This window comes from Peribacillus sp. BM1 (assembly GCF_056679975.1).
On the sequence record NZ_CM155259.1, the window covers coordinates 2,076,178 to 2,191,520 of the forward strand.

The 115,343-nt window shown below is 37.4% G+C and carries 101 protein-coding genes, 2 pseudogenes and 1 riboswitch (1 of these 104 running past the window's edge); of the genes and pseudogenes, 68 read left to right on the forward strand and 35 right to left on the reverse strand.

Annotated elements, in window-relative coordinates; genetic code table 11:
* Window positions 1-226: 226 nt before the first annotated feature.
* Window positions 227-919, forward strand: a complete 693-nt coding sequence (locus AC1MGI_RS10045; RefSeq protein WP_480349571.1) for a response regulator transcription factor — start codon at window positions 227-229, stop codon at window positions 917-919.
* Entirely contained in the window at window positions 909-2,330 is a 1,422-nt protein-coding gene (locus AC1MGI_RS10050; RefSeq protein WP_480349760.1) for a HAMP domain-containing sensor histidine kinase, read from the forward strand. The genes AC1MGI_RS10045 and AC1MGI_RS10050 overlap by 11 nt, the downstream gene beginning before the upstream one ends.
* 150 nt (window positions 2,331-2,480) lie before the next feature.
* On the opposite strand, the gene spx is transcribed toward AC1MGI_RS10050, so the two are convergent.
* Entirely contained in the window at window positions 2,481-2,876 is a 396-nt protein-coding gene (spx, locus tag AC1MGI_RS10055; RefSeq protein ID WP_062182566.1) for a transcriptional regulator Spx, read from the reverse strand.
* A 767-nt stretch (window positions 2,877-3,643) separates the two neighbouring features.
* Between spx and AC1MGI_RS10060 the strand changes: the two genes are divergently transcribed.
* Both AC1MGI_RS10060 and AC1MGI_RS10065 read left to right on the forward strand, forming a co-directional pair.
* Window positions 3,644-4,123, forward strand: coding sequence for a hypothetical protein (locus tag AC1MGI_RS10060; RefSeq protein ID WP_480349572.1), 480 nt, complete (start codon window positions 3,644-3,646; stop codon window positions 4,121-4,123).
* A gap of 215 nt (window positions 4,124-4,338) precedes the next feature.
* On the forward strand, window positions 4,339-4,536 hold the full coding sequence (locus tag AC1MGI_RS10065; protein ID WP_028393295.1) for a cold-shock protein: 198 nt from the start codon (window positions 4,339-4,341) through the stop codon (window positions 4,534-4,536).
* A gap of 62 nt (window positions 4,537-4,598) precedes the next feature.
* On the opposite strand, the gene AC1MGI_RS10070 is transcribed toward AC1MGI_RS10065, so the two are convergent.
* From AC1MGI_RS10070 to AC1MGI_RS10085, 4 genes are all read right to left on the reverse strand, one after another.
* Window positions 4,599-4,901: a DUF3892 domain-containing protein gene (locus AC1MGI_RS10070; RefSeq protein WP_480349573.1), complete on the reverse strand. Its 303-nt coding sequence runs from the start codon at window positions 4,899-4,901 to the stop codon at window positions 4,599-4,601.
* Window positions 4,902-5,053: 152 nt separating this feature from the next.
* Window positions 5,054-5,512, reverse strand: coding sequence for a flavodoxin domain-containing protein (locus AC1MGI_RS10075; protein WP_480349574.1), 459 nt, complete (start codon window positions 5,510-5,512; stop codon window positions 5,054-5,056).
* On the reverse strand, window positions 5,509-6,561 hold the full coding sequence (locus AC1MGI_RS10080; protein WP_062182554.1) for a ribonucleotide-diphosphate reductase subunit beta: 1,053 nt from the start codon (window positions 6,559-6,561) through the stop codon (window positions 5,509-5,511). The genes AC1MGI_RS10075 and AC1MGI_RS10080 overlap by 4 nt, the downstream gene beginning before the upstream one ends.
* Before the next feature lie 141 nt (window positions 6,562-6,702).
* Entirely contained in the window at window positions 6,703-9,015 is a 2,313-nt protein-coding gene (locus tag AC1MGI_RS10085; RefSeq protein ID WP_480349575.1) for a ribonucleoside-diphosphate reductase subunit alpha, read from the reverse strand.
* Between the two features lie 616 nt (window positions 9,016-9,631).
* On the opposite strand from AC1MGI_RS10085, the gene AC1MGI_RS10090 reads away from it, so the two are divergent.
* The gene (locus AC1MGI_RS10090; protein ID WP_480349576.1) at window positions 9,632-10,561 is read left to right on the forward strand and encodes a manganese-dependent inorganic pyrophosphatase; all 930 of its coding nucleotides are present in this window, start codon (window positions 9,632-9,634) and stop codon (window positions 10,559-10,561) included.
* Window positions 10,562-10,701: 140 nt separating this feature from the next.
* Here the strand turns inward: AC1MGI_RS10090 and AC1MGI_RS10095 are convergent.
* Window positions 10,702-12,164, reverse strand: a pseudogene (locus tag AC1MGI_RS10095) (SulP family inorganic anion transporter).
* A 451-nt stretch (window positions 12,165-12,615) separates the two neighbouring features.
* On the opposite strand from AC1MGI_RS10095, the gene AC1MGI_RS10100 reads away from it, so the two are divergent.
* The 4 genes from AC1MGI_RS10100 to AC1MGI_RS10115 all read left to right on the forward strand — a co-directional run bounded on the left by AC1MGI_RS10100 (window position 12,616) and on the right by AC1MGI_RS10115 (window position 16,218).
* Complete coding sequence (locus AC1MGI_RS10100) at window positions 12,616-13,227, forward strand: Type 1 glutamine amidotransferase-like domain-containing protein (protein WP_480349577.1); 612 nt, start codon at window positions 12,616-12,618, stop codon at window positions 13,225-13,227.
* 141 nt (window positions 13,228-13,368) lie between these two features.
* Window positions 13,369-14,028, forward strand: a complete 660-nt coding sequence (phoU, locus tag AC1MGI_RS10105) for a phosphate signaling complex protein PhoU (protein ID WP_480349578.1) — start codon at window positions 13,369-13,371, stop codon at window positions 14,026-14,028.
* Between the two features lie 438 nt (window positions 14,029-14,466).
* The gene (locus AC1MGI_RS10110) at window positions 14,467-14,877 is read left to right on the forward strand and encodes a GNAT family acetyltransferase (RefSeq protein ID WP_062182535.1); all 411 of its coding nucleotides are present in this window, start codon (window positions 14,467-14,469) and stop codon (window positions 14,875-14,877) included.
* A 336-nt stretch (window positions 14,878-15,213) separates the two neighbouring features.
* Window positions 15,214-16,218, forward strand: coding sequence for a YeiH family protein (locus AC1MGI_RS10115; RefSeq protein WP_480349579.1), 1,005 nt, complete (start codon window positions 15,214-15,216; stop codon window positions 16,216-16,218).
* A 132-nt stretch (window positions 16,219-16,350) separates the two neighbouring features.
* Here the strand turns inward: AC1MGI_RS10115 and AC1MGI_RS10120 are convergent, their stop codons facing one another.
* On the reverse strand, window positions 16,351-17,733 hold the full coding sequence (locus AC1MGI_RS10120; RefSeq protein ID WP_480349580.1) for a hemolysin family protein: 1,383 nt from the start codon (window positions 17,731-17,733) through the stop codon (window positions 16,351-16,353).
* A 497-nt stretch (window positions 17,734-18,230) separates the two neighbouring features.
* On the opposite strand from AC1MGI_RS10120, the gene AC1MGI_RS10125 reads away from it, so the two are divergent.
* The 3 genes from AC1MGI_RS10125 to uptA all read left to right on the forward strand — a co-directional run bounded on the left by AC1MGI_RS10125 (window position 18,231) and on the right by uptA (window position 19,678).
* Window positions 18,231-18,629: a FixH family protein gene (locus AC1MGI_RS10125; RefSeq protein WP_480349581.1), complete on the forward strand. Its 399-nt coding sequence runs from the start codon at window positions 18,231-18,233 to the stop codon at window positions 18,627-18,629.
* An 88-nt stretch (window positions 18,630-18,717) separates the two neighbouring features.
* Window positions 18,718-18,870 carry an Lmo0850 family protein gene (locus AC1MGI_RS10130; protein WP_480349582.1) on the forward strand — a complete coding sequence of 51 codons (153 nt, stop codon included), beginning with the start codon at window positions 18,718-18,720 and terminating at the stop codon, window positions 18,868-18,870.
* 193 nt (window positions 18,871-19,063) lie between these two features.
* Entirely contained in the window at window positions 19,064-19,678 is a 615-nt protein-coding gene (gene uptA, locus AC1MGI_RS10135) for an undecaprenyl phosphate transporter UptA (RefSeq protein ID WP_480349583.1), read from the forward strand.
* 171 nt (window positions 19,679-19,849) lie between these two features.
* On the opposite strand, the gene AC1MGI_RS10140 is transcribed toward uptA, so the two are convergent.
* Both AC1MGI_RS10140 and AC1MGI_RS10145 read right to left on the reverse strand, forming a co-directional pair.
* Window positions 19,850-21,178: a hemolysin family protein gene (locus AC1MGI_RS10140; RefSeq protein ID WP_480349584.1), complete on the reverse strand. Its 1,329-nt coding sequence runs from the start codon at window positions 21,176-21,178 to the stop codon at window positions 19,850-19,852.
* Between the two features lie 391 nt (window positions 21,179-21,569).
* Window positions 21,570-22,685 carry a histidine kinase N-terminal domain-containing protein gene (locus AC1MGI_RS10145; protein WP_480349585.1) on the reverse strand — a complete coding sequence of 372 codons (1,116 nt, stop codon included), beginning with the start codon at window positions 22,683-22,685 and terminating at the stop codon, window positions 21,570-21,572.
* A 429-nt stretch (window positions 22,686-23,114) separates the two neighbouring features.
* On the opposite strand from AC1MGI_RS10145, the gene AC1MGI_RS10150 reads away from it, so the two are divergent.
* Window positions 23,115-24,260, forward strand: a complete 1,146-nt coding sequence (locus AC1MGI_RS10150) for a transglycosylase domain-containing protein (RefSeq protein ID WP_480349586.1) — start codon at window positions 23,115-23,117, stop codon at window positions 24,258-24,260.
* Window positions 24,181-25,119, forward strand: coding sequence for a transglycosylase domain-containing protein (locus tag AC1MGI_RS10155; protein WP_480349587.1), 939 nt, complete (start codon window positions 24,181-24,183; stop codon window positions 25,117-25,119). The genes AC1MGI_RS10150 and AC1MGI_RS10155 overlap by 80 nt, the downstream gene beginning before the upstream one ends.
* Window positions 25,120-25,606: 487 nt before the next feature.
* Here the strand turns inward: AC1MGI_RS10155 and AC1MGI_RS10160 are convergent, their stop codons facing one another.
* Window positions 25,607-25,957, reverse strand: a complete 351-nt coding sequence (locus AC1MGI_RS10160; protein ID WP_480349588.1) for a hypothetical protein — start codon at window positions 25,955-25,957, stop codon at window positions 25,607-25,609.
* Between the two features lie 193 nt (window positions 25,958-26,150).
* On the opposite strand from AC1MGI_RS10160, the gene iadA reads away from it, so the two are divergent.
* From iadA to AC1MGI_RS10245, 17 genes are all read left to right on the forward strand, one after another.
* A complete protein-coding gene (iadA, locus tag AC1MGI_RS10165) occupies window positions 26,151-27,326 on the forward strand; it encodes a beta-aspartyl-peptidase (protein ID WP_480349589.1) in 1,176 nt (391 codons plus the stop codon).
* Between the two features lie 148 nt (window positions 27,327-27,474).
* On the forward strand, window positions 27,475-27,627 hold the full coding sequence (locus AC1MGI_RS10170; protein ID WP_480349590.1) for a YjcZ family sporulation protein: 153 nt from the start codon (window positions 27,475-27,477) through the stop codon (window positions 27,625-27,627).
* A 355-nt stretch (window positions 27,628-27,982) separates the two neighbouring features.
* Window positions 27,983-28,825, forward strand: coding sequence for an HAD family hydrolase (locus tag AC1MGI_RS10175; RefSeq protein ID WP_480349591.1), 843 nt, complete (start codon window positions 27,983-27,985; stop codon window positions 28,823-28,825).
* A gap of 597 nt (window positions 28,826-29,422) precedes the next feature.
* Complete coding sequence (locus AC1MGI_RS10180) at window positions 29,423-30,787, forward strand: TrkH family potassium uptake protein (protein WP_480349592.1); 1,365 nt, start codon at window positions 29,423-29,425, stop codon at window positions 30,785-30,787.
* A gap of 470 nt (window positions 30,788-31,257) precedes the next feature.
* Window positions 31,258-31,530 carry an autorepressor SdpR family transcription factor gene (locus tag AC1MGI_RS10185; RefSeq protein ID WP_480349593.1) on the forward strand — a complete coding sequence of 91 codons (273 nt, stop codon included), beginning with the start codon at window positions 31,258-31,260 and terminating at the stop codon, window positions 31,528-31,530.
* The gene (locus AC1MGI_RS10190) at window positions 31,527-32,165 is read left to right on the forward strand and encodes an SdpI family protein (RefSeq protein WP_480349594.1); all 639 of its coding nucleotides are present in this window, start codon (window positions 31,527-31,529) and stop codon (window positions 32,163-32,165) included. The genes AC1MGI_RS10185 and AC1MGI_RS10190 overlap by 4 nt, the downstream gene beginning before the upstream one ends.
* 569 nt (window positions 32,166-32,734) lie before the next feature.
* Entirely contained in the window at window positions 32,735-32,929 is a 195-nt protein-coding gene (locus tag AC1MGI_RS10195) for a PLDc N-terminal domain-containing protein (protein ID WP_480349595.1), read from the forward strand.
* Between the two features lie 19 nt (window positions 32,930-32,948).
* Entirely contained in the window at window positions 32,949-33,860 is a 912-nt protein-coding gene (locus tag AC1MGI_RS10200; protein WP_480349596.1) for an ABC transporter ATP-binding protein, read from the forward strand.
* 1 nt (window position 33,861) lies between these two features.
* Complete coding sequence (locus AC1MGI_RS10205) at window positions 33,862-34,629, forward strand: ABC transporter permease (RefSeq protein ID WP_480349597.1); 768 nt, start codon at window positions 33,862-33,864, stop codon at window positions 34,627-34,629.
* Window positions 34,630-34,884: 255 nt separating this feature from the next.
* On the forward strand, window positions 34,885-36,945 hold the full coding sequence (locus tag AC1MGI_RS10210) for a glycoside hydrolase family 3 N-terminal domain-containing protein (protein WP_480349761.1): 2,061 nt from the start codon (window positions 34,885-34,887) through the stop codon (window positions 36,943-36,945).
* A gap of 17 nt (window positions 36,946-36,962) precedes the next feature.
* Window positions 36,963-38,228, forward strand: a complete 1,266-nt coding sequence (locus AC1MGI_RS10215; protein ID WP_480349762.1) for an exo-beta-N-acetylmuramidase NamZ family protein — start codon at window positions 36,963-36,965, stop codon at window positions 38,226-38,228.
* A 423-nt stretch (window positions 38,229-38,651) separates the two neighbouring features.
* Entirely contained in the window at window positions 38,652-39,200 is a 549-nt protein-coding gene (gene lepB, locus AC1MGI_RS10220) for a signal peptidase I (protein WP_480349598.1), read from the forward strand.
* Window positions 39,201-39,756: 556 nt separating this feature from the next.
* Entirely contained in the window at window positions 39,757-41,508 is a 1,752-nt protein-coding gene (locus AC1MGI_RS10225; protein ID WP_480349599.1) for an ABC transporter ATP-binding protein, read from the forward strand.
* Window positions 41,505-43,523 carry an ABC transporter ATP-binding protein gene (locus AC1MGI_RS10230; protein ID WP_480349600.1) on the forward strand — a complete coding sequence of 673 codons (2,019 nt, stop codon included), beginning with the start codon at window positions 41,505-41,507 and terminating at the stop codon, window positions 43,521-43,523. Before AC1MGI_RS10225 ends, AC1MGI_RS10230 begins: the two co-directional genes overlap by 4 nt.
* A 688-nt stretch (window positions 43,524-44,211) precedes the next feature.
* Complete coding sequence (locus AC1MGI_RS10235; protein ID WP_157279565.1) at window positions 44,212-44,796, forward strand: glycerol-3-phosphate acyltransferase; 585 nt, start codon at window positions 44,212-44,214, stop codon at window positions 44,794-44,796.
* A 5-nt stretch (window positions 44,797-44,801) separates the two neighbouring features.
* Entirely contained in the window at window positions 44,802-46,394 is a 1,593-nt protein-coding gene (locus AC1MGI_RS10240; RefSeq protein WP_480349601.1) for an aminotransferase class V-fold PLP-dependent enzyme, read from the forward strand.
* 6 nt (window positions 46,395-46,400) lie between these two features.
* The gene (locus AC1MGI_RS10245; RefSeq protein ID WP_480349602.1) at window positions 46,401-48,254 is read left to right on the forward strand and encodes an LTA synthase family protein; all 1,854 of its coding nucleotides are present in this window, start codon (window positions 46,401-46,403) and stop codon (window positions 48,252-48,254) included.
* 123 nt (window positions 48,255-48,377) lie between these two features.
* Here the strand turns inward: AC1MGI_RS10245 and metC are convergent, their stop codons facing one another.
* Together metC and AC1MGI_RS10255 are read right to left on the reverse strand one after the other, a co-directional pair.
* On the reverse strand, window positions 48,378-49,550 hold the full coding sequence (metC, locus tag AC1MGI_RS10250; protein ID WP_480349604.1) for a cystathionine beta-lyase: 1,173 nt from the start codon (window positions 49,548-49,550) through the stop codon (window positions 48,378-48,380).
* Window positions 49,547-50,659, reverse strand: a complete 1,113-nt coding sequence (locus AC1MGI_RS10255; RefSeq protein ID WP_480349763.1) for a methionine biosynthesis PLP-dependent protein — start codon at window positions 50,657-50,659, stop codon at window positions 49,547-49,549. Before AC1MGI_RS10255 ends, metC begins: the two co-directional genes overlap by 4 nt.
* 207 nt (window positions 50,660-50,866) lie before the next feature.
* Window positions 50,867-50,978: riboswitch (SAM riboswitch) on the reverse strand.
* 228 nt (window positions 50,979-51,206) lie between these two features.
* Here AC1MGI_RS10255 and AC1MGI_RS10260 point away from each other — a divergent pair.
* The 5 genes from AC1MGI_RS10260 (at window position 51,207) to AC1MGI_RS10280 (ending at window position 54,645) form a co-directional block, all read left to right on the forward strand.
* The gene (locus AC1MGI_RS10260) at window positions 51,207-51,665 is read left to right on the forward strand and encodes a hypothetical protein (protein WP_480349605.1); all 459 of its coding nucleotides are present in this window, start codon (window positions 51,207-51,209) and stop codon (window positions 51,663-51,665) included.
* 1,085 nt (window positions 51,666-52,750) lie between these two features.
* Window positions 52,751-53,197: a hypothetical protein gene (locus AC1MGI_RS10265; protein ID WP_480349606.1), complete on the forward strand. Its 447-nt coding sequence runs from the start codon at window positions 52,751-52,753 to the stop codon at window positions 53,195-53,197.
* A gap of 1 nt (window position 53,198) precedes the next feature.
* Window positions 53,199-53,432, forward strand: a complete 234-nt coding sequence (locus tag AC1MGI_RS10270) for a helix-turn-helix transcriptional regulator (protein ID WP_480349607.1) — start codon at window positions 53,199-53,201, stop codon at window positions 53,430-53,432.
* 44 nt (window positions 53,433-53,476) lie between these two features.
* Complete coding sequence (locus AC1MGI_RS10275) at window positions 53,477-53,734, forward strand: DUF4386 family protein (RefSeq protein ID WP_480349608.1); 258 nt, start codon at window positions 53,477-53,479, stop codon at window positions 53,732-53,734.
* Window positions 53,731-54,645 carry an NAD(P)-dependent alcohol dehydrogenase gene (locus AC1MGI_RS10280; RefSeq protein ID WP_480349609.1) on the forward strand — a complete coding sequence of 305 codons (915 nt, stop codon included), beginning with the start codon at window positions 53,731-53,733 and terminating at the stop codon, window positions 54,643-54,645. Before AC1MGI_RS10275 ends, AC1MGI_RS10280 begins: the two co-directional genes overlap by 4 nt.
* 816 nt (window positions 54,646-55,461) lie before the next feature.
* Here the strand turns inward: AC1MGI_RS10280 and AC1MGI_RS10285 are convergent.
* Complete coding sequence (locus tag AC1MGI_RS10285; protein WP_062187424.1) at window positions 55,462-55,761, reverse strand: glycine zipper 2TM domain-containing protein; 300 nt, start codon at window positions 55,759-55,761, stop codon at window positions 55,462-55,464.
* A gap of 719 nt (window positions 55,762-56,480) precedes the next feature.
* Here AC1MGI_RS10285 and ltrA point away from each other — a divergent pair.
* Together ltrA and AC1MGI_RS10295 are read left to right on the forward strand one after the other, a co-directional pair.
* Window positions 56,481-57,755: a group II intron reverse transcriptase/maturase gene (gene ltrA / locus AC1MGI_RS10290; protein ID WP_480349764.1), complete on the forward strand. Its 1,275-nt coding sequence runs from the start codon at window positions 56,481-56,483 to the stop codon at window positions 57,753-57,755.
* A 215-nt stretch (window positions 57,756-57,970) separates the two neighbouring features.
* Window positions 57,971-58,156 (forward strand): HTH domain-containing protein, encoded by a 186-nt coding sequence (locus AC1MGI_RS10295; RefSeq protein ID WP_480349765.1) that lies wholly within the window; start codon window positions 57,971-57,973, stop codon window positions 58,154-58,156.
* On the opposite strand, the gene AC1MGI_RS10300 is transcribed toward AC1MGI_RS10295, so the two are convergent.
* From AC1MGI_RS10300 to AC1MGI_RS10310, 3 genes are all read right to left on the reverse strand, one after another.
* Window positions 58,085-58,879, reverse strand: coding sequence for an RES family NAD+ phosphorylase (locus tag AC1MGI_RS10300; RefSeq protein ID WP_480349610.1), 795 nt, complete (start codon window positions 58,877-58,879; stop codon window positions 58,085-58,087). The two genes, AC1MGI_RS10295 and AC1MGI_RS10300, sit on opposite strands and share 72 nt — an antisense overlap.
* Before the next feature lie 508 nt (window positions 58,880-59,387).
* Window positions 59,388-60,020 carry a LysE family translocator gene (locus AC1MGI_RS10305; protein ID WP_480349611.1) on the reverse strand — a complete coding sequence of 211 codons (633 nt, stop codon included), beginning with the start codon at window positions 60,018-60,020 and terminating at the stop codon, window positions 59,388-59,390.
* 122 nt (window positions 60,021-60,142) lie between these two features.
* Window positions 60,143-60,976 carry a polysaccharide deacetylase family protein gene (locus tag AC1MGI_RS10310; RefSeq protein WP_480349612.1) on the reverse strand — a complete coding sequence of 278 codons (834 nt, stop codon included), beginning with the start codon at window positions 60,974-60,976 and terminating at the stop codon, window positions 60,143-60,145.
* A 368-nt stretch (window positions 60,977-61,344) separates the two neighbouring features.
* Between AC1MGI_RS10310 and AC1MGI_RS10315 the strand changes: the two genes are divergently transcribed.
* Together AC1MGI_RS10315 and AC1MGI_RS10320 are read left to right on the forward strand one after the other, a co-directional pair.
* A complete protein-coding gene (locus AC1MGI_RS10315) occupies window positions 61,345-61,989 on the forward strand; it encodes a DUF6518 family protein (protein ID WP_480349613.1) in 645 nt (214 codons plus the stop codon).
* A gap of 289 nt (window positions 61,990-62,278) precedes the next feature.
* Window positions 62,279-63,388: a lactonase family protein gene (locus tag AC1MGI_RS10320; protein WP_480349614.1), complete on the forward strand. Its 1,110-nt coding sequence runs from the start codon at window positions 62,279-62,281 to the stop codon at window positions 63,386-63,388.
* 617 nt (window positions 63,389-64,005) lie between these two features.
* Here AC1MGI_RS10320 and AC1MGI_RS10325 read toward each other — a convergent pair.
* Entirely contained in the window at window positions 64,006-64,482 is a 477-nt protein-coding gene (locus AC1MGI_RS10325; RefSeq protein ID WP_480349615.1) for a GNAT family N-acetyltransferase, read from the reverse strand.
* Window positions 64,483-64,602: 120 nt separating this feature from the next.
* Between AC1MGI_RS10325 and AC1MGI_RS10330 the strand changes: the two genes are divergently transcribed.
* The gene (locus tag AC1MGI_RS10330) at window positions 64,603-65,037 is read left to right on the forward strand and encodes a MarR family winged helix-turn-helix transcriptional regulator (RefSeq protein ID WP_480349616.1); all 435 of its coding nucleotides are present in this window, start codon (window positions 64,603-64,605) and stop codon (window positions 65,035-65,037) included.
* 400 nt (window positions 65,038-65,437) lie between these two features.
* Here the strand turns inward: AC1MGI_RS10330 and AC1MGI_RS10335 are convergent.
* Window positions 65,438-66,304 (reverse strand): annotated as a pseudogene (locus tag AC1MGI_RS10335) (IS1595 family transposase); the annotation flags it as partial.
* A gap of 234 nt (window positions 66,305-66,538) precedes the next feature.
* On the opposite strand from AC1MGI_RS10335, the gene fumC reads away from it, so the two are divergent.
* Together fumC and AC1MGI_RS10345 are read left to right on the forward strand one after the other, a co-directional pair.
* On the forward strand, window positions 66,539-67,921 hold the full coding sequence (gene fumC, locus AC1MGI_RS10340) for a class II fumarate hydratase (protein ID WP_480349617.1): 1,383 nt from the start codon (window positions 66,539-66,541) through the stop codon (window positions 67,919-67,921).
* 186 nt (window positions 67,922-68,107) lie between these two features.
* Window positions 68,108-68,350: a hypothetical protein gene (locus AC1MGI_RS10345; protein WP_062182440.1), complete on the forward strand. Its 243-nt coding sequence runs from the start codon at window positions 68,108-68,110 to the stop codon at window positions 68,348-68,350.
* 110 nt (window positions 68,351-68,460) lie between these two features.
* Here AC1MGI_RS10345 and AC1MGI_RS10350 read toward each other — a convergent pair whose 3' ends face one another.
* Together AC1MGI_RS10350 and AC1MGI_RS10355 are read right to left on the reverse strand one after the other, a co-directional pair.
* Entirely contained in the window at window positions 68,461-68,952 is a 492-nt protein-coding gene (locus AC1MGI_RS10350; RefSeq protein ID WP_480349618.1) for an N-acetyltransferase family protein, read from the reverse strand.
* 252 nt (window positions 68,953-69,204) lie between these two features.
* A complete protein-coding gene (locus tag AC1MGI_RS10355; protein WP_480349619.1) occupies window positions 69,205-70,938 on the reverse strand; it encodes an ABC transporter ATP-binding protein in 1,734 nt (577 codons plus the stop codon).
* Window positions 70,939-71,544: 606 nt separating this feature from the next.
* Here AC1MGI_RS10355 and AC1MGI_RS10360 point away from each other — a divergent pair.
* The 6 genes from AC1MGI_RS10360 to AC1MGI_RS10385 all read left to right on the forward strand — a co-directional run bounded on the left by AC1MGI_RS10360 (window position 71,545) and on the right by AC1MGI_RS10385 (window position 78,480).
* Complete coding sequence (locus AC1MGI_RS10360; RefSeq protein WP_480349620.1) at window positions 71,545-72,672, forward strand: ABC transporter ATP-binding protein; 1,128 nt, start codon at window positions 71,545-71,547, stop codon at window positions 72,670-72,672.
* The gene (locus tag AC1MGI_RS10365; protein WP_480349621.1) at window positions 72,669-73,607 is read left to right on the forward strand and encodes a carbohydrate ABC transporter permease; all 939 of its coding nucleotides are present in this window, start codon (window positions 72,669-72,671) and stop codon (window positions 73,605-73,607) included. The genes AC1MGI_RS10360 and AC1MGI_RS10365 overlap by 4 nt, the downstream gene beginning before the upstream one ends.
* Window positions 73,604-74,422, forward strand: a complete 819-nt coding sequence (locus AC1MGI_RS10370) for a carbohydrate ABC transporter permease (RefSeq protein WP_403072513.1) — start codon at window positions 73,604-73,606, stop codon at window positions 74,420-74,422. The genes AC1MGI_RS10365 and AC1MGI_RS10370 overlap by 4 nt, the downstream gene beginning before the upstream one ends.
* A 51-nt stretch (window positions 74,423-74,473) precedes the next feature.
* Window positions 74,474-75,817 (forward strand): extracellular solute-binding protein, encoded by a 1,344-nt coding sequence (locus AC1MGI_RS10375; protein WP_480349622.1) that lies wholly within the window; start codon window positions 74,474-74,476, stop codon window positions 75,815-75,817.
* Window positions 75,818-76,296: 479 nt separating this feature from the next.
* A complete protein-coding gene (locus AC1MGI_RS10380) occupies window positions 76,297-77,064 on the forward strand; it encodes a glycerophosphodiester phosphodiesterase (protein ID WP_480349623.1) in 768 nt (255 codons plus the stop codon).
* A 516-nt stretch (window positions 77,065-77,580) separates the two neighbouring features.
* Entirely contained in the window at window positions 77,581-78,480 is a 900-nt protein-coding gene (locus AC1MGI_RS10385) for a glycerophosphodiester phosphodiesterase (RefSeq protein ID WP_480349624.1), read from the forward strand.
* Window positions 78,481-78,903: 423 nt separating this feature from the next.
* Here the strand turns inward: AC1MGI_RS10385 and AC1MGI_RS10390 are convergent, their stop codons facing one another.
* The 4 genes from AC1MGI_RS10390 to AC1MGI_RS10405 all read right to left on the reverse strand — a co-directional run bounded on the left by AC1MGI_RS10390 (window position 78,904) and on the right by AC1MGI_RS10405 (window position 82,213).
* Complete coding sequence (locus AC1MGI_RS10390; protein ID WP_480349625.1) at window positions 78,904-79,380, reverse strand: thioesterase family protein; 477 nt, start codon at window positions 79,378-79,380, stop codon at window positions 78,904-78,906.
* Window positions 79,381-79,398: 18 nt separating this feature from the next.
* Window positions 79,399-80,361 carry an L-carnitine dehydrogenase gene (locus AC1MGI_RS10395; protein ID WP_480349626.1) on the reverse strand — a complete coding sequence of 321 codons (963 nt, stop codon included), beginning with the start codon at window positions 80,359-80,361 and terminating at the stop codon, window positions 79,399-79,401.
* A 1-nt stretch (window position 80,362) separates the two neighbouring features.
* A complete protein-coding gene (locus tag AC1MGI_RS10400) occupies window positions 80,363-81,256 on the reverse strand; it encodes a beta-keto acid cleavage family enzyme (protein ID WP_480349627.1) in 894 nt (297 codons plus the stop codon).
* A 420-nt stretch (window positions 81,257-81,676) separates the two neighbouring features.
* Entirely contained in the window at window positions 81,677-82,213 is a 537-nt protein-coding gene (locus AC1MGI_RS10405; protein ID WP_480349628.1) for a GbsR/MarR family transcriptional regulator, read from the reverse strand.
* Window positions 82,214-82,505: 292 nt separating this feature from the next.
* Here AC1MGI_RS10405 and AC1MGI_RS10410 point away from each other — a divergent pair, with 292 nt between their 5' ends.
* From AC1MGI_RS10410 to AC1MGI_RS10440, 7 genes are all read left to right on the forward strand, one after another.
* Window positions 82,506-83,639, forward strand: a complete 1,134-nt coding sequence (locus AC1MGI_RS10410) for a betaine/proline/choline family ABC transporter ATP-binding protein (protein WP_480349629.1) — start codon at window positions 82,506-82,508, stop codon at window positions 83,637-83,639.
* Window positions 83,640-83,658: 19 nt separating this feature from the next.
* Window positions 83,659-84,312 carry an ABC transporter permease gene (locus AC1MGI_RS10415; protein ID WP_480349630.1) on the forward strand — a complete coding sequence of 218 codons (654 nt, stop codon included), beginning with the start codon at window positions 83,659-83,661 and terminating at the stop codon, window positions 84,310-84,312.
* A gap of 18 nt (window positions 84,313-84,330) precedes the next feature.
* A complete protein-coding gene (locus AC1MGI_RS10420) occupies window positions 84,331-85,245 on the forward strand; it encodes an osmoprotectant ABC transporter substrate-binding protein (RefSeq protein ID WP_480349631.1) in 915 nt (304 codons plus the stop codon).
* A 17-nt stretch (window positions 85,246-85,262) separates the two neighbouring features.
* Window positions 85,263-85,946 carry an ABC transporter permease gene (locus AC1MGI_RS10425; RefSeq protein ID WP_480349632.1) on the forward strand — a complete coding sequence of 228 codons (684 nt, stop codon included), beginning with the start codon at window positions 85,263-85,265 and terminating at the stop codon, window positions 85,944-85,946.
* A 102-nt stretch (window positions 85,947-86,048) separates the two neighbouring features.
* A complete protein-coding gene (locus tag AC1MGI_RS10430) occupies window positions 86,049-87,791 on the forward strand; it encodes a CocE/NonD family hydrolase (protein ID WP_480349633.1) in 1,743 nt (580 codons plus the stop codon).
* A 148-nt stretch (window positions 87,792-87,939) separates the two neighbouring features.
* Complete coding sequence (locus tag AC1MGI_RS10435) at window positions 87,940-88,968, forward strand: serine hydrolase domain-containing protein (protein ID WP_480349634.1); 1,029 nt, start codon at window positions 87,940-87,942, stop codon at window positions 88,966-88,968.
* An 84-nt stretch (window positions 88,969-89,052) separates the two neighbouring features.
* Window positions 89,053-89,505, forward strand: coding sequence for a GNAT family N-acetyltransferase (locus AC1MGI_RS10440; protein WP_480349635.1), 453 nt, complete (start codon window positions 89,053-89,055; stop codon window positions 89,503-89,505).
* A gap of 123 nt (window positions 89,506-89,628) precedes the next feature.
* Here AC1MGI_RS10440 and AC1MGI_RS10445 read toward each other — a convergent pair whose 3' ends face one another.
* The 9 genes from AC1MGI_RS10445 to AC1MGI_RS10485 form a co-directional block, all read right to left on the reverse strand.
* The gene (locus tag AC1MGI_RS10445; RefSeq protein WP_480349636.1) at window positions 89,629-90,522 is read right to left on the reverse strand and encodes a DMT family transporter; all 894 of its coding nucleotides are present in this window, start codon (window positions 90,520-90,522) and stop codon (window positions 89,629-89,631) included.
* Window positions 90,523-91,265: 743 nt separating this feature from the next.
* A complete protein-coding gene (locus tag AC1MGI_RS10450; protein ID WP_403072557.1) occupies window positions 91,266-92,402 on the reverse strand; it encodes an ABC transporter ATP-binding protein in 1,137 nt (378 codons plus the stop codon).
* Between the two features lie 115 nt (window positions 92,403-92,517).
* On the reverse strand, window positions 92,518-93,408 hold the full coding sequence (locus AC1MGI_RS10455) for a helix-turn-helix domain-containing protein (protein ID WP_480349637.1): 891 nt from the start codon (window positions 93,406-93,408) through the stop codon (window positions 92,518-92,520).
* 221 nt (window positions 93,409-93,629) lie between these two features.
* Window positions 93,630-93,815 (reverse strand): hypothetical protein, encoded by a 186-nt coding sequence (locus AC1MGI_RS10460; protein WP_480349638.1) that lies wholly within the window; start codon window positions 93,813-93,815, stop codon window positions 93,630-93,632.
* A 62-nt stretch (window positions 93,816-93,877) separates the two neighbouring features.
* Complete coding sequence (locus tag AC1MGI_RS10465; protein ID WP_480349639.1) at window positions 93,878-94,087, reverse strand: DUF5342 family protein; 210 nt, start codon at window positions 94,085-94,087, stop codon at window positions 93,878-93,880.
* Window positions 94,088-94,144: 57 nt separating this feature from the next.
* Window positions 94,145-95,344, reverse strand: coding sequence for a YheC/YheD family endospore coat-associated protein (locus AC1MGI_RS10470; protein WP_480349640.1), 1,200 nt, complete (start codon window positions 95,342-95,344; stop codon window positions 94,145-94,147).
* Entirely contained in the window at window positions 95,341-96,717 is a 1,377-nt protein-coding gene (locus tag AC1MGI_RS10475; protein WP_480349641.1) for a YheC/YheD family endospore coat-associated protein, read from the reverse strand. Before AC1MGI_RS10475 ends, AC1MGI_RS10470 begins: the two co-directional genes overlap by 4 nt.
* Window positions 96,686-97,792, reverse strand: coding sequence for a YheC/YheD family endospore coat-associated protein (locus AC1MGI_RS10480; RefSeq protein ID WP_480349642.1), 1,107 nt, complete (start codon window positions 97,790-97,792; stop codon window positions 96,686-96,688). Before AC1MGI_RS10480 ends, AC1MGI_RS10475 begins: the two co-directional genes overlap by 32 nt.
* A gap of 34 nt (window positions 97,793-97,826) precedes the next feature.
* Window positions 97,827-99,191 carry a YheC/YheD family endospore coat-associated protein gene (locus AC1MGI_RS10485; RefSeq protein ID WP_480349643.1) on the reverse strand — a complete coding sequence of 455 codons (1,365 nt, stop codon included), beginning with the start codon at window positions 99,189-99,191 and terminating at the stop codon, window positions 97,827-97,829.
* A gap of 187 nt (window positions 99,192-99,378) precedes the next feature.
* Here AC1MGI_RS10485 and AC1MGI_RS10490 point away from each other — a divergent pair, with 187 nt between their 5' ends.
* The 7 genes from AC1MGI_RS10490 (at window position 99,379) to AC1MGI_RS10520 (ending at window position 106,504) form a co-directional block, all read left to right on the forward strand.
* Window positions 99,379-100,518, forward strand: coding sequence for a DUF445 domain-containing protein (locus tag AC1MGI_RS10490; protein WP_480349644.1), 1,140 nt, complete (start codon window positions 99,379-99,381; stop codon window positions 100,516-100,518).
* Between the two features lie 166 nt (window positions 100,519-100,684).
* Window positions 100,685-101,035 carry a YlbF/YmcA family competence regulator gene (locus AC1MGI_RS10495; RefSeq protein ID WP_062182352.1) on the forward strand — a complete coding sequence of 117 codons (351 nt, stop codon included), beginning with the start codon at window positions 100,685-100,687 and terminating at the stop codon, window positions 101,033-101,035.
* Between the two features lie 309 nt (window positions 101,036-101,344).
* Window positions 101,345-102,211 (forward strand): Cof-type HAD-IIB family hydrolase, encoded by an 867-nt coding sequence (locus tag AC1MGI_RS10500; RefSeq protein WP_480349645.1) that lies wholly within the window; start codon window positions 101,345-101,347, stop codon window positions 102,209-102,211.
* Window positions 102,212-102,367: 156 nt separating this feature from the next.
* Entirely contained in the window at window positions 102,368-102,586 is a 219-nt protein-coding gene (locus AC1MGI_RS10505; protein WP_062182345.1) for a hypothetical protein, read from the forward strand.
* Between the two features lie 367 nt (window positions 102,587-102,953).
* Complete coding sequence (locus tag AC1MGI_RS10510; protein WP_028393229.1) at window positions 102,954-103,226, forward strand: HU family DNA-binding protein; 273 nt, start codon at window positions 102,954-102,956, stop codon at window positions 103,224-103,226.
* A gap of 321 nt (window positions 103,227-103,547) precedes the next feature.
* On the forward strand, window positions 103,548-105,056 hold the full coding sequence (locus AC1MGI_RS10515; protein WP_480349646.1) for a coproporphyrinogen III oxidase: 1,509 nt from the start codon (window positions 103,548-103,550) through the stop codon (window positions 105,054-105,056).
* 84 nt (window positions 105,057-105,140) lie between these two features.
* Window positions 105,141-106,504, forward strand: a protein-coding gene (locus AC1MGI_RS10520) for an IS3 family transposase (RefSeq protein WP_480349647.1) whose coding sequence is annotated in 2 segments (ribosomal slippage) — window positions 105,141-105,600 and window positions 105,600-106,504 — 1,365 coding nt in all. Because the reading frame shifts where the segments join, the coding sequence is not laid out codon by codon here.
* 140 nt (window positions 106,505-106,644) lie between these two features.
* Here the strand turns inward: AC1MGI_RS10520 and AC1MGI_RS10525 are convergent.
* Both AC1MGI_RS10525 and AC1MGI_RS10530 read right to left on the reverse strand, forming a co-directional pair.
* Entirely contained in the window at window positions 106,645-107,493 is an 849-nt protein-coding gene (locus AC1MGI_RS10525) for a dimethylarginine dimethylaminohydrolase family protein (protein WP_480349648.1), read from the reverse strand.
* Window positions 107,494-107,711: 218 nt separating this feature from the next.
* A complete protein-coding gene (locus AC1MGI_RS10530; protein ID WP_480349649.1) occupies window positions 107,712-107,900 on the reverse strand; it encodes a YhzD family protein in 189 nt (62 codons plus the stop codon).
* A gap of 248 nt (window positions 107,901-108,148) precedes the next feature.
* Here AC1MGI_RS10530 and AC1MGI_RS10535 point away from each other — a divergent pair, with 248 nt between their 5' ends.
* The 5 genes from AC1MGI_RS10535 to yhaM form a co-directional block, all read left to right on the forward strand.
* Window positions 108,149-109,048: an ABC transporter ATP-binding protein gene (locus tag AC1MGI_RS10535; RefSeq protein ID WP_480349650.1), complete on the forward strand. Its 900-nt coding sequence runs from the start codon at window positions 108,149-108,151 to the stop codon at window positions 109,046-109,048.
* Complete coding sequence (locus AC1MGI_RS10540; RefSeq protein WP_480349651.1) at window positions 109,041-110,291, forward strand: ABC transporter permease; 1,251 nt, start codon at window positions 109,041-109,043, stop codon at window positions 110,289-110,291. The genes AC1MGI_RS10535 and AC1MGI_RS10540 overlap by 8 nt, the downstream gene beginning before the upstream one ends.
* 248 nt (window positions 110,292-110,539) lie before the next feature.
* Complete coding sequence (locus AC1MGI_RS10545; protein WP_480349652.1) at window positions 110,540-111,748, forward strand: metallophosphoesterase family protein; 1,209 nt, start codon at window positions 110,540-110,542, stop codon at window positions 111,746-111,748.
* A 16-nt stretch (window positions 111,749-111,764) separates the two neighbouring features.
* Window positions 111,765-114,764, forward strand: a complete 3,000-nt coding sequence (locus tag AC1MGI_RS10550) for an ATP-binding protein (protein WP_480349653.1) — start codon at window positions 111,765-111,767, stop codon at window positions 114,762-114,764.
* A 163-nt stretch (window positions 114,765-114,927) separates the two neighbouring features.
* Window positions 114,928-115,343: the 5' end (the start) of a 3'-5' exoribonuclease YhaM gene (gene yhaM, locus AC1MGI_RS10555; RefSeq protein WP_480349654.1), read on the forward strand. Its footprint extends 529 nt past the window's final position; 416 of the gene's 945 nt are visible here — the first part of the coding sequence; the start codon lies at window positions 114,928-114,930; the stop codon falls past the right edge of the window.

Consider the following 115,343-nt stretch of genomic DNA (forward strand, 5'->3'; position numbering starts at 1 on the left):
TCCGAAACTTTCACTTTTTAGTAAATAACCTGTTTTTGAATCAAACAACCTAAACGATTTCAACATCATGCTGACACATATGTCCTATATACTGTTTCTTATAATGAAGCGTCCATCAGAGCGAAGTCTTGTGATGGATTTTGCTATTGTTTTGAGACTTATGCCCTACGACTAGCACTTCGGTGATAAATTCATTATACTTTTATTCAAGGAAGTGAAGAAGGCAATGAAAAAGATTTTAATTGTAGAAGATGAAATCGCCATTTCAATGGTGTTAAAAGCATATATGCAGCGAGCGGGATATGAAATCATTCAAATATATGATGGCTCGCTTGCATTCACAGCATATAGAGAGCATGAACCTGATCTTGTCCTCCTTGATGTCATGCTTCCTGGAATGGATGGATGGACAATTTTGGATAAAATCCGTGAAAGTAGCTCTTGTCCGGTTATCATGTTGACAGCACTTGGAGATGTGGATTATCGTTTGTCTGGATTTAAATCTGGTGCAGATGATTATATATCAAAGCCATTTGTAGCAGACGAAGTTGTAGCAAGGGTCCAAGCAGTCCTTAGAAGATCACCAGCTTTTGCTGATGAGGAAAATGAAAACTCTAAACAATTGGGAAGCTTGAAGGTTGATTTTAACTCCTATCAGGTCCATTTAAATGAAGAAGAGATACCATTCACGCCACGTGATCTTTCATTATTCATGTTCTTGGTGAAACATCCTAACCAGATTTTCACAAGGGAACAATTACTCGATCAGGTTTGGGGAATCGATTACGATGGAAGTGATCGAGCGGTGGACCTTGCTATTAAACGAATAAGGAAATCACTGGGGAAATGGCCTGATACAGAAGGAGAAATAAAAACATTACGTGGAATGGGGTATCAGCTGCTTGTCTATGAAAATTAAGAAAAGAACGACACTTATACGCTATTGGACAACCAGATACTTAATTACACTGACAACGGGTTTGCTCATATTATCAGCTGTTTCATTTTGGTGGATGGAAAAGACTGCTTTAGAATACAGACTTAATCTGTTGAAATATTTAGCGGAAGAAACAGCTGACCGTGCAATAAAAGGAAATGGACAAATCGTTGTTGGACCTACTCTCTCGAAAGCGATTGAAGAACGGGAAAAAATGATTAATCTAAATAAAACCCCGATTATTTACATTGTAGAGCCCGATGGGGAAATTATTTCTACCATTCCTCAAATCTATATTGACAGCAGTTCAAGTAAACTTCCAGCTGCTATTATGAACCATAAGCAAACGGTTCAGAAAGTGAAATTTGAAAAGGCAAACGAAGTGTATATCGTAAAGTCTCCAATCATAGATCATGATGAAATAAAGGGCTGGGTGATTATTGCCCAGGAAGAAGCATCTTTAAATGAAATCAACACGGATCATGGGATGCTTGCTGTAATGATGTGTGGTCTGTTGGTTCTTGGTTGGGGTGTTATCTATGCTCTTTCTCGGAAAATCTCGATACCGATTCAACATGTAGCGAATGCTGCGGCACAAATTCGTGAAGGGAATTATGATATTCAACTAAAAGAAGAAGAGACACGGGAAGAGGAAATTTATGAGTTGGTCGAATCATTCAAAGAAATGACAAATCGGTTAATTCAAATGGAGAAATTGCGAGCCGAATTACTTGCTGGCGTTACACACGATTTGAAAACTCCAGTTACATCCATCAGCGGCTTAATTCAAGCAGTCAAAGATGATGTCGTAACCGGGGAAGAAAGCAAGGAGTTTTTGGATATTTCGCTTAAAGAGACCCACCGACTGCAAAGAATGATTGAGGATTTACTTGATTATAATTCGCTGTCAGCTGGCTCATTTACCATGCTCATGGCGAATGCAGATATAAATGAATTTCTTCGAGAAATGTCGTATCGCTGGAAAATGACGCAAGAGGAGCAAGACTTTGATCTACATGTCAAAGTGCCTGATCAATCTATTATTGGCTATGTCGACTCCTTCAGACTCCAACAAATTATCATCAATCTGTTGAATAATGCAAAACAAGCATTATTGGAAAATGGAGAAATTGAAGTTTCTTTGTATGAAGAGGAAAATGAAATTCGGATTGATGTAAAAGATAACGGAAGAGGTATACCAATACATGAGATAAATTATGTCTTTGAACCTTTTTACAGAGGCGAGAAGAAGAAGCTTAAAGTAAGGGGATTAGGTTTAGGTCTTCCGTTTAGTAAAATGCTCTCCAAAGCACAAAAAGGAGATATTACACTGAAAGAAAGCAGTGAAAACGGTACAACCTTTACAATTCATCTTAGAAAAGCGAAGACTTAAAACCTAAAAGAGACATCCCTAAAGCCACTTTTACGGATTAGATTTTTTAATAGTATGACGAGCTACTAAAAAGATATCTAAACAGCTGAAACTGTTTTAAACCATCAAAAGAGGCTGCCTATTGAGACAGCCTCTTTTGATAAATGAGTATTAATTGATCAAACTAATCGCTCTCCACAATTGGATATGGCGAACTTGACGTGGCAAGAAGCGTCCCATTTCTTCTTCATTATAGCCAGCATGTAAATTCTTTTCATCAAAGATAATAGGGCGGCGAAGCAAATCAGGATTTTTTTGAATGATCTTGCATAGCTCATTTAATGGTGTTGTATTAATATCAATATTTAAATTTTTGAATTTTTTTGAGCGCGTTGAGATGATTTCATCTGTGCCACCTTCAGTTTTACGAAGGATTTCCTTAATTTCTTCAACACTTAATGGTTGTGCATATAAATTACGTTCTGTGTAGGCAATATCATGTTTGTTTAACCAGGATTTTGCTTTTCTGCATGCTAAGCTGCTTGGAGTAGTATAAATAGTAACCAATTCAATCGACTCCTTCTAGAAATTTTAATAGTTTAAGTATTCAATGTATAGTTATTGTTTGTTTAATGATGAAGTAACGGGTAAATTACGAAACTCTCATCTGAAATAGTACGTTACCTTTTTCATTAAGTTCTGCGGTGAGAACATTGATTGCTTTTCTTGATACTCTTACTTTACCGTTTGTTTGTGTCAGCTACATGTCAGACTTCTATATTTTCTAGAAAAATTAATTTTGCTACTATTATACTGGTTTTAAAGGCGACAATACTCCCATTGATGGAAGTTCCACTTTAAATTAGACGATCTTGTTGTCGAATGTGATAGTGTTTATCCCGGTTTAACAGGCTATAATCCCCCCACCTCAATTTTGAGGGATAAATAGGTGGGGGGATAAATAGTCTAATCTAGCTGCGGCTCCTAGCCCTTCTGAGGTCATAAGCTGTAATACTCTGTGGCAAACTACGCCACGCCGTATTCCATCTTACGCTTGTCGAGGCTGAGCAGTCACCTCGCTTTTTGAAGTAAATCCCCAATTGGTGAGATACAGTGAGACTACCGCTGTGCTCTTTAGCCGTTTAGTTGAACCAATCGGGTTCGTACTGTCACTTTATCGAAGGTTTAGCGACAGTAGAACGGGACTAACCATCAAAACCCCCCCACTGATGAAAGTTTCACTTTATGTTTGTTTTCAATAGAAAATTATTCTTTCATCCTCATTTATGATATAATCGACGAACACTATTGAATGAATGAAATGAGGAACGATTTTGTTAACTTTTGAAGAGAAATTAAAGATTATTGAAGCATTTCCAGAATTAACGAGAAAAGATGTTTCACTTGGAAGAGTGAATTTTCATTATGAAGAAAGTTTGCATGAGAAAAAAATTGTTGTGCAGCATCTACACCCGAATGGAAATGGATTTGTGTTTGCCAGACATCTGCCTAAGAAAGAAAGAGGACCTAAAGGATTCGTGAATATTAAGGATTTTTCTGAGGCTGAGTTGAAGAAAATCATTGCATCAAGCCTTGCTTATTTAGCAGAGCCATTTGAAGAAGTGGAAGAAGCTGAAGATGAATTTGCGGACCTTGAGGGGATCTGGATTGGTCGTGACAAACAGGAGCTGACTTTAGTTCATGAGGACTTGTTATGGAATATTTATTCAGGCACTAATATTGAAGAATGCTTCGAATCCCCAGTTGAGGCAGAGCGTTATTTAATGGAAGAACGCTTCAGAAAAAAGAAGTAAAAGCCTTTTAATTGTAGAAAAATAGGAGGAATTGTCGATTGTTATTTGGGTAATTGCCTTGTTTTTTTTCTAAAATACATGATATACTATAATCAATTATTTTTGTTCGGAATAAGATTCATAGAAGGAAGTACCTTTATGGTTTCCTCTTGAAGACATTATCCTAGATCAAGAATAGTAATAAAGGGATTTTTTCCAAACAGGAGGCACTATACATGGTACAAGGTAAAGTAAAATGGTTTAACGCAGAAAAAGGTTTCGGTTTCATCGAAGTTGAAGGTCAAGACGATGTATTTGTACACTTCTCAGCTATCCAAGGTGAAGGTTTCAAAACTCTTGAAGAAGGTCAAGAAGTTTCTTTCGAAATCGAACAAGGCGCTCGCGGACCACAAGCTGCTAACGTTCAAAAATAATTTTTGATTCTATAAGAAAAAGGCTCCATTTTGGAGCCTTTTTCGTGTTTTAAAAACCTATTTTAAAAGAGTGGTAGTTCATCCAGGTTATTTTCCTTAATCCCGTCCGGCTCACTTCGTAAAATATCTCGTCCATATTTATGGAAAACATCTACGTGAGCAAGTTTTCCATCTTTTGCTTCAGATAGAGCGGTAGGGTAATCTAGCTCTCTGCCAACATTTGTTTTAACGGCAATGATATTACCCTCCTCGTTTTTCCGAACGGCTTCAATATATTCCTTGCCATCATCAATCTCTGGAATTATCCGACTGTCTGTAGCTTCTTGTTCCCTATATTGATTGTATGCATCTTCAAAACGATCCATTTTGTATGCCACCTCCTATACATAGAATAAGCAAATACAATAAATGTATACATAGGAATATAGCAAATTCGTATTTGTTCATTGAATGGTTAACTAAAGATTTAGCGACAGGAACAAGGGGCTCCATTAGTTGAAAAAAATCCGCCGTCTATTCATAGGACGGCGGATTTTTCAAACTTATTTTGTTGAGCCCTTAATTTCGTTTTGAAAACTTCTGTGAACTTTTGAATTCGCGAAAGGTCTGAATCTTGATACATCTGCTCAATCTTTAATGTAACGGCTAATTGTGTGTTGGCAAATAACATGTCGCGGAACTGGTTAACAGCTCCGCAAAAATGATTGTAGTTTGTTTCACCTGTACCAAATACGCCGGTAACTAATGGCGTTACGTGAGCAACTTCTAATTCTTCATATAATGGAACGATTTTTGCGGGTAAATCTCCATCGCCCCATGTATAAGTACCTACCAATAAACCTTCATATTGGGAAATCGTGCTGAGATCAAAATCTTTGATTCTAAATAGCTCTGCTTCCGGCAAAAAAGAAAAAATGGCTTCTGCTAGGGCTTTTGTATTACCCCCGGCAGAATGGTACACGATGGCCGTTTTCATAGCTCATCGAATCCATTGCTTGCATTGACCTGACTATACGTTCTAGATTTTTGTTCAAAGAAGTCTGTTTTTGTCAGTCTGATTGATTCATCATCAAAGGTCTTAATCCAAGGCATTGGATTTTCTGGATATTCCTTATAGAGATTATCCAATCCAAATATGCGTAATCGTTTATTAGCAATGTATTCAATGTATTCGTAAAACTCTTCTAAATCAAGGTCTGCTTTTCCTTGAATGTCTTCAAGCATATACTCTGACCATTCTTTTTCTAAATCAACAGCTTTTTCTAACGTTTCATAAATGAATTTCGTGTTGCTTTCATTGTTCAATTCTGGATATTCATACATTAAAATTTGTACAAGCATTCCGACAAAGTCAAAGTGGACCATCTCGTCACGGTGAATATAGGAAATCATCGTTGCAGAACCAGTCATTAGGTTTTGACGGCCTAAATTGTAATAGAAGGCAAAGGCAAGATAGAAATAAATACCCTCGAGATTGGTCGAATGTATTAAAGCTTCGAATAAATGTTGTGGACTTGGATCATCAACAAATTTTTGATAAGCATCTACAATGGGTTTATTTCGTTTTACAACTTGTGGATGCTGTTTAATACGATCAAACAATTGCTTCTGCTTATTTAAAGGAATCAAAGAAGCTAGGATGTAAGAGTAGGATTCGTTATGAATGGATTCTTGCTGTGCCATATTTGCAAGGATGGCCTTTGCGGCAGGGTCTTTAACATATCGAAGAATCTCCACTAGTGTTGGTGTTTGCAAGCTGTCCATGCCAGCGATCATCGTAAGAATGTCTAGAAAAGCGTCTTGGATGTCTTCGTCCAAATCTCCCCACTGCTTTTTATCTTGAATCATGTTTACACTTGAAGGCTTCCAAAAGTTATTGATTAGCTGTGTATAGACATCATAAAATTTTTCATATTGAATATCATTCCAGAGGAGAAAACCGGATCCCTCACCTTTGAATACCCCTGTTGCCTTTGTAGGATATGTTGGTTCTAACAAGCGGATTTTTTTAATGTGAGTTGTCATATAATCGCTCCTTTGTTTATAGGGAATATAAGTTCGTATCAAGATCGTATTAAAAGCTGAATAAAAAGGGAACCTTTTTATTCAGCAAATGTGTACGATTATTTTTTTAATAAATTTACTACTAATGAGGCGCTAAGGCTTTTAACTAGAACAGCTTTCGCATGCATTATCATATTCAGAAGAAGTAGAACGAACGTAGTACGTTGATTTCATTCCGCTGTTCCATGCGGTCATGTGTATATCAAGTAAATCTTTCGCTTTAATTGTGTTATGAACGTACAGGTTAAAACTGATAGCCTGATCGATATGACGCTGACGAGCTGCGTTATGTCGAATACTTTCTTTTTGCGATAAGTGGAATCGCGTTTTTTTATAGTATTCATAGGTTGCTGGTGTTAATCCTGGAGCCGTTACCTTGAACTTAAAGTTTTTCTTTTCTTCGTAAAATTCAATTTCATATAACGGGTCGATTCCATCAGTCGAATTTCCGATTTTAGCGGTCGATGAATTCGGTGCAATCGCCATCAGGTAACCGTTTCGGACGCCGTGTTTTTGCACTTGTTCTTTTAATGTTGTCCAAGCTTCATCTTGGTAATTTCTAAGTTCGAAGTAGTTGCCTGTATTCCAATCAGAGCCTTCATAATATGGATAAGCACCTTTTTCTTGTGCCAGCTCACTTGATGCTTTGATTGTTAGAAAAGCAATTTTCTCATAAAGAGTGTCAGCTAGTTCAACTGCTTCGTCTGACTCCCAGTACATATTTTTCGTAGCAAGCAGGTGATGCCAGCCAAATGTTCCTAAACCAATCGCACGGTATCGTTTATTTGAGATTTCCGCTTGCTTGACAGGAAGATTATTCACGTCAATTACATTATCAAGCATCCGTACTTGAATCGGGATAAGCCGGTCTAATACTTCATCACCAACAGCGCGAGGCAGGTTGATGGAAGACAGGTTACATACAACAAAATCACCACTCTTACGAATCATGACAACATCGCCATCTTCTGTCTCGTATTCTTCTGTAATTGAAGAAGGACTTAAGTTTTGCGCAATTTCTGTACATAGGTTCGAACAATAAATCATCCCTTTATGTTTGTTCGGGTTTTTGCGGTTCACTTCATCCCGATAAAACATGTAAGGAACGCCTTCTTCTAACTGAGAAATCATAATACTTTTCATAATTTCAATGGCGTTGATTTTTTCAAACGCATAGGTTGGAAGAACACCGTTTTTGGCTGCTTCTACTGCAAGTGCGTAATGTTCACGGAAGCTTCCTTCCCCTTTTTTCTCATCATAGAAATCTTCAAGTGAGAATCCAAGTGTTTGCTTGACTGTATGAGGATCAAATAAATACCATTCTTTGCGATTCTCTACAGCTTCCATAAAAAGATCAGGAATACAAACGCCAGTAAAAATATCATGTGCTTTCAGACGGTCGTCGCCATTTTGTGTTTTTAAATCAAGGAAGCTCATAATATCTTTATGCCATGCATCAAGATAGATCGCAATTGCACCTTTTCTCTGTCCAAGTTGATCGACACTTACTGCTGTTTGGTTAAATAGGCGAATCCATGGTGTTGTACCTGAGCTGTTGCCTGAGAAGCCACGAATGTCCGAACCGAGTGAACGGATTTTACCGACATAAAGCCCAACGCCGCCGCCAAATTTAGAAACTTTTGCAGCATCATAGTTTGATAGATAAATGCCATCAATCGAGTCTTCAATAGCATCAATAAAGCAAGAACTTAGTTGTCCATGTGTCTTCCCAGCGTTCGAAAGAGTAGGCGTTGCAACGGTCATGTAGAGGTTTGACATGGCCCAGTATGCTTCTTTGACGAATTGAAGTCGATATTCTTGCGGTTCAAGACGCATGATTTCCATTGCAATGATCATAAACCGTTCTTGGGGCAACTCGAAGACCGCGTTGTTCGTTGGGCGTGCAAGATATCGATCGTTTAACAAATAGAGACCAATATACGAGAAGAGCTTGTCTTTTTCAGGATCAATGGTTGAGCCCAATTCGTCAATCTCTTCTTTAGTATAAGCATCAAGTAATTCAGCTTTATAAACGGGGTAGCGTTGCCCGTCTTGGACGCTGGACATTAAGTGAATCAATTCATAAAGGGAGCCATATTTTATCCCTTCATAGCCTCGATTAGCCTGTGCTTCACGATACATGGAGTTCAATAACTCAGCCGCTGCGACGAACGTCCAGTCTGGAGCGTCAATGTCGACACTTTCAAGAGCCATTTGGATCAGTTTCTTGGAAGTTTGCTCTTCTGTCGGATCATCTTGGCGATCAAGCCACTTCATAAAGCGTTTTTTATATTTGTCCATGTCCAATTTGCCTTCGAATTCTTTGGATAGGTGGTTTAATTGTAGTGAGTTTGCATTTTCTGTTAAATTTTCCACATCAGGAAAGGCGAAAGAATTATTAATTGGTAGGTTCATAGTAAGTTCCTCCTTAAATACAATCAAAAAAACGTAGCATTTTTTGTGAAAATCCGATTCGTAATAGTCACACACGGTGAGTGAATCAAAACATCTTGCAACATAAAAACTGTTTGTTTGCAGATAATCTTTTCATTCACTCACATAAGTTAGAGATTCACTATATCTAGTTAGGTGAATTGGTAGGATTATGTCGACCCTACTGTTCATATCGGTAAAGCATGGTTTTAGCATCTAAAGCTTAATTTCTATATATAGATATATTTATGGTTTTCAACATCTATATATTGTGATTCGCTCCTTATTATCCTAATGGATAAATAAAAATAAATCAAATCTTGATTTTTATAAAAAGTATAGTTTCTGCTGAAAAAATTGTGGAATAAGTGCCTGAATTGCTTATTCTATCAAATGGTTGCTAGACTGAGCAAGGATGAAGAAGGTTTAAAAAAATTAATTTTGATGCATGATTGATTAGGCAGCATGGAGTATCATCTATTTTCAGTAATTTGCGTAGGAGCTAATTAATAAACTTGCAAGTTTGAAATGTGTTTTGCAAAGAACTTTATGCTAAAATAGAAGAATTGAAACAATTTTATTTTAAAGGGGTAATAACGTGGAAAAAGTACTTGTTTTCGGACATAAAAATCCAGATACGGATACAATTTGTTCAGCAATTGCGTATGCCGATTTGAAAAGACAATTAGGAATGAATGCAGAGGCCGTTCGTCTAGGCGAAGTGAACGGTGAAACACAATATGCACTTGATACATTTAAATTCGAAGCACCACGCTTGATTACAGCAGCGAAAGGAGAAGCTTCTGATGTGATATTGGTAGATCATAATGAGCGTCAGCAAAGTGTAGATGACATTGAACAGGTTCGAGTCATTGAAGTCATTGATCATCACCGAATTGCGAATTTCGAAACGAGCGATCCGTTATACTATCGCGCTGAGCCAGTTGGTTGCACGGCAACGATCTTAAATAAAATCTATAAAGAAAATAATCTTGAAGTACCAAAAGAAGTTGCAGGGCTGATGCTTTCTGCGATTATTTCTGATTCATTATTGTTTAAATCACCAACATGCACAGAGCAAGATGTTGCGGCTGCCATGGAATTAGCAGAAATTGCTGGGATTAATGCGGAAACATATGGTCTTGAAATGCTCAAAGCAGGAGCAGACCTTAGTGACAAAACGATTTCTCAACTCATCACGCTAGATGCTAAAGAATTCACAATGGGAGATGCTAAGGTTGAGATCGCCCAAGTAAACGCAGTCGATGTGAATGAAGTGTTAGCGCGCCAAGCAGAATTGGAAGCAGCGATTGAGGCTGTAATCGCAGACAAAGGATTAGACTTATTCCTATTTGTCGTAACTGATATTTTGACAAACGATTCTGTCGGACTTGCACTAGGTACACAAACTCAAGCTGTTGAACGTGCGTATAATGTCACATTGAATAATAAAATTGCTGTTCTTCACGGTGTTGTATCACGTAAGAAACAAATTGTGCCTGTGTTAACAGACATTTTCACGAAGTAATAAATGTAAAAGAGGTTGTCCCATAAGGGTCTGACCTCGCACTCTAAAACAGTATGTAGTGTTTCATACACTAATCTTGTACTGTATTTAGTTGTTGCGGGGTCTGACCCTTTGCTTTTTGGGCAGCCTCTTTGTTTAGATTAATTTACTGTCTCGACTTTATATGCAGCTAGTTTTTTGAGCAGTTGTGAGCTTTCAGTATCAAGACCTTTGAGTTGGACCGTTTTACCGTGTGCTCGGTATTTCAAGATAATCTTATCCACTGCATCTACAGCAGAATCGTCCCATACTTTTGAGCGACTAAAATCAATAACAACACGATCAATTGTTTCCAGCAGGTCAAATTGTTTCACGAAGTCTTGTACGGACGCAAAGAACAGAGGACCTCGTACGTAGTATAAAGTCTCTTTGCTGGTTTCAACTACTGTCTATTCAACTCGCACCTTAGAAGCTTTAGCCGAAAAGAAAATCATGCTTAAGATTACGCCGGCAAATACACCTTTTGAAAGATCATTTGTGTAAAGAACAACGATTACTGTTATTAGCATGACCAATGTGTCGGTGATCGGAACCAGATGCAGTTTTTTCAGTGATGACCAATCAAATGTACTAATTGAAACCATAATCATCACGCCAACAAGGGCTGCCATCGGAATTTTCACAAGAACATCATTTAATAGAACAATTAATATTAATAGAAAACCACCAGCAACAAAGGTAGAAAGTCGACCGCGACCGCCGGATCTAATATTAATACCTGATTGACCAATCATGGCACAACCAGCCATGCCACCGAAAAAAACCGCAACGATATTCGCGATACCCTGGACCCGTGCTTCTGTGTTCTTATTACTTTCTGTGTCCGTTAAATCATCTACAATTTGAGCGGTTAATAAATTCTCTAGTAGTCCTACAAATGCTAATGCAAGTGAATAAGGAAGAATAATCATGAACGTTTCCATCGTAAATGGAACGTTAGGAAGAAAGAACGTAGGTAACGCTTGTGTGTAAGTTCCCCTATATCACCGACTGTCCGCACAGAAGCTCCTGTCGTGACAGCGATAATGGTCATGACAACAATCGTAATAAGCGGGGATGGAATGACTTTAGTAACATAAGGAAATAAATAAATAATCGCAAGTGCACCTGCAGTCATCACGTACATGACCCATGATTCACCGACAAAGTGAGTCAATTGTGCAGAGAAAATTAAGATCGCCAGTGAATTGACGAAGCCAACCATAACAGGTCTTGGGATAAATTTCATCAGTTTGCCGATTTTAAATACGCCAAGGAAAATTTGGATGATTCCCGTTAAAATGGTCGCGGCTAATAAAAACTGCAAGCCGTGATCTTTAACAAAATCAACCATGACAAGTGCCATTGCTCCAGTAGCGGCTGAAATCATTCCAGGGCGGTCACCTACAAAGGCAATGATAATTGCAATGCAAAATGAGGCGTACAAGCCAACCATCGGATCAACGCCTGCAATAATTGAAAATGCAATCGCTTCGGGAATTAAGGCTAATGCAACAACAATGCCCGATAGGATATCGCCACGTGTATTGCCAAACCATTCTTGTTTTAATCTAGCGGTATTCAAATAAACACTCCTTTATCTAAAAAATATTCATGAGCATCTAATCCTAACTAAATCGATGAAAAAGGTTCAGGTTCTCAAATTGCATCACCTAATGAAGGTGGCTTTGCTGCGCTGGTTTTGCGAAGCTCCGCCCCTTTTTTCCACAGAAAATGACTTGATTAAATAGGAAGCGTGTGAAAATGCAACGGAATTGATTATAGCATCCGTCTTTGGCAATGAATAGAGTACATAGCTACCTAATTAAAGACAGGCGGTTGCCTCAAAACCAAAGAGAAAGCGTGATCATCTGAAGGGTGTAGCTCTACAATGGATCTAGTTTGCCCATTCCGCAATATTTACTAGAGAAAAAATAGGATTAGAGACAAGTGATGATGAATATCTTGGGAAATACAGCAGGAGTTTTCCTAATCGCTGCTGAACTGTTAAACGTAGAAAGCAAGGGGGAGAGTCGATGGGGAAAATTTTATTAACATCAGCTGGTTTTTATACAGATGCAATTAGAAGTCGTTTTTTGCAATGTTTTAAAACTAAACCGGAGGATGCTAGGATATCCATAATAACGACAGCTTCAATTAATGAGAAATCGAATAACGAGTGTGCTTTAAAGATATTGCGTGATTTTCATGAAATGGGAATGAAGAATGTTCGTTTTGTAGATATTGAGTTTGAAGAACCTGAGACACTCCGGCAATCAGATGTCATTTATTTGAATGGCGGTAATCCATTTTATTTATTGCATCATCTCAAAAGGAGTGGGGCAGATACGGTTATTCGAGAGTTTGTCGAAAATGGTGGGCTGCTGATAGGAGTAGGCACAGGTTCTATCGTTCTTGGCCCTGATATTAAGTTGATGCAACATTTCTCTCCAGAAATGGATTCGGTAGGCTTGGATGATTTAACAGGTTTAGCGCTAACGGATGTACGGATTTTTCCACACTATGGGAACGAAACGTTGTATCCTGATAAACAAGGAAGAAGAGTTGAAGAGCGTTTACTGGAGTTTGAACGGGCGAATCGTTGTTATGTTAATCGTCTTAGAGATGATGGTGCAATTGTCATTTAATAGTTGGCTATTGCTGAAACAAATGAGGAATGTAAATGTTATGTAAATTTGTTGAAAATCATGATCCTTCTATTATATGCTTTAATACATAGAAGCTAAGATTAGGAATACAGTTTTGGTTTAATAAAAGGAGGATAAATAATGAGTGTTCGTCAAGGGTTTGAAGAAGAGCTTTTTGCACTTAAAAATTTGGTGCTTGAAATGGGGACAAGAGCAGCTAATGCATTACATGAATCCATAGAAGCTTTAGTCGCGCAGGATATTGATCGAGCTCTAAAGGTTATTGATAAAGATTATAAAATTAATCGAATTGATCAGGAAATAAACGAAAAGGTTATTTGGCTTATTGCTAAGCAACAACCTGTTGCATCAGATTTAAGGAGAATAATTTCAAGCATAAAGATTTCAACAGATTTAGAAAGAATAGGGGATTTGGCTGTAAATGTTGCAAAATCAACCATTCGTATAGGCGAAAAGGAATTATTTAAACCATTATATGACATTCCTTTGATGGCTGAAAAAGCAGCTTCCATGCTAAATCAAGTCATGCTGGCTTATGATGTACAAGACGAGGAAAAGGCCAGAGAAACAGCAGAGCTTGATAATGAGCTTGATGAAATGTATGGGAAACTTACCCAAGAGTTATTAGAATATATTGCTCAAAATCCTGAAGTAACGTCTCAAGTTGCCCAATTATCATTTGTTTGTCGCGATCTAGAAAGAGTCGGTGACCATGTAACGAATATTTCCGAAAATATTGTTTTTATGGTAAAAGGTCAGCTATACGACTTAAACAGTTAAGTCTTCATGGAAGTTCTGGAAAATACGTAAAGAGCATATTGTAAGGCGTGTGAATTGGCACACGTCTTTTTTGATATCTCACAAATAATGTTTTCATAATAATGAGAAAATGATAGAATTATAATGCAAAAAGAAATGAATGATCATTTTACGATATTACCCAATTATAGAAATGCAGGGATTTTGCTCCTGACAAAAAATTAAGTTATGCAGCTAGAAAAATGTTGAAAGCTGTCAGATTTTATCTAAATTCAATATGAACGCGGTACTAACAATACTTTGAACAAATTACTAATGCTGAATAAATGGCAAGTTACTTGACAGCAAAAAGCGTACGAATATCCTGAAGAAGAAAAAAAATGACTATCAGAATCATGTGAATGAAAAATACATATGGATGAATACGACAAATAAATGAATCGTAACGGAGGATGTTCAATGAAGATACGCGAGTTTACATTAGGGGACTATGTAGAGGTAGCAAATGTTTGGGAACAGGCAGGAATTACAGTATCAGCTTCAGATTCACTCAAAGGGATTGTACATAAAGTAGGAAGAGATTCAGAGTTGTTTTTAGTTGCAGAAGAAAACGAGAAAATCGTTGGGTCTGTGATGGGCTCGTATGATGGACGCCGGGGCTGGATCAATCATTTAGCTGTTCATCCTGATTATCAAGGAAAACGAGTGGGTAAATTGATTATGGAAGAATTAGAACAGAGGTTAAAAAGAATTGGTTGTAAAAAAATCAATCTCTTGATTGAATACGATAATTCAAAAGTAATTGGCTTTTATGAAAATCTCGGGTATAACACAGATGAATTGGTGTTTATGGAAAAATGGATTAAGTAAGGACTTGTACAATTAGAAAAATATCAATGAAGGTGTCCAATTTCGATACGGGACATCTTTATTTGTTTTTTTTTTCGTTTACGCTTTAATAAAGTTAGTGTAAACTACGATGCTTATTTCAATTTATCCCGTATTAACGGAAAGTCAAAACCCCCACTGATTGAAGTTTCGCTTTATTAAAAAATAGGTTTGGATAATAAAGTGGGGAAGGGCATCTTTAATTTTATCCCAAAATAGAAAAGAAGGTGAAAAGAATTTTGGGATTGAATACAACTTTAATAGGCCTTATGATAAAATGAGCCTTTTGTTTAGCGCACCTAGAAATGAGGATTAAGAATGACTAAAGTGAAAGAAATCGTACCAGGTTTAGTTTTATGTCTCGTAATCGCTTGTTTCTCCATCTTAATCGCAAATACATTCTCTTTATTTGGAGCAGGAACATTTGCAATTATTGCCGGGATTATTGTCGGCAATATTGGTACTGGTAAGATGAAGCGGTTCAATGCAGGAACGAAATATTCAGAATCTAAATTGCTTTATTATGCAATTATCTTATTAGGCGGTTCTATCAGTTTACATTCAATTGTAGAAATTGGTTTTTCTGGAGTGACTTTTATCCTGTTACAAATAGCAATAACGCTGATGGCTGCGCTTTGGATTGGAAAAAAGTTAGCACTTCCAGAAAACTTTCGGCTATTAATGGCGAGCGGAAATGCTGTTTGTGGATCTTCAGCGATTGCTGCGACAGCCCCTGTTATTCAAGCTGCGGAAAAGGAAAAATCACTTGCCATAACTGTTGTCAATTTAACCGGCACTGTCCTCATGTTTGTTTTACCCCTTGTAACAACATTGCTATATAAACAAGAGATGCAACCATCGTCAGCATTGATTGGAGGGGTGCTTCAATCAGTTGGACAAGTTGTAGCAAGTGGAAGTATGGTAAGTGAAGTCGTAAAGGAAGAAGCTACGGTGTATAAAATGGTCAGGATCTTATTGCTTGGTGTTGTCATTTATGTGTTGATGAGATATAGCAAGAAAGCCCCTGTTGAGAAGAGTGAAAAGGAGAAGAGTAAAAAAATAAAATTGCCAATCCCTTGGTATATTTCAGGATTTTTACTACTATGTGCATTACATAGCCTATTTGCCTTTCCGAGCCTACTGCAGGAAGTGATACAAAATACCGGAACTTTTCTTGAAGTAGTAGCTCTTGCGGGAATCGGATTGAGAATAAAAATGAGAGATTTAGTTGAACAAGGTGGGAAGGTCGCCATCTATATTGGGTTATTGTCAGTTGTCCAAATACTAGCGGCTACGCTTCTGATTGCATGGCTTATTCTCTAAAAGTGAAGGTGAATTGATTTAAGATTGCCAATCAGATGGGGAAATCTCCTTTTCTTACTTGCTAGTTCGATTAAATGGAGGGTATAAAGTAAAAATGAGGAAAGGATCCGATCCTTTCCTCATTCTTCATCTTTATGAAACGACTTCAGTAGAAGGCTGTGCTTTTCCTTGTTTATGCACATTTACATGCTGTGGAAACTCTTTCACTTCATTGGTCGTTTTTACTGTTTTGTAGATTTCTATATAACGGATATGATGGTCTTCCATATCTTTTATTTTGAAGCAAACCTCTTCATGTTCGATGATATCGCCTTGCTTAGCCTCGTAATTCTCTGATAAGATCCAGCCGCCGATTGTATCCATATCTTCATCGATGATTTCAAGTCCTATCAAATCATTCACTTCGCTGATTAACACTTTACCATCAAGAATATAATGATCTTCCTTCATTTTCTGAATTTCAGGAATTTCGTCAAGGTCAAACTCATCACGAATATCGCCTACGATTTCTTCTAGGATATCTTCAACTGTCACTAATCCGGAAGTTCCGCCGTATTCATCCATTAAAATAGACATATGAACACGTTCTTTTTGCATCTTCACTAGTAAATCATGAATTGGAATTGTATCGATCACTCGAATAATTGGACGAACGTAACGTTCAATTGTTTGGGTGGATTGTGTTTTATTTGCAATCATTTCGGTGAACAGTTCCTTAATATTAACCATCCCAATGACGTGGTCTTTATCGCCGTCAATCACAGGATAGCGGGTATATTTTTCTTTTGACATCACGCTGAAAAATTCTTCTATCGTATCATTAATCGATAGGGTCGCAATCTCAGTACGAGGTACCATAATTTCTTTGGCAATCCGATCGTCAAATTCAAAAATGTTATTCACATATTTAAACTCTGATTGGTTAATTTCACCATTTTTATAGCTTTCAGACACGATTATACGAAGTTCTTCTTCTGTATGGGCCAATTCATTTTCTGAAACAGGCTCAATTCCAAACAATTTCACGAGCAACCTAGCTGAACCATTTAAAATCCAAATAAATGGATACAAGATTTTATTAAATAAAATCAATGGTCTAGCTACAAGTAAGGTTATTTGCTCAGCTTTTTGAATGGCTACAGTTTTCGGTGCCAATTCGCCAACTACCACATGAATAAAGGTAATAAAAGCGAAAGCAATGGCAAACGATATGAAATGTGTAACAGAAGTTGGCATGTCAAATTGCGTCAATAAAGGTTTAAGCAACTCTACAATCGTCGGTTCGCCGAGCCACCCAAGTCCGAGAGCTGTGACAGTAATTCCAAGCTGACAGGTTGAAAGGTATTCATCTAGATTGGAAATAACATGCTTAGCTGGGACTGAATTGATTCTACCTTCATCGACCAACTGATCAATTCTTGAACTTCTCACTTTCACAATCGCAAACTCCGAGGCTACAAAAAATGCCGTCAAAGCAATTAAAATGGCTATGAAAACCAAGTTTATTATGTCCAAATAGTCTCCCTTAACTCGTCGCGAAGACGAATAAGGAGTCCACCTCCTAAGATATTAAAAAATAAGTTGTTTGGTAAATTCGTATAATTTTTGCACCGTTGAAATTAAGCGCAGTGACCAGTGGCATACGGACGGGAAATAACTTTGACCTGTCTTGCGATAAGAATAATATTTCTACCTGCATTTTGGTCAAGGAAAAATTGTGTGTTTATTCGTCCATTCATTAATACCCCATCTAATCACCCCTGCTTAAAAATTAAGTAAATACGTTTATTATAGAAAAGGAAAGCCATATCGTCAAACTATAAAAATGACCTAATATCGCTATTATTTTAACTATATGGCTTATTATGAACATATATTAGCCTTTTTCAAAAGATCTCATGAATGTTTGGATTGGTAAGTTTGAATCTTCTTCTTGGAAAAAATACGTATGATGTCATGTTTACTGGGCAATTATGACTAAAAGTGTGATAAATAATAGAAGGTGAGAAAAGATGAGTAAAAAAATAATAATAGGGGTATTATTAAGCATGATGCTTGTAGCTTGCCAAGCAAAAGCTCAACCTGAAGGAGAAGAAGTCAGTAGTCAACTGATTCCTTTGACCGCTGTGATTAAAATAGAAGGGGCAAAGGAAAGTGGTACAGAAGTGAAACTGGTTGCTTCAGTCATGCAAGGATCGAAGGCGGTAGAAGAAGCTGACGATGTGGTCTTTGAGGTTCGTAAAGCGGGACAAGATGAGAGAAAAATGCTACCTGCCGAACATATGGCTAAAGGGGATTACAGTAGCAGCTATACATTTGAAGAAGAGGGAAAATACTACGTTGTTGTTCATGTAACTGCGAACGGTTTGCATGTTATGCCAGAAAAAGTGATTGAAATTGCAAGTAAATAATTAGATTCATATGGATAAAATCGATTTAAGTAGTTATTTATTGGGGTATAACAAAAAAATGGAAAAACGAATGAGGTGAATTCAGATAATGAATCATTGCATCCAGAAATTAAGAAGTAAAGGGATCAATATTGCAAAAACGAAGTCACGTCATGATATTTTCTCGAATTTATACCAAGTAGATCCAAGCTTATTAGTTGTCGGTATCCAGCAAGTTCAACCATCACAGATAAAGAAGTAAAAGACCATTGTATAAGTCAATAACTGAGGTTGTCCCGTAACGAAAGGGTCAGACTCCACATCTATTAGGTATAGAGTGTGAGGTCTGACCCTTATTTTTGGGAAAGCCTCTTTTTTTTGCATTACTCAGCAAGAATAAAAGTAGAGCCAAGCTTATATACTATGTATAAAACAATGAAGACTAGGAGTTTACGATGTCAAATTTGATTATGAATATATTATTGTTCTTTCAAGAGATGGGTTACCTAGGCATTGCATTAGGCTTGATGATTGAGATTATTCCTAGTGAGCTTGTGCTGGGGTTTGGGGGCTATTTAATCGGCACTGGCGTAATTAACTTTTGGGGTGCACTGTTTGCTGGTGTTATTGGAGGGACGTTTGCTCAGTTGTTTTTGTATTGGGCGGGGTATTTTGGAGGTCGGCCATTTTTACTTAAGTATGGGAAATATATTTTCATTAAAGAAACGCAAATTGATGCTGCAGAACAATGGTTTGAGAAATATGGCGTGGGTGTCGTATTTACTGCGCGATTTATTCCAATTGTACGCCATGCAATTTCGATTCCAGCAGGGATTGCCAAAATGACATTCGTGAAATTTACTGTCTATACGATAGCGGCTATGATACCATGGACAATCCTGTTTTTATTGCTAGGTAATATGCTTGGTGAGAATTGGTCACAGATCAAACATATTGCTCAGCCAATCGTTCTGCCGATTATTATCGTAGCAATAATAGGAGCCATTATCTATACGCTTTGGAAAAGAAAACAAGAACCGCCAATCATCATCGTATCCAAAAGAAAATAAAGTTCAACTAACCATCAGTGTTTTTTTCATCCTCACTGATGGTTAGTTGAACCGGGATAAAGCAGAAATCAAAGGATCTGACCCTATCTTACGTGTATGTAACACGAAAAAGGTGAAAAAAACGGGGGATCCTTTGAGATATTTTTCCAGGTACAAGCATGTTGATCTTTCTTATCCTTCTTCGGAAAGAACTTGTTTATCCTCTATCAGGACTCTTTGAATTTCAATATAGCGAATCATATGATCTTCCATTTTATTTACTTTGAAGGTAAAAGATTCTGCTTCTAAACAATCGCCTGTTTGGATTTCGTAATTCTGTGTTAGAACCCAACCGCCAATAGTATCAATGTCCTCGTCTTCCAAGTGAATCCCCAGTTTATCATTGATGTCCGAAAGCAGGGTTTTACCGTCAACGATAAAATGCTCTTCTGTTATTTGGCGGATGGGAGGAATTTCATCTACATCGAATTCATCGCGAATTTCACCGACTATTTCCTCTAATATATCTTCAACGGTTACCAAGCCTGCTGTACCGCCATATTCGTCCATGAGTATCGCCATGTGAACTCGCTCTTTTTGCATTTTTATAAGTAAATCTTGAATCCGGGTATTCTCCATCACTCGGATAATAGGTCGTGTAAATGCTTCTAGGGTAATGGCTTTCACTTTTTTATTTTTAGTAATATCAGAAAAAATTTCTTTAATATTCACCAGTCCAACAACATGATCCTTGTCATCTTCAACAATCGGATAACGGGTAAACCTTAAGTCTTTCGCATGTTGGATAAAATCTTGTAGCGTATCATCTTTTGAAAAATTGACGATATCGGTACGAGGAACCATGACTTCTCTCGCAGTTCGGTTGTCAAAATTAAAGATATTATTCACATATTTATATTCGGATTGATTAATTTCTCCGCTATTGTAGCTATCGGATAATAACATTTTCAATTCTTCCTCTGAATGAGCAACATCACTTTCTGAGGATGGCTTTATGCCAATGATACTAGTAATAAAGCCAGCTGAATGGTTTAAAACCCAAATGAACGGGAATGCAATTTTATGGAACCAAATGAGAGGTTTCGATACTAGCAGACTTACTTGCTCTGCTTTTTGAATAGCAATTGTTTTCGGTGCCATTTCCCCAACGACAACATTTAAAAAAGTGACGATTGAGAATGCGATAAGAAAATTTAGAATTTGGCTGAATTGCGCTGGTATATGAAATATTTCAAGAATCGGTTTGAGAATATGCCGCATCGTTGGTTCTCCAAGCCAGCCTAAACCTAAGGCGGTAATGGTAATCCCAAGTTGAGTGGCAGATAAATATTCATCTAAATTAGATATGACCTGCTTGACTGCGGGTGCTTTCGGATGTTGCATCTCAATTAATTGATTAATTCTTGAACCCCGAACACGGATAATAGAAAATTCTGATGCAACAAAAAAAGCGGTTAAAATAATCAGTATGATTACCAAGAGTATTTTTACTATGTCCAAACGCTAAGGAACGAAAAGAATTCGTATTAAGAAAGAGGGAAATAAAGTTTGTTAAAACGTCACATCTCACTAGATCGTACGAATTATTTCGTACCGGTCACCTCCCAATAAATTATGTCAAAATGAATACGTGATCTCTTTCATACTTATAGCTATAAATAAGTATTGATTAAAGGCCAATGATCCACGATATTTAGCCCTATATATAGGTATTACCTAATTCACTTCACTCTATTTTATAAAAAAAATAGACATTCAGTCAAAATTAAACGGTCGATTTCTAACGAATGAAGATAAGATCAAAAAAAAAGCCACAATCATTTATTGATCCAGGCTGGAAAATACAGAAAAATAATGAGGAAAATAGCATCATGAAGTCAATAATCATCAATCATACACAAGGCATTCGAATCGTAAATGTTGTTAGTACATCATTGGAACTGCATGTTAAAGAACCTTGATTCTTTTCAATGATTTCTTTGCATACAAATAATCCAAGTCCTGTACCGCGTTCTTTGGTTGTAATGAATGGTTTGAAAATATCGCGAATCATATCCTCTTGAATTTTTTGACCGTTATTGGAAATGTTTATGGTCAGTTGCTTTGATCGTTCTTCTGTTGTAGAAATATCAATCATAGGATTCACATTCTCAATGGATAATACATCTAAAGCATTTAAAATAATATTTAATAGAACTTGACGAAATTCTTCTTTTGAACCAGAAATTAAGATATTGTTCGCCAGTTTCGTATTAATGTTTGCATTCACTTCAAGAATGCTTGGATAGAGGAATTCAATTACCTCTTGAATTAAGTGGCCAATATCAAATATATTTTTTTCTGATTCTTGTGTTTCCTTTTTTGAGATATCTAAAAACTGAGTGATCCTCGAATTTAGCTGTTGAAGTTCAGTTGAAATAATGTCTAAATATTTTATATCAGGTGTTTCCGCCTGAAGGAGCTGAACAAATCCCATAATAGAAGTAAGTGGATTTCTAAATTCATGAACAAAACTGGACGTCATTTTTCCGAGAAGGGTAAGTCTCTCTTTATGAGTTTGACTTAGAGTATCACAATGGTCCTTTACCATTTCCGACTGTAATTTCGAATAGTAGGAAATTGAATCAAATAAAAATTGATCTATGCAAGAATTCATTAATTTTAAGATCGATTGACTTTCTACTGTAGACATGTTCTGTAGCAATAAATGATGTATAAGAATGGAACGTCCACTTGAAACATGATTAATAAAATCCACAATAGGTGTTCCGGCTTGTAATCGTTCGTCTGCTATGGTATGTGCAAGCTGTTTTACCGCATGATCTGTATGAGCATCCTTGTGCATGAAAGATTGAATCAATAGCTCAATAAACTGTCCAAAATGCAATGGGATTTTATCGTAAAAAGGATCTTCTGGAGAATAAAAGATTTGTTCGTTCCATTCATTGAATATTTTGTTTTTATTAGTTATGAGAAAATCAATCGCTGATTCTTTAATGGATATCATTTGAACCTCCAATTGAAAAATCCGACATTGTATATGTATTTTCGCCAATAGATTAAAAAACCCTTTTTTTTGACAGGATGGTCATTAAATATTTTCCATGCATAGCTGAAATGACTGAAAATCAACCTCTTGGGATATCATAACCTGTTATTAAATAAATAGAAAGGAGTCATAAAACAATATGGAACTTTGGCAAAGGATGGGTAAGAAAAGTATGTATCTATAGTAGTGCGTGTTCAAAAAGAGCCGAGGAGTTCGAGAAGCGTATCTCGAGAGGACCGGAGCGTATGCAGTAATACGTGAGTGAGGACCAGAGAGAGAGAGAGAGAGCTTTGAAGCAATTCGACAGCTATTTTTACCGGACTTTTTGAACATCCTCTAGTAGTATAGGCATATAAACACATTCATTTTTAAGTTCAGGAGGGGCAAATGAAAGATTTTTTTATTAAAATATTCAATAAAAACAAGCTATCTTATCTTTTTCATATTGGACTTATTTCATTTTCCGCAGTTCTACTGATAGCTGTGGTTTTTTTAACTTTTTACAGGCCAGATATTAGTCTTTTAACAACAGAACTTAAGCGGTCAACAGAAATTTATGATGTGGACGGTGAGCTTGCTAGTAAAATAACCGCTAATAAAACAGAAGGAGCTTCAATAGAAGATATTCCTAACCATGTGAAGAATGCTGTAGTCGCTATTGAGGATCATCGTTTTTATAAACATACTGGTATTGATTATCAAGGGATTTTCCGCGCCGTTTATGTGAATATGAAGGCCGGCAAAGTAGTTGAAGGCGGAAGTACAATTACTCAACAATTAATAAAAATTGCTTTACTAGAACAGAATCGTACATTTAAAAGGAAGCTTGAGGAATTTTTTATAGCGAGAGAAGTAGAGAAGGAATATTCCAAAGATGAGATATTAGAAATGTACTTAAATCAAATTTACTTCGGTCATGGTGCTTGGGGAATAAAAAAAGCCGCACGGATTTATTTTGGCAAAGATGTGAATGACTTATCTTTATCGGAAGGGGCTATGCTTGCAGGAGTAATCAATATCCCGACAAAGCTTGATCCATATAACCACTATGATGCTGCACTGAAACGGAGAAATCTTGTTCTGACGAGGATGGTGACGAATGGATTTATCGATTTAGAGCAAGCTGAGCAAGCGAAACGTGAAGAAATTATTTTAGCCCATAATCAAAAAGGCGATCAATTGAAAGGGAAATATCCTTATTTTATCGATGTGGTGTTAACAGAGGCTTCGAAAAAATATAATCTGGAAATTGATGAACTGCTGAGAGGGGGTTATAAGATTTATACAACTCTTGATCAACATATCCAACAAGCTTTAGAAGAAGTGTATGAAAACGATGGAAACTTTCCAAAAGGAGTGACAGATGCGCTTGTTCAAAGTGGTATGGTATTGATTAACCCGAAAACGGGTGGAATAAATGCTCTAATGGGTGGCAGAGGGGAGCACCAATTTCTTGGCTACAATCGCGACTCAATTAAAGGCTTCACCGGGATCTACAATCAAGCCGTTAGCTGTGTATACACCAGCACTTGAAGCAGGGTATAAGCTAACCGATTTATTAGTAGATGAAAAAATGAGCTTTAAAGGATATGAGCCATCTAATGCTAATGGTCAATATGTAGGTGAAGTCCCGCTATATGAAGCGCTTATTAAATCATTAAATGTTCCTACCGTTTGGCTAATGAACGAAATTGGAATCGAAAAATCCATCCATGCACTCAAACGATTTGGCATTCCGTTGACTGAAAATGACCGGAATCTATCGCTTGCACTTGGTGGAATGGAAAGAGGAGTATCCCCACAGGATATGGCTGAAGCTTACTCCGTTTTTGCAAATAATGGTAAGCGAGTCGAATCTCATTCAATCGTGAAAATTGAAAATGCAAAAGGTCAAGAAGTTGCAGTATGGAAAGAAAAAAGTACGAAGGTTATTGAGCAAAAAGTGGCGGACCAAATGAATCGTTTGCTCTTAGGCGTTGTTGAATCTGGCACGGGAAAGAATGCTGCAGTTCGGGGCTATGAAATTGCTGGTAAGACAGGCTCTGTACAAGTGACAATTCCTGGTGTCAAAAGTGGTGTAAAAGACCAATGGTTCGTAGGCTATACGCCGTCATTAGTCGGCGCGGTCTGGGCAGGCTATGATCGTTCAGATAAAGATCATTATTTAACCACCCATAGTAGTCAAGGAACAGCACTTATTTTCCAAAAGGTTATGACGAATGTCCTTTTAAATCAGCAAGCGGAATCCTTTAATGTTGCAAGCTTGAAACCTCTAATAGAGGAACGGAAAAAAGAACTAGAAAAGCAAGAACGTGAACAATATTGGCGTGATAAAGGAAGTGAACTGAAGGATTCATGGGAAAAATGGTGGGAGAAGTTGCTTAAGAAATAAAGAAAAGCAATCAATAGGTTGTGAAGAAAAAGCGTCAAAACAGTCACTTAGATTTGTACTATTCGATACAAATAGTCACCTATGCAACTGTGAAAGAGGCTGACCTATAACAAAAGAGTCAGATTCCATCTCTACTCCGTTTAGATTACATGCAAATGACATAATAAACGATGTGAAGAGTGTGAAATCATGACCCTTTTGGGTAACTCGCCTTATAAATATGAGATGATTTGTTGAAATTCTATTAAAAAATTAGGTTAATAAGAAAACCAATTACCACGATTGCACCAATAATCATAAATATTGTTCTCATTTGTTCACTTCCTCTTATCCATGATCGAACACTGAATGTTAATTGAGTTCTCACAAGATTTTTATTCTGGTTTAATAGCCTGTAAAACCCTGATTGGTAAGTTTGGGTCGTTGAACCTTAGTTCGTGTCGCTTTATCTATGGATAGTTTGCGTTTTAGCGATACTAGAACGTGACTAAGCATTAGTGGGAGATGAAAAGACGCTCACTGATTGAAGTTTCTGTTTCTTATTTATGTAAATGTTGTATGAAGTTTCTCGATGTTGTTGGCTAGGCTGACAACAATTTTTGATTTTGGATATGACATGTTGAATATGGTTTCCGGCTATATGTATTTTTAGCTGTTTGCAATCTTTTAAAGTAAGCATGAAAGAAACAAGTTTAGATAAACGTTCTGGCTGCACAGTACGATCTTCACATTGGAAGGTAATGGAGCCGGGATAGTCCTTTATGACGTGGAATAATTCCGTGATTTGCCGGATATTTAGTTGTTCGTTAATCGTAATTTGAGATATAGTTTGTTTCATAATTGAAGCCTCCTTTTATGGAATGAATTAAGCTAGGTTCTGTACTTCGATTTTCCATCGTTTTGATTGGATATGATAGATATGTACCCGAGCTTTTAATAAGTAAAACCTTTCATAGGTATAATGATAAAAGGTACCTAGTGGTTTGCGAAATGATAAAAGGCAGTAGTTTTATATAGGAAGGAAGACTATCATGTTAACTTTAATAAAAAATGGTGAAGTGTATGCCCCAGATTATCTAGGTAAAAAAGATGTTTTGTTGGTAGGGAAGCAAATCGGATTTGTGCAAGATACAATTGAAAGGCCAGAAAATTTCGTCGAAATTGACGTAATCGACGCCACTGGAATGTTAGTCGTTCCAGGATTTATCGATGCGCATGTTCATCTCATTGGCGGTGGTGGAGAAGGTGGTTATAAGACGCGAACACCTGAAATTCAGCTAACAGATGCAACGCTCGCAGGAATTACAACGTTAGTCGGAGTTATTGGCACGGACGGTACGACAAGGACGATGCCTGCTTTATTGGCAAAAGCAAGAGCACTTGAAGAAGAAGGCATCACCTGTTTTGTGCAGACAGGCTCATATCAAGTACCGGTGAAAACACTGACAGGCAAAATAGAAGACGATCTTATCTTAGTTGATAAAATTATTGGCGTTGGGGAAATTGCAATTGCGGACCATCGTTCCTCACAGCCGACTGTGGAGGAAATTGCTAAACTTGCTTCCCAAGCTAGAAATGGTGGCCTTTTATCCGGGAAATCAGGTATCGTGAATATCCATGTGGGAGATAGCCATGATCATTTACAGGTAATCGAGGAAGTAGTAGAAAAAACAGAACTTCCAATTAGTCAGTTCTATCCTACGCATATCAATCGAAATCCTCACCTATTTGAAGCAGGAATTAACTTTGCCAAAAAAGGGGGCTATATAGATTTCACAACAAGCACTGTCCAACAATTTCTGGATGGTGGAGAAGTAAAAGCAAGTACAGCCTTAAAACAAGCATTGGATGCAGGTGTCGAACCTACGAAAATTACGTTTACCTCTGATGGACAAGCGAGTCTTCCGAACTTTGATGGGGGTGGAAACCTGCTTGGGTTGAATGTTGGGAAATGTATGTCCCTTTACGAGGCGGTTGTTGATGCGATTATTTGGGACGGTGTGTCGATTGAAGATGCAGTTAGAGTGGTCACAGAAAATCCAGCGAGTATTTTAAAATTAGCAGGAAAAGGCCGTATAGAAGCGAAGAAAGATGCGGATTTAATCTTACTAAACAAAGAAACGTACAAAATTGATACGGTCTTTGCAATGGGACAGAAAATGGTCGAGAACGGCGAAGCAATAGTCAAAGGCACATTTGAGAATTGAATACATTAGAAGAAACTTTATCCCGCATTAACGGGTAGCAATCCCCCACTGATTGAAGTTTCACTTTATTGTGTCAATTACCTAAGATAAACATACTATACAATTAACCCATGTAAGTACCTCCTCAAAAAAAAGGAGATGTTTGTGTATGTCAGGTTGTGTAGATGGTGGTTTTGGCTTTGGCGGAGGTTTCGCCTTTATCGTTGTTTTGTTTATTCTGCTAATCATTGTTGGAGCTAGTTTCTGTGGTGGATTTGGCGGAGGAGCTGCTCCAGGATACGGATATGGTGGATACTGCTAAAACGTTTAAAAAAGCCGACCTAATTATAGGTCGGTTTCTTCACGTTAGATTCCGCTTTTTAATGTAAGTATATGTATCAAAGATTTTTAAATAATTCATGCGTATTTATGAAGAATGAAACACATATTTAATAATATGGTAAAGTTAGAGGGGAATTTTGAATTGATATCGAATAGAAATTTCTAATAGGTGGGTTCCTGATAGAAAATAATAATCTTAACAAAATACATATTATTGGTTTTTAGTTGGGTGTGGAACAGTTAAATCTCTTTGACATATAAAAACAGGAGAATTAACCTTTCATTTGAGATAGAATGGACGTATATAGAAATATAAAGAGAAGAAAGGGATTGGGATGAAGATGAAATGTATTTCAATTGATTTAGATGGTACGTTGTTAAATCCTCAAGATGAAATTACTGAAGGAAATATAAGAGCTTTAGAAGAATTAAATGAAAAAGGTTATAAGCTCATTTTGAATACGGGAAGAGCTTATGCGGATGTCATAAAACTCAAAGCCGTACAAAAGATGGATGTTCCGATTTTTTGCGTAAATGGTTCTGTTCTGTACTCAGAAAGCGGAGAGATATTATATGAAGCAACCCTTTCTATTTCGACATATAAAAAGATATTCTCTATTTTGCAAAAATTAGGGGTGGGTATTCTTGTCTATACGAATTATGGTGGATTCCCTTCTACTTTGCCACCACTACATCATAAGAGTAAAGAAGAACTGAATACTCTATTTCAGGAATATAATTACGATGACATTTTAAAACATGACAATCTTAAAATCTATAAATTAATTGCTTTGGTCCACCAAGAAGATGTGGAAAGAATTGAGGAAGTAATAAAGGCATTAGTGGATACCGATGATGTTACAATGGCTTCTTCATTCCCTAATAATTTAGAAATTACTTCACATGAAGCACATAAAGGGAAAGCATTGTTTCGATATCAAGAAATTATGAATCTATCGTTTGATGAGATTTATGCTTTTGGTGATGGGGGCAACGATCTTGCCCAATTTGAGGTAGCAACTAAGTCAGTTGCAATGGGAAATGCCCCCCTTCATATTCAACAAAAAGCGGATTTAATAACAAAGACAAATGACGAAGATGGGTTTGCTTATGCAGTGCGTCATCTTTTAAAATTAATAAAAACAGAAGAGGAAATATCAGAGATTATTGTTGTTTAAGAAAATTTAGATAGCCGTAAGCGTAAACCAATGAGATACCCCAAAAGGGTCTGACCTAGCACTCGCTACACAGTATATAGTGTTTCTTACACTTTAATTAAGCTGTGTGCAGTAGTTGCGAGGTCGGACCTTTTATTTATCCCGCATTAACGGGCAGTAAAACCCCCACCTCAAGGTTTGAGGAATCGAAGAAGCGTAGGTGGGGGATAACTGCCCGTAAACGCCCGATTGGTTCAACTAACAATCAGTGGGGGATGAAGAAAACCCCCACTGATTGAAGTTTCACTTTATGGAATATCCTCATTTATGCGTTAATTAGCTAACTAAATTCACTGTTTTTAGATGGTAGACGCTTAGACTTCCTTTCTGATGACCATACTTGTAGCGATGAAAAATATGAATGGATCTTAATTGAACGGTTATCCGAAGAAGAATGGAATACATACTTTGAGATCTTCCATACTACACTAAAAAAATCAAAAGAACGATTTAACACGGCCAAAAATAAAAGATATAAAATATATAAATGGTACTTTCAAATACATCTGATATTCTTTATGATAGGGGATATGAAAAAAATGAAGGGATATGTAATCAATGTGGAGTAACATAAAAAGCAGGCTGGAGAAACTGTCACCTGCAAAGATTATTACAGGTTATTATTTAATGGCCGTAACTATATCAATTTTATTATTCAGTATTCCGGCAGTACATAAGCCTGGAGTAGAAGTGTCCTTTATTGATACAGTCTTTACAGCTGTAAGTGTGGTAAGTGATACAGGTTTGACTGTTTTTAATATTTCGGAAACATATAGTGTATTTGGGTATTTTGTCATTATGATCGTCTTGCAATTCGCTGGCCTTGGTATTATGGCCATTAGCACATTCTTCTGGATGATTTTAGGACGGAAAATCGGGTTACGTGGACGACAGTTAATAATGGTCGATCATAATCAGCTCGCATTATCCGGACTCGTTCAATTAGTTAGGGAAATAATCAAGCTTATTATTCTTATCGAACTTTTAGGGGCGCTTATTCTAGGCGTACATTTCTTGAACTATTATCCAACTTGGAAGGAAGCTTTTCTGCAAGGTTTGTTTGCATCTGTAACTGCGACAACAAATGCCGGAATGGATATAACTGGTCAGTCTCTTGTTCCATATGCGAACGACTATTTTGTGCAATTGATAACAATTATACTAATCATTCTTGGGGCGATTGGATTCCCGGTATTAATTGAAGTAAAGGAATTTTTATTTAGGAAAAAGACCGACTTTGAACATCCTTTCCGTTTTTCACTATTTACCAGATTGGCGACATCAACATATGGAATTCTTCTCGTGATTGGAACAATTCTTATTTTGCTATTTGAATTTCAACATTATTTTAAGGATTTGACATGGCATAAAAGTTTTTTCTATGCTTTTTTCCAAGCAGCAACGACGAGAAGTGCAGGTCTCTCTACGATGGATGTGACCGAATTTACGCTGCCAACGCTCTTAGTTATGAGTGTTCTCATGTTTATTGGCGGATCCCCGACTTCAGTGGGCGGAGGAATTCGAACGACAACATTTGCTTTAAACATATTATTTATTTATCATTTTGCTAAAGGCAATCGTGATATCAAAGTCTTTAAGCGAGAGCTTCATCAAGATGATATCATGAAGTCACTGGCCATTACGCTATTGGCTATTGTCATGTGCTTTACTTCGGTCGTCGCAATCAGTATTTCTGATCCTCACCATCAGCTAATCGAGATCGTTTTTGAAGTTTGCTCTGCCTTCGGTACGGTAGGCCTGTCTATGGGAATTACCCCGGATCTTAGCATTTTTGGGAAATTCGTTCTCATGATTTTGATGTTCATAGGAAGAATTGGCCTTACTTCATTCTTATTTATTATTGGCGGCAAGAAAAGGGAAACAAATTATCATTATCCGAAAGAGAGAGTTATTATAGGCTAATGGAAAAATTCGGGGATCCTTTTTTAGGACCCGAATTTTTTTATTTACTTCATATTAGACCAATTGTTGCGAATAATAAGTTGTTTTCTAAAATAGGTTTAATAATTATGCTCAATATATCAAAAAGAACGCCCGATTTTTTTCAAAAAGTAATGCGTATACTCTACTTTACAAGTATTACGATCCAGAATTCGAATTTGCGCGCCAAAAAAGCATAATTACGAGCGGGAATCCCGAGTATCGCGCCGGAATGGAGACTTTTCGAGCGAGATTTGAAATTTGCGCGCCGGCGCGCAAATTTAGCGAATCGAGAATTTACTAAATTGACTAGTATCATCCGTTATCAATTATAGCTACGTATTCTGTATCTCCTAAAAAATAGACAGAAACCATATTTACAAATAAATCAATTCATTGTAGTATTTAGTTAAATACTTAAATGTATAAATGAATACGAAAGGAAATAGCTTATGAATCATGCGTTTAAGGCTCTTTCTGATCCGACCCGTAGAAAAATCTTGGACTTATTGAAGGATCGAGATTTAACAGCAGGGGAGATTTCAGATCATTTTAATATGACAAAGCCGAGCATTTCCCAGCACCTCAAATTATTGAAAAATGCTGATCTTGTGCAGGATGAGAAAAAAGGTCAGTATGTTGTCTATTCTTTAAATACGACGGTGTTTCAGGAATTAATCAGCTGGGCACTGGATTTTATCGACAAAGGAGATGGACAGAAATGAAGAAACATCTTTTACCTGTCTTATTGATAGTGGCCACCGCTATCTTATGGCTTGTATTCTATAAGCAGCTACCAACGCAAATACCGATACATTGGAATCTCAATGGAGTCGCAGATGGGTATGCAACGAAATTTAATGCATTGCTGATGAACGTAAGTATAATGATCTTGCTATATGTATTGTTGATTTTTTTACCTAAAATAGATCCAAAAAGGAGAAATTATAAAAAAAATCCCAGATCCTATTCCATGATTATAATTGCCATCTTATTTTTTCTCTTTTTAATAAATGCCCTCGTTATTTTTACTGGAATAGGCTATGACATTCCGATTGGAAAAATGGTACCGCTTCTCGTGGGTTTCTTGTTTGTTGTGCTGGGAAATTATATGCATTCCGTCAAACCGAATTATTTTGTCGGAATTAGAACACCTTGGACATTGAGTCATGATACGGTTTGGAAAAAGACGCATCGCTTTGGGTCACGGATCTTTATTCTAGCTGGATTCTTATTTATAATTTCTCCTTTTTTACCAGATTCTCTTGTTAGGATATTCATGTTTCCAGTTATTTTTCTAATCATTATCTTACCTATTGTCTATTCGTATTGGGTATGTCGGAGAATGGATATAGAGTGAATGTGATAAAAGACCTTTGTAACCTTTTGGATAAGTCTATTAATGAGCTCACCAAAACGCTCTCCTTTATGGGATTTTGAGAAATATGGTGATGAAGGAGATGTAATGGAGCTGTCTGTAAATGATAGTACAGTAAAATAGACACAAGAAACCATGCAGCAATTTACATGGTTTCTCTCATCCTAACAGAAAAGGATTATAACAAGACTTGTCCAAGATAAAACTATCTTCGGTTAGATCCTCCATACCGATCTTCCCAATTAGAACATTCATATAATACATTATCCAAGAAATTATCCCAATAACAATGGCTGTACTTGTGACAGCAATCCTTATTCGAATGCTTGCCAGAATGGTTCCTATTTCCGTGACTCATGAAAACACCCCCCTCTACACAAATGTAGTATATTCTTGTTCGCTAAAATTGATTGGACTAGTCGACATATTAAACTCATTTCAAACATGTATGAATATAGCTTCCTTTATTAATAAAAAAATAACGGATTTTACAATCATTTCATATATTTAAGTATTTACTTAAATAACTAATTAAAAAGGAGAGAGCCATTATGGAATATCTTCAACTTTTATTTCCAATTATTATTTTTGAACTTATTTTAAAAGGAATTGCACTCAGGGATTTATTCAAACGAGAAAGGAGAATGGTAAAGGGGGAGAATAAGCCTGTTTGGGTGCTAGTGATTTTACTGATTAGCACAATTGGTCCGATTGTCTACTTTATACTCGGAAGAAAAACAGTTTGAGATTCGGGAGGAGAGATGTATGATGATACATTGTGAAAATGTAACGAAAAAGTATCGTTCATTTCAGGCGTTAAATGAAATTAGTTTTTCAATTGAAGGAAATGGTTGTTTCGGCTTTCTTGGTAGAAATGGTGCTGGAAAGACGACAGCAATCCGAATATTGGCAGGACTTTTGAAGCCCACTTCGGGAATTGTGAAAGTGAACGGTTTGGATGTGGAAAAAGAAAAAGAAAAATTAGCAGAGGTAATGGGGTATTTGCCTCAACATCCAGCGTTCTATGAATATATGACGGGTCAAGAATGGATGCAATGGGTCGGCCAGTTATTTCGTTTAGAGAAGAAGACGATTGAAAAGCGAGTAGAAAGCTTATTGTGGGATTGTGGAATATGGGAGGCTCGCAATCGGAAAATTTCAGGCTATAGCGGGGGCATGAAACAAAGACTGGGACTTGCTCAAGCATTAATGAATCAGCCTGAACTGTTAATTCTTGATGAACCAGTCTCTGCTTTAGATCCTGTTGGACGTCATGAAATGTTAACGATGATTATGAAATTGAAGGAGAACATGGTGATTTTTATGTCTAGCCATATACTGGAAGATGTTGAAAAGATAGCGGATCATATCATTATGATTGATAGAGGAGAAATTGTTTTGGCATCTGATATACAAGAACTAAAATCAAGGTATACAAGTCCAGTCATTCGTTTTTCAATATCAGAAGCAAAACAAATGTTAACAAAGGTTCTCGATGATCAGGAGTGGGTTAAAAATATTCAAGTGAACATTAATGACTACATTTTGACTGTAAAGGATATGCCTATAGCGAGTGCTCAATTGCCAAAACTTATTTCTCAATCAGGTGCTATGCTTGTTTCCTATCAGGTAGATACACCTTCTTTGGAAGATATCTTTTTAAGGAAGGTGCGTTAATATGATGATATTCATGAGAATGTTCCAAAAAGAATGGAAAGAACTGATGAGTACGTACAAAATCATTTTCGTTCCAATCGCTTTTGCTATCTTAATGATTAGTTTTCCAATTTCAATGAAACTTTTGCCCGATTTATTAGCGAGTGAGATGCCGGAAGGGGCTGTCATTGAAATTCCAGAACTATCAACATCAGAAATGATGTCAGCTGGGTTTAGTAATTTTGAACTAATTGGTGTTATTATATTAATTCTTATTTCAATGGGAAGTATTGCTGGTGAAAGAGAAAAAGGAGTAGCAGCGATGGTGCTTGTCAAACCAGTCAGCAGAGCCGTTTACCTACTCGCAAAATGGTCGGCGTATTCGTTGCTTGCAGTTGGGAGTTTTATCTTTGGAATGCTGTTAACCGCTTATTATACGAACTTATTATTTTCAGAGAATTTAATTTGGGCAGATACAATCGGTGGCCTCTTGCTTTATCTCCCGATTATCGTTTTAATTATCACTCTCTCAATCTGTGCTTCATCTTTTTCCAAAAGTGCAGTCACAGCTGGGTTTATCTCCATTGTCCTTTACTTGCTGATTATGAATGTTCCTAAATTCCTACAAGCACGATGGGTAGAGTATTTGCCGCATGGTTTGGTAAATGGAGCTAATGAGTTTATGAAAGGAAATATAATTGATTTAGTAGGACCTTTACTTGGCGTATTTTTCTTAATCGTTCTTGTTTTGGCAATAGGCATTGTTCAATTAAAAAGGCAGGAAATATAATAGAGAAAGCATGAGGATAGCCTTGGAGGCTGTTCTTTTTCATGTCTATTTACTAAAAGAGCCTTTTATAACTGGTGATTTAGTCTTAATATTCAGAATTTATCGCGGTCGAAAGGAACTAAAGAAATATAGACGGAGCTAATCAATTTTCGATATGTTATTTGTAATCGCCTCCTAAAAGGTAATTTTTTCTTAAACAGGGGACACTATGAATTACAAGTTAGGAGGAGACGTGTAATGAGACAAGAAATGAAAATGATTGGGATGTACATGGTAATTATTGTGATAGTTTTTTCCCAGCTAGTAGCAGTGAGTCCTGGTCTAGCAAAGACAAGGGATACTACGGTCCAAGACTTGATTGTTTTTCAAAATATCCCGCAAATAGAAACAACTTCAGGGGAATTATTTGTGTTAAAAGCGATCCAAAGATACGAAGATGGTCACTTTGAACACACAACATCAGAGGTAAAATGGCAATCAACGAATCCTAAGGTAGCAAAGGTTGATCAATTAGGAAATGTAGAGTTCACAGGTAAGAAGGGAAGTGCGCAGATTGAGGTTTCAAAAGGAAAATTAAAGGATCAGATTGGTGTTCGTTACAAGGAGCAAGGTGAGCTTGTGAAGAAAAAAGGGAAAAGGTATGACGTAATCAATCAAGCCATAAAAAAAATGACACTGGAAGAAAAGGTTGGACAAATGTTGATGCCAGACTTCCGAACGTGGGAAGGCAGTCATGTAACGAAAATGCTTCCAGAGATTTACGCACTTGTTAAGAAGTATCATTTAGGTGGGGTTATATTATTTCAAGAAAATGTCGTATCAACAGAGCAAACAACGAGACTTGTTGCGGATTATCAACAAGCAGCTGAGAAATATGGATTGCTGATGACAATGGATCAGGAAGGTGGAGCTGTTACTCGGCTGCAATCTGGAACGGATATGCCTGGAAATATGGCATTGGGTGCCACTCATTCTCCTGTATTAGCTTCGAGGGTAGGACTGGCGATTGGAGAGGAATTAGCCTCAATCGGCATTAACATGAACTTTGCACCTGATATGGATGTGAATAATAATCCTGATAACCCAGTGATTGGTGTTCGATCATTTGGAGAGAATCCAAAGCTTGTGGCTGAACTTGGAACTGCTTATGTTAAAGGGTTACAAGCAGCTGGAGTTGCAGCAACGGCCAAGCATTTCCCGGGGCATGGAGATACCGCTGTGGACTCTCATCTTGGTCTACCTGAAGTACCCTATGATAAAGAAAGGCTAAAAGAGATTGAACTATATCCTTTTCAAGAGGCAATGGAGGAAAATATTGATGCGATTATGACAGCGCATGTTACCTTTCCAAAAATCGACGATACCAAGGTTATTTCGCAAAAAACGGGAGAAGAAATTGCGCTACCAGCAACATTATCCTACAAAGTCTTAACAGAATTGATGAGAAAAGAAATGAAGTTTGAAGGAGTTATTACGACAGACGCGATGAATATGAATGCCATTGCTGAGCATTTCGGATCAGTCGATGCGGCAATTCGTGCTGTAAAAGCGGGTGCAGATATCGTATTAATGCCTGTTGGTTTGGAAGATGTTGCTAACGGCTTAGTTGAAGCGTTAAAAACAAAGGAACTATCAGAAAAAAGAATTGAACAATCTGTTGAGAGAATTCTTACATTGAAAATAAAGCGGGGAATTATGAAGGAAGAAACACCTCAGCCGATTTCTGGAAAAATCGCTTATGCGCTGGATGTTGTTGGGTCTCCAGGGCATAAACAAATTGAAAAAGAAGCAGCTGAAAAATCGATTACGCTTGTAAAAAACAATCACGTATTACCATTACAACTTAATGAAGGAGATGACATTGTCGTCCTTGGACGAACATATCTCACTGATTTAGCAAACGCGGTTAAAAAACACCATCAATATATAACGGTTATTGAGGCCAATGCAAACTATACTCTAGCACCTGAACAATTGGAAAGGATTCGTGATGCTAAAGCCGTCATTATCGGATCAGACACTTCGACAGTAGTAGGCCGTTTACTTGAGAACCCGCAAATGAAAATGATTAATCAAGTGATTGCTGAAACAAATGCTCCAGTGATCGGAATCGGCATCCGTAATCCATATGATGTTATGGCATTTCCAGCGATTGATTCGTATCTCGCTATGTACGGATTTAGACCGGCAAGTTTTGAAGCCGCTGGAGCCGCTATCTTTGGGAAAATCACTCCTCAAGGTAAGCTTCCAGTCGCTATTCCAACACTAGATGGTAGTGGACTGCTATATGAATATGGTCATGGACTTACCTTGTAAAAGGAGGAGAGCTAATGATGAAGAAAAAGTATCTCGCGATTTTGACTATGGCTCTCATTTTTTCATCACTATCCATTGCTTGGGCGGAGAGTGAGAAATCAAACAAGGATAAAGGAATGGTAGATAAAAAGTTCAAATTAGGCGTTGAAGTATTGCTTGCAGAACAAATGGAGTTACTTCAAGGAAAAAGAGTTGGGCTGATCACGAACCCAACTGGGGTGGATCAGGAGCTTACTAGTATTGTTGATCTCTTATACGACGAAGATGATATTAAACTAACTGCTTTATACGGACCAGAACATGGTGTCCGCGGCTCTGCACAGGCTGGCGAATATGTGGAGTTCTATATCGATAAAAAAACAGGACTCCCTGTTTATAGTTTGTACGGTCAAACAAGGAAACCAACACCTGAAATGCTAGAAAATATTGATGTGCTTTTGTTTGACATTCAAGATGTCGGAACACGATTCTACACGTATATTTATACGATGGCCTATGCAATGGAAGCTGCAAAGGAAAAAGGCATCCCAATCATCGTATTAGATCGCCCAAATCCATTAACGGGTACGGCCGTTGAAGGGACCCTTTTAGACATGAAGTATGCTTCTTTTGTAGGGAATTACGCCATTCCACTAAGACATGGAATGACGATAGGGGAATTAGCGCAGCTGTTTAATAGCAAGTTCAAAATCGATGCTGATTTAACCGTTGTCAAGATGAAAGGCTGGAAGCGGGACGTGTATTATGATGAGACACCTTTGCAATTTGTCCTTCCTTCGCCAAACATGCCCACTCTTGATACGGCTATCGTTTATCCAGGCATAGCTTTGTTCGAAGGTACGAATATTTCAGAAGGGAGAGGAACAACAAAGCCTTTTGAACTAATTGGCGCACCATTTATTGATGGAACGGAGTTGGCCCAGCAGTTGAACACGCTCAAATTATCTGGGGTAACATTTCGGCCGGCATCCTTTACACCGACCACATCTAAGTTTGCTAATCAGCTATCTCATGGTGTGCAGATCCATATAACCGATCGGAAGAAGTTTCAACCGTTTGAAACAGGGGTTCATATGGTAAAGGCCGTTCATGATTTATATCCAGATCAATTCCAATTCCAAGCTGCAAATCGTGCAGGAATCTCATTTTTCGACCAACTTGTAGGAAATGGTTGGATTCGACAAGGAATTGAAGAGAGACGAAGCGTGAAAGATATGAAGAAACAATGGGAAAAAGAATTAAATGACTTTAAGAAAACCAGGTCTCAGAATTTACTTTATTAATAGAACATCTATAGACGGTGGCAAGACTCGCTAATCGACATATAAACAACTTAAAGGTCATCCAAACATAATGTGGATGGCCTTCTTTGTTTTGTATGAAAGACATGGGGACGGGGCTTCACGACTTACTAATAAGCCTGCTATTTAGCAGGTATACTTCTTTTATTATAGAAAACACCTCATCACAATGGCTCCGCACCGTCGCCATTGTGATGAGGTGAGTGTAGCGTGATACTTGATTAGTCGTTCATGGTAAATGGTGGCGTTTTGTATGAATCTGGAGACTTTTTATCTTCAGTGACTATGCGCAACGTTAAATGTTTGAAATATTAAGATTTTTTTAATAACTTTTCAAAATCTTAATATTATTTGAAAAAAAGAATGGTAAACTAATAGTAATCACGGTTGAAGAGGGTGGATTTGATGAGTTTTAATCAAGTTAAGGGTGAATTTGTATCGTGCCTTAAGGCGTGTATAATTGCAATCATGATTGTTTTAATTTGCCGTACCTTTCTATTTACACCCACTTTGGTGAGTGGTGAATCCATGATGCCTAATTATCAGGATGGTAATTATGTAATCATCAGTAAAATGAGTGAGATTGATCGGTTTGATACAGTCGTCTTTCGGGCCCCTAGCGGAGATGGAAACTATGTGAAACGAGTAATTGGTCTGCCAGGGGATACGGTAGAAATGAAAGATGACCTTTTATATATCAATGGAGAACCGAATCCAGAATCCTATTTATTGAAAGCGAAGCAACAACTCAAAGCGACAACGCTGCTGACCGGAGATTTTACCTTAAAAAGTGTGACAGGATTTTCGATGGTCCCTGAAGGATATGTTTTTGTTTTAGGAGATAACCGATTGGTTAGTAATGATAGCAGGTATTTTGGGTATATTCCTATGAAATCCATCATTGGGGAAGTGAAATTCAAGGTGTGGCCAATTAAGAATCAACAGGTGAAATAGAAAGTGATCATGAAGAGATTTTTTCAACTTTTTCGTCAAATTATCTTTTATGATATAGATATTTCTAAAAAATTAGAATGATTTTAAATATAACAAATAATGATTGACAAAGAGATTAACTGATAGTAATCTATTTTACATAAATGTACAAAAAGACTAATGTGTGGGAGGCGAACGTGATGATGACATTTGTTATACGAGATCATAAACGTAGCAATATGAATACAATCACAGCCTACCTATGTACTTTGTCTTGACATTTTGACAGAGTTATTAACGGGTGCTTACATCAAGCGCAGGCTGCGAAAATATCGTGGCTTGCGCTTTTTCTATTGTTTACGTTCTTTTTTGAACGTAAAGGTATGTAAAAGCTTTCGCTATGTGGCGGGAGCTTTTTGTTTTTTGAAATAGATGCATTCGCGTCCTTTCAATATAAGGAAAACGAACCTTAAGGAGGAATAGAAAATGAAAGTACTTAAACATGTGAGACGATTCAATGTCTGTGATCCAGAGAGTGGTTAGGAAAAGCTGATTTGAAAATAAGGGAGGAAGATAGATGTTTTCGATTTTCAGAAAATTGTCCTGGTATTTTAAAGAACAATGGAAACGATACACGATGGCGATTTTATTTTTATGCTTGGTAAATATCATGGAGGTTATACCGCCTAAGCTGATTGGAATGGCAATTGATGACATTAATAATGGAGCATTAACTCGTGATGGGATCATTCGGTATATCGTTTATTTAGCAGTCGTTGGCCTAGCAAGTTATCTTTTCGGTTATCTATGGAGTTACTTATTGTTTGGAGGCGGTCACTTGGTCGAACGTAAACTAAGGACTGGGTTTATGGGACATCTATTGAAAATGACCCCTACATTTTATGAAAAAAACAGAACGGGCGATTTGATGGCTCGAGCAACCAATGATTTAAAAGCCATCTCCATGACGGCAGGATTTGGGATATTAACTCTTGCTGATGCTGTTTTGTTTACGTTAACGATAATGCTTGTGATGGGAACGACGGTCAGTTGGACTTTAACAATCGCGGCCGTTTTACCTCTGCCAATTATGGCAGTCATGATGCAAATATATGGAAAAAGAATTCATAAACGTTTTACAGAAGCACAAACTGCTTTTGGAAATTTAAATGATAAAGTGCTTGAATCCGTTGCGGGGGTTCGGGTGATTCGAGCTTATGTTCAAGAACGGGAAGATGAGCGCCGTTTTGATGAAATGACGGAAGATGTCTATAAGAAGAACCTGGAAGTAGCGAAAATTGACTCACTGTTTGACCCGACTATCTCTATACTTGTTGGAATAAGTTATTTGATTGGTCTTGGGTATGGCGCCTATATGGTGTTTCAGCAGTTAATCACACTCGGCAATCTTGTATCCTTTAATGTCTATTTAGGCATGTTGATTTGGCCAATGATCGCGATGGGTGAGCTAATTAATATCATGCAGCGTGGGAATGCTTCTCTTGATCGTCTCACTGAAACGATGTCCTATGAAGTAGATGTGAAAAATGAACCTAGTGCAGGACTGATTGGTTATCCTGAAGATCTATCATTTGATTCTGTCCACTTTATGTACCCAAAGTCTGAAGTGGTGAACCTAGACCAAGTATCTGTAAAGATTGAACGCGGGCAAACATTAGGAATTGTCGGGAAAACAGGAAGCGGAAAAACGACATTTGTTAAACAGCTCCTACGGGAATACCCGCTTGGTGAGGGCGTACTTTCGATTACAGGAATCCCTATTAATCAGTTGACGATTGAAGAAGTACGCGGGTGGATTGGCTATGTACCGCAAGATCATTTTCTTTTTTCAAGGTCCGTAAAAGATAATATTTTGTTTGGAAAAATGGATGCTACAGCTGAGGAGTTAGTGAAGGCCATTCGCTTGGCAGATTTCGAGAAAGATCTCGAAATGCTTCCTGAAAAGCTTGAAACACTTGTTGGTGAAAAAGGGGTTGCTCTATCAGGTGGGCAAAAACAACGAATTTCGATTGCGAGGGCACTGATTAAAGATCCAGAGATCTTGATTCTCGATGATTCATTGTCTGCAGTGGATGCGAAAACAGAAACAACTATCATTGAAAATATCCAAAGAGAGCGTGCCGGTAAAACGACGATTATCACGACCCATCGCCTGTCTGCTGTTGCGCATGCCCAATGGATTCTTGTACTCGATAACGGTCAGGTGATTGAAGAAGGTAGGCATGAAGATCTACTTGCTTTAGGCGGCTGGTATAAGAAGCAATATGAACGACAACAAGTAGAGGCAGGAACTGAGGTGAACGTATGAAAGTCGCAAAAAAACTATACCAATATGCAATTCTATATAAAAAATTAATTATTGGCGCGCTCATCATGTTAACCATCTCCGTAGCCGCTGATTTAACAGGACCGTTCATTGCTAAGAAAATCATAGATTCCCATATTCTAGGTATTGAATCGGAGTGGTACGAAACAGAAGAAAGTAAAGACGCTGTTTTTTACCAAGGGAACTGGTATAAACGTGCTGACTATTTTACAAATCATGAAACGAGAGGGCAGGAAGTCAGGGTTCTACAAGTTGGGACCAAATTTGTCTTTGTGGAAGGTGCAGTACCGTTTGAAGGTAGCCGGAAATTGGATGGAGCGACTTTAATAATTACGAAAGAAGGGCAATCGGAGAGGTTTCCTGCAGCCGTTTTAGGAAAACAAGACTTAATGAGCTTTTATCAACCAGAGATTGCTAGAATCCTCATGCTTGTAGCTTTTTATTTCGGTCTTGTTTTAATCTCCTCGCTGTTTCAACTTTTCCAAAGCTATTATTTACAAAAATCAGCAAATCGAATTATCCAACGGATGCGTAATGACCTCTTCACACATATGTCGAGGCTGCCGATTCGCTATTTTGATAATTTACCAGCTGGCAAAGTTGTTGCGAGGATTACGAATGATACAGAAGCGATCCGTGAGTTGTATGTAACGGTTCTTGCGAATTTTTTCTCCAGTACGATTAATATTATCGGGGTATTCATTGCCTTATTCATCTTGAACCCACCGATCGCACTGGTAGCTCTCGTTCTAGTTCCAATCCTTGTAATTTGGACGATCATTTATCGGAAGTTTGCTTCAAAGTATAACCATATCATTCGAGCAAGAATCAGTGATATCAATGGAATGATCAATGAATCGATTTCTGGGATGACAATCATTCAAGCATTTAATCAAGGAAAAAGTGCAAAGGAATCTTTTGAAAAGTTGAACCAAGAGCATTTTATGTACCAAAATAAAATGCTGAACTTAAATTCACTCACAAGCCATAATTTAATTGGCGTATTAAAAACCATTGCATTGGTGCTGTTCATCTGGTATTTCGGTGGCATGTCATTGACCGTTTCAAGTGCTATTTCTTTAGGGATGTTGTATGCGGTTGTAGATTTTATCAATCGTTTATTGCATCCAGTTCAAGGAATCGTCAACCAGTTTGCAAGCCTAGAGCAAGCGTTAGTGGCTGGAGAACGAGCATTCAGCTTGTTGGATGAACCTGGAATTTCAGTCGAGGACCAAAGCATTCCGCGTTACAAAGGAAATGTGGAATTTAAAGATGTATCATTTGGTTATAAAGAAAATGAATATGTGTTAAAGGATATTACTTTTCAAGCGAAACAAGGGGAAACTGTTGCATTGGTGGGTCACACTGGATCAGGAAAAAGCTCGATTATGAATTTACTATTTCGATTCTATGATACGAATAAAGGGCAAATTATGATTGATGGGAAAAACATTCAAGAAATTCCGCATCAAACCCTTAGGGAGCACATGGGGATCGTGCTTCAAGATCCTTATTTATTCACAGGTACAATTGCCTCCAATATTAACCTTGAAAATGAAGCGATTTCTCGGAGAGAGATTGAAAAAGCACTACGTGATGTTGGTGGAGATAAAGTATTAAGTCACTTATCAAAAGGACTAGATGAACCGGTTATTGAAAAAGGCAGCACGCTTTCATCTGGACAACGGCAACTCATCTCATTTGCCCGGGCACTCGCCTTTAACCCGGCCATTCTCATTTTAGATGAAGCGACCGCAAGCATTGATACGGAGACAGAGGCCATCATTCAGTCTGGGATGGAAGTCTTGAAAAAAGGCAGAACAACGTTCATCATTGCTCATCGACTCTCAACGATTAAAAACGCGGATCAAATTCTTGTGCTTGATAAAGGACGAATTGTTGAAAAGGGAAATCATGATGAATTGGTGATTCAAAAAGGAAAGTATTATCAAATGTATGAATTGCAGCAAGGCCAGAAGAATGAGGTTGCAGGATAACAATAAATAGATAGTAGACGGCTTTAGACTAATTGGACACTCTTACTACATTAGTAAATGTGGGGTTTCCATCTAGTATGGAGCCGTTTTTTGTATGAAGGACATGGGGACAGGTCTTCGCTACTTACTCATATAGCTAATCTACTTAGCGGGTATACTTATATGATCTATCCTTCATAGTAACTGGTGGTGTTTTAACGCCATTCAGGTTTTCTGGAAAAGGGGCAGGGCTTCACAAAATCAGCTGCGCACCGCCACCTTCATAAGGTGATACAATTTGAAAACCTAAACCTATTCCATTATTGAATTCGTTGGGCTTAGAGCAGACGCTCATGGATATTTTTATATGAAATAACGACAAGTTTGGAGAATATGCGTTAATATCTAAAAATATGCGCCAAAATAAAAAAATACGCGTCAAAATCCCAAAATATGCTTCAAATCAGAAATGCTTCATTTACATGAATTCATTAATCTCCTTATTTAACAAATCTAACTCAAGAATATGCGTAAAAACAAGAAAGTTCTTTTGTCATATCTTTTATATGGCAACATATATAGCATGTAATCACTTCTTTAAAAGAATCCATTCTATTTCCTTTATTTGTGTAGTATTTTCATATAAAATGGAAATAAAAAGGCCTGATAGAAAAATAATCTAATTAAATGCAGTGAATGGAGCAGTTTAATGATTCAATCGATGATATTAATCGTACTTTCTTATGCTTTTGGCTGCATAAATGGTGCTTATTATCTTAGTAAATGGAAGATGGGAAAAGATATCCGTGAACTCGGGAGCGGAAATGCTGGGGCAAGAAATGCAGGACGGCATCTAGGGAAAAAAGGGTTTCTTTCTACGGTTGTCATTGATGCTGCCAAGGTGTTTATGGCATTGCTCATTGTTAGTACCTTAACAGAAGTAAGTGAAATGGTCATGCTATTATGTGCTTTCGGTTTATTAATCGGACATATTTGGCCAATCCAGCTTCAATTTCGTGGTGGTAAAGGAGTCGTGGTTTTTTTAGCCGTTACCCTTTATCTTGTCCCAGTCGCTATTGTGGTGACAGGAATTGTCATGGGAATCGGTTATTTATTATTACGTAGATTTACAATTCCTGGTATGATATCAATGCTGACGATTCCGATTACTACTTGGATAACTGGACATTCATGGACTTATTCAATAGGCTTGCTGTGTATGTTGATTATTGTGCTATTCGCTCATATACCGAACAGCAGGAAGAAAGAAAACTTAGAAGATATAGGAGAGTGAACATAGTGGAATTTGTTTATAAAATCGCTTCAGAGCAAAATGAGTTCGAGCAAATTTATAAACTTAATTATCAAACATTCGTGGAAGAAATTCCTCAACATAACCAAAACGAACAGCAGCGATTGATTGATCGTTTTGATAAACAAAATACATACATGATTGCTAAGAAAAATCATGAGGTCGTTGGAATGATCGCTGTTAGATCCAACCGTCCATTTTCATTGGATCAAAAACTGACGAATTTGGACGACTATTTACCGAGTGATGCGAACCCTTGTGAAATAAGACTTCTTACTGTAAAAGATGAATTTAGAAAAAGTCCCGTTTTTTATAAATTAGTTGAAGTGCTAGTCAACTATTGTTTGGAGAAAAAATACAATATGGCGCTCATATCAGGTGTTGAGCAGCAAATCCCTTTATACAAAAGAATGGGTTTTCAAGCGTTCGGGGAGATGGTTGGAACAGAACAAGCAAAGTTTCAGCCAATGTATTTGACAAAAGAGCAATTTGAAAACTCCACAAAGGTGTTCAAGCGGCTAATAGCTAGAAAATCCAATGAATCTAGCAAAGTTTCGTTCCTTCCAGGTCCGGTACAGCTTCATCCTGAAGTAGTAAAGACTTTTGCTCTGCCTGCAATCTCACATCGCTCGGGTGTATTTATAAAGGGAATGGACAAGATACGGAAAACTCTTTGTAACATGACAGAAGCTAAGTATGCACAAGTTGTTGTTGGGACTGGTACATTAGGCAATGATATCGTGTCTGCTCAGCTATCTCAGATTGAAGGCGATGGTTTGATTTTGGCAAATGGTGAATTTGGCTATCGGCTGATTGACCATGCCTCACGCTTTAATTTGTCATTTTTTACAATTGGAAAAGAATGGAATACACCCATTTCGGTTTCAGAGATCGAACATTTCCTAAGAGAAAACCCGAACATTAAATGGATATGGACGGTGCATTGTGAAACTTCAACCGGCTATTTATTTGATTTGGAAAAAATCGAAGAGCTTTGTCTTAAGTTTGGTGTTGAATTATGTGTCGACGCATGCAGCTCGGTTGGTGTTGTCCCGGTATCCTTCAAAAATGTACTAATGGCGACGACAGTCAGTGGAAAGGCATTAGGATCATACCCTGGTCTGGTTATAGTTTTTCACCGGGAAAAGCTACGTCTGAATGCTAACGTGCCAAGGTATTTAGATATTGGCATGTATCAAGAGTATGAAGGTGTTCCTTTTACCCATTCTTCAAATTTATTAAAAGCGTTGCACGTTGCATTGCAAAAAGTAGATAGCAGCATAATCGAAACAAAAGCGGTATTCATTAGGGAATTCTTGGAGGAAAATGGCTATAATTATTTAGGAGACGAAGCCTATTCACCAGGCATTATTACAATTTGTTTGCCATCCTATCATTCTTCCAAAATGCTAGGTGATTATTTGAAAAGTAAAAACATCCTTACAAGCTATGAAAGTAACTATTTATTAAAGCGAAACTGGATCCAAATTTCGTTAATGGGTCATCATAGTGAAGAATCAATTCGTACTTTGTTTCTTGCTTTGACGCAAGCGAAAACAGCCTTTGCTAGTAAGGTGTGATGGGATATGACGCAGAAGGGAATACGTGTTACACCAAAATTACTGTTTTTTCTTGCATGTGCATGTATGTGGTTGAAGACCGTTATCGTTTCATTTATTGGTTTTGATATTACCATCCACACATGGTTTGATGCGTTGCTTCTTGTTGTCAATCCAATCGGTTCATTGTTTTTATTAATCGGACTCAGCATTTACTTTACAAAAAGGCTTCATATTAAGTGGCTTTTGGCGATTATGATACTAGTAACAGGATTGCTTTATGGAGATTTACTGTATTATCGTTTTTATATTGATTATGTGACCGTTTCTATTTTGTTTCAATTTAAAAATGTCGGGGGAATTGGACCAAGTACGTTTGAGTTGATGAAGGCGTGGGATTTACTCTTATTTGCAGATGTATTAATCATTGCCTGGTTTTCAAAAAAAACCATCGTTCAATCCAAAGAAATAAGTGTCCGTTTCAAAAAACGATTTATTGGCTTCAGTACATTATTACTTCTTTTACTTGTAGGTCTCGGGTGGAGCCAGTCTCCTTATCTTTTTTCTGCCTCGTATAATAGAGAACAGATGGTTAAAAGCATCGGTCCTTACAATTATCATCTTTATGACATTATAATGGGGCTTCGTCCTACTATTGATCGTGCAGTGGCTACACATGTTGATACTGCGAAAATCGAAGAATATATGGCGAGTAAACAGGAAGATACAACAGATTTCTTTGGACTGGCAAAAGGAAAGAATATTGTGTTAATCAGTATGGAATCCACACAAAACTTTGTAATCAATCAAAAAGTGAATGGTCGAGAAATTACACCATTTTTGAATGATTTGATAAAAGAAAGCTTTTATTTCAATCAAATTTATGACCAGACTGCTCAAGGGAAAACATCCGATTCTGAGTTTATGATTGATACAAGTTTATACCCGCTGTCTGGAGGATCTGTTTTCGTCAGACGACCTGGGAATACGTTTACTAGCCTACAACATCTATTGAAAGAGAATGGTCAGTATTATTCCGCCTCCTTTCATGGCAATGACCCGTCCTTTTGGAATCGAGAAAAGATGTATGAAAACCTTGGCTACGATCGTTTCTTCTCCAAACAAGATTATCAGGTAACCGATGAGAATTCGGTGAATTATGGTATTAAAGATATTCCTTTTTTTGAACAATCTGTGGAGCTCATGAAAACAATGCCTGAACCGTATCTTGCAAAATTAATTACATTGACGAATCACTTTCCATTTTTGCTGGATGAAAATGACCAACTGATCGCGATGGGAAATACCGACGAAGGTGTCGTAAATCGGTATGTGACAACAGTTCGTTATCAGGATGAAGCAATCAAGCGGTTGTTTCAAACGCTTAAAGATAATGGGATGTATGAAGACACAATCTTTGTGTTGTATGGAGATCATTACGGAATTTCAAAAAAATATGAAGTGGCATTAAGTCAAATGCTAGGTGATACGTATTCGCCAATTAATCATATTCATTACCGCCAAGTACCAGTGATTATCCATATCCCTGGTGAGGGCGGGGAGACTATTTCTGTTCCGGGCGGAGAAATCGACATCCGGCCAACACTTTTACATTTATTAGGCATGAAAGCAGAAGATACCATATCGTTCGGTCACAACTTATTCACAAGGAAAGCAAGCCATCCCGTGATTTTTAGAGATGGTGGTTTCGTGAATGATACGTATATTTTCCAAGATGGGGTTTGTTTTAATAAATCATCGGGGGAACAGTTAGATAATGCTGCATGTGAACCATATCAAAAAACTGTTCATGATGAATTAGGATTGTCAGATGAGATAATATTTGGAGACTTATTGCGATTTAAGGGAATAAAGGATTAAAAATGAGGTTGTTTGAAAAAGAGTCTGACTCCACACTCTATACACCGTTTATTGTGTCATTTACACGTGAAATAAACAATCTATAGTAGCTGTGGGAGTCAGAACCTTTGCGTTTTAATCATGTTAAACAGTAAGCACTAGTTTACTTTTTTCCAAGGCTTTTGTGAAATCTTTAATCAAATCATCTGGGTTTTCAAGGCCTGCTGATAGACGAAGCAGGCTTTTTGTGATGCCACGTTTTTCACGTTCTTCATCAGGCATTGCTGCATGTGACATCTTCGCTGGATAAGATAAAATCGTTTCGACAGCACCAAGGCTTACAGCAAAAACTGGTAGAGTAACGTTAGAAACAAAGGAGCGTAGGACATCTTCATTTTCTAATTCAAAAGAAAATACTGCGCCAGCTGACTTCGCTTGTTGCTGTTGCAAAGCAAATTGTGGATGGCTGTTAAGTCCTGGATAATGAACTTTTTTTACAAGTGGATGTGATTCCAAGAATGCCGCGATTTTTTGAGCAGATTGTACAGAATGCTCCATTCGGACATGCAATGTTTTCAGGCCGCGCATCACAAGCCATGCATCCTGAACACCGAGAACGGCTCCGAATGAATTTTGCAGAAATCCAAGTTTTTTTGCTAATTCTGGATCACGTACGACGGCAAGACCGGCCACGACATCGCTATGTCCGGATAGGAATTTAGTCGCGCTATGAAGGACAATATCTGCTCCCAATGTTAGTGGCTTTTGTAGTGCTGGTGTTAAAAATGTATTATCAACATATGTTAACGCACCAATTTCTTTTGCAATACAACAGATTCCATGAATATCAGACACCTTCAAAAGAGGGTTAGAAGGTGTTTCTATATAAATGGCTTTCGTATTAGGTTGAATGGCTGACTTCACACTTTCTAAGTCCGTCATATCAACAAAGCTATGTTCAATATTGAAGCGGGAAAGTACTTGTGTGACCATCCGAAATGTTCCACCATATACGTCTTCAGATACAATCACATGATCACCCGCTGACAGGAGCATGAAGGCAGTAGAAATTGCCGCCATTCCTGATGCGAAGGCAAATCCATTTGTACCATCTTCAAGTCCAGCAATAATCTCTTCCAACGCTTCGCGAGTTGGATTCGCGCTTCTGCTGTAATCATATTTCCCAAACTGGTCACAATCAAATTGATGGAAAGTGGAAGCATGTTGAATCGGCACGCTTACTGCCCCGTTTGTTGAATCATATTTATAGTTATTATGAAGAAGCAATGTTTCAAAGCTGAAATGATCTGCTGTCATGCTGATACCTCCTTTTTCATTTTAGCAAATGCTTGTTCTAGGTCTTGGATGATATCTTCGGCTGCTTCAATTCCTACAGAGAATCGGAGCAGCCGATTACAAATACCGTTTGCGATTCTTATTTCTTCAGGGATATCTCCATGTGTTTGTGTGGCAGGGTAGGTAATAAAGCTTTCGGTCCCGCCAAGACTTTCAGCAAATGAGACAAGGTTTAAGCCTTGTAAAAATGAATTTACATATTGTTCATCGCTTAATCGGAAAGAAAGCATTCCGCCTTTTCCCGGATAGAGAACATCTGTAATGGATTCATGGCTAGAAAGATAATCTGCAAGTTTCCGTGCGTTTTCTTGATGTCTTTCCATTCGTAAAGCAAGTGTCTTCATTCCACGCATTAACAACCATGAATCGAATGGACTTAGTACCGCACCTGCACTATTATGGTGATGTGCTAGAGCTTCAGACAGATCTTTCCCTTTTGATATAATGAGTCCAGCAAGCACATCATTATGTCCGCCTAAATACTTCGTCGCACTATGAATCACAATATCGGCGCCGCTTACAATCGGTTTTTGAAGAAGAGGCGTATAGAACGTATTATCGACGATTAATAGGACTCCGTATTGTTTGGCTATGGCTGACACCGCATCAATATCCGTTTCCTGCATAAGCGGGTTTGTAGGTGTTTCTAGAAAAATCGCTTTTGTTTGAGGGGTAATACTGTTTTCAATCTCTTTTACATTACTTGTATCAACATATGTACATGTTAACCCCCATTTTTTAAAATCTTTCTCGAGCAAACGGTAAGTACCGCCGTATAAATCACGGCTGACAATCCATTCATCTCCAGATTGGAAAAGGGAAAGGACTGTGAAAATGGCAGCCATTCCAGAACTACAAGCAAAACCTTGATCGCCACCTTCAAGTTTAGCTATCGCTTGTTCAAGCAGCTTTCGAGTTGGGTTTCCTGACCGAGAATAATCATATCCAGTTGATTGACCAATTCCATCATGGCGATAAGCAGTTGAGAAATATACAGGAGGACTTATTGCACCAGTTGCAGATTCACTTCGATTCCCTAATTGAGCTAGTTGTGTATCAATTTTCACTATCGTTCACGGCTCCCTTTTTTAGAATATAAAAACATCAATGAGCGTCTGCTCTAAAAATCAGGCGATGAAAAAAGTTCAGGTTCTAAAAATTGTATCACCTTATGAAGGTGGCGGTGCATAGCTGATTTTGCAAAGCCCCGCCCCTTTTCCATAGAAAAAAGTCTTCTATAAGAAGAAGACTTTAGAATCGCATAAGTATGCAGTCTCTTCTTATCTACCAAGCCAAATAGCTTGATGGAATTAGCACCTTGGCAATATTTTACGATTGCTGGTTGCTGAGGCGTCACAGGGCCAGTCCCTCGACCTCTCTTGATAAGAAAAATTGATTATTAAGTTAATTATGAATTTACTATACTTTTCATTTATTGTCAATTAAAAGCATATCATTATTTTTACAATTCAAAATGGAAGGACTTAATTACGGAGGTATTAAATATGTTAATTGATATAAAGAAATTGAAGAATCAATACGTTCAGTAATAAACAATATAAAAAATCAATTAAGTGACGTTTGTTAGTTTATCTGAATATAATGCCTACATAGGGAGTGAGGATATTGAATGAGACCTGTGAGTTTGATACAAATAAAAAAGTAATTCACTCCTTTCAACGTAGTATCGAAATTACTTCAGCAATCCTATTATTAACCGGGCAAATCACAATCATTGGCGTGTTTGTAAGACCAGGCAGATTTAGTCTCTCGTTAGGTGGTCCTCTTTTTGGAGGGCATCGTTTAGAAGGGAAGGACCACTCGCAAGAAGGAAACCTTTTTATCGATATACTGGACATCATTATAGCTATATTATTAATCAATGATGTAATACACGTGACTGGCACATTTGTTTCGTCTGGTGATTTTTCAATTAATGTTTCAGGTCCTATTTTCGGTTATCCTGAAGTTCTTCCAGCACTGCCAATTGAAGATTATAACTTTTTTAATAAAATAGTAACGCAGCATTATATCGTTCCACCAGAATTATTAACTAATATAAAAGGGAATGAGTAAAATGTCATTAACAGATATTCCTACAGTAAAAACTTCTAGAAACAATACATTTTTAATAGCGCTCCCCATTATCATTTTCATATTTTTCTTCACTCAGCAAAAGTCCACAGATGTCTAAATTTCTAAAAAGGAAAGATCTTAAACCTAAAACCTAGAAAAGATGGGGGTAGAAACTTTAAGTTATCCTTACTGTTAATTGATGATAAAGTCCTCTAAAAAATAATAAGGTTGTTTAATTCTTATTAAGCTAAAGGGGAGCATTAGTCTAACAAAATATGTACTTATATTCTTCCACAATCAGGCGAGATTGTTGAGCAACACAAGTAGAATATGATCAAACCTTTTTATAAAAATCTTATACTTGGTTAGAAAGATTAACTCCATTTTGATCAATTTTTGTTCAAAATGGAGTTTTTTGTGTTTGCTGATAAATCAGGGTTTGTGATTTTATTTTAATTAAACTTTATTAAAATGCTGCATACACCATACTGTTGCTTTGTAATAAAATGGATAGGCTGCCTTGGGTAGCTTATTCTTCTTAAACTAACGCAGCAGTTTAGTTGAACAAGGGAAATCTAAATCGCTTGGATAAATAGATAGAATAGAACAACAGGATGTTGGTCACGAAGGCGTTGCCACACGATGTGGTGCACTTAGCCTTAGTTCCTTTGTAAACAACTCTTTGGGGGTCTCGACTTTTACACTTTTCAGGAGGCTTATCGCTCACCCCGCCGAATGCGTCCGCATGTAACGGAAATCAGTAGTATTATAGGACAGATCTATTCATCAAAATAATTGGAACACTAGAATTATGAAACAGAAAATTTTATACTTATTTTTTAAAAAAGCATTGCTGCTTTTAGCATTGCTTTTTTTTGATGCTATGAAGTTCAGAAAATCATTTATGTCTTATTTCGCTCTTAAGTTTTCCTAACCAGTTGGATCTTCATTTATACTCGCTCATTATTTATTTAATAAATTTTATTTCATGTATAGTCAACCTTACATAATGTTTAGCATACAATACAATATGTAAAACAGAACTTACTTAATTTTAATATTAATCTTAAAGGGGGTATGTAATCATGACCTATCAAGAAAAGAAAAGCATCGTATCATTAATCAGCTCTATTTTCATTTTTATGTCCTTCTGCTTGTATATGTATCCACAGTATCCAGAAGGGGGGCTAGACTCGCCCGAAACCTTTCGCTATTGGGGTTTCTTCGTTTTCATCTTAACAGTGGTTTCTATAGTAGCACACATCGTAATTAGCATTATTTTTAACATTTTGTTTAGAATTACAACAAGAGAAAAAGAACCAGCATTCGCAGATGAATTGGATAAATTAATTGACTTGAAAGCAAACCGGAATTCTTTTTTATTGTTTATTATCGGTTTTATTATTGCAATGGGATCGTTGATTATCGATCAGCGGTCACAGATGATGTTTATTATTCTAATTGCTTCGGGATTTATCTCAGATGTGGTCGGCTCTTTATCTAAGCTATATTACTATCGGAGAGGAGTCTAATATGAGTAAAAATCTTGTCGGCAATCACATCCGAAAATTACGGTTTAATCATGACGAAATGACCCAACAGCAATTAGCTGACAAGGCGGGCGTTACAAGACAAACTATCGTGGCTCTCGAAAAAGGAAACTACTCGCCATCGCTAGAGCTAGCCTTTCGCATTGCTTTAGCCTTTAACTTACCATTGGAAGAGGTATTCTTTTATGGGGAAACAACAAACTTGGAAAAACAATGATCGTTTTTCCTTATCGTTTATGAATATTAAAAAAGGGGATAAAAATGAGTTCAAATCAGAAAGCAGCAAAGATTGTGGGGGTACTGTTTTTATTAGCAACACTTTCGGCGGTAATTGGCCTTTTGTTGTACGATCCTATCCTAAACAGTTCCGATTACTTGATTAAAGGTTCTGAAAATGCCAATCAAGTGACACTAGGAGCACTTTTGGAGTTAATTCTTGTCGTATCAGTGATTGGAACGGAGATGACAATTTTTCCGATTTTAAGAAAGTATAATACATTTGGAGGAGAATTTTTATGAAGGCAATAGTATGCACAAGGTATGGATCACCTGATGTACTTCAGCTAAAAGAAGTAAATAAACCTATTCCTAACGAGAATGAAGTCTTGGTTAAAATTTATGCAACAACCGTTGCATCTGGAGACATTAGAGTTCGAGGATTTAAAAGTCCTCTATTGTTATGGATCCCCATGCGAATTGTCTTGGGGCTTAGAAAACCAAGAAAACCCATCTTAGGGGTTGAGTTAGCAGGAGAAGTAGAACAAATAGGTAAGAACGTAAAACGTTTCAAAAAAGGTGATCAAGTTTTTGCATTAACTGGGATGAGACTTGGTGCACATGCTGAGTACACCTGTCTTCCTGAAAATGCAGTAATTTCCGTAAAACCCTCCAATATGACCTTTGAGGAAGCTGCTGCTGTTCCTATGGGGGGAACTACGGCTTTATATTTTCTTAGAAAAGGAAACATTGATAAAGGAAGAAAAGTTTTAATTTATGGTGCCTCAGGGGCTGTAGGAACATCAGCAGTACAGCTTGCAAAGTACTTTGGTGCAGAAGTTACCGGGGTATGCAGTACAGCAAATTTAGAATTAGTAAAGTCTCTTGGAGCTGATCATGTTATTGATTACTCTAATGAGGATTTTACAAAAAATGAAAAGCTTTATGATATCATCTTTGATGCTGTTGGAAAAAACTCAAGAAGAAATTGTAAGAAAGTGTTAGCTCCTGACGGAAAATATTTAACAGTTGATGGGCAGGGGATTGCAAAGGTTTATAAAGAAGACTTGACATTTCTAAAAGAGCTTATAGAAATAGGTAAGATTAAATCGGTTATAGATAGAGAATATCTACTGGAAGAAATTCCTGAGGCTCATCGTTATGTAGAAAGAGGACATAAAAAGGGCAATGTCATAATCAAATTGATAGAATAAAAAGGATATTAAAGTATTTCTAATTACAACCCTTATTCAACTAACGGGTGCTTGTGCGGCCGAGCCTAGGTCGTATCATATAGCGGGTGGGATTCCCGTCGAGTAAGAACTAGCCATTCGCTCGTAGCGAGTCTTGGAGGGCTAATGGTAACTTTTAGCCTTTAAGCGTAGACAGTTAGGTGACGGGCCGAAAGCCAAATGGTTGAAGGGATTGAGCTCCATAATGTTAGTAAATCGAGAGGGCTGATGCCTTAAGCACAACAGAAAGCTACATTTTATCCTTCGTTAAAGGCAAGAAGGATAAAACCTCTCTGGAGTCAGAGACCTTGGCACGTTACACATTGATATGATACGGCAACTCGGGAGACCCTACCGGTCTTTTCTTCCTTTTAGAAGAGTATGGTGTACAAGCGATAATAAGCAAGGAAACCAAATGCCGTTGTAGGGAGTCGGATAGCAGCGTAGTACCAATGAAGTTGGGTAATGCCGATGGAGGAAAGGCTGCTACCAAGTTATCACCCTTACTAGGGACACATTTACTACACGCAGAGGTAGGGATAATAAATGGAAACAAAACTATTAAGGATAGCAGAATTAGCAAAAATCTGAGCGAAAGAGATTAGCTATATTTTGTGAATGGTGACTAGGAGGAGCCGTGTGCGTAAATAGCGCAAGCACGGTTCTGTGAGGGGGGAGGAACACAATCTACCACAAGGTAGAGAGGTTCCCTTCTACTCGACTAGTGAAAAAAAGACTGTCTTTTTGACGGTCCTTTTTTGGTGAGATTAACACAAATACATTTTTGTAAAGTGCTTGCTACTTATTTATAGAGTTATTATTGCTCTCATCATGATTTTTGGAAGCTGTTTTGTCATCGACTTCAGCCCCTTCTACAATCTGGTTACCAATAGCACCGCCTGAAACACCGCCTATTACAGTACCAATTAGTCCAAATTGAGCACCTATCATAGCACCCGCAACGGCTCCATTAAGAGTTCCTGCTGCTGCTGCTTCACCAAAGTCACTCGCACCTTGATTAGCATTACTACCAGCTTGATTGTTGCCACTTTCTTCTACATTTCCACCAAAGTTATTGCGTTCGTTACTCTGATTCATCTATTCACTTCCTTGTTTATTAATGGGGAATATGCTAATGATGAAAGCACACCATCCTAAACATATACTACCCAGCTGAAGTAGTTTTACTCACTATATGTTGGTTCAAGATATGGTTGTTTTATCGGCAGCCATTTTTTCTTGTTCAACTAACGGGTGCAAGAGTTTAACAAGGGGTTGTTACGGCAACTCCTTTTTCTTAGTGCGCCAGGCATGGCGACTATCTAGGTGGTGAAAGTCCACTGTGGGGGTACACATCAACTAACCACTAGAGAAGCGCAAGGTACTTATCGCGAGGTAAGGGCTGAAGGAAGCGTGTATCAAAATCTTGGCTCAACGAACAGAAATCTGATACCAAGGCTTTATAGATGGATAAGGCTCCTAAACAAGTCAAAGTCCAAAAGATGTGCGTAATCCTATAAAGTAAATCAGGTGAGTAAAAGAGGAAAGATAGTTGCCTTACCCTGGGAGGTCTCACGGACAGCTGAGGAGTCCCCTATAAAGAAAGCTGGTCGGAAAAGGTTTATCGTGAGAAGTCAGCCGAAGCCATAGTAATGATGAAAATCATGAAGGGCTGAACAATTTATAGTGTTTCTACACCATGATTGCACGAAAGATAAACTTCTGAATGTGTTAATGAGGAAAGTATGAGCGTATCTCAGAGGATACTCAAAAGAGAAGTGTCTTATCGTCACGTGAAAGGAAAGGAAGAAACGAGTGTGGAGCTCTTAGAAGAAATCCTAAACAATCAAAATATGAATCAAGCCTATAAGCGAGTGTACCGTAATAAAGGCACGAGTGGAATAGACGGAGTGACTGTGGAAGATTTGAAGGTACACCTAAGGGAACATAAGGATGAACTGCGGGATCAAATTCGGAAAAGGAAATACCAACCAACGCCGGCATTACGAGTCGAGATTCCAAAACAAAATGGAAAAATGCGTAAACTAGGTATTCCAACAGTTGTCGACAGAGTGGTACAACAAGCAATTAGCCAAATACTCGGCCCCATATTCGAAAAACAATTCAGCGAATACAGCTATGGTTTCCGACCAAGAAGAAGCTGTGAAATGGCAATTATCCAGGCTTTGGAATATATAAATGACGGACATGAATGGTTAGTAGATATTGACTTAGAGCGATTCTTTGATACAGTTCATCACGACAAGCTGTTGAGAATCATCTCCCATACGATTAAAGATGGAGATGTGATTTCCCTCATACGGAAATATCTTATAAGTGGTGTGATGGTCAATGGAAAGTATGAAGCTACACCAGTAGGAACACCGCAAGGTGGCAACCTTAGTCCACTTTTAAGCAATATTATGTTGAATGAACTGGATAAGGAAATGGAGGCAAGAGGACTGCGTTTCGTAAGATACGCAGATGATAGCCTTATTTTCGTCAAAAGTGAGAAAGCAGCAAACAGAGTACTTCCTTCCATTACAAAATTTATCGAGAAGAAATTGGGATTGAAAGTGAATACGGAGAAAAGTAGAATCTCAGGACCTAGTAAAACAAAATTTCTAGGATTCGGTTTCTATTATGATTCTACTAAGCAGAGGTTTCTACCAAGACCACATGGAAAGTCGATTCAGAAATTTCAAAGGAAACTTCGCCAGCTAACAAAAAGAAACTGGGGCATCTCACTTGATGACAGAATCATCAAGTTGAAACAAGTCATTTTGGGTTGGACCAACTATTTCAAGATAGCCAACATGAAGAAAATTCTTGGAACAATAGACGCAAAGCTCCGTTCTAGAATTCGGGTAATTATTTGGAAGCAGTGGAAGAACAATAAAAAGAGAATAAAGTTTCTCGTTCAGCTTGGCATACCAAAGGAGGAAGCCAAAGGTTTAACCTACTGTAGAAAAGGTTACCGATTCATTGGATTATCGAAGGTCGTACAAAGAGCCTTGTCTAACAAGCGACTAAGGCAAAGGGGAATCCCCTTTGTCTTAGACCACTATCTAAAAGTACACACTGAAATATAAATTGAACCGCCGTATACGGAACCGTACGTACGGTGGTGTGAGAGGGGCGGAAAGTTATTAACTTTCCCTTCTACTCGATTTCAACTAACTAAGCAGGATAGTTTAGTAATCTATTGGGTTAATATGGTAAAACGCTATTAAAGATTGGAGGTAATTATTTTATGGAAATAGTTACACTAGAAGATAATATCGCAAAGTTGAAAAATATATACAAAATGTCAGACAATTTAATAAATAAGCTTTTATACACTAATGAAACAACATATCCCTATCATCCAATAGAAATGGGTGCCTTATTAACGCATATTAATATTGATGAAGAACAAAGATTATGCACAATTATTGAAGGAATGCATAGAAACATAGGAATAAGTTATGAGACGGTGGCTACTTACCCATGAGACTTTTTCTTGATTAAATAAGCAATAATTTATCCCATCTTCTAATGCACTTCTGTATGCAAGACCTTCAAGTTGAAGATGTTTTGCTAACTCCGCAACATATTGTGTAGGTATATAATTAAAATATTTAGTTTCCTCTTCCACAGGCTTCGAGAGTTCCATATTCACTTTATTGGTTAATGAATAAAGCTCAAATTGCTTCAAAAGTGGCTTGCCGTGGAATTTTACATTGTTAAATGAAGAGATTCGAATATTCTCTTTAATTTTCACAGTAGCAAATGAAACTTCTTTCCCCTTATAAGGTCTCACTTCTGCAATTGCAGTTTTTAAGTTTTCCGCTAAATATAGATAGGGGATTCCCTTTGGATTGATTCGTCCCTCAGAAGCTAAGTGTTTGGGAGGACTCATGATTTGGTCGCCTTCATATGGTATGATTGTGCTATTCTCTGGCTTCCCTAATCTCCCACGGTAACGTGTTTCGTCTGCTTTTAAATAAGTTTGATTGTTTTGGAGTATTTCAATAAGTGATTCCTTTAATTTAGTGTCAATTCCGAAACCAAACCGATTACCATGTTTAATATTTTCTTTGAAATCCTCCCAAGTTTTGAGTATACCTTCCTCAAACTGAATGCTAAATTTTCCACCCAGCGAATTTCTATCTATGGTTTCACGAAATAAGGTAGTATAATAGTTTTTTTGCAGATGTAGGTGATAAAGATTCACTTAATAAGTCTATTTGTTTGGTGAAGAACCTTTCTAATTCGAAGCCTAAATCATTTGGTTTAAATTTATGAGCCCAAAAGTACATATTTTCAACAAAAAAGCTATCTTGAACATCAAGTGTTCGAACGTTTTGAGATGTACAAAATGAACAGTTTCCAATTATCCCTTTTTCTTGAATATGCTTTTTAAAGGGTACATAGTTAAAGCAACTTTCACAGCAAACTTTCATCAAAACATTCCTCCTACACAGTAAATGGAATAACAACTAATAGGGTACCATATTCAGGTAATTATGAAAGAGCAGAACTCTTCAGTTTAGTTCTCTTTCTACCTGCCTCCGCTTTTTGTGAAGAAATGTACTTAAAGTAACGGTAGCTTTACTTTAATTAGAAGTAAAGCCCTTTTCTTATTCAAGTAACTGGCAGGTTAGTTCATAAGGTTATTGATAACTTTGTGGTTATGAAGAGAAAAAAACCTTTGATTAGAATCTAAGGGTCTTAAAAGTATTCTAATTTTGAGCCTTTTCTAGAGCCAGTTTAACACCAAAACCTATCAGTATGGTACCTGTTATTCCTTCAATAAACGTTTGGGTTCTAGGCTTTTTCATAAAAGCACTAATCTGGTTAAGTAAATAGATATAGAACAAAAACCAGACGGCGGTTAAAACGGAATAAGTTATTCCCATTATAAGAAACGGTAAAAAAGTATTGCTTCCCGAATCCACGAACTGCGGCAAGAAGGTTAGGAAAAAGATAGCAACTTTTGGATTTAGGATGTTGGTAAGGAACCCTTGTTTAAAACAAGACTTGCTTTCATACTTACTTTCGAAAGTCACTTCGGTGGTGGTTCCTGCTTTCTTGTTCTTTAGTGCCCATAATGTCTTGATGCCTAGATAAATTAAGTACACAGCACCGACGTATTTGAAGACAGAAAATAATAAAGCCGATTTCACAATAATTGCTGAAAGACCTACAACAGCAGCCAATGTATGAATTAGTAGTGCACAACAAGTACCAAACATCGTTTTAAAACCTCCTGTTCTTCCAACAGTGAGGGTATTTTTTGTAGCGATAGCAGTATCAGGACCAGGTAAAATAATGAGAAAAATACACATAATTAAAAACAAATAAAAGTTCTCCATTTTTATTAACCACCTTTCCAAGTATTATTACTTAATTATTGTTAAACTTAATTTACCATAAACATTTTGAAAAGTGGGTTATTTTCAAGAACAACTCTTCTTCAGCTAACTGGCAGGTTAGTTCAACAAGAGAGAGGATAATCTATCCTTCTTTTTATGTGCATTTGACTCCATATGCAAAATTTTTCTCTATTTGTAGGATAAATTTCAAAAGAGTCTGGAATTATTTGTGTCGACTGGTAGAGCAATTCAGATACAGTTACACATTTATACCCGTTATTGTATAAAAATTTCAAAATGTTATCTAATACAATAACTGTTTGAGAAGTCTGAGTATATTCACTACCATGCCAATCATGAAATAGAATGATATTACCTGGTTTTACTCCTTTTGTTATATAGTTATAAATTTGACTTGCGGGTGGATTTGCCCAATCACGAGAGTCCTGCCCCCATGACCATAAAACGATATCTTTTCCGTTTTTTAAAGCAGTATTAATAATTAAATCATTATAAAAACCACCTACTGGCCGGTAAAGAGTCGGTTTAAAACCAACTGACTTCTGTATAATTTTATCTGTTTCTTCTAATTCTGATGATAGTTTTGCTGATGTAATATTTCCGTAAATATGATGATAAGTATGATTGGCAATTTCGTGTCCTTCTTTTACTTCCCGTTTTAATAGTTCAGGAAATCTTATTACTTTATTACCAGCTACAAAAAAGGTGGCTTTAGCATCATATTTAGCTAATATATCAAGTATCTGTGGGGTAAAAAACGGATGAGGTCCATCATCAAAAGTAATGGCAACTAATTTTTTCTTTGTGTTAACTTCCCAAATAACATGTCCAGTTTTTTCATATTCCTCACGACTTTTAGTGGATGCGGACACATTTATTTGAAGGGAGAAGAAAGGAATCAATAAAAGAAGGATAAAAAACAATATTTTTTTCATTGGACACACTCCTCATTTAACGACTTGGTTTATGATGCCCTTATTAAAATATTTAATGAGAAACATGAAATGAAATGATTGGCAGGATTTAGTTGCACATTTAGAGGATTTTGTGCAATAAAAGATAAGGTGCTTGTTGAACTAACGGGTGCTTTCGTACATTAAAAAGACCGCCTATTGGCGGTCTTTTTAATGTACGAAAATAACTAAAATCATACATACGGAAAAAACTTCTTCAACTAATAAAGCAGGTTTGTTCAACAAGAAATTACAATAGGTATTCACCTACTGTAAAATACAATCAGATGATTAATGTCCGTTAGTAGAAAAATGTGAAATAAAAATTGTTTATATTTGGGAGGGAATAAATGAAAAAATTTTTGAATGAAATTCGAAGACCAATCAATATACCGATATCAAGAAAATTTTTATATTCGATTTTAATATTTATCGCAGGGGTTATTTTAGGTGTAATATCTAAGGTGCTTGATGAAACTGCAAGTAATTTATTACCATACTTTCTTGAAGTGTTGGATTTAAGTAACTTCTTTTCTCGTATGGGAGTTTGGATTTTCCTTGCGATGCTAATATCTACGTATAGCAAATCACCTGTTAGGTCTGCCATAAATGTTTTTTTATTTTTTGTAGGCATGGTAGGTAGCTATTATCTTTATACTATTATGATAGCTGGTTTTTTTCCTAAATCATATATGATGATTTGGATTATCATGACTGTTATTTCACCATTTTTGGCTTTTGTATGTTGGTATGCAAAAGGGAAAGGTATAATTGCTATTTGCATTTCATCAATAATATTTATGCTTATTTCAAGACAGGCTTTTGGATTTGGAGTTTGGTATTTTTACATTAAATATAATCTGGAATTGTTACTTTGGATAGCCACGATTTTTGTTTTATATCAGTCTCCAAAGCAAATAATTAAGATGGTTACCATAGGATTGATTCTTCGCTTTCTTACCGCTGAAATCAATTTATTCTGGGGAATGTTGTAGGTTTCTATCTACACATTTTTCTTTTTATATATCAAAGATTGTGAAAAGTTATACTTAAAGTAACGGGGAGCTTTAATTCAACAACGTGATCACCAAATTGGTGGTCTTTTCAATGTACGAAACTATACAAAATCATACATTCAAAAAAACACCTTATTCAACTATCGGGGCAGGTTAGTGGAGTAAGTGGATGATAGTTCACCTCTTTTTGTAAACCAGTTTAATTCCATTTGCGGAATGTAAACGACAAAAGAACCATATAAAATTATGGAAGGAGGAGAGACATAAAATGCAGATAATGAACAATTATTTTCGTGCACGTGCGAGTATGGTGTACATGATGACCAATAATGAAGTAATGAATCAAATCATTGCCTTTTACATGGACATGAATGGTATGCTCACCTTTGCGGGTTCCTCCCCAACTAATGGTAGAGGTACTGGTACAAAGGAAGTTTCCACTGCAACAACAAACGATGGCGTCGACCCCTTAGCTTCACAAAGCGCCCTAACTTTGTCCAGTGATGGACGTTTCCTACTTGCAGTTAACGCAGGCAGCCATAGTGTCAGTAGTTTCATCATAACCGATAGTGGAAGGCCTGTTCTTGTTGATGTAAAGCCATCAGGAGGTGCTCAGCCCAATAGCGTAGATGTGTTTGGTAATCTTCTCTATGTCTCCAATGTAGGTCATGCCGAAAACAATTTTGCGTCAAATATCACTGGTTTTCACATAGATGATAACGGACGCCTTACTGCTATTCCAGGATCCACTCATTCTCTTAGTACTTTAAATGCTCAGCCGGCGCAGGTTCTCTTTACTCCAGATGGCAGTAAAATCGTTGTCTCCGAGCTTACATCAAACCATCTCAGTGTATTCCATGTAAATAAAAATGGTACGGTTACAGGACCGATTGTTAATGATTCTTACGGCCAAGGACCATTGGGCACTTATTTTCTATCCTCTGGGATCCTCTTAGTTACAGAAGCAGTTTCAAATGCCTTGTCATCTTATTCATTGAGCAACGATGGTATTCTTTTTGTGATCAGCGGCTCTGTACAAAACGGATATCAGACTGCCTGTTGGGTTGTAACAACGAGGGATGAACGTTTTGCATACACTACCAAAACCTTAAGCGGAACCATCTCCACCTACCGAATCGATCACAATGGAGCATTATCAGTGGTAGGGCATATTACGAGTACACCGCCAGGTACAGTACCAGGTCTTCCAATGGATGTTGGAGTCAGTAAAGATGGACGACATTTTTACACACTTAACGGAAATCAGGGTACAGTGTCAGTATTTAATATCCAAGATGATGGTAGTCTAGTAAGATCACAGGTTGCTGCCTGGACTAACTTTCCTTACTTTGGGTCGCAAGGTTTAGCTGTTCTTTGATTCTATTAGGTTCACCATACTGGGAGGAAAAGAATCTACAGGAGCTTCTAAAAACAAGGCTGCCGACATATTGGTGGCTTTTGTTATGAGACAACATAATTGCAAGCAAGATTGGGAAGAAATGTACTTAAACTCCCATGAAAATTAAAATATTCTTAAAACCAAAAAAGAGTATACGAAAATAGATCCAGAAAATTACTTTTTAAAAAAGGCTGAGTCTTATGAGTGATCTGATTGAGTTTGGTAAATCGTTAAACAAAAACCTCTAATTATAGCAAATTAAGTAGAGGCTAGCGCGACGACCAAAAAGGATTAATCTCCCATGAGTGCTACCCATAAAGGGCGCGATAGTCGGTGGTACACTGTGGTCGGCGGAGTTAGACTAACGGATGGGCTCAAAGGCACCATAGTTCAACGACCTTCTTCGCCAGCCATTAAAACATTATCGACCTAGAAACCAATTTTCTTTCTCTGTGCTGCATGGATGGCTAACGGGGCAGTTTAGTTTAAGTACAATCCTTCACAAAGTTAGAAAAAAGCCGAGCTCCATATTTGGAAATCGGCTTTTTTCTATATATTCATTTCTAATTATAATTGATTTAATGGACTTCTTATGGTTAATTCAAACCTGTTAAATACCACGCATCCATAGCTGAATGGTCAGAACCTGATAGTGGTTCATGTAAAAGTGTAAATCCAAATTTTTCATATAATTTACATGCAGCTTTTAATTCATGCTGTGTTTCTAAGTAGCACTTTGTATAATGTTTAGAGGCAAATGACAAAGCTGTTTCCATTAGCTTCTTTGCAAATCCTAAACCTTGCGTTTTTGGAGTTAAGTATAGCTTTTGTAATTCGCAAATTTTTTCATGTTCGTTAAACGGTGCTATACCAATTCCGCCAACAACTTCGCCCTCTATTTCTACTACCCAATAGTTCGCATGTTTTAAATTAGTATAATAATGGTAAAGGTCGTTAAGTTGAGGGTCAAAATAAGCTGTTCCAGGAATCGCTAAGCCAAGTGATTTTAGTGAATCCTGTATTATTTCTTTTACTTTTGCATTGTCTTCTTTTTTAATTTCTCGAATAATCATATATGATCTCCTTCAATTAGGTCTTAATGAAGATTTTTGAAAATAGTTGACTAAGTCTACATTTTAAGGATATAGTTATATTAATATTAAATGTGGACAAAGTCAACTAAGGGAGAATGTATGGATAAAGAAATTATTGATGATATCAGACAATTTAATCGATTTTATACAAAGGTACTTGGTTTATTTAATACCCAAATTCTAGATACAGATTATTCATTAACCGAAGCACGAATACTATTTGAAATTAGCGAGAGAACTGAGTGTATTGCGAATAATCTCGTTCAAGAACTTAATATTGATAGAAGCTATATGAGCAGAATTTTACGTAAATTAGAGAGGCAAGAATTAATAGAGAAAAAAAGTTCAACAACAGACAATAGAAAAAACTTTCTCTTTTTGACAAAAAGAGGAGAGGAACTGCTGGATAAAATTAATATTCAGTCAGATGAACAAGTAAATCAATTGTTTAATGGACTAACTGAAAGTGAGATTAATGAAATTCGTATTTCGATGCTGAAAATAAAAGAAAAAATAGATAAAAATAAACTTTAAAAGTTCGGAAAATTGTTGACTAATTTTGGTCAAGAGGTTTAATTAGTTTGCACTGGTGTAAGTGCAAACTGAACAAAACAACTATCTTTTGACGCACCATGCCCATGTGTGAATTAACTCACTTAAGCTAACGGGTGCTTTACTTGAATAAAGAGTAAAGCCTTTTTTCTTATTGAAGTAATGGGCAGGTTAGCTTAACAAGAGGTGATGATAAAAGGACAAGGAAAATTCCTAATGGGTTCACTTAGAAGGTGGAAATATTAATTTGACAGATATTATGACAATAAAATTGGCAATTGTTAAGAATAAATAAAGTTAGAAAAAGGATATCTAATGACATCCTTTTTCTAACTTTATTTGCTTCTTCTTTTGTAAAATAAATAGATGATACCGAACAACAAGTAGAAACACCATTAAAACAACTTATCCATTTCTTTAAACGGGAATGGTAATTATTAATATTATTGAGGTGGTAGATGCCTTTCTTTACATATTCGTTCTTCCTGCCGTTTATGATGACGTGTTCCACATCTTTATTAGACGTATAAGATTTGTAAGAATTGTGAGCAACGGAAATAAGCACCGTATCACTCTTAAAATGCGATGTAAGAGTTGGATCAATTTGCTCTACTAGAATTTTACCTGAACCGACTTGCTTGGAAAGGATTGTTTTGTTTCGGTCTCTAGCTACTAATACACAGACTTGTTCATTGGAAATACCTCTTTTTGTAGCAGAACCGCCACGCTTTCTTGGTTTACGGTTCGCGATAACCCTTCGTCCTTTATGGCTTTCTAAGAAGTATGTTTCATCTACTTCTACTAGTCCTTCAAAAATACCGATACTTTCTTTGGCAAGAGCAGACAACACTTTGTGCCTCCAGTAAAAAGCAGTTACGTGAGTGATATCAATTTTAAAAGCTGTTTTACGAAGTGATAAACCATTCAACATACGCTCAATAAATGGAATCCATTTGTCTGCCTTTTTCGAACGATTCATAGGGGAATTGGTCAAGTCATTGCTTAATTTATGACAGTCTTTGCACTTCTAACGTTGGCGACCATCTCGCTTGTTATCACGAAGCACTGATGTACTTCCACAATGACGACAATGAAATCCATGTGAAAACTTCGTCTCTCTCAATTCACCAATTAAAGCTCCTTGTTGTGAAGCTGATACAGAGAAATGGCGAGCTAGATAATCTAAAATGGATTCTTTGTCCCTATCGTTTAAAGAAGAAATATCAGCTATTATGTTCGTTAAAGTCATTTGAATTGCCCCTTTTGTAATTTATACCGTCTGGATACCACAAAAGATTATGATTTATTCGAAATCAACCAATGACTTTAACATAGCCTTTTTTAATTGTTTTAAGCGCAAAACATTTGTACAATAACATTGTATGTAGAATTTTCAAAAAATAAAGCGCTAACAAGAGAAGTGCAAAGGGGATTCCTACTAAGTGGGACTGCATTAGCGTTATACAAAAGAGGAGGAGAAGAAATGGAATATAGAATCGAGAAAGATACAATGGGGGAAGTAAAGGTTCCTTATGATAAATATTGGGGTGCACAAACGGAAAGAAGTCGTAACAACTTCAAAATAGGGAATGAAAAAATGCCGATTGAATTGATTCACGCATTTGCTTATGTAAAACAAGCGGCTGCTAAAGTGAATTTTGATCTTGGTGATTTATCTGAAACGAAGAAAAATGCCATTGTAAAAATCTGCGGTGAAATTTTAGAAGGCACATTGGACAAGCATTTCCCACTAGTTGTCTGGCAAACGGGTAGCGGTACACAAAGTAATATGAATGTAAATGAAGTCATCGCAAACAAAGGAAATGAGTGGTTGAAGGAAGTTGGCAGTGACGAATTACTTCATCCAAATGATGATGTGAACAAAGGGCAAAGCTCGAATGACACATTCCCAACTGCGATGCATATAGCGGCATATGTTGAAGTGGCAAGCAAATTGGTTCCCGCAATCAAAGTACTTCGTGATACATTTGCAGCGAAAGAAAAGGAATTTGCAGACATCGTGAAGATTGGCCGTACGCATTTACAAGATGCTACGCCAATCACACTTGGTCAAGAAATCAGTGGCTGGAGAGCGATGCTTGATAAATCTCTTAATATGGTTGAGGAAAGCAGCAAGCATATTTTGAATTTGGCACTTGGTGGAACAGCAGTTGGTACTGGAATTAACTCTAAGCCAGAATTTTCTGCTTTATCTGCAAAACAAATGGCCGAGGATACTGGATTTGATTTTGTTACATCGGATAATAAATTTCATGCCTTAACAAGTCACGACGAAATTGCTTATGCACATGGCGCAATCAAAGCCCTTGCAGCTGACCTAATGAAAATTGCAAACGACGTAAGATGGTTAGCAAGCGGCCCAAGAAGCGGGATCGCTGAAATCGCTATTCCTGAAAATGAGCCAGGAAGCTCAATCATGCCTGGTAAAGTGAACCCAACCCAAAGTGAAGCATTAACGATGATTGCGGTTCAAGTAATTGGTAATGATACAGCAATCTCAATTGCGGCGAGCCAAGGAAACTTTGAATTGAACGTATTCAAGCCTGTTATTATTTATAACTTCCTGCAATCTGTAAAACTGTTGTCTGACGGAATTCACTCGTTCAATGACAACTGTGCAGTAGGAATTACAGCAAACTTAGACAAAATTAAAGAAAATGTTGAACGTTCATTAATGCTTGTAACAGCACTTAATCCGCATATCGGTTACGAAAAAGCAGCGGAAATTGCAAAAACGGCATTTAAAAACAACTCAACATTAAAAGAAACAGCCCTTAAACTAGGCTACCTAAACGAAGAACAATTCGAAGAGTGGGTAAATCCGCAGAATATGGTGAATAACTAAGTAAGTAGAAGTGTAACAGCAGGCGCAATAAAAACACTCAAGTTAGAGATGTGTTAAGAGGGTCTGGCCACGTACTCCTTATTCCGTATAAAATGTACAATCACTTATTTTTCTGAATATAAGAGTTACGTGGTCCGACCCTTTGGTTTTGATTAAGCCCCATGATGTTAATAGGAGGAAAAGAAGATGACATTATGTCCACTTTGCAATGGACTTCGAAAAATTCATGTTGCATGCACAGAATGTGAATCCGAAATGAAGGATATGGGAAAAGCCATGGACTATGATGATGAGTATAGTGCATATATGGACATTGATACCTTAAAGCAAAACGATGGCTTTCCAGATTCATTAAAAAAAGGTCAGTGTCCACATTTAATGAAGTGTCTGAACTGTAATCACGATGAGGTTATCTTAGTTAAGGAATGAGAAACAAAAAAACGAATCGAGCTTCCGGTATGAGAGAGTCGATTCGTCAATAGCTGTTCATTCCGCTGATCCTTTATCTTGCTTGCGTTTTATATCAAAGGCTGTGTTAATCACAACAACTTATATAAATAATATTCATTAACGGGTTCTCCGTTAATAATCAGCGAATGAACCTTCTCACCTTCCAAGATAAAGCCCATTTTTCGATATAAATTAAATGCTTTACTATTGTCTTTTATAACAGTTAATCCTAATCTTGATAGTTCATTTTCTCTTGCCCACTCGAATACTCGATTGAATAATTTAGAGGCGATACCTTGCCCTTGAAATTCTTCAAGGACACCTAGTAAGAGATAAGCAGAATGTTGATTTCTTTTTACATTTCCGCCAAATGCTGCGATAAAACCTACGAATTTATTTTCCTGTTCGACAACAAAGATGATTGATTTCTTTTCAGATAAAATTCTTTCAATGGATTTTATCTGTTGTTCAGGAGTCGTTTTTCTTTCACCAGGTTCAAATAACATAAAATTAGAGTCATCAATTCTTTTACTTAATTCGATAAAACCTTCTGCATCACGAACTTTAATGGGTCTAATCACGACTAACGACTCCTTTCAAACTATTATTCTCCAAATGGGTCATCGTACCAGCTAAAGATTCAATGCGAGACTTTACATTTCTTTATACTTCAATGTAAAGAAAACAAGTATTCTATCTTTTTTCTGGTGGGAAGACTTTAGTTTTTATTATGGATTCAAAAGAAATGGTAAAACAAAAGGACATTACTACTATTAGAGTAATGCCCTTGTTTTAATCATTTAATTTTAACAGAAACTTTATTATTTTCCTATCTATGCCAACTGTTGCTCGGCGAATTCACGATATAAGTCATGTGATAGAGTTAAATCCTGATGGGTACCGATGCCTGTTACTTGTCCTTTTTCGATGAATATGATTTTATCAGCATCGACGATTGTTGATAATCGATGAGCGATGACGAATGTAGTACGTCCTTCCATTAATCGTGTTAATGCTTGTTGGACAACACTTTCTGATTGGCTATCTAAGCTTGCTGTTGCTTCATCCATCATGAGAATTTTAGGGTCTCGTAAAAAAGCACGGGCGATAGCGATCCGTTGTCTTTGACCACCAGATAGTTTCACACCACGCTCACCAACTTCCGTGTCCAAACCTTTCGGGAAATCTTCAATAAACTGGTCGGCGTATGCCATTTTGGCTACTTCCCATAGGCGTTCATCAGATATTTGCGTTGAATCGTTCAAACCATAACATAAATTTTCGCGAATTGTCCCAGCCATCATAGCACTTTCTTGTGATACATAACCAATTTGACTGCGCCATGAATCAAGTGATAATTGATTTATTGGCGTGTTACCGATTCGTATTTCTCCTGTAGTCGGTTCGTAAAATCGTTCGAGTAAGCCAAACATCGTTGTTTTACCGCTTCCGCTTGGTCCAGCAAAAGCGATCATTTCGCCAGGTTGAGCTTCAAGTGAAATATTTTCTAGAACAGGTTCATCCTCACTATAAGCAAATGACACGTTTGATACTTGAATTGGCTCGTTTGTAATATCCATTTCTATGCCATCTTGGCCAGATTCTAATGGTAATTCCAAAATCTCGATAATTCGCTCTGTCGCACCTTTTGCTTTTTGTAATTGTGTAAAGAACATCGCAAAGGATGTGATCGGCATAATAATTTGGAATAAATAGAGTAAAAAGGCGATAAGTGAACCAGTTGACATCGATCCATTTGCTACCCGCATGCCGCCATACCCAATAATCATTACAATGACAACCATAATGACGAGGTACATAATTGGACCGATTAAAGCAAAAATACGTGCTTCCTTTAATCCGTAACCAAGTAATTTCTCAATGCCTGTTAACCCATTTGTTTCTTCATTTTGTTCAGCGGTTGAGGATTTCATTAAGCGAATTTCACTAAGAGTTTGTTGGATTTGTCCAGTGAAGGTGGCTGTTTCATCTTGTAAACCACGTGAGATTTTCGCCATTTTTCGACCGAGTGGAATCATGATGACTAATGTTATTGGTACAGAAATTAACATCAGAAGTGTCATTTTCCAATCCATGACAAGTAAGATGACAATGGCACCAATAATCGAAATAATACCTGTAATAAATTGAGGGAAGTGATTCGAAATTAAATCTCGCACAACACTTGTATCATTAACGACTCGACTCACCGTTTCACCACTTGATTGTTTATCAAAATAAGTTACTGGCAATCGAATCAGTTTTAGCCACATGCGATCACGAAGCCTTGCGACAATTTTATGGCCGACTAGGCTTAATAAATAAATGGAGATTCCGCTTATGATCGCTTGGATAATAAAAGCTGCCCCAATGCCGATTATGAGTGGAACACTTAATGATGCGACGGAAAACCCATCTACTAAATTCTTTGTCAATAATGGCACGACAAGGCCTGCAATAGTTGTTAGAAGGCTTGCTGTTAAACCAATAATAAGTGCGACTTTCGGGATATTCGTTGATAAAATTAGGGAAATAAATGGCCTTAAGCCACTTTTTTGATTTTTCATTGTCTATAACTCCTATCATTGCGATCTATCTATTGTCGGTGGAGAGTGGAGGGTTTTCAACTGCAGTTCTTCCATTATGAACAGCATGAGGTCTCATGTCAATAATATGTTAGCCTCGAGTATTCCTTCAAGCATTGCGCTTAGAGAACGAAAAGGGTATTGCTCAAATCTTGTAGCTGCTTTATGCCATTTATTCATCCTTATGTCTCTTATGGATACAATCTAGCTGTTGATTCATCAAGAAATTAGAGTGCAATCGTTAGATCTGAGCCGGAAATGGCTACTAACCTTCGTGGCACATACTATAAGTTTGCGGGAGGCATTGGAAACATAGGTGGGAGATGAGGAAAACCTCCACTGATAACAGTTTTACTATGTGTTTCTTTGAACAGTATCATAATTAGATAAGGTTTCAACGTTGCTTGCATTTGGAAAAGACGCTTAGACAGATTGTCTAAGCGTCTTTGTGTTAAGAGATTGTAAATTAATTTACATAAATCGCTTACAATTCAAAAGATTTAACTTTTATGTGATGAATTGGTAAACCCCGTCATTTTAGTATGAAAATATGTTTAAATGGGTTTGACGAAAGATGGAGGTTGAAAAATGAAGCACGTAGAATTGATGGATATATCAAAGTCGTACGATAAACATACAAATGTATTAGATGAAATTAACCTTTCGATTAACAAGGGTGAGTTCTTTGTTTTAGTCGGTCCCTCTGGATGTGGAAAAAGCACATTATTAAGAATGGTTGCAGGGTTAGAAGAAATAACCGGAGGCGTACTGAAGCTAAATGATGAAGTAGCAAATCATCTACCACCTAAAAATAGAAATTTATCTATGGTTTTTCAAAATTATGCACTCTACCCACATTTAACAGTAGAGCAAAATATACTTTTTGGTTTAGATGTTAAGAAGATTAATAAAAAAGAACAAAAAAGAAGACTTATGGAAACAGCAGAAATGATCGGTTTAAGTGAATTATTGAAAAGAAAACCTAAGGAACTATCTGGTGGTCAAAGGCAGAGAGTGGCATTGGCTAGGTCAGTTGTAAGTGAAGCGCCACTTTGCTTAATGGATGAACCACTATCAAATTTAGATGCCAAATTGCGGGCACATATGCGCGTTGAAATACGTAGATTGCAAAGAAAGTTGGGTCTCACAATGATCTATGTCACCCATGATCAAGTCGAGGCAATGACAATGGGTGATAGGATTATGGTTTTGAATGATGGGAAAGTACAACAAGTTGGAAAACCGATTACTTTATATAACGAACCAGCCAATACATTTGTAGCCTCTTTTATTGGCTCCCCAAAGATGAATATGGGAAAAGCTGAGTTATTCGTTGAGAATCGTCAAATTAAAGTGGAGGACAAGCTTACGTTTAATTTAAGTCCGTCAGATTTAATACATATACCATCAGACAAAAATACAATAATTGGCATTAGAGCAGAACATATTTATCCAGCAACTGAACAAGATGCAACTAATTATTTAGAAGTTGTTGGTGTGGAGCAGTTAGGAAATGAAACGATTATTGTTTTTGAAGAATTAGGAGGTCATCTATGGAATGCTAAATGGCCGGGCCAATGGGCGATTAATCCGGGTGCTAAGGTTCCGGTTAACATTTCAGTTCAAAATTTTTGTTTCTTTGATGCAGAAAATGGTCAATTAATACAACCTGCATATCAAGAAAAAAATCAAGAGCAAGAGGTCATTGCACAATGAATACAGAATCTGCTATGCCGTTTGAGTATAATCAAGTTCATTTCGAGGCGTTAAAAAAACAACAGCGTAAAAAAGTTTTCTTGAAAGGCCTTTTATTCTTATTACCCTCATTACTTTTATTTAGTATTTTTATATTTTATCCAATGATCCGTACGGTATATTTAAGTTTCTTTTTAACAAATCAAGCAGGTATAACAACAGTCTTTGTTGGAATGCAAAATTATATCGATATCTTCACATCTCCAATATTTATGAAAAGTTTAACATCAACATTTTTATTTGTTTTATTCACAGTGCCGGGAACGATTATTGTAAGCTTATTTTTGGCAGTTATTGCAAATGAAAAGATAAAAGGGATCGGCTTTTTCCGAATGATATTTTCATCCACGATGGGGGTATCTGTAGCGGCAGCTTCTGTTTTTTGGCTATTTTTATTTCATCCGAGTATTGGATTTTTTAACAAAATATTAGTGACATTCGGTTTTGATAAAATCGGTTGGTTAACAAATCCAGAATGGGCCCTTGCTTCTGTTTCATTATCAACAGTTTGGATGAATATTGGTTTCACATTTTTAATTATTCTTGGTGGTTTACAATCCATTGATTCTCATCTATATGAAAGTGCAAACATAGATGGTGCGGGATTTTTCTACAAATTGCGACGGATTACAATCCCGATGCTTTCTCCTACCTTATTCTTTGTGGTCACTGTTTCAATCATTAATGCCTTTCAAACCTTTGGCCAAATCGATATGTTAACAAAAGGTGGACCAAGTAATGAAACAAATCTTATCGTTTACTCGATTTATCGTGAAGCGTTTGTGAACTATCAGTATGGTACAGCAAGTGCACAAGCTGTCGTCTTGTTCATTATTATACTCATCATGACAGTGATCCAGTTCAAGCTTGGTGAAAGGAAGGTCCATTATCAATGAGGATGCCTCTTTCTAAAAAAATCGTCTTATATACATTACTCACAGTATCGGCATTCCTAGTATTTGTCCCAATCATCTTTGCTTTCTTGATGAGCTTTATGAATAGTCAGGATGCGATGTTAGGTAAAATAATCCCTTCTGTGTGGACACTTGATAATTACGTGAAGGCATTCGAACGTTTACCATTGCTGAAATTTCTATTCAACAGCTTAATTACTTCTCTACTTATTATGATCGGTCAGTTAGTCTTGTCTAGTTTAGCGGCTTACGCATTTGTTTTTCTGAAATTTAAAGGGAGGGATGCTTTATTCTTTTTGTTTATTGCAACCATGATGATCCCATTTGAAGCGTCAATTATCCCAAACTTTCAAACGATTAAAGGGATGAATTTATTAGATACGTATCCAGGGTTGGCCTTGCCTTTCTTGGCTACAGCATTTGGTACTTTTTTATTAAGACAAACATTTAAACAAATTCCTAAAGAACTTAAAGAAGCAAGTGAAATTGCTGGGATGGGCCATTTTAAATTTTATTTAACAGTCGTATTACCCGTTGCAAAAACAAGTCTAGTTACATTAGCACTTTATGGCTTCTTAACGGCTTGGAATATGTACTTATGGCCGCTTTTATCTACAACAAATGATCATGTACGAACCGTTCAAATTGGCTTAAAGCAATTGCAATCACAAGAAACAGTCAATCAATGGGGAGTTGTAATGGCTGGTGCAATGGTTGTGGCCATTCCTACGCTGATTTTATTATTCGTAGGGCAAAAGAGACTCCAAAAAGGGTTAGCTGAAGGTGCACTTAAATAACGATGGGTTCAATGATTATCAAATAGAAAAAAACTAAAGGAGACTATTACAATGATAAAAAAGTTTTTCGCTTTAATTATGGCAAGTCTATTAGTGATTCTAGCTGGTTGTGGTTCAAATCAAACATCAAGTACTGAGAAAGGATCTACATCTGAAAAAGATGACAAACAAGTTGTTACATTCTGGCATTCCATGAGTGGCGTGCCTCAAGAAACATTAAATAGTATTGTAGAGGAATATAATAATTCCCAAGATAAGGTTCAAGTAAATGCAGAATTCCAAGGAACGTATGAAGAGTCACTTCCGAAGTTTCATAGTGTTGGTGGAACGAAAGATGCTCCGACCATGATTCAAGTACAAGAAATTGGTTCAATGTCTATGATTAATAGTGGGAATATTGAAGCTATTCAAAAATTTATCGATGCTGAAAATTATGATATGAGTGGTCTCGAAGAAAATATTATTAACTATTACAAAGTAGATGACAAATTCTATTCTATGCCTTTTAACTCCTCAACACCTGTCATGTACTACAATAAAGATGCATTTAAAAAAGCTGGATTAGATCCTGAAAAAGCTCCAGAAACGTTTGAAGAAGTAGAAGAAGCAGGTAAGAAAATTGTTAAAAGTAATGACCAAATGAAAGGATTCGCTTTACAAGCATACGGTTGGTTATTTGAAGAGTTATTAGCTAATCAAGGTGGATTACTGTTAAATAACGACAATGGTCGCACAGATACACCTACAGCAGTCGAATTTGATAATGAAAAAGGGAAATCAATCTTCGAATGGGCAAAAAGAATGACGGATGCTGGAACTTTTGCAAACTATGGAACAAACTCTGATAATATGCTTTCTGGCTTCTTAGCAGGCGATGTAGCGATGTTCTTACAATCATCAGCTTCTTCAAGAGACGTGATTGACAATGCTCCTTTTGAAGTGGGCGTAGCTTTTTTACCTCACCCTGAAGCTGAAGAACGTCAAGGTGTTGCAATTGGCGGTGCAAGTTTATGGATGTCAAGCGGCAAAGATGAAGCAGAACAAAATGCAGCTTGGGATTTCATGAAGTATTTACAAACTCCAGAAGTACAAGCTAAATGGCATGTAGGTACAGGCTACTTTGCCATTAATCCAGCTGCTTATGATGAGCAAGTTGTTAAAGATGCATACAAAGAAATGCCACAATTACAAGTTTCTGTACAACAGCTTCAAGCGACAAAACCGTCTTTTGCGACACAAGGCGCATTAATGGATATGATTCCGGCAGAACGTAAAATTATCGAAACTGCACTTGAAACAGTTTATAACGGCGGAGATGTAGATGAAGCATTCAATAGTGCGGTTGAACAGGTGAATGCAGCGATTGAACAATCTAATGCAGCAAGAGGAAAGTAATTTTTAATGATCGTTGATAAAGTAAAAAGAAAGAGAATAAAGCGAAAAAAATGCTTTGTTCTCTATTTCTTTATCCCTAAGTACAAGGGGCGGCTTCACTTGGTAAGTGCAATCAATTTTATTGGAAAATAAACAGGAATAGTTGAAAATTGTATAGATATTCGGCACTGCTTACGACATCTTATTAGGTTGGTTTTGCGATTAAGATGTAAACCTTCCTTCATATTAATTAATGGCGTTAAAATACTATATCGATTTTGAATGAAGGACATGGGGACGGGGCTTCGCGACTTATCTATATAGACCATCTACTTTGCAGATACCCGTCCTTTATGAAGAAAGTACTTCAAAGTCCAGCTCCGCATCGCCACCATTGTGATTAGGCGAGTGTAGCGTGCTTAATGTATAGAACCTTCATGGTAAATGGTGGTGTTTTAACACCATACCCATGTAATAAGAAAGAAAGGATTGTGTTAATCATGATTCAAACTAAAATATTTGGTCACCGTGGAAGTATGGGCACCATGCCAGAAAACACTCTATTGGGATTCCTTCAGGCATGTGAGTGGGGGGTAGATGGTATTGAACTCGATGTACAAATGACAAAAGACGGAGAATTAGTAGTGATTCATGATGAAACAATCGATAGAACGACAGATGGTACAGGTTATGTGAAGGACTATACTCTACAAGAATTAAAACAGTTTAGTGCAGGAGTAAAATCCTCTAATTTAGCCTTGTTTGATAAACATGTTTGGTCTAAAGAACGTATACCAACCCTAGAAGAAGTCTTAGAAATGATTACACCTTATCAAATTGAATTAAATATAGAATTGAAAACAGATATGTTTCCTTACGATGGGATTGAAGAAAAGGTTTTAGCAATTGTTCATCAATTTGATTACGCTGATAAAGTAATTTATTCTTCATTTCATTTACCAACTATACTAAAATTGAAAAAAATTGAGCCAAATGCGAGAATTGCATGGTTATTAGTTTATGAACTCAGCCGTCCGTCTGAATATATTCAAAGTTTAGCATTAGAAGGATTACATCTTCATAAAGATTTACTATTAAACAAAGGGAATTATGGTATCAGTGCAGATGATTTTAAGATCAGAGTGTGGACAGTAAATGATCCAAAAGAAATGGAACAACTAGTAAACATGAATAATATAGATACCATTATGACAGATTTTCCAAAGGAAGCTCTTTTCTTAAGAAATGCTCACTCAGTAAAATTTTGATTTCAGATTTTTGTTTTAAGATACCTGATGACTAGCACCACTCGAAAGAAATACGCTGTTAAATATCTATGTAATTATTTGAGGAACGATTCACTTCAAGTAATCACCAATGCGTGTGGAGTACTGCGTTGATAAAACGAGCTAAATAATGAGCAGATGGAGTAGGGGGATCTTGTAATAGACCTCCGCTTTTCCATCTGCTTTTATTTTTAATGTCACGGAGTTCAAACGTACTACCTGAAATACTTGGAAGTTTAATTTACTTCAACTACCCCATCTCCTTTGAATGAACGAATCATAAAACTAGTGTAATAAACAATATTGAACAAGTGTGTTTATTACCAAGGTATATAGGTGAAAGATAGAAATGATTAATTAAAATTTTTTGTGCTGGTTACAAAATACCTGTAACTTGCCTTTCTAGCTTTTTATCAGATTCTATTGTATAAATAACTGGAAGTTGAAAACATCCAATTTTCGAGTGCTGTAAATCATTTTATGAAGGAGATAACCGGGATGAAAAAAGTATTGCCTACTATTATCTGTTTATTTTTCATTTTCGGAGTGTATGTCACAATAGATAGTCAATGGATGCAGAACCGAGCAGAAGTTGACATGAATTCGTTTATTGTGATCGGACACCGCGGTGCTTCAGGATATGCTCCCGAGCATACAATTCCTTCTTATGAACTTGCTTTAAAACTAGGTGCGGATTATTTGGAAATCGATTTGCAGATGACGAAAGATGGAAAGTTAGTTGCAATGCATGATGACTTGGTTGATCGGACTACCAATGGTAAAGGAAAAGTATCTACTTATACACTCGCAGAACTTCAAGAGCTTGATGCGGGGTCATGGTTTAACAAAGAACATAAGAAGTTTGCCGATTCAGTTTACGAGAATTTGAAGGTGCCTTCATTAGACGAAATTATTGGTACGTTTGGAGAAACAGCCAATTATTATATCGAAACGAAGAATCCAGACAAATATCCAGGTATGGAAAAAGAATTACTCAAAATATTAAATGAAAATGGATTAATAGGTTCAGATGCTATAAAAGGAAGAGTAATCATTCAATCATTTAGCGAAAAAAGCCTTCGCAAGATTCATGCAAGTAATCCAGATATTCCGCTCATTCAATTGATAAAATACCAAGGGAGAGCCAAAGTCTCAAATAGTCAAATCAAGAGATGGAAAGAGTATGCAAGTGGGGTTGGACCGAACTATCGAAAGATTGATAAAAACTACATTCATACGATAAGAAAGGCTGGCTTGTGGATCCATCCGTACACAATTGATAACCAAGAAGATATGAAAAAGTTAATTGGGTATGGCATTACAGGTGCGTTTACTGATTTGGCTGACCGGCTAGTTCAGGCAAGCAAAGAGGTTCCAGCCCCGACAAATTATGAGTAATAGTGGGCAACATAGTAAAAGTCATATAAAAAGCCCTTGGGTAAGATTTGTTTGGAAAAGATGAAGGGAACTGTTGAATGGACGGAATCTATTTACCACGGGTGCTGATGATCCACATTAAAATAGAAGAAACTCGTCAAAAAGAGCCTTTATTAAAGCGGGAGTAAAGGACTTTTTAGGGATATGAGAAGGTCGATATGTTTGGATTACCATTTCCTTAATGGGGGCAGTTTCTATATAGTCCTACTTACCTACACAAGAGGAAGGATATTACTTATAGAACCTGAATCTTAATGAAGTGTAGGTGGGGGATGAAGAACCCCCACTGATTGGATTTTTGCACTATTTCTAATTCCGAGTTGCGCTTATGAATAATAGCCCGTAACAAAGATCCCTCAGAGACACAAGGAGAGAATTTTTTAATTAATTCTTACGGATTCCAATCTTCCGGCCAGCCTCATTAGGCATGGGGTGGGACTGATAATCGTTTGCCATATTTTCAATCCGTGTTTTGATAGATGCTGGAAACGGAGCAGGGCGTCCTTCGGTCATGTCCATTCCCATCAACATTTGTTCACTTGTTGCTAAGCGGTCACCCTGGTCATTTTCCATGACGAAAAATACATGTAGTCTTTTGGCGTCGTGGTCTAACAGATGGATTGTGACACGAAGGCCTTGACCTTCATGTGCCTCTTTTATGAACAGGAGATGTGTTTCTAATGTATAGATCGAATAATGATATTGATTACGAAAGTCAGCATTGATCCCTAACACGATCATTAGACGATCAACGGCCATGCTAAATACGATTGCATAAGCAGCATCAGTCATATGTCCGTTATAGTCAATCCAATCCTTTCGAACGATGTCTTCTAGCAACGGTTTTACGGTTTGAGACATTTCGCACCCTTCCTCCCTTTATACTTTCCCACTTAAGTTTGCTCCTGGCCAATATTTTTCTAGTAGTTGAAGGAGTTCGATCAGAAAATCATCACGACGCTGTTCAAGTTGAGATATTGGATGTCCAGCTGTTTGCTGTTCACAGCCAGCCACAACTTTATTCGTTAGCCCCTCCGTTAGTTCAGGTGCAACGAGTTTGGTCCAAGGAAGTTTTAATGCAGGTCCAAATTGTTCGAGCATATGCTTCATCCCTTGTTCACCGCCAGCGAGGTGCAGAGTTAAGAAAGGTCCCATTAATGCCCAACGTAACCCAGGACCATAAACAATTGCCGCATCTATTTCTTCTGTTGTAGCGATGCCGTCATTTACAAGATGTAATGCTTCGCGCCAAATTGCTTCCATAAGACGGTCCGCAATATGACCTTCGATTTCGTTAGATATAACAAGCGGTTTCATCCCGATTGATTCATAGAAATGTTCTGCCCGTTTTATAACGTCAGAGGAAGTATTTTTCCCACCAACAATTTCTACAAGTGGCACTAAATACACTGGGTTGAACGGATGAGCAACAATGACACGTTCTGGTTTTTCGCATTTTTCCTGTAATGTGGTAGGCATAATGCCAGATGTACTTGATGCAATGATCGCATCGGGTTTTGCATGTTGATCGATCATTGCTAATAGTGTTTGTTTTAATGTTTCGCGTTCTGGTGCGTTTTCTTGAATGAGATCTGCGTTTGCGATGGCTTTTGTAAGATTAGGTTCAAATATAAGTCGATCTTTTGAAGCTCCGGCAGCTAATCCTTTTTTTTCAAGAGTAGGCCATGCTTTATCGATTGCTGTTCGCATGCGTGCCTCAGCAGTTTCTGCTGGATCTGTTGCGATTACGTCATAGCCTTGAGCAAGAAAACGAGTAATCCAGCCATTCCCGATAACTCCTGTACCAACAACGGTTACTTGTTTGATCAAATTTGAATCCATACTATTCAGCCTTTCCGTGAGGATTATTTAATTTGAGGTGTATTCTTGCTTCTTGAGGTGTCATAGGCTTGGTACCAAGACCATCCATGATTGTGACAACTTTTTCTACTAACTGGCCATTTGTTGCAAATATCCCTTTATCAAGGTAAAGATTGTCTTCGAGACCTACGCGGACATTTCCACCAAGCAGCATTGATTGAATCGCTATTGGCATTTGATAGCGTCCGATCCCAAATGCAGACCAGTGAGCATTTTTTGGAAGCTTATCTCGCATGTATAGCATTGTTTCCGCATCCGCATCAGCTCCCCAAGGAATACCTAGGCAAAATTGAAACATAGGATCCCCATCAATAAGACCTTCATCCATTAATTGTTTAGCGAAGCGAAGGTGCCCGGTATCAAAGCATTCCAATTCTGGCTTAACACCACTTTGTTGAATGAGACGAGCTTGTTTGCGAAGCCAGTCATTTGGGCTTATATAAAGTTGATTGCCAAAGTTAAGGCTGCCACAATCAAGTGTACAAATCTCTGGTAATAATGTACCAACAGGTTCATGACGTTCCTCAGGTGTTTGGATGTCAGTTCCTGGCCCACCGACTGCTGGGTCTTCTTGGCTAGGAATCCAGTCACCACCACCACCTGCTGTAAGGTTAAGAATGACATCTGTGTCGGATTCACGGACTCGTTCCACCACTTCACGAAAAAGTTGAGGATCATGACTTAGAGCACCGGTTTTTGGATCGCGGACATGGATATGGGCGATTGTTGCTCCAGCTTTTGCTGATTCAATCGCAGCATTTGCAATTTCCTTTGGTGTGATTGGAACATGATGGCTCTTTTTTGTTGTATCGCCTGCACCGGTTACTGCGGATGTTACGATTACTTTTTTACTCATATCGATCCTCCTATTCTGCTTTTTAAAAACATTCACTTGTAGAGGTTGTTCAAAAATTACGGTAAAGAAGCTTGTGAATGCTCATGAATGACCTTCTGTTAAAATCGCGCACGTTCTGTGCAAGCAAGTCCAGTCCTCACGTATTATTGTATACGCGCAGATTATCGCTCGCAGAACTTCTTTGCTCTTTTATCTTCCTTTTTGAACACGCACTTGTACAAAAAAAAGAAAATGGACAGTGTTTCACCATTTTCTTTTTAAAATAAAGGACCGGAACCCGCTTACCTTATTACTAAATTCAAAGAAGTTCGTAATAAGATTAAGGCGGCATGGGCAACGTGTTTTAGTTTGCTCTTATTCCACCCCTAATTAGGTTCGGATCACAGATATATTTAATTGTTCTTCCATTTTAGAAATGAATTATGATTTTGGAACATGCTTGAAAATTTCCCCGCTATCGAAGAAATCGACTAAGCGTGTTAACCAATGGTAATAATCCAACCATTCCTTTGTTTCTTTGAGTAAGTCATTGACTTTTTTTTCTATTTCTTCTGTTAAAGTTTCATTCTCGAGCATGGCCTTTAATTCGGTTGATAATTTTTTCTCGAACAGTTTATTTTTTTTGATGGTCTTTTGCCAGTTGGAAGTGAATAACGAAACAAAGGTCTGGTAATAGTCTTGTTCAACATTATAAAGGTCTTTACGGACGCCTTTTTCAAAGACTTTTTCAGCAATATTGAGATCTAGCATTTCACGAACCACTTGGCTCATGCGCGTTTTACTCATGCCTGTTGCTTCTGATAATTCATCAAGGGTCATCGCTTTTCTATTCATATAGATAATACCAAGCACTCGGCCAACTGTTGTTGAGATCCCGAATGTGTGCATATTATCCGCAATTTTCTCGACAAATTGATCTTCCGCTTGTTTAATTTTACTAATTTGTTTTTCATCCACAACGATCATCCTTCCAATTGCCAGTTGCATATGTCACTGTATCACATTTGAGTAAAACTGGAAAATTAGTATTTGGAAGGAAATGAACAGATTGACGAGCATTTATAAGGAATGTCTTGCTTAAACTTTGTGTAATGAAGATTTTACGTAAATTTCATACAATTTGTACAGTTTGTAAACTTTTTAATTTACAAACTTTACTTTACACTTAAGAGGTTACTAAAATTTTTTCACGGTTAGGTCCTTATATTAAATAAATTGATGTAGGGAAAATAATGGAGGTGTCTTACATTTGCTGAAATTCGACCATGTTTCAAAAATGTATAAGGGAGGAAAAAAGGCAGTTAACGACTTATCCTTAGAGTTTAAAAAAGGAGAATTTATTGTTTTTATCGGACCAAGTGGCTGTGGTAAAACGACAACGATGAAAATGATTAACCGCTTAATCGAACCTTCTGAAGGAAGCATTTATATTAATGGAGAAAACATTTTAGAAAAAGATCCAGTACAACTTAGACGCGAAATTGGGTATGTAATTCAACAAATTGGACTATTCCCCCATATGACGATTCAAGAAAATATTTCACTCGTTCCAAAATTGCTAAAATGGCCGGAAGAAAAACGTCGTACACGTGCAAGAGAGTTGTTAGAACTTGTTGATATGACACCAGAATACTTAGACCGCTTTCCACATGAACTAAGTGGTGGGCAACAACAACGTATTGGTGTGCTACGAGCATTGGCAGCTGATCAGTCCCTTATTTTAATGGATGAGCCATTTGGTGCATTAGATCCTATTACCAGAGATGCTTTACAAGAAGAGTTCAAAAAATTGCAACAAAAACTAGGGAAAACAATTGTGTTCGTTACGCATGATATGGACGAAGCCCTTAAATTGGCTGATCAACTTGTGATATTGCGAGATGGTCAATTGGTACAGGTAGGTACTCCTGATGAAATATTAAGAAATCCGGTAAATGATTTTGTTGAAGAATTTATTGGGAAGGAACGGTTAGTTCAAGCTAGACCTAATATTCAAACAGTTGGGCAGATCATGAACCCAAAACCTGTTACTGTGACAGAGGACAGAACATTATCTGAAGCAATTCAAATAATGAAGCAACAAAGGGTAGATTCTTTACTGGTTATTGATGAAGAGCAGATGCTTAAAGGGTATATTGATGTTGAAATCATTGATCAATCCCGTAAAAAAGCGACACATGTTGGGGATGTACTGGTAACAGAATTACTAACAGTTGATAAAGACACACTGGTTCGTGATACAATTCGAAAAATCTTGAAAAAAGGAATGAAATATGTTCCTGTTATTGATCAAAAACAACGTCTTGTTGGGATTGTTACAAGGGCAAGTCTTGTTGATATTGTCTATGATTCTATTTGGGGCGAAGAAGAGATTGAACAATGATTGAAAGGAGGGAGAGGTGATGGATCGTATTATTGAGTTTTTTACTAATTATGGCGGCGAAATGTTATTTAAAACTTGGGAACATTTATATATATCATTAATTGCGGCGCTATTAGGGATCATTATAGCTGTTCCACTTGGGGTTGCGCTAACTCGTTTTCCGAAAGGTGCAAGCTTTGTGATGGGGATATTAGGCATTATTCAAACGTTTCCGAGTTTTGCAATTTTAGCCTTTTTTATTCCAATTCTAGGTGTTGGTAAAGTTCCAGCTATTATCGCTTTATTTTTCTATTCAGTCCTACCTATCTTGAGGAACACATATACAGGTGTCAATGGTGTTAAACGTAGTTTGCTAGAAGCAGGACGCGGGATGGGTATGACTGGATGGGAACGTATCCGTTACGTTGAAGTGCCACTAGCGGTTCCTATTATTATGGCAGGTATTCGTTTGTCCACTGTATATTTAATTGGTTGGGCAACTTTAGCGGCTTATATTGGAGCTGGTGGACTAGGTGATTACATTTTTAGTGGCCTTAACTTATACCAAGCCGAATTCATTGTTGCTGGAGCGGTTCCAGTTACTATTTTAGCCTTATTGGTTGATCTTCTTTTAGGTCGTGTTGAAGAAAAAGTAACACCTAAGGGAATTAGAAAAATGAAAGAAGCCGTTTAGGAAGGGGGAGCATGAAACGTGTTAAAAATAAATAAGAGTTTACTAGTTGCATTCGTCTCTTTGACTGTTTTCATTAGTGGTTGTTCTCTTCCTGGCTTGAGTGGACCAGCTAAGAATACAGTTACTGTCGGGACATTGGGTACGTCAGAATCACAGATTATGGGGAATATCGTTCGCCTTATGATTGAACATTACTCGGATGTCCACGTTGAAATGGTCAATAATTTAGGTTCATCGATCGTCCAACATAAAGCGATGATGAGCGGAGATGCTGATATTACTGCGACACGTTATACAGGAACAGACTTAGCGGGTGCGTTAGGAATGGAGCCGGTAAAAGATCCACAGGAAGCACTTGAAATTGTGCAACGTGAATTTGAAGAACGATTTGATCAAACATGGTTTGATTCATATGGGTTTGCTAACTCTTATGCATTTACTGTCACGAGAGAATTAGCTGAAAAAGAAAACTTGAACACAGTATCAAATTTAGAACCATTTGTTTCTGAGTTGAAATTAGGCGTTGATAATGCCTGGTTGAAACGAAAGGGAGATGGGTATGAGGGTTTCGTCTTAGAGTATGGGTTTGAATTTGGCAAAACATATCCGATGCAGATCGGTTTAGTTTATCAAGCGGCAGCGAACGGAAAGATGGATGTTGTGCTTGCTTATACAACAGATGGCCGTATTAAGGCATTTGATTTAAAAGTATTAGAGGACGATAAGTATTTTTTTCCACCATATGATACGTCAGTCGTTGCGAGTAATGATGTATTAGACAAACACCCAGGTCTCAGAGATATCCTTCAAAAACTAGCAGGTACAATTGATACAGAAAAAATGCAAGAGTTGAACTATGCTGCTGATGGAGAAATGAAGGAACCATTAATCATAGCAAGAGAGTTTTTGGAAGAACACAATTACTTTGAATAATTAGGGGGTGACTATTAATGGAAACGATACAGGACGTTTTATATTATTATTCTCAAAACACAGGATATGTATGGGAACAATTTTATCGGCATTTTTTAATGGCTGCTTATGGTGTGATTTTAGCAGCGATCGTTGCAATACCGCTTGGAATCTTAATTGCCAGATACCATAAGTTAAGTATCTGGGTCATGTCTTTAGCAAACATTATACAAACGATCCCGGCATTGGCCATGTTAGCTGTGCTTATGTTGGTAATGGGACTTGGAACGAATACAGTTGTGTTTGCTCTGTTTCTCTATTCCCTTTTACCAATTATTAAAAACACGTATACAGGAATTCGAAATGTTGATCATGCTTTACTAGAGTCAGGGAAAGCGATGGGGATGACCAAGTTACAAGTGTTACGAATGGTTGAGCTACCGCTTGCTTTGTCAGTTATTATGGCAGGATTACGAACTGCGTTAGTTATTACAATAGGTATTGCGACCATTGGTACGTTCATTGGTGCTGGCGGATTAGGTGATATCATTTTACGAGGTACAAATGCTACAGATGGGACAGCGCTTATTTTAGCAGGGGCAATCCCTACCGCTTTGATGGCCATTATCGCTGATGTTGTGATGGGTTGGATAGAACGAAAGTTATCACCCATGAAAAAGAGAAAAGGCACCGTAAAGCAAGTTGAAGAGCTTGCAGTATAGCCTTTCTTAACAGAAGGTCAAAAATGCGCGACGAAGAAATTGGCAAACCTTTTACCAAACTTTTCGAACAACCTCTTAGAGAGGGAAAAAGGAGGAACTCATGTGACTATTGGCCAAATTTTACTAGAGAAAGATGTTCCTTGTACATTACGGGATGGTACGGTTCTATATGCAGACATTTATCGCCCTAATAAGGAAGGAACTTTTCCGGTTCTGCTGACCCGACTGCCTTATAATAAAGCTTTGCCTATGTATTCACATCGGTATCTCGATACAAATCGAATGGTGCAAAATGGATATGTAGTCATTGTTCAGGATGTCAGAGGACGCTTTGCATCTGAAGGAGATTTTGTCCCATTTTTACATGAAGCGGAAGATGGATATGACACGGTGGAATGGGCGGCAAAACTCCCTTTTTCAAATGGAAAAGTGGGGATGTTTGGTTTGTCCTATTATGGCTTTACGCAGTTGTTGGCTGCTACGGAACGACCACCACATTTGCATGCGATTGCCCCTGCCATGACGTTATATGACTGGCGTGAGAACACAGTAGAAAAGGGTGGGAAGTTCTTGGTCGGTTCTTCAGAAACATGGGCACTTCAATCAGTCGCACCAGATCAGATTAGTCGAAAATATAAAGATCCGAAACAGTATGCTGAGATGATGGAAAAAATGGCGGAATATGACAACCAGATAGAAGAATGGTATCATTACAAGCCAATTCAGGATTGGCCTCCACTCAAAGAGCTAGGAGTAGCTGGCTTCTTTTATGATCTTGTTGGTGATACATGGAGTGAAGATCAATGGGATCGAGTGAATATTACAAACAAATATCACAATATCGAAGTTCCAGCTTATCATATTGCTGGCTGGTATGATAACTTTTTACAAGCAACGCTTCAAAATTATACGAAGTTGAGTGACATGGTGGAGTCCGATCAAAAATTAATTATTGGTCCATGGGGACACGGTTTATTTAGTTCTGTACTAGGTGAAAGGTCTTTTGGCATTCATGCATCTGGCGATTGGATTGATCAAAAAGAAGACTTGACTAACTTACATATTCGATGGTTTGATCATTGGTTAAAAGACAAGAATTCAACTGTGTTTGAAGAAGCGCCGATTAAATTGTTTGTTATGGGGATTAATAAGTGGCGTAGTGAAAATGAATGGCCGTTAGCTCGAACAAAGTATACTCCTTTTTATTTACATAGTGAGGGGGGAGCAAATACTCGCTTTGGTGATGGGCGTTTAAGTTTTGAAAAGCCGGAAAATGAACCAGTCGATACATTTGTGTATGATCCTGCGAATCCAGTTCCATCAAATGGGGGAGCAACCTTGTTTTCCGGTGTTAACACGTTGGGACCTCTTGATCAGCGAGAAATTGAAAAAAGAGACGATGTATTAGTTTATACATCAGAGCCTTTAGAGCGAACACTTGAAGTGACAGGCCCAATCAAAGTGAAGCTTTGGGCAAAAACAGATGCGCAAGACACGGACTTTACCGCGAAATTAATCGACGTTATGCCCGATGGCAGAGCTTATAATTTAACAGATGGTATTGTTCGTACGACGTATCGAAATGGGCAGAAGCAAGAAGCCATAAATGATGAAGTCGTTCAATATGAGATCGATTTATGGGCAACAAGTAATGTATTTCTGCCTGGCCACCAAATAAGAGTGGAGATTTCGTCCAGTAACTTTCCACGCTTCGATGTGAATTTTAACAATGGTACAACGATGCTGGAAGCCACAAAGTATCAGACAGCTAACCAAACCATTTATCACAATGAAGAGTACCCTTCTCATATTTTGTTACCGGTAATCCCGAGCATTGAAAACTAAAATGACATCAAAAAAATTGCTATTTATTAGCAATTTTTTTCATTATAAAGGTAAAATAATGAAGTGCAATGTGTTGGAATTATTACCAGAAAAATATACAAGCGAAGTTTAATAATTAAAGGCAAATTATTAGATGGTGGTGTAGAAGATGAAGAATAGAGATATAAAGATTAATACATCGATTGAAAAGCTCTTGAACAATGAGGGTTTTTCTGGAGTTGTCATAGTTAAGGATGAAACTGAAGTAATTTTGAAGTCAGCATCTGGTTTTGCCAATCGAGTGAATGAACAACTGAATACCATTCATACACGCTTTAGCATCGCTTCAGGTTGTAAGTTGTTTACTGCAATTGCGATCTGCCAATTAGTTGAAAATGGCCAATTATCTTTTGATACACGACTTAAAGACTGTTTGGATATAGAATTCCCTCATTTTAATGAAAATGTATTGATCCACCATCTCTTAACACATAGTTCAGGAATTCCCGACTATTTTGATGAAGAAATAATGGCTGACTTTGAAGATCTTTGGAAGGCAACACCTATGTATCTATTAAAAAGTTTAAAAGATTTTCTACCACTGTTCCAAAATGGCAACATGTTGTTCAAGCCTGGAGAGAAATTTCATTATAATAATGCTGCATTCATAGTTCTAGGGTTGATTGTTGAGCAACAAACAGGCTGTTCTTTTTCAGACTATGTTGTAAAGAATGTTTTTAAACGATGTGGAATGAATGATTCTGGTTATTTTTCTTTAGATCAGCTTCCTAAAAACACATCTTACGGATACATCGATCATGAGGATGGGACATGGAAAACGAATGTCTACTCAATCCCTATCCAAGGTGGTGCAGATGGAGGAGCCTATATTACTGCTCCGGACATGATTAAGCTTTGGGAAGCATTATTTAATTTTCAGCTATTAAATGAAACAAATACGAATTTGCTTTTGACTTCACACATTCATGTGAAAGAGGGAGTAGATTACGGGTATGGGGTGTGGATTAATAAGCGGAATCATTCCATCTACAAATATCATGTAATGGGCTATGATCCTGGTGTGAGCTTCCATTCAGCGGTATATCCTGAATTCGGGATTATCGTTGCAATTCCTTCAAATAAATGTTCAGGTTCTTATCAAGTAATGAAAGCAATAGAAGAATATATGGAGGGATAACCGATATTTTGTGTTCAGAGCTTGGAATAAGTTTTTAACCTACTAGCATTTTAAGAGAGAAAGCCGGGTATTAGAGGAGAGAATATGAATATAAGAAAATTAAATGTAAATGAAATACCGCCAATGGATTTATTGTTATTAGCTGATCCTTCGCGAAAAATGGTTGAACAATATATCACTAGGGGAGAATGTTTTGTAGCTGAAATTGATCAACAAATTATTGGCGTTTATGTGCTACTACTAACACGTCCCGAGATGGTGGAATTGGTGAATGTTGCTGTAGCAGAACAGCATCAACATAGGGGGATAGGGAAGCATTTAGTATTGGATGCAGTTCAATACGCCAAGAGAAAAGGATATAAAACAATAGAAGTTGGTACTGGGAATTCAAGCATAGGACAGTTAGCACTTTATCAAAAATGTGGCTTTAGAATGGTTGATATCGATAAGGACTTTTTTATTAAGCATTATCAAGAAGACATTTTTGAGAACGGTATACAGTGCAGGGATATGGTTCGATTATCTCAGGATTTATAAGCCGAACAAAAAAAGATTGTAGTGAAAATCTCTTTTCACTACAATCTGACTGTGATCTATTGAGTGTTTTAATAACTCCTATACACATAAGGATCATTAGGAATCTTATCAACTTCTTCTGAATTACTTACCAGAAGAAGTTTGTTTAGATAGCTTTTTTCGTTGATAAGTAGAAAGCACGACTCCTCCCACAATGAATAGGGACCCTAATAATTCTACACTGGTAATTGGTTTGGATAGTAAAATGAATCCTGTGACCATGGCGACAAAGGGCTCTAAATTAGATAATATAGATGCCTTTGAAGCATCAACATGTCGAATATTATTATTCCAAATAAGTGTGGCTATGCCATGCACAATAACTGCTGTTCCGATTAATAAAGCCCAATCAGATATATCAAAGCTTATCCGAATCGGAGCGTCTAATGAAAAAGCAAATGGGATCGCTACAATAAATCCAACAAGATTTGAATATAAAGTAATCGTAAGCGGGTCTACTCTTTGAGAGAGGACTCTTGTCATAATTATCATAATGGCGAAAGTAATCATCGTTACAACAATCCATAATAATCCTTTATCAATGTGAATGGTTGATAGATTTCCTTTCGTTACGACAAAATAAATGCCGATGACCGCAAGAATGGACCCCAGCAACATACGAGTCGTTAACTTTTCTTTTAAAAATACAGCGGCTAAAAAGCTAGTTAAAATAGGAGTAGTAGCTAAAATTAATGCAGATGTGGTTGGATCAGCTGTTTGTAATCCCATAAAAAAAGACCATTGATTAATGAATACACCAATAACTCCCAAAACAAAAAGCCAAATCAAATCTACATTATTTACACGTCTAAATCCTTTTTTGTACAAAGATAATCCAATTAACACTAGGACAATAAACAGTAGTCTCAGCATAGTTAGCATAGTTGGGGAGAAATCTTGAACTAATATCTTACCAAAGACAAAATTACTTCCCCAGACAACAACACATAAAATCAGCCAAGAATAAGCTTTTAACATTTAAATCATCACCGTTCCTCTAACAAAATGCCATTGGTCTATTATAAACGTCATAGCTTGTTCCGTATACTATTTCAATAATTCGGATATAAGATGTTCTTATATCCGAATTTCCCCTTTTTTTGTGAGGGATTGTTTCTGGAAATCCTGAATGTATTTAAGCTGATCCGAACGGGTACTTATGTTTAGCGTTAACGGAATATTTAGATCCTAAAAAATGAAAATTGATTAAAATGCCCAACAATATTCTTTGCAGTCCTTCATTAAATAAAGGGAAGGATGAATTTTTATATGAGGGATGGATGGAAATGGCGAAAAGATACCGGGGAAAAACATTAAGTAAGCTCCCTTCAAGAGGACGAGGGGACTGTCCGTTGTGTAATCGAAAAAGAATTAAATTATTATACTCTCATAAAACGGAAACAAAAAACATCATTCAAGTATGTAAAAACTGCCGACATAAATAAGTTTGCCAAGATTGCTTCGGCGACTTTTTTTGTTGAACGGGCGGGAAAGGGTAAGCAGTTTTAGCAATACCTACTATGGGCTGGAAATTTGGGTGGTTTGGATGAGTTAATCCGTTTACTTAATAAACTAGAGGCTAAAAATAGGTAGAAATGAAGGGGGTTAAGAGTAAGTTAGCGTTCATTGAGAACAAAAAAACAGTGCAATTTCATAGGTGAAATGCACTGCTCCTTTATAAGTCTTCATAGCTTTTTCACTCTAAAAGAGGAAAGCTGAAATTATCTGACTGCCTCTTTTAGCTGGTTTAATTCCGATACAGGTCTGATGCGTTGTTCTGTTTCGACATCGAAGAAATGCGCTTTATTCATATCCAGTGCCATTTCCAAATTATCGCCTGCTTGAACGATTGTACGAGCATCAACACGTGCAACGAAGTCTTGGCCACCTAGTGAAGAGTAAAGCATGAACTCTGCACCCATTAGCTCAGCTACTTCAATGTGGGCACTCATTCTCGTTTCTGGAGAAGATTCAATGAATAAAGGCTCATCGTGGAAGTCTTCAGGGCGAATTCCCAAAATGATCTCTTTTCCTACATAACCTTGATCACGAAGAAGCTTCATTTTGCCTTCAGGGATGGCGATAGATTGGTCGCCAATTTTAACAAAACCATTTTCTAGTTTTCCATTTAAGAAGTTCATGGCCGGAGAGCCAATGAAACCGCCTACAAAAACATTTTCAGGTCTTTCATACACGTCTTTAGGAGCACCAACTTGTTGAATGATACCGTCTTTCATAACGACAAGGCGTGTAGCCATCGTCATTGCTTCTGTTTGGTCATGGGTAACATAAATTGTTGTTGTGTTTAAGCGTTTATGCAGTTTTGCAATTTCAGCACGCATTTGCACACGTAGCTTAGCATCAAGGTTCGACAATGGCTCATCCATCAGGAAGACTTTTGCGTCACGGACGATTGCACGACCAAGGGCAACACGTTGACGTTGACCACCGGAAAGGGCTTTAGGTTTACGATCCAAGTATACTTCGAGACCGAGAATTTTCGCCGCATCTTTCACGCGTTGATCAATTTCTGCTTTCGGCATTTTACGAAGTTTTAGCCCGAATGCCATATTATCATATACAGACATATGTGGGTATAATGCATAGTTTTGGAAGACCATCGCGATATCGCGATCTTTAGGCGGAACATCATTTACACGTTTTCCATCAATGTAGAAATCACCTTTTGAAATTTCTTCAAGTCCTGCGATCATACGTAATGTTGTCGATTTACCGCAGCCAGAAGGTCCTACAAAAACAATAAATTCCTTATCTTCAATTTGTAGATTGAAATCTTCTACAGCCGTTACTTTATTATCGTAGATTTTAAAAATATGTTCTAATTGTAATTCTGCCATTTATAAAACCTCCCAATCTCTTGTCTATGAATCTATTGTATTGGAAGCGTATTCAAAATAATATAGACAGGGTGCACAAAAATGATAGTATGTTTTTATGCAAGTTGCCATAGATTTAAAACTCTGATAACAAAATTAGCAAATAAGCGGGTAATGCATGATTAAAGGTTCGTACATCAAGGCCTGTTTTATCAATAAATTTATCGATGCGATATTGCAAACTATTGCGGTGGATATAAAGTCTCTTAGCAGCTAAACTTGCATTTGAATTACATTCAATATAGGTTTTCACTGTACCAATTAATTCTTTATCTAGTAATGTTTCACCGAGTAATTGTGTAGTAAACCATTTTTTTTCTTCTTCTGCAATGCCTTCTAGAAATAGCAGAGGAAGTAAATCAGCAAGAACGACCATTTTCTGATTTTGAATAAGATTTTTCGCTTTAAGATAGTATTTCTTTTCCATTTCATAGTGAGAGGCTAACTCTTTATCTACCAAATGAAAGCTACCTAGGAATATTTCAATCTTTGTATAAAAATCACTCTCTAACGTTTGCAGCATGGCTACTAGTCCCTCTTTACTTAGTCCACCTTCTGTTTTTCCCTCGATTAAAGAACCTGATTTATCACCCGTCCATATTAATACTGCACTTGAAGAAACAAATGACAACAGCGCTTCTTCAAAATCACGATAGGAAAAATCATTATGATCAAAGTGGAAATGGGTGAAACGCACATGTTCCCAACGTGTTCTAGGTAATTTTCCATTCTTATGTAATAAAAAGTCACACCAAGTTAGTTTGGTGGAAGTATCGTTTCGTCCGTCGAAAGAATCAGTTTGGAATAAGAGACTAAGAAGGTTGATCTCTTCAGGTGTAATGGCTGATTTCGGTATGCCGATTTCACAGCCAGCATCATCTCTAAACCACAAGTACTGTTCCACATTAGAAGCTTCCTGCTTATGGGAAATCGAATTTGGAAATTTATTCAGTAATTTTTCTATCATAATGAACTACCTTTCTTGTTTGTATTCCAGGGAAGTTTTCTTTATTATAACGAAGTTTTAATTATTAGAACAATTTGATGTATTTTTTATCAATTTTAGGGATAAGTAGTAAATTGAGTGAGGGAAGACTTTTTAAAAAAATTAGAATAGCGAAGAGGAGAATAATGGAGTTATTAAGAAAGAGACAGAACCATGATGGGTTCAGTCTCTTTCGCATCCTGTTAGTTACTTATTCGAGGAGGATCTTCGTCATAAAAATCATGCGACTCCTCAATATTTTGCTTGCTTCCTGCTTGATAGACGTTACCGCCGGCCATACCTTCGTTAATAATTCGATCAACATCTAAATAGGCTGTATCTTTTCCTTCGTAATCAGTATCTTTGAGAAATGTGTACTTTTCTTTCATGTAGGTTTCCTCCTATAATGGCACTTTTGCACGCGATTATAGTTTTACCGCAGAAAAAGTCATTATTCATAAACGTGAAAGACCATTAAGTCGTGAATCCTGCTTGTTAGCTGATCCATATTGGTGCGAGCAGGTTCTGAATTTCGATACTCAATCCTTCCATCAGGAAGATAAATGACTTGATAATATTTTTTATCATAATAAAAGGAAATCGTCCAACCAGGCAATTGCTTGTCTTTATATAATGGCGCCACCTGAAAATGAGTGATCACATGATTACCCCCATAAATGGGATTATTAGTAGTATAAAGGAAGAGCACTCTGTATTGCTATCTTGAACGAAGTTTTGGTAGACCGATTTCTTTGAATATATTTCGCAACTGCTTATGGCGGGCTGCTTCGATTTCCAGCTCATCGAATTGCATGGGCTTTGCGTTTACTTCATAAATAAAAAGATTCCCATTAAGATCTTCACCAATATCAATTGAAAATTCTCCGAAAAAACCAAATGACTTCGAAAGAATGATGCCGCATTGTTCAGCAATCGTTTTAAATTGCTCGTCAAGTTCTGCCGATTGCAATCGAGTATATGGATAAAGCTTTCCGCCTCTTGGAATATGTGTGGTAACTTCCTGGGTTTGAGACATCCTAACCGCTTTGCCTGTTACAAGATGAACTCCATTCTGGTAATGAACAAGGATTCGATAATCAAAGCGATGACCTCGTATTTTTTTCGGTTCTATTGCACGTTGGGCGATATACTTTTTTCGTAATAGTCTGTCTGCTTCAGACTTCCAATAATCTTCAAAAGCAGGGTAGGTTTCTGTGCTACTCGTTTTTTTAACAAGTATCGCTGAATGATTTGTTAAGGAAAGTGTTGCAATGCCGTATCCACGATTTCCCTTCCCTGGCTTCACATAAATTTCACGATGATGTTCAAGAAAATCTTTAAGCACTTGGGATGTAGATAGAAGAATGGTTTCTGGTAAAAATGGACTTAATCCGGGATTTTTAGCTAACGCTTCAAACATATCGTATTTATGAAAAAAACCAGGATTGAAAACTGCAATGTTACGGGCTTTAAAATCATTCAGTAATGATTGGAACGAAGTGGTTTCTTCAAATGAACGGAAGGGAATCCGGTTGTAGACGACACATGGCTTGGGAACTGCGACCTTCATCCATTTCTCATGATCAGCACTATAAACGAGACCAAGTCCGGTATTTGCTAAAGCGTCTTCTGCAGTAAAAATAAATGAGAAGATCCCATGCTTTAAAAGCTCTTGGTGCAAGTCATAAAATAGTGGCAAGTTTCCAGCAATACCTAAATCGTTCTTTTTGTTTTGACAGGTCATGATCCCAACGGTCAATATTCGGTTTCTGTGCTCCAGTTTTGATTGTATGGAAAAGGATGGTGATGGGATTGCTTCATTAAAATGGATTTGTGCAGATTCTTGGCCAAAATAGGCCTTTTGACCAAAAGAGCAATGCGACCATAAATGATTAGTTAAATCGTAATACAATTTCATTCCTGTAAGCCGCCAGTGCTGGCGAGTGATTGCTCCGTTAAATAGACGGCATAGTCAAGAGCAAGCTTCCTTGTTAATAATTCAAATTCACGCAATTTAGGATGAGAAAAAATCGACCGTCCGGGCTTTGAATTGGCTTCAAACATCCAGACTTGCCCTTGCTTATCTAATCCTAAGTCAAAACCGATTTCAGCAACGATCCCATCCAAGTGCTCTTCGATCGCCTCACTTAAGATAAGTGCGGCTTTTGATAATTGTTGATGGACTTCAAATACTGTATCATCATCACCAAAAAGTTCATCAAGTGTCATGATCGTCCCGCCATTTTTCACATGGGTTGTGAGGCTACCTTCACCAGCAATTTTTGCGGCAATTGCAGTAACTTGCCAATCCCCATCAAGGTCTTTATTCGTATGGACCCGAAAGTCGATTGGACGGCGGTTGTTACGGATTAAGGATATCCCTTGTTGTACGATTAAATGGTCAATCCGTTTGTTTTTAAACACATGCTTTAGCATCGATTCAAGGGTGGAGAAGCGTTTTAATCGGTTTTCATTTTCATGATCACGATAACGGCAGTAATACATGTCTCCATGCTTATCATAAAGAACTTGGTGAATCCCTAATCCGAGGCTCCCATGAATCGGTTTTATATAAACTTGACGATGTTCAGAAAGTAATGTTTCAACAATTGCAAAAGACTGAAATGGATAGGTGACAGGTAAGTAGGGGGTAGCGCGTTCATCATCTATTAGACGCTCATACACATCCCATTTATTAAAAAAGCCTGGATTATACCAAGGAACGGAATAGTCCGTTTGGAATTTTCGTTTCACTTCTTTTGGCCCCGTTTTATTCTCTGTTTTTCGGTTAGGTAACCGGTCATAGATGACATTTGGAAAAGGAAATTCACAGATGTCCCATTGATTGTCCTGATACACATAGCCACGAATCGTTTCTTGCTCCCAGTTGATGTGATTTTCACCAAAAATGAAGGGAATGCAGCCAGTTGTTTTATTTAGAGATAAAAGCTTAGAAAAAAATGAAGAACGTTCGCCCAACGGTTTAGTTAAAAAAGGTCCAAAGCCCGCTGAAAAGATGCCGACTAGTGGCCCGATATGAATGTTGTTTTGATAAGGGAACACATGTAAGGAAGTTTCTGTTTCTGGAAAGTATAGCGCTTTTGCAAGCGATCGTGAAAGAGCAAAAGTTTGCCGAATAGAAGGGTTGCTTCTTATGTCAGCCTGATGTGCACGATGACCAAAGCACACGGCTTCCTTATCGGTAAAATTGACAACCCCTTCTAGCTCAGATGGGTAATAAAAAACATCTCCCAGCATATCAGTTATTTCGAAGGGATAGATTTTCTTCATCGGTTTCACCTGCTTTCACTAAGTTGTCAGATAGATATTGACAATAAGCAATTGGAGCATGATATAGGGCATCTTTCTTATCTGGTTGCAGTGTTTCAATAATTTTTCGACCGGGTTTGGAGTTGATATCAAGAATCCAAACTCGATTTTTTTGATCAATGCCAAGATCAATCCCTAGTTCAAAAAGTGGCTGAAATCTTACTTCAAGCTCCTCAGGTAGCGTACGAAGAATATGCCCAATGGTAAGTTCAATATATTTTTGATGGGGATGGGCAATTTCTTTGATAAATTTTTCATAGGTGATAGCCTTGCCACCTGTTGCTAAGTTTGATGTGATACAATCCTTGTTCCCCTTACGAATTCCCCTACCTTGTTCTACCCAGTGATTGGTTGCATCTTTTTGCAGGAGAATGCGCAGATCGAATGGTTCGTTATCAAGATTGGATAATGGTAAATAAGGCTGAATAAGGAATTGGAATTTGTTTAAGAGTGATTCAATCCATCTATGAAGCTGTTCTTTTGATTTGAAGTGTCTTTCATATCGTTTTTCATGTTTTGTCATCGTTACGACGGTTCCATCTTCAACCTTAGATAAAAGATAAATTCCGATTCCTCTCGAGCCGAATGATGGTTTTAGAAGAATCTGTTCATATTCATGAAGATGATTCCAAACGGTTTTTGCATCTGTTGCCTGTGCTGTTACGGGGATATAAGCTTGGAGCAGTGGCAAATCCTTAAGTTTAGTATAAACTTCCCATTTACTAGGAAGGCCATGACCGAGAAATTGAGCCTGCTCTTTTAGCCAAGTTATTTTGTTTCGAGTTTTTTGGTCGTCTCTAGTTAATCCATGAAAGCTACGGTCATAGATAAATGTTGGGATCGTAAACTTTTTTACATCCCAAAGATTAGTTACCGGATTGTACGATTCACCTTGTATCGTTTTAGCTTCCGTATCAATACCAGAAGACTTGAACCGAAATACCTTCCACCCACTTTTACTTGCTCTTTTTGCAATTTCAGTACTATAACGCTGTTCCTTTGATAAATCGGATAACATGATGCCTAGGGAAACCATAGTTCCCGCTCCTTTCCATTGGTCATGATTAGATTTAAGGCCCCTTACTTACATACAAAGTGTTCATATATTCAACGATGCGTTTCACAGAGGGACGAATTTTATCAGAGTCTGCATGAAATTTCTTCGAAGGTTTTGAGTTCACTTCAAGAATCCAAGGATGATTGTCTGAGTCAAGTGCCAAATCAATACCGAGCTCCCCAAATAAATCCTCTCGCTTGCTTTCAACTGTTTTGGCAACGTTTAAAGCAAGGCTGGATAAGCTTTTATAAATCTGAATCGCTTCTGGTCGTTCGAAAACAGAGGAGAGAAATGCAGCAGCATTTTTCATTTCGCCGCCTTGAGCGAGATTTGAAACAATATGTCCGGCATTACCAAGCCTTGCAACAATGGATGTGATCGTCCATTCTTGCTTTTTACTTTTATTAAGTAGCACTCGAAAATCCGTTTTATGCCCATCAATATCGAGTAATGGGATGCCTCTTTGAACGATATAGGAACGCTTTTTTGTATTTTTCATTAGGACTTGATAAAGGCGTTCCTCGGTTTCGATTAGATGAGTATCCTGTATATTGCTTGAATGCTCTAGAACCCATCCTTCCAAAACACGTGATAGCTTACAAATATTGCGCCCTTGACTTCCAAACACAGGCTTTACAAATACTTCTGTATGAGTTTGCAAAAAAGTGACAAAGTCTGCTTCTGACTGGAGCAGGATGGTTTCAGGCAAGTATGGATCAAGTGAATCTTCAGTTAATAGTAGTTCATGAGTTTCCCATTTAGAAAGAAAACTGCCATTGAAAAAGGGAATAGAAGCTTCTTTTAATAATGTACGGAACCGAATGAATAATTCTGTGTTTTCCAATTTTCTTGAATGGATTCGGTTATATACAACATCGGGAATGGGCACAGACATCCGTTCCCAACCTTCATCATTTGGAAGGTAACCTGTCAATTCTTTTGGTTTTTCAAGAGTTTGCAGGGGAATGATGAAAAAAAGAAATCCATTCATGCAACAAAACCTGTACAATTCTCTAAAAAAGATTTCCATATCTCCAAATCCATTCGTTTCACTTGGTGTTTGATGGGTGAGAAGTGCTAGAATAGGCCCAATTGAAAGCTGAGAATCTATCGGACAAAAGCCTATTTGTACAGAGAATGATCGATTAGGAAGTGCTAGAAACTGAAGTACATTTTCGGGAATCTTAAGTTGTGCTAAATGATCTTGATGGATCCTTACGAACACGTCTATTTGTTTGGAACCTACTTGTAATGAGATACGGGTGGAGTCTGTTAGCTGCCACTTTTTTAAAAGAAATGGAGGGACATAAATAGTGGGAGTACGACCCGCAGTACTTTTATCTGCAATTATTGAAACTTTGTCGCATAATACCTTCATTGTCATTCCCCGTTTACGCTCGGTTTAGATAAGTCATACCACCTATTTTAGGCGATTTTGCTATTCTGGGTTATTGTATGATTAATGAATAAAGAATGTGTGCAACAGCCTATTCATATTTGTAACTTCCATCAGCGATGTTTTTCCCGCTGGCGGTTCGTTAAACCCGAATAAAAGGAGAAACTTCATGAATTTACTATTAACCATCATCTTTATGGTCTTGATTGGAGCTATCATAGGAGGATCGACCAACTATTTAGCAATTAAGATGCTTTTTCATCCCTACAAGGCTGTTTATTTATTTGGAAAACGCCTCCCCTTTACACCAGGTCTATTGCCTAAACGCCAAGAGGAATTGGCTACACAGCTTGGAAAAGTCGTAGTTGATCATTTACTTACACCCAAAAGCATTCAGAATAAGATTGTGAATGCTTCCTTTAAAAAGGATATGAATGAATGGATGCAAGGAGAAGTAAAAAAAGTCATAACAACTGAAAAAAGTCTGGATGCAATGTTCACTCAATTCGGAGTACATCAACCTGGAGAAAAATTAGAAAACTATGCTAAAGAATTTGTTTTGAATAAATATGATAACTGGCTTACCGAATATGGCCATCAAACCTTGGATGAGGTATTGCCTCCCAAAGTCAAAGAAAAAGTTTCAGAAACAATTCCGACACTCTCCACGTACATACTGCAGAAAGGAAAAGAATACTTTATTAGTGAGGAAGGAAAAGTGCGATTAGAGTTTATGGTTAACGACTTCTTTAAAAACAGAGGCATGTTCGGCAATATAATCCAAATGTTCGTGGGCAATGGAAAACTTGTTGATAAGGTGCAGCCAGAACTAATCAAATTTCTTGAGCAAAAGAAAACGGCAGAATTGATCACCGTTCTAATGGTTGGCGAATGGAGCAAAGTGAAGCAGTGGGAGTTTAGTAAAGTCTGGGATATGTTCGGTAATGAAAAAATCAAAGCATTGCTATTAGAAAAAACCGCAGAGTTACTCGCCATTGAAGAAATAATGAATAAACCGCTTAAAGAGATCACAAGTAATGTGGAAGAGCTAATTATAGAAAAAATGGTTCCAGCTGTGTTTGACCAGGGTATTGGCTATTTAGGCAAGCATATTACACCATTAATTGCAAAGCTACAAATCGCAAAAATAGTTGAAGAACAAGTTGCAGGTTTCCCAATGAAGCATCTTGAAAAAATTGTTTTATCGATTGCCAAAAAAGAACTATCGATGATTACGTATTTAGGTGCTTTATTAGGAGGAATTATCGGGATCGTTCAGGGATTAATTGCTGTTTTTATCCCGCATTAATGGAAAGTCAAAACCCCACCTCAAGGCTTAGAGAAATCGAGGAGCGCAGGTGGGGAAAGAACACCCCGCTGAGTTAAGGTTTCACTTTATGGAGGAAGAATATGTGTGATTTTCAGGTTAGATTTGGTATAGTGGAAAAGAGAAATCCATGAATGGGGGAATATGAATGAGTAATCTATATGATTCAGCATATGATTTAGAAAAAGCAATCCGTGAGAGCAATGAATACAAGGAGCTAAAAAGCCTATTTGATCAAGTCAACAGTGACGAATCTGCTAAAGGGATGTTCGAGAACTTCCGTAATATGCAGATGAACTTACAACAAAAGCAAATGACTGGACAAGAAATCACGCCAGAAGAAGTCGAACAAGCGCAAAAAACAGTGGCATTAGTTCAACAACATGAAGCCATTTCAAAACTGATGGAAGCCGAACAACGAATGAGCATGGCAATTGCTGATTTAAACAAAATTATCATGAAACCGTTAGAAGATCTTTACGGTTCTCCACAACAATAATCATTCACTTTGTTAATTCGTAACGGACTCATATCAAGGTGCAATTAAACAAATAAAAAAACATGGCCATTTTTAAATGATCATGTTTTTTTATTTCATTTTTAGCGAAAGTAGAACGGGGCATTAGTGGGGGATGAGAAAAACTGATGGAAATTTCACTTTTTTTCTAATAGGCCATGTGATTTAGCTAGCGTTTTCCTGTCTGGCAACTTGTAAGTGAACCTGAAATCAAAATGGAAAAATTCTTGCTATCCATATGTTCTACCGCCAATTTTTCCTTCATAAATTGGAATAGGAGGGGTGGTCAACATGGTGTATCGCTTACTTGCCGTGAATATTGATGGGACATTGCTTCAATCGAATGGCCGTTTACATAAATCCACGAGGGAAGCTATTGAATATGTACATCAAAAAGGTGTGAATGTAGCCCTTGTAACGTCAAGAAATTATCTCTCAGCAAAAAAAGTAGCGAAAGCGTTGAAAATTAATCCGATGCTGATTGCTCATCAAGGAGCCTTTGTCGGTTCAACGATTGAGAAACCAATTTTTATAAAAAGAATGAGTGAAGAATTAACACTTGAAATGGTTCAGCTGCTTGAAAAAACTGAATGTCAGATTCAATTAATCCGGGAAAAATCCTTGATTGGAAATCGAATGAATCTTCCTGAAAATTTGCTAGGAAAAACGATCATCTACAATAATGAGCCAAGTGTATATTCGCAGCACTTTGTAGATGTTTTAAGTGAAGAGTTAAACGAACAGCCATTTTCACCAGTGAAAATTGATGTGATTTTTAAAAGTCGTAAAGATCAAGCTGATTTGTTAATCTTATTTAAAGAGCTATTCCCCGAAGTGGAAGTAATCGAAAAACATTATCAAAAAATTATGATTGTTCCAAAAGGTGTTTCTAAATGGAATGGGATTCTTTATTTAGCGGACTATTTAGGCGTTAAAAGAAATGAAATTGTTGCAATTGGTGATGATGAGGATGACTTCGAAATGATTTCAGAATCAGGCCTTGGAGTTGCCATGGGCAATGCTCCAAATGATGTGAAGCTTGCTGCTGCATGGGTAACTCGTACGAATGATGAACATGGTGTGGCGTATATGCTGAAGGAGTTTTTTAGAAAGCAGTACGATATTGAATTTTTAACAAAGATGAACATGTTGAAATAATTAACAAAGAATAATTTCTAGTTTCCTTTCAACAAACTTAACAAAAGCTATATAGGTAAAAATGATGGTTAATTTCATTTTTATAGAGCAGATCATTCTTCTTTCTCGAAGTTAATCATTATAATAGAAGATTAACAAGAGGATAGGAGTGATACGATGAAACAACGGTATCTTTTTGAGTATGAAGTGCTTTCCACTCAGAAAAAAGGTGAATTTAGTCAAGTCGCCGAAACAGAAGAACAGGCTAAAGCATTGATCCACGAAAGAATCGTCGACTTGGAATTTACTGAGGATGAAGATGTGGTGATTGGACAGTTGTTAAAAGTATTAGATGCAGAAAAACAAATTTTTCAGTGTGAAGGCTGCGAATCTTAAATTTATCATCTTTCTATACTAACAAATCAACAAAAAACACATGGTTTTGCAGTTAGCCATGTGTTTTTTGTTGATTTATTTATGTTTTTCTTACATAATCTAATCATTATAAGTTAAGTATACTTATACTATCCATTGTTTTTGGACAGACTGATAGAGAGAACTACTGTTCAAATTTTAATCAATGCACAAGATATATGAAATCAGTCGAAACAACAAACAAAAAATACTGTAATTTTCAACTTAACAATAGTTACAGGAATTTAGTTTGCCTTATCTTAGCCTTACTAGGTGACAGATATAGAGATAATATGTTATGGTTTCATTTCTACATACTATTTAAGAATAAAGGACGAGGTGTAAGACTATGAATAAAACTGAATTAGTCAGTGCTGTAGCAGCACAAGCAGAATTAACAAAAGAAGATGCTAAAAAAGCGGTAGATGCGTTGATTGAAACGATCTCTACTACGCTTTCTAAAGAAGAAAAAATTCAATTAGTTGGATTTGGCACATTTGAAGTGCGAGACAGAGCAGCTCGTACAGGTAGAAACCCACAAACAGGTGAAGAAATTCAAATCGCTGCTTCCAAAGTTCCCGCATTTAAACCAGGTAAGGAATTAAAAGAAGCTGTTAAATAAGTAATTCTATTTACAATTGTGTAAAAAAACTCTGGGGATGAGTTCATCTCCAGAGTTTTTTATTTAATAACGTTTGAAAACGGTTATCCAGAAAAAAGTAAGATATGTATACCTTTTAACAAAGCTTTCGTTTACCTGCCGTTCAGTTATCGGTCGAAATTCCTTATAAAAGGTCGGAAAAGTATCGCTTTTAAATATTCAGATGAAATGATGGATTAGTCACTAGCAAATTGCTTTGGTTGTTGTTAACATTGACCGAACTAGTCCAATTCTGTAAAATGAGAAGGATATTTACGAAATAAAATTAAACAGGTGATCATTTTGCAAATTGAAATAAAGGGATTACATGATGAGCGGTTTGAACGTCCGCTTCGAAATATTGCGAACTTATTTTATGAAGAAACGGAAATTGTTTTTGGCGAGGCTAGTGATGCAGATTTTGAGGTGACACTTCAGTATGAAGTAACCGATAAAATTATCGTGACCGCAGCACTTCTGGTAAAAGCTACGCAAAAAAACTATACAGCTGGTTATGAGCAAGAGCTGATTCCAGCAAAAACTGATAAAGAGCAGTTTAAACAAGTGAAGCGAGTTGTTTCCCATGTGTATTTGGATGTGCTTCAGAAGATCACAGGCATCACACAGAAATGGGGTATCTTAACAGGAATTCGTCCCACCAAACTCCTCCATCAAAAGCTTCAGCAAGGGCTATCGAAAGAACAAGCACATGCTGAACTCCGTGAAGATTATTTAATTTCTGATGAGAAAATTGATCTAATGCAGCGTATCGTCGATCGTCAATTGGCAGCTATACCGGACTTATACGAATTGAAAAAAGAAGTGAGTATCTATATTGGGATTCCATTTTGTCCAACAAAATGTGCATATTGTACGTTCCCTGCCTACGCGATTAATGGTAGACAAGGTTCTGTGACTTCATTTCTTGGCGGTCTTCATTATGAAATTAAAGAAATGGGCCGTTGGATGAAGGAACATGGTGTCAAAATCACCACGGTTTATTATGGTGGCGGTACACCAACAAGTATTACTGCGGAAGAAATGGATATGCTGTACGAAGAAATGTATGCAAGTTTCCCGGATGTTGAAAAGGTTCGTGAAATAACAGTTGAAGCAGGGCGTCCTGATACGATTACACCAGAAAAGCTCGAAGTATTGAAAAAGTGGAAAATTGACCGCATTAGTGTGAATCCGCAATCATATATTCAAGAGACGCTGAAGGCAATAGGGCGCCATCATACGGTTGAAGAAACGATTACGAAGTTCCATCTTTCAAGAAAAATGGGCATGAATAATATTAATATGGATTTAATTATTGGCTTGCCTGGAGAGGAGCTACCTGAATTCCAGGTAACCTTGGATGAGACGGAAAAGCTACTGCCCGAATCACTGACTGTGCATACGCTATCGTTCAAACGTGCTTCGGAAATGACACGCAATAAGCAAAAGTATCAAGTGGCTTCGCGTGAGGAAGCCGAGAAAATGATGCGAACGGCCGAGAGCTGGACAGAACAGCATGGGTACACGCCATATTACTTATATCGCCAGAAGAATATTCTTGGCAACCTTGAAAATGTCGGCTATTCCTTCCCAGGTCAAGAAAGTTTGTATAACATCATGATTATGGAAGAACAGCAAACCATTATCGGGCTTGGCTGTGGGGCGGCAAGTAAGTTCCTTGATCCAGTCACAGGGAAGATTACTCATTTTGCCAACCCGAAGGACCCTAAGTCATACAATGACAATTTTGAACACTATACAGAGAAGAAAATAGAGATTCTTGAAGAGCTGTTCGGGGTTATACAAAAATAATCGAAGAAGAACCCTAGACCATGATAGAAATGGTGAACTGCCCCGTAAATGTTAGACACCAACTAATATTTACGGGGTGTTTTTATGTCTAAATATACAGTAGAAGTTAAATTACAAGCGGTGGAACGCTATTTAACTGGAAACGAAAGCTATAAAACCATTGCAGAGAGCATTGGTACAACTAAATCTCAAGTCATTAATTGGGTGAAATTATTTGAAGCACAAGGTGAAAAAGGTTTTAAGAAAGGCTATACAAGCTACTCAACTGGGTTTAAACTAGACGTACTCAATTTTATGAACAAAACAGGTGTGTCTCTTCGAGAAACGGCAAGCACATTTAATATTTCTTCCCCTGGTATTGTTTATCGGTGGGAGCAGTTGCTTAAGACAAAAGGATTGGACGCGCTAGAACCAAAGAAAAAGGGGCGTTCATCCATGAAAAAAGAAGCAAAGAAAATTGAATCACAAAAATCAATCTCAGCTGAAGGCTCAATAGAAGCCTTACAAGCGAAAATCCAGCGTTTAGAAATGGAAAATGCTTATTTAAAAAAGTTGAATGGTTTAGTTCAGATGCAGGAAAAATTACAACCAAAATCAAAACGCAAGTAATTTTTGAACTAAAGGAACAATATGAGGTCGTGGATTTAGTTCAAGTCGCAAGCATTCCACGCAGCACTTATTACTACTGGGAAAAACGATTGAATCAGGTCGATAAATATGAAGCTGTTAAAGAAGCAATCAAGATCATTTATCACGAACATAAGGGGCGTTATGGATACCGTCGTATTACGAAAGAACTGAAGAAATACGGTCTTACGCATGACCCGAAGACCATCAACCGCTTGATGAATGAAATCGGCTTAAAATGTATGGTTCGTATGAAGAAGTATCGCTCTTATAAAGGAAATGTCGGAAAAATCGCTCCTAACCTATTACAGCGTGATTTTAAGGCAGACAAAATGAATCAAAAATGGGTAACAGACGTGACCGAATTCCATCTCTTTGGAGAAAAGCGTTATCTGTCACCTGTTCTTGATTTGTGTAATGGCGAAATTATCGCATATAAAGTTATGAATCGACCGGTCTATCAACTTGTAGGTGATATGTTAAACGAAGCTGTTCAGCGCCTTCAACTAGGAGATGAAGTTATTCTTCATTCCGATCAAGGCTGGCATTATCAGATGAAAAAATATCAAAAAACATTAACAGAGCACCAGATAACGCAAAGTATGTCCCGTAAGGGCAACTGCTTAGATAATGCAGTCATTGAAAATTTCTTTGGCTTATTAAAATCAGAACTGCTTTATTTACAAAAGTTTGAGAGCATGGCGCATTTTGAAAAGGAATTAGAAGAATATCTTGAGTATTACAATCACAAGCGAATGAAGGCAAAATTAAAAGACCTGAGCCCGGTAGAATACCGAACTCAGATCTTAGAAGTCGCCTAAAATATTTGTCTAACTTTATTGGGTCAGATCATGGTCTAGGGTTCTTTTTTTGAGAATTTATATTAATAATCATCCGAAACTGTGTGGAAATAGCAAATATGCGTCAAATCCGAGATTTATGCATCAAAACGCAAAAATACCTATTCCCGTACAAGTGGCATTGTACAGCATCTAAACGAACCACCTGATTTAATAATTTCAGACAGGTCCACTTCAATCACTTCGTATCCTCTTGTGCGAAGTTGACGATTCACGTTCTTATTGCCGGGAAGACTGATGATTTTTTTTCTGCCGATTGAAAGTACGTTTGTCCCTAAAGTGAATTGTTCACAGTCATTAATTTCAATTAGGTCATAGCGTGAGCGAAGCAAATCAATTTCCTCTTTTGCAAAAGCATCTGGAAAAATCAGTGCTTCAGTTGAAGAAAGGATATTGAATACACAATCTAAGTGTAAAAATTTTTCATTAAACGGTAATGCCATGATTTCAAAATGAGGCAGAAGATTTTGTAACTGTACGATAGATTTTTCATCGGTTCTAGAACTAACGCCAATGTATATGGACTTCCGATCAATTAATACATCACCACCTTCAATATGTGTTTTGGTTAAGTCATAAAACGGCAATTGTTCCTCGGTAAGCCAGGATTTTAATACTTTGTCCTCACCTTGTCGCAAATGATTCGCCATTTCAGCAACAAATACTATTTTTCCAATAGTGAAACCAATGTCACGTGTGAAAACTTGTTCAGGAAAGGTTGCGAGGGTGGGAAGTTTATATACTTTCACATCCAAATCTTCTAATTGCTCAATAAATTGCTTATGCTGTTGCATTGCCAATACTCTGTCTATGTTTTCATTTTTAAATTGCTTTTGCGTGTCGTTAATCACTTCCCGGATTTCCATATATTGTGGTTCACAGACAATTACTTTCTTTAAAATATCGTATTCACTCGTGCAGTAACTTTCAGCCTCATGATTTACTAGCATATTTCTCCCCCTAAATTGACTTTTCCTTATATTCTTTCCTTTTTTCCATCATAGAAAACATTGAGATATAAAGGGGTTAAGAAAAAGAGGGTGAATAGAAATTGAAGTTAATCCCCCCAGCTCAAGGCTAAGAGGCATTGAAGAAATGGAGACCGAATTTTATAGGGAAATAATCATGAAAAAGCCAGTTTAATACGCTGGCTTTTGTTTACGAATGCTTAACGGTGAAAGAGAAGAAGTTTACCTGCGGAAGAAGTGCAACGGTGTGTTTTGTGTTCAAAGTTTTTTTCAATTAATAATTGCTGACCTATTTCTTTTGCCAAGTTATCATTTTCAGCTGTAAAAATCTCATCTAACAATTTTTCCCCGGATGGTTCAAAGACTGTCAATTTATAGGTTCTGCTCATGTAAAACTCTCCTTTTACTCTAGAATGACACACATTAAATGTTTGTAATTTTCAGTTTTATATAAGGATTATACCATTAATATTAGGATTTGCGTGTTGTACATGGATAGGAATTCCGTTAAGATGAAAGAAGAATGGTTCTTTATCCCATTTAAATTGGTAATAATAGCCTACATTCATTTTTGTGAGAAAATAGGTGCGGATAAAAAAACTATTGATGGAAGTGTTACTTTATAGGGGGGAATCTGTTGGCTTTACAAATTAAAGGAGTCACAAAAAAGTTTGGGGAATTTACTGCTGTCAATAATCTTAATTTCACAATTCCTGAGAAAGAAATGTTTGGTTTTTTAGGTGGCAACGGTGCTGGTAAAACAACGACGTTTCGGATGATTCTTGGTCTTCTTGACCCAACAGAAGGGGAAATTGTTTGGAATGGAAAGAAGATAGATTATGCGAGCAGCTCTTTAATCGGCTATCTTCCTGAGGAACGTGGTCTCTACCCGAAGCTAAAGGTGCGCGATCAGATTGTTTATCTGGCAAGATTAAGAGGAATGAACAAAGGAAAAGCTTTGAAGGAGCTAGAATATTGGCTTGACCGCTTTAAGGTTCCAGAATATATCGATAAGCGTGTTGAAGAATTATCTAAAGGAAATCAGCAAAAAATTCAGTTGATCGCTTCAATGATTCACAAACCGGAATTGCTTATTCTTGATGAACCATTTAGCGGGCTAGATCCGGTGAATGTGGAGATGTTGAAAGAGGCGGTCATCGATTTGCGAGATAGTGGCACGACGATCGTTTTCTCGAGCCATCGTATGGAGCATGTTGAAGAAATGTGTGAGCATCTTTGCATTCTGCATAAGGGATCACCTGTAGTTGAAGGTAAACTGAAAGAAATTAAGCGTTCATTTGGGAAAAAGAATGTGTCGATTCGAGCCGATTTTGATCTATCTTTCTTGGATGCTTATCCTGGTGTCACGAAAGTCAAGACAACGATGGAAGGGAAGGTTCTACAGGTGACGGGTGAGGATGTTGCTGCTGATATCATTCGTGATCTTGTACCAAGAGGGTTTGTCCGGAAATTTGAATTGGAAGAGCCGTCATTGACAGATATCTTTATCGAAAAAGTGGGTGCAGCCTATGAATAAATTTTGGATTGTGCTTTCGCATACCTATTTATCAAAATTAAAATCGAAATCTTTCATTATTACTACAGTCATTATGATGGCCTTAGTTCTTATTCTTTCTAACATGACGAATATTTTGAAGACATTCGGAAGTGATGACAGAGAGCTGGTTGCCGTCATCGATCAAACGGGAGAGCATTTATTTGATGGCTATAAAGCTGAAGTAGCCGCTGTGAACGATGAAATGACGATTATCGCTTCCCAAAATGAAGAAAATGCAGAGAAAAAGGTAACAGACGAAGAAATCAGCGGCTATCTACTTCTTGAAAAAGACGTGAACAATGGCTTAAAAGGAACGTATAAAGCCAATCAAATATCAGATTCAATGATTAGCAATGATTTATTTTTAGCGCTTTCTCAATTGAAAAGTAAACGTACAGCAAGCGAATTGAATTTGACGGATCAGCAAATCGTACAAATGAATACACCTCCAGCCTATGAAACGATTGCTCTTGCAGAAAACGCAAAATCAGAGGAAGACTTAAATCAAGCTCGGGGTCTTGTTTATGTGCTTTTGTTCGTCATTTATTTTGGTGTGTTAATGTATGCAACGATGATTGCGATGGAAGTGGCCACAGAAAAAACATCACGAGTGATGGAAATTTTGATTTCAAGTGTCTCGCCCATTACCCAGATGTTTGCGAAAATATTAGGTGTTGCCTTACTTAGCCTTACCCAAATGATCTTATTTTTCGGAGTGGGGTATGTCTCGATTAAACGAAATTTGACCGATATGAATGAAGGATTCTTCGCGATTTTTGGTTTTGGTAACACGAATATATCGACTATTATTTATGCGATCATATTCGCGATGCTTGGTTATCTATTGTATGCCACACTTGCCGCATGTCTTGGCTCCGTCGTCAGTAAAATAGAAGATGTACAGCAAATGATCTCACCGATGACGATGCTTGTTGTCATTGCTTTTCTGATTGCGATGTTTGGCCTTGGCAATCCTTCAGCTAGTTATATTACGATCACATCATTTATTCCATTTTTCAGTCCGATGATCATGTTTTTACGCGTTGGCATGCTTAATGTTCCTTTCTGGGAAATCGCCATAAGTATTGGCTTATTAATTGCGACAATTATCCTGTTAGGTATTGTTGGTGCTAGAATCTATCGTGGTGGCGTCTTGATGTACGGAAGCTCGAAATCTTTAAAAAGCATCAAAAACGCCTTACAATTATCAAAGAAAAATTAAGGGTCTGACCCCATACTCTATACACTGTTTATAGTCTCTTCACTTCATATAAACAATAAATAGTAGATATGGGGTCTGCCCCTCTTTTTTTTGCCAACATTCTATCTATAGTAGATGTGCGGTCTGACCTTTTTGTTAAGAGAGAGCCTTTTTTTTCATGAATGATAAAAATGGGAAAGTGTGTTCTGTTTATGCTACAATTAGGGGAAACTAAGAGACAAGAATCAAAACGGAATTGAGGTTTGAGTATGCGACCGATTGTTTTTTTACATGCGGCAGATTTGCATTTGGATAGTCCGTTTACGGGACTAAAATCTATGCCTCAAGCATGGGCAGACGAGTTACGGGAAAGTCCGTTTAAGGCGTTTCGCAGCATCATTGATACGGCCATTCACCAGAAGGTAGACTTTCTGCTTTTATCGGGTGACTTATATGACGGCGAAAATAGAAGCTTACGAACTCAAGTGAGGTTTCGAAGGGAAATGGAGCGTTTGAAGGCTGCTGGGGTTCCTGTATATATCATTCACGGTAATCACGATCATTTGAGCGGGTCATGGATACATGTGGATTTTCCTGATAATGTTCATGTATTTTCGGAAAAAGCGGAAATGAAGTCGTTTCACAAAAGTGATGGTACGCTAGTTCATCTTTATGGATTCAGCTATCCGAAGCGACATGTAACTGAGAAAATGATCGATACATATGTAAAAATAGAGGGAGCCGATTATCATATTGGACTTCTACACGGAAATTTAGAAGGCTTTACAGCTCATAGCCCATATGCTCCGTTCTCCTTACGAGATTTAACGGAGAAGAATTTCGATTATTGGGCGCTTGGTCATATTCATAAAAGGCAAATTGTCGCTGAGCAACCACTCGCTATTTATCCAGGAAATATTCAGGGAAGAAATCGCAAGGAAAGTGGAGAAAAGGGCTGCTATATCATCGAGTTGAATGGTGTTGATTGGAAACACAGATTTATTCGAACGGCAGAAATGATTTGGGATACAGCAACTGTAATAATTCCTGAAACAAGTACATTCGATTCGATCCTTACTGAATGCAAGAATAGGTTAACAAAGTATCATACTTTTACAGAAAAATATTTACTTGAGCTTATAATAGATGGTAGAAATGTTCATCATCCTAATGTATGTAGTGAAGAGTTTCTAGCAGACATTCTCTCTATTTTACAAGAGCAGTCAGAGCATGAGGAATGGAATGTGTGGCCATATCGGATGACAGTTCACAGGGACACGATGCCAGCTATTTTACAGGACACTCCGTTTACATCAGAGCTCCTTTCAAAGGTGGAACGTTTTACAGAATTTGAAGAAGCCCTACAGCCTCTATATCGGCATGGAATTGCTAAGAAATGGCTTGATTCTCTGACGGAAGAGGAACAAGAACAAATTCTAAAAGACGCCAAACGGATGCTTTTGCAAATGCTGCATTAAGGGAGGGGAGAGTGGTTTGAGAATAAAAGAGATATACATATATGGGTATGGAAAAATGGAAAATGAACGGTTTACAAATTTGACTCAATTGCATGTGTTTTTCGGGAAAAATGAAGCAGGCAAATCGACAATCATGTCGTTTATCCACAGTATATTATTTGGCTTTCCAACCAAAGTACAAAACGAGTTACGGTATGAACCGAAAATGCACGCTAAATATGGTGGGCTTCTTATTGTTGCAACAAAGGAATATGGCGAGATAAGAATTGAACGGGTAAAAGGAAAAGCAACGGGGGATGTATCTGTCACTTTTGAAAATGGTGAAGTTGCTGGAGAAGAAATACTTAACAATATCCTAAATGGCATGGATAAGGCCTATTATCAATCAATTTTTTCTTTTGACCTACAAGGTCTACAAGGGCTTCATGCGTTGGGAGAAGGAGACATTGGCAAATATTTGCTTTCGGCTGGTTTAGTTGGCAATGATAGGATTCTGGATGCAGAAGGGAGATTGCAAAAAGAGCTGGATCTACGGTTTAAACCGTCTGGACAGAAGCCGCTACTAAATAGTCAAATGAAGCAGCTGAAAGTACATCAACAAAATATGAAACATTCAGGTGATGAACAGCTGAACTATAACGAACTTCAAAGTGAACTAAAAGAAATTGGTGAAGAACTTGAAGATCTGAAGAAACAATTTCAAGTTAATGAAGAACAGCTATTTTATACAGGGGAATATCTTCGAATCAAGCCGCTTACAAAAGAACAGGCTGCCCTCCAATTGAGACTGGACCGGTTAGGTGATCAATTTTTTCCGATTGACGGTTTAAAACGGCTGGAACAGCTAAACTCTCTTCTTATTCAGCATGAGGCCAAGCAAGTTTCACTTCAACAACAGTATCAAGAACTGATGACTGGAAAGGAAAAGATGGCCCTTTCACCTTTTTTAGAAGAACATAAGGAAAGTATCGAAACAGCTATCGAGAGTTCTGCACTACTTGAACAATTGGAGCTTGATAAACATAAAGAGGACAAAGCTTTAGAACTAGCAAGTAAGGAAATCGACAATCTTAAGGATGATTTGTCCTTTAAAGACCATGTAGAAGCAATCCTACAGCTAGACTTCAGCACTTTTATGAAGGAGAAAATAAGAACGCTTGCTCAAAAAAAACGAGTGTTACGTAATGAAAAAGAGCAGCTTGATGAGCGGTATAAACTAGTAAAGGGACGGTTAGAACAGTCTGAACTGAGGCTTGAAGAACTAAAGTGTAGACGCTTGCCAAAGGAGCAGAGGCTAAAGCTCGAAACAGCAAAAGATCAAAGGCAAAATAAACAGTATCATATACTGAAAAAAGAAATGCTTGATGAACAAATTGCGGACTTGGAGCGGAACTATAAGGTACAGGAAAAAAAAGAGCGGGATCAACTTAGTAAAAAACGTGGTATTTTTTCTTTCATTAGCTTGATTCTATTAGGCTTATCGTTCTATTCGATTTTTACTAAGCAGACAATACTTACGTTTTTCTTTGTAGTTGCGCTGGTTGCTATTTGGTTAGGTTACTTCTTTTTTAAGGAGAAACACACGTTAGCCGATGACAAACGGAGAATTTCTAAGGTTAAAGAAAAGAGGGCGTCCATTGAGAAGGAAGAATCTCAAACTCGTTCAATGGAATATGGGTCAGATGCAGCTCTGCGTTTACTTGAACAAGATCGTGAACTAGAACGATTAATAGCCAATGAAGCATTTAAGAAGGAAGAACGGGAACAAGCATTTGATGATGTGATTCACGATTTTGAAACTTGGGAATCATCATGGAAAACCGTTCAGGCGGAAGCGATGACTATTGTTAAGGTATGGGGTATCCCAGATGAAGCGATCCAGCATGACCTAGAGGAAGTCTTTGGCTTGCTTGAAAAATTAAAAGTGAAAGTAGAAGAAAAAAACGTGATTCGTAAAAACAATGAGTATATTCATAGTGAAATACAAAATAGGAAGAAAACATTGTTTTATTATACAGGAGAGCTGGGGGAATATCCGGGTACTTGGCAGGAAGCTCTTACTATTTTAAAAAGAGCATTAAATGATTTGTTCGAAAAGAAAATTCAACTGAAACAGCATGTTGAGGAAGAAACGAAAACAATGGTTGAACTTGAGAATCACAAATCTGAAAAGGATTATGTCATCGGGCAAATACAAGAATTGTACGACAAAGCGAATGCGGAGGATGAAGATGATTTTCGCGAAAAAGCATTACGGGCTGAAGAAAGACTACAGCTTCTTAGCCAACTGAAGCTTGTCGTCATGCAACTGGAGCAGTCACGTTTACAAGGGAAACAGCTAACTGAGTATATGGGAATGGATATTAGTAAGTATACGATTGAAAATCTTGAAGCCATCCGAAATGAAATCACTAGTCGACAATCGATGCTACTAGAGAAACAATCGGATTGGAAACATAGAATTAAACAGCTTGAAGAGGGTGGATTATATGATGATAGAATGCATCAATTTCATGAAGCGCGCCAAGTGTTTAACGAAGATGCCAAAGACTGGGCCAAATATGCTGTTGCACGAAGTTTGCTGAATCAAACGATTGATACGTTCAAAAAAGAACGTTTTCCTAGTGTTATAAACAAAGCAGAAGAGTATTTTTCTTATTTAACGGATGGACAGTATAGCCGAATTTTCCTGAATCATGATACGGAAGGATTCACTGTCCAGCGCTCTGATCATCTGATGTTTGATGTCAATGAAGTGAGTCGTGGCACTGCCGAACAAATATACGTAGCGATTCGCCTTGCGCTCGCGGACCACACATTCAAGGATGATCCTTTTCCGCTTATCATTGATGATAGCTTTGTGAATTTTGACAGTAAACGAACAGGAAACACGATTGCTTTATTAGCAAAAATATCTGAACAAAGGCAAATTATTTTCTTTACATGCCATGAACATCTGCTCAACCATTTTTCACAAGGAAGCTTGACCTATTTATCCCGCATTAACGGGCAGTAAAACCCCCATTGATTGAAGTTTCGCTTTATCTAATCCTATGGGTGCCTCTTTATGAACAAATAATAGACATGCTGTTTTTCGTGAAAATCGAATAAGTTGAAACCGTACTATTGCGCGATATGGTATACTATTGATACTTAACTTAGAACGGGGGTATATACACATGCAAAAAGGCATCATTCACTTCGGTGTTGGTGAGTCAATGGATACATATATGTATATAAAAAGCAGTACCAAGGCAGTGGCTAGTAATGGCAAGCCCTTTCTGACACTGATCCTTTCTGATAAAACAGGAGAAATAGAGGCAAAGCTATGGGATGTTTCTGAAGATGATGAGCGTAATTTTTCCGGTGAAAAAACGGTCAAAGTGCTAGGAGAGGTTCAGAATTTCCGAGGACGCAGCCAATTGAAGATTCGGAATATCCGTTTGACGACTGAACAGGATGGTGTGACACCTGCAGATCTTATTCAAATAGCTCCATTGAGCCAAGATGAAATGATGGAGAAAATCACGCAGTATATTTTTGAAATGAAAAATCCGAATATCCAAAGAGTCACACGTCATTTGCTGAAAAAATA

Bases quoted from the DNA above. Each gene is read 5' to 3' on its own strand.
- AC1MGI_RS10045 (WP_480349571.1), top strand. From the start codon at position 227: ATGAAAAAGATTTTAATTGTAGAAGATGAAATCGCCATTTCAATGGTG.
- AC1MGI_RS10050 (WP_480349760.1), top strand. From the start codon at position 909: ATGAAAATTAAGAAAAGAACGACACTTATACGCTATTGGACAACCAGA.
- AC1MGI_RS10065 (WP_028393295.1), top strand. From the start codon at position 4,339: ATGGTACAAGGTAAAGTAAAATGGTTTAACGCAGAAAAAGGTTTCGGT.
- AC1MGI_RS10070 (WP_480349573.1), bottom strand. From the start codon at position 4,901: ATGGATCGTTTTGAAGATGCATACAATCAATATAGGGAACAAGAAGCT.
- AC1MGI_RS10075 (WP_480349574.1), bottom strand. From the start codon at position 5,512: ATGAAAACGGCCATCGTGTACCATTCTGCCGGGGGTAATACAAAAGCC.
- AC1MGI_RS10080 (WP_062182554.1), bottom strand. From the start codon at position 6,561: ATGACAACTCACATTAAAAAAATCCGCTTGTTAGAACCAACATATCCT.
- AC1MGI_RS10085 (WP_480349575.1), bottom strand. From the start codon at position 9,015: ATGAACCTACCAATTAATAATTCTTTCGCCTTTCCTGATGTGGAAAAT.
- AC1MGI_RS10100 (WP_480349577.1), top strand. From the start codon at position 12,616: ATGGGGAAAATTTTATTAACATCAGCTGGTTTTTATACAGATGCAATT.
- phoU (WP_480349578.1), top strand. From the start codon at position 13,369: ATGAGTGTTCGTCAAGGGTTTGAAGAAGAGCTTTTTGCACTTAAAAAT.
- AC1MGI_RS10110 (WP_062182535.1), top strand. From the start codon at position 14,467: ATGAAGATACGCGAGTTTACATTAGGGGACTATGTAGAGGTAGCAAAT.
- AC1MGI_RS10115 (WP_480349579.1), top strand. From the start codon at position 15,214: ATGACTAAAGTGAAAGAAATCGTACCAGGTTTAGTTTTATGTCTCGTA.
- AC1MGI_RS10125 (WP_480349581.1), top strand. From the start codon at position 18,231: ATGAGTAAAAAAATAATAATAGGGGTATTATTAAGCATGATGCTTGTA.
- AC1MGI_RS10130 (WP_480349582.1), top strand. From the start codon at position 18,718: ATGAATCATTGCATCCAGAAATTAAGAAGTAAAGGGATCAATATTGCA.
- uptA (WP_480349583.1), top strand. From the start codon at position 19,064: ATGTCAAATTTGATTATGAATATATTATTGTTCTTTCAAGAGATGGGT.
- AC1MGI_RS10145 (WP_480349585.1), bottom strand. From the start codon at position 22,685: ATGATATCCATTAAAGAATCAGCGATTGATTTTCTCATAACTAATAAA.
- AC1MGI_RS10150 (WP_480349586.1), top strand. From the start codon at position 23,115: ATGAAAGATTTTTTTATTAAAATATTCAATAAAAACAAGCTATCTTAT.
- AC1MGI_RS10160 (WP_480349588.1), bottom strand. From the start codon at position 25,957: ATGAAACAAACTATATCTCAAATTACGATTAACGAACAACTAAATATC.
- iadA (WP_480349589.1), top strand. From the start codon at position 26,151: ATGTTAACTTTAATAAAAAATGGTGAAGTGTATGCCCCAGATTATCTA.
- AC1MGI_RS10170 (WP_480349590.1), top strand. From the start codon at position 27,475: ATGTCAGGTTGTGTAGATGGTGGTTTTGGCTTTGGCGGAGGTTTCGCC.
- AC1MGI_RS10175 (WP_480349591.1), top strand. From the start codon at position 27,983: ATGAAGATGAAATGTATTTCAATTGATTTAGATGGTACGTTGTTAAAT.
- AC1MGI_RS10180 (WP_480349592.1), top strand. From the start codon at position 29,423: ATGTGGAGTAACATAAAAAGCAGGCTGGAGAAACTGTCACCTGCAAAG.
- AC1MGI_RS10185 (WP_480349593.1), top strand. From the start codon at position 31,258: ATGAATCATGCGTTTAAGGCTCTTTCTGATCCGACCCGTAGAAAAATC.
- AC1MGI_RS10190 (WP_480349594.1), top strand. From the start codon at position 31,527: ATGAAGAAACATCTTTTACCTGTCTTATTGATAGTGGCCACCGCTATC.
- AC1MGI_RS10195 (WP_480349595.1), top strand. From the start codon at position 32,735: ATGGAATATCTTCAACTTTTATTTCCAATTATTATTTTTGAACTTATT.
- AC1MGI_RS10200 (WP_480349596.1), top strand. From the start codon at position 32,949: ATGATGATACATTGTGAAAATGTAACGAAAAAGTATCGTTCATTTCAG.
- AC1MGI_RS10205 (WP_480349597.1), top strand. From the start codon at position 33,862: ATGATGATATTCATGAGAATGTTCCAAAAAGAATGGAAAGAACTGATG.
- AC1MGI_RS10210 (WP_480349761.1), top strand. From the start codon at position 34,885: ATGATTGGGATGTACATGGTAATTATTGTGATAGTTTTTTCCCAGCTA.
- AC1MGI_RS10215 (WP_480349762.1), top strand. From the start codon at position 36,963: ATGAAGAAAAAGTATCTCGCGATTTTGACTATGGCTCTCATTTTTTCA.
- lepB (WP_480349598.1), top strand. From the start codon at position 38,652: ATGAGTTTTAATCAAGTTAAGGGTGAATTTGTATCGTGCCTTAAGGCG.
- AC1MGI_RS10225 (WP_480349599.1), top strand. From the start codon at position 39,757: ATGTTTTCGATTTTCAGAAAATTGTCCTGGTATTTTAAAGAACAATGG.
- AC1MGI_RS10230 (WP_480349600.1), top strand. From the start codon at position 41,505: ATGAAAGTCGCAAAAAAACTATACCAATATGCAATTCTATATAAAAAA.
- AC1MGI_RS10235 (WP_157279565.1), top strand. From the start codon at position 44,212: ATGATTCAATCGATGATATTAATCGTACTTTCTTATGCTTTTGGCTGC.
- AC1MGI_RS10245 (WP_480349602.1), top strand. From the start codon at position 46,401: ATGACGCAGAAGGGAATACGTGTTACACCAAAATTACTGTTTTTTCTT.
- metC (WP_480349604.1), bottom strand. From the start codon at position 49,550: ATGACAGCAGATCATTTCAGCTTTGAAACATTGCTTCTTCATAATAAC.
- AC1MGI_RS10265 (WP_480349606.1), top strand. From the start codon at position 52,751: ATGACCTATCAAGAAAAGAAAAGCATCGTATCATTAATCAGCTCTATT.
- AC1MGI_RS10270 (WP_480349607.1), top strand. From the start codon at position 53,199: ATGAGTAAAAATCTTGTCGGCAATCACATCCGAAAATTACGGTTTAAT.
- AC1MGI_RS10275 (WP_480349608.1), top strand. From the start codon at position 53,477: ATGAGTTCAAATCAGAAAGCAGCAAAGATTGTGGGGGTACTGTTTTTA.
- AC1MGI_RS10280 (WP_480349609.1), top strand. From the start codon at position 53,731: ATGAAGGCAATAGTATGCACAAGGTATGGATCACCTGATGTACTTCAG.
- AC1MGI_RS10285 (WP_062187424.1), bottom strand. From the start codon at position 55,761: ATGAATCAGAGTAACGAACGCAATAACTTTGGTGGAAATGTAGAAGAA.
- AC1MGI_RS10295 (WP_480349765.1), top strand. From the start codon at position 57,971: ATGTCAGACAATTTAATAAATAAGCTTTTATACACTAATGAAACAACA.
- AC1MGI_RS10305 (WP_480349611.1), bottom strand. From the start codon at position 60,020: ATGGAGAACTTTTATTTGTTTTTAATTATGTGTATTTTTCTCATTATT.
- AC1MGI_RS10310 (WP_480349612.1), bottom strand. From the start codon at position 60,976: ATGAAAAAAATATTGTTTTTTATCCTTCTTTTATTGATTCCTTTCTTC.
- AC1MGI_RS10315 (WP_480349613.1), top strand. From the start codon at position 61,345: ATGAAAAAATTTTTGAATGAAATTCGAAGACCAATCAATATACCGATA.
- AC1MGI_RS10320 (WP_480349614.1), top strand. From the start codon at position 62,279: ATGCAGATAATGAACAATTATTTTCGTGCACGTGCGAGTATGGTGTAC.
- AC1MGI_RS10325 (WP_480349615.1), bottom strand. From the start codon at position 64,482: ATGATTATTCGAGAAATTAAAAAAGAAGACAATGCAAAAGTAAAAGAA.
- AC1MGI_RS10330 (WP_480349616.1), top strand. From the start codon at position 64,603: ATGGATAAAGAAATTATTGATGATATCAGACAATTTAATCGATTTTAT.
- fumC (WP_480349617.1), top strand. From the start codon at position 66,539: ATGGAATATAGAATCGAGAAAGATACAATGGGGGAAGTAAAGGTTCCT.
- AC1MGI_RS10345 (WP_062182440.1), top strand. From the start codon at position 68,108: ATGACATTATGTCCACTTTGCAATGGACTTCGAAAAATTCATGTTGCA.
- AC1MGI_RS10355 (WP_480349619.1), bottom strand. From the start codon at position 70,938: ATGAAAAATCAAAAAAGTGGCTTAAGGCCATTTATTTCCCTAATTTTA.
- AC1MGI_RS10360 (WP_480349620.1), top strand. From the start codon at position 71,545: ATGAAGCACGTAGAATTGATGGATATATCAAAGTCGTACGATAAACAT.
- AC1MGI_RS10365 (WP_480349621.1), top strand. From the start codon at position 72,669: ATGAATACAGAATCTGCTATGCCGTTTGAGTATAATCAAGTTCATTTC.
- AC1MGI_RS10370 (WP_403072513.1), top strand. From the start codon at position 73,604: ATGAGGATGCCTCTTTCTAAAAAAATCGTCTTATATACATTACTCACA.
- AC1MGI_RS10375 (WP_480349622.1), top strand. From the start codon at position 74,474: ATGATAAAAAAGTTTTTCGCTTTAATTATGGCAAGTCTATTAGTGATT.
- AC1MGI_RS10380 (WP_480349623.1), top strand. From the start codon at position 76,297: ATGATTCAAACTAAAATATTTGGTCACCGTGGAAGTATGGGCACCATG.
- AC1MGI_RS10385 (WP_480349624.1), top strand. From the start codon at position 77,581: ATGAAAAAAGTATTGCCTACTATTATCTGTTTATTTTTCATTTTCGGA.
- AC1MGI_RS10390 (WP_480349625.1), bottom strand. From the start codon at position 79,380: ATGTCTCAAACCGTAAAACCGTTGCTAGAAGACATCGTTCGAAAGGAT.
- AC1MGI_RS10395 (WP_480349626.1), bottom strand. From the start codon at position 80,361: ATGGATTCAAATTTGATCAAACAAGTAACCGTTGTTGGTACAGGAGTT.
- AC1MGI_RS10400 (WP_480349627.1), bottom strand. From the start codon at position 81,256: ATGAGTAAAAAAGTAATCGTAACATCCGCAGTAACCGGTGCAGGCGAT.
- AC1MGI_RS10415 (WP_480349630.1), top strand. From the start codon at position 83,659: ATGGATCGTATTATTGAGTTTTTTACTAATTATGGCGGCGAAATGTTA.
- AC1MGI_RS10425 (WP_480349632.1), top strand. From the start codon at position 85,263: ATGGAAACGATACAGGACGTTTTATATTATTATTCTCAAAACACAGGA.
- AC1MGI_RS10435 (WP_480349634.1), top strand. From the start codon at position 87,940: ATGAAGAATAGAGATATAAAGATTAATACATCGATTGAAAAGCTCTTG.
- AC1MGI_RS10440 (WP_480349635.1), top strand. From the start codon at position 89,053: ATGAATATAAGAAAATTAAATGTAAATGAAATACCGCCAATGGATTTA.
- AC1MGI_RS10445 (WP_480349636.1), bottom strand. From the start codon at position 90,522: ATGTTAAAAGCTTATTCTTGGCTGATTTTATGTGTTGTTGTCTGGGGA.
- AC1MGI_RS10450 (WP_403072557.1), bottom strand. From the start codon at position 92,402: ATGGCAGAATTACAATTAGAACATATTTTTAAAATCTACGATAATAAA.
- AC1MGI_RS10455 (WP_480349637.1), bottom strand. From the start codon at position 93,408: ATGATAGAAAAATTACTGAATAAATTTCCAAATTCGATTTCCCATAAG.
- AC1MGI_RS10460 (WP_480349638.1), bottom strand. From the start codon at position 93,815: ATGAAAGAAAAGTACACATTTCTCAAAGATACTGATTACGAAGGAAAA.
- AC1MGI_RS10470 (WP_480349640.1), bottom strand. From the start codon at position 95,344: ATGAAATTGTATTACGATTTAACTAATCATTTATGGTCGCATTGCTCT.
- AC1MGI_RS10475 (WP_480349641.1), bottom strand. From the start codon at position 96,717: ATGAAGAAAATCTATCCCTTCGAAATAACTGATATGCTGGGAGATGTT.
- AC1MGI_RS10480 (WP_480349642.1), bottom strand. From the start codon at position 97,792: ATGGTTTCCCTAGGCATCATGTTATCCGATTTATCAAAGGAACAGCGT.
- AC1MGI_RS10485 (WP_480349643.1), bottom strand. From the start codon at position 99,191: ATGAAGGTATTATGCGACAAAGTTTCAATAATTGCAGATAAAAGTACT.
- AC1MGI_RS10490 (WP_480349644.1), top strand. From the start codon at position 99,379: ATGAATTTACTATTAACCATCATCTTTATGGTCTTGATTGGAGCTATC.
- AC1MGI_RS10495 (WP_062182352.1), top strand. From the start codon at position 100,685: ATGAGTAATCTATATGATTCAGCATATGATTTAGAAAAAGCAATCCGT.
- AC1MGI_RS10500 (WP_480349645.1), top strand. From the start codon at position 101,345: ATGGTGTATCGCTTACTTGCCGTGAATATTGATGGGACATTGCTTCAA.
- AC1MGI_RS10505 (WP_062182345.1), top strand. From the start codon at position 102,368: ATGAAACAACGGTATCTTTTTGAGTATGAAGTGCTTTCCACTCAGAAA.
- AC1MGI_RS10510 (WP_028393229.1), top strand. From the start codon at position 102,954: ATGAATAAAACTGAATTAGTCAGTGCTGTAGCAGCACAAGCAGAATTA.
- AC1MGI_RS10525 (WP_480349648.1), bottom strand. From the start codon at position 107,493: ATGCTAGTAAATCATGAGGCTGAAAGTTACTGCACGAGTGAATACGAT.
- AC1MGI_RS10530 (WP_480349649.1), bottom strand. From the start codon at position 107,900: ATGAGCAGAACCTATAAATTGACAGTCTTTGAACCATCCGGGGAAAAA.
- AC1MGI_RS10540 (WP_480349651.1), top strand. From the start codon at position 109,041: ATGAATAAATTTTGGATTGTGCTTTCGCATACCTATTTATCAAAATTA.
- AC1MGI_RS10545 (WP_480349652.1), top strand. From the start codon at position 110,540: ATGCGACCGATTGTTTTTTTACATGCGGCAGATTTGCATTTGGATAGT.